Origin of the sequence: Acinetobacter sp. ANC 4654 (genome assembly GCF_002135425.1) — a bacterium.
Taxonomy (GTDB): Bacteria; Pseudomonadota; Gammaproteobacteria; order Pseudomonadales; family Moraxellaceae; genus Acinetobacter; species Acinetobacter kyonggiensis.
This window is the reverse complement of sequence record NZ_NEGL01000004.1, coordinates 115,343-229,298: the sequence shown is the minus strand read 5'-3', so window position 1 is coordinate 229,298 and position 113,956 is coordinate 115,343. Positions and strand designations below refer to the sequence as shown.

At 40.7% G+C, this 113,956-nt stretch carries 94 protein-coding genes and 3 pseudogenes (1 of these 97 only partly in view); 55 read left to right on the top strand and 42 right to left on the bottom strand.

Translation table 11 applies throughout. The features are described 5' to 3' along the window. Window positions 1-718: 718 nt before the first annotated feature. The 5 genes and pseudogenes from B9T24_RS08690 (at window position 719) to B9T24_RS17125 (ending at window position 5,327) form a co-directional block, all read left to right on the top strand. A pseudogene (locus B9T24_RS08690) lies at window positions 719-2,065 on the top strand (MFS transporter). Between the two features lie 210 nt (window positions 2,066-2,275). Beyond that, entirely contained in the window at window positions 2,276-3,112 is an 837-nt protein-coding gene (locus tag B9T24_RS08685) for a hypothetical protein (RefSeq protein ID WP_228145700.1), read from the top strand. Between the two features lie 37 nt (window positions 3,113-3,149). Then, window positions 3,150-3,461 carry an ankyrin repeat domain-containing protein gene (locus B9T24_RS08680; RefSeq protein ID WP_086165402.1) on the top strand — a complete coding sequence of 104 codons (312 nt, stop codon included), beginning with the start codon at window positions 3,150-3,152 and terminating at the stop codon, window positions 3,459-3,461. Window positions 3,462-3,827: 366 nt separating this feature from the next. Then, entirely contained in the window at window positions 3,828-5,009 is a 1,182-nt protein-coding gene (locus B9T24_RS08675) for a PQQ-dependent sugar dehydrogenase (protein WP_086165401.1), read from the top strand. 120 nt (window positions 5,010-5,129) lie between these two features. Continuing rightward, window positions 5,130-5,327, top strand: a complete 198-nt coding sequence (locus B9T24_RS17125; protein ID WP_228145699.1) for a tautomerase family protein — start codon at window positions 5,130-5,132, stop codon at window positions 5,325-5,327. Window positions 5,328-5,614: 287 nt separating this feature from the next. Here the strand turns inward: B9T24_RS17125 and B9T24_RS08665 are convergent, their stop codons facing one another. The 5 genes from B9T24_RS08665 to ribF form a co-directional block, all read right to left on the bottom strand. Then, on the bottom strand, window positions 5,615-6,157 hold the full coding sequence (locus tag B9T24_RS08665) for an NADPH-dependent FMN reductase (protein ID WP_086165400.1): 543 nt from the start codon (window positions 6,155-6,157) through the stop codon (window positions 5,615-5,617). Between the two features lie 137 nt (window positions 6,158-6,294). Then, window positions 6,295-6,777 carry an FKBP-type peptidyl-prolyl cis-trans isomerase gene (locus B9T24_RS08660; protein WP_086165399.1) on the bottom strand — a complete coding sequence of 161 codons (483 nt, stop codon included), beginning with the start codon at window positions 6,775-6,777 and terminating at the stop codon, window positions 6,295-6,297. Next, window positions 6,770-7,312 carry a signal peptidase II gene (gene lspA, locus B9T24_RS08655; RefSeq protein WP_004650871.1) on the bottom strand — a complete coding sequence of 181 codons (543 nt, stop codon included), beginning with the start codon at window positions 7,310-7,312 and terminating at the stop codon, window positions 6,770-6,772. Before lspA ends, B9T24_RS08660 begins: the two co-directional genes overlap by 8 nt. Further along, window positions 7,305-10,151: an isoleucine--tRNA ligase gene (gene ileS, locus B9T24_RS08650; protein WP_086165398.1), complete on the bottom strand. Its 2,847-nt coding sequence runs from the start codon at window positions 10,149-10,151 to the stop codon at window positions 7,305-7,307. The genes lspA and ileS overlap by 8 nt, the downstream gene beginning before the upstream one ends. Before the next feature lie 63 nt (window positions 10,152-10,214). Further along, complete coding sequence (gene ribF, locus B9T24_RS08645) at window positions 10,215-11,216, bottom strand: riboflavin biosynthesis protein RibF (protein ID WP_086165417.1); 1,002 nt, start codon at window positions 11,214-11,216, stop codon at window positions 10,215-10,217. Window positions 11,217-11,422: 206 nt separating this feature from the next. On the opposite strand from ribF, the gene B9T24_RS08640 reads away from it, so the two are divergent. Both B9T24_RS08640 and B9T24_RS08635 read left to right on the top strand, forming a co-directional pair. After that, a complete protein-coding gene (locus B9T24_RS08640) occupies window positions 11,423-12,553 on the top strand; it encodes a TDT family transporter (RefSeq protein ID WP_086165397.1) in 1,131 nt (376 codons plus the stop codon). 607 nt (window positions 12,554-13,160) lie between these two features. Continuing rightward, on the top strand, window positions 13,161-13,730 hold the full coding sequence (locus tag B9T24_RS08635; protein ID WP_086165396.1) for a 5'-nucleosidase: 570 nt from the start codon (window positions 13,161-13,163) through the stop codon (window positions 13,728-13,730). A gap of 116 nt (window positions 13,731-13,846) precedes the next feature. On the opposite strand, the gene B9T24_RS08630 is transcribed toward B9T24_RS08635, so the two are convergent. The 13 genes from B9T24_RS08630 to ubiG form a co-directional block, all read right to left on the bottom strand. Then, window positions 13,847-14,461 (bottom strand): TetR family transcriptional regulator C-terminal domain-containing protein, encoded by a 615-nt coding sequence (locus tag B9T24_RS08630; protein ID WP_086165416.1) that lies wholly within the window; start codon window positions 14,459-14,461, stop codon window positions 13,847-13,849. Window positions 14,462-14,825: 364 nt separating this feature from the next. After that, complete coding sequence (locus B9T24_RS08625; protein ID WP_086165395.1) at window positions 14,826-15,635, bottom strand: ABC transporter ATP-binding protein; 810 nt, start codon at window positions 15,633-15,635, stop codon at window positions 14,826-14,828. Between the two features lie 10 nt (window positions 15,636-15,645). Beyond that, complete coding sequence (gene ssuC / locus B9T24_RS08620; protein WP_086165394.1) at window positions 15,646-16,461, bottom strand: aliphatic sulfonate ABC transporter permease SsuC; 816 nt, start codon at window positions 16,459-16,461, stop codon at window positions 15,646-15,648. Beyond that, a complete protein-coding gene (gene ssuD / locus B9T24_RS08615) occupies window positions 16,461-17,636 on the bottom strand; it encodes an FMNH2-dependent alkanesulfonate monooxygenase (protein WP_086165393.1) in 1,176 nt (391 codons plus the stop codon). Before ssuD ends, ssuC begins: the two co-directional genes overlap by 1 nt. Before the next feature lie 30 nt (window positions 17,637-17,666). After that, window positions 17,667-18,662 (bottom strand): aliphatic sulfonate ABC transporter substrate-binding protein, encoded by a 996-nt coding sequence (locus B9T24_RS08610; protein ID WP_086165392.1) that lies wholly within the window; start codon window positions 18,660-18,662, stop codon window positions 17,667-17,669. Window positions 18,663-18,679: 17 nt separating this feature from the next. Next, complete coding sequence (locus B9T24_RS08605; protein ID WP_086165415.1) at window positions 18,680-19,651, bottom strand: sulfonate ABC transporter substrate-binding protein; 972 nt, start codon at window positions 19,649-19,651, stop codon at window positions 18,680-18,682. A gap of 647 nt (window positions 19,652-20,298) precedes the next feature. Beyond that, window positions 20,299-21,651 (bottom strand): amino-acid N-acetyltransferase, encoded by a 1,353-nt coding sequence (gene argA, locus B9T24_RS08600; RefSeq protein WP_086165391.1) that lies wholly within the window; start codon window positions 21,649-21,651, stop codon window positions 20,299-20,301. A 150-nt stretch (window positions 21,652-21,801) separates the two neighbouring features. Then, window positions 21,802-22,170: an RcnB family protein gene (locus tag B9T24_RS08595; RefSeq protein WP_086165390.1), complete on the bottom strand. Its 369-nt coding sequence runs from the start codon at window positions 22,168-22,170 to the stop codon at window positions 21,802-21,804. Between the two features lie 233 nt (window positions 22,171-22,403). Beyond that, window positions 22,404-22,799: an RcnB family protein gene (locus tag B9T24_RS08590; RefSeq protein ID WP_086165389.1), complete on the bottom strand. Its 396-nt coding sequence runs from the start codon at window positions 22,797-22,799 to the stop codon at window positions 22,404-22,406. A 297-nt stretch (window positions 22,800-23,096) separates the two neighbouring features. Then, window positions 23,097-23,252 (bottom strand): hypothetical protein, encoded by a 156-nt coding sequence (locus tag B9T24_RS16895; RefSeq protein WP_171264875.1) that lies wholly within the window; start codon window positions 23,250-23,252, stop codon window positions 23,097-23,099. A 195-nt stretch (window positions 23,253-23,447) separates the two neighbouring features. Beyond that, a complete protein-coding gene (locus B9T24_RS08585) occupies window positions 23,448-24,194 on the bottom strand; it encodes a YciK family oxidoreductase (RefSeq protein WP_004650854.1) in 747 nt (248 codons plus the stop codon). Window positions 24,195-24,228: 34 nt separating this feature from the next. Beyond that, the gene (locus B9T24_RS08580) at window positions 24,229-24,927 is read right to left on the bottom strand and encodes an HAD family hydrolase (RefSeq protein ID WP_086165388.1); all 699 of its coding nucleotides are present in this window, start codon (window positions 24,925-24,927) and stop codon (window positions 24,229-24,231) included. Next, window positions 24,924-25,640: a bifunctional 2-polyprenyl-6-hydroxyphenol methylase/3-demethylubiquinol 3-O-methyltransferase UbiG gene (ubiG, locus tag B9T24_RS08575; RefSeq protein WP_086165387.1), complete on the bottom strand. Its 717-nt coding sequence runs from the start codon at window positions 25,638-25,640 to the stop codon at window positions 24,924-24,926. The genes B9T24_RS08580 and ubiG overlap by 4 nt, the downstream gene beginning before the upstream one ends. Window positions 25,641-25,820: 180 nt before the next feature. Between ubiG and B9T24_RS08570 the strand changes: the two genes are divergently transcribed. After that, window positions 25,821-26,438, top strand: a complete 618-nt coding sequence (locus tag B9T24_RS08570; RefSeq protein WP_074946839.1) for a thiol:disulfide interchange protein DsbA/DsbL — start codon at window positions 25,821-25,823, stop codon at window positions 26,436-26,438. A 56-nt stretch (window positions 26,439-26,494) separates the two neighbouring features. Here the strand turns inward: B9T24_RS08570 and B9T24_RS08565 are convergent, their stop codons facing one another. Then, window positions 26,495-27,166, bottom strand: coding sequence for a TetR family transcriptional regulator (locus B9T24_RS08565; protein ID WP_086165386.1), 672 nt, complete (start codon window positions 27,164-27,166; stop codon window positions 26,495-26,497). A 173-nt stretch (window positions 27,167-27,339) separates the two neighbouring features. Here B9T24_RS08565 and B9T24_RS08560 point away from each other — a divergent pair, with 173 nt between their 5' ends. The 4 genes from B9T24_RS08560 to B9T24_RS08545 all read left to right on the top strand — a co-directional run bounded on the left by B9T24_RS08560 (window position 27,340) and on the right by B9T24_RS08545 (window position 31,240). Further along, window positions 27,340-28,362: a flavin reductase family protein gene (locus B9T24_RS08560; RefSeq protein WP_086165385.1), complete on the top strand. Its 1,023-nt coding sequence runs from the start codon at window positions 27,340-27,342 to the stop codon at window positions 28,360-28,362. Window positions 28,363-28,405: 43 nt separating this feature from the next. Beyond that, on the top strand, window positions 28,406-29,542 hold the full coding sequence (locus tag B9T24_RS08555; protein WP_171264878.1) for a fatty acid desaturase family protein: 1,137 nt from the start codon (window positions 28,406-28,408) through the stop codon (window positions 29,540-29,542). Window positions 29,543-30,111: 569 nt separating this feature from the next. Next, entirely contained in the window at window positions 30,112-30,828 is a 717-nt protein-coding gene (gene rph, locus B9T24_RS08550; RefSeq protein ID WP_086165383.1) for a ribonuclease PH, read from the top strand. 229 nt (window positions 30,829-31,057) lie between these two features. Continuing rightward, window positions 31,058-31,240 (top strand): hypothetical protein, encoded by a 183-nt coding sequence (locus tag B9T24_RS08545; protein ID WP_086165382.1) that lies wholly within the window; start codon window positions 31,058-31,060, stop codon window positions 31,238-31,240. On the opposite strand, the gene nadC is transcribed toward B9T24_RS08545, so the two are convergent. Beyond that, the gene (gene nadC, locus B9T24_RS08540) at window positions 31,237-32,082 is read right to left on the bottom strand and encodes a carboxylating nicotinate-nucleotide diphosphorylase (RefSeq protein WP_086165381.1); all 846 of its coding nucleotides are present in this window, start codon (window positions 32,080-32,082) and stop codon (window positions 31,237-31,239) included. The genes B9T24_RS08545 and nadC overlap by 4 nt on opposite strands. Window positions 32,083-32,256: 174 nt before the next feature. Here nadC and ampD point away from each other — a divergent pair, with 174 nt between their 5' ends. Further along, window positions 32,257-32,832, top strand: a complete 576-nt coding sequence (gene ampD, locus B9T24_RS08535) for a 1,6-anhydro-N-acetylmuramyl-L-alanine amidase AmpD (RefSeq protein ID WP_086165380.1) — start codon at window positions 32,257-32,259, stop codon at window positions 32,830-32,832. Between the two features lie 73 nt (window positions 32,833-32,905). Further along, the gene (gene murJ / locus B9T24_RS08530; protein WP_171264874.1) at window positions 32,906-34,456 is read left to right on the top strand and encodes a murein biosynthesis integral membrane protein MurJ; all 1,551 of its coding nucleotides are present in this window, start codon (window positions 32,906-32,908) and stop codon (window positions 34,454-34,456) included. Window positions 34,457-34,658: 202 nt separating this feature from the next. Here murJ and B9T24_RS08525 read toward each other — a convergent pair whose 3' ends face one another. After that, on the bottom strand, window positions 34,659-34,817 hold the full coding sequence (locus tag B9T24_RS08525; protein WP_004650841.1) for a DUF1328 domain-containing protein: 159 nt from the start codon (window positions 34,815-34,817) through the stop codon (window positions 34,659-34,661). A 192-nt stretch (window positions 34,818-35,009) separates the two neighbouring features. Here B9T24_RS08525 and B9T24_RS08520 point away from each other — a divergent pair, with 192 nt between their 5' ends. Next, entirely contained in the window at window positions 35,010-35,462 is a 453-nt protein-coding gene (locus tag B9T24_RS08520) for a YcgN family cysteine cluster protein (protein WP_004650840.1), read from the top strand. Here B9T24_RS08520 and B9T24_RS08515 read toward each other — a convergent pair. Both B9T24_RS08515 and B9T24_RS08510 read right to left on the bottom strand, forming a co-directional pair. Continuing rightward, complete coding sequence (locus B9T24_RS08515; RefSeq protein ID WP_086165378.1) at window positions 35,459-35,926, bottom strand: DUF523 domain-containing protein; 468 nt, start codon at window positions 35,924-35,926, stop codon at window positions 35,459-35,461. The two genes, B9T24_RS08520 and B9T24_RS08515, sit on opposite strands and share 4 nt — an antisense overlap. A 119-nt stretch (window positions 35,927-36,045) precedes the next feature. Continuing rightward, complete coding sequence (locus B9T24_RS08510; protein WP_228145698.1) at window positions 36,046-38,196, bottom strand: bifunctional diguanylate cyclase/phosphodiesterase; 2,151 nt, start codon at window positions 38,194-38,196, stop codon at window positions 36,046-36,048. Between the two features lie 276 nt (window positions 38,197-38,472). On the opposite strand from B9T24_RS08510, the gene B9T24_RS08505 reads away from it, so the two are divergent. Then, window positions 38,473-39,747, top strand: coding sequence for a replication-associated recombination protein A (locus B9T24_RS08505; RefSeq protein ID WP_086165376.1), 1,275 nt, complete (start codon window positions 38,473-38,475; stop codon window positions 39,745-39,747). Between the two features lie 261 nt (window positions 39,748-40,008). Here B9T24_RS08505 and purC read toward each other — a convergent pair whose 3' ends face one another. Genes purC through dapA form a run of 3 tightly spaced genes read right to left on the bottom strand, consistent with a single transcriptional unit; the run spans window position 40,009 to window position 42,283 of the window. Beyond that, a complete protein-coding gene (gene purC / locus B9T24_RS08500) occupies window positions 40,009-40,728 on the bottom strand; it encodes a phosphoribosylaminoimidazolesuccinocarboxamide synthase (RefSeq protein WP_074946872.1) in 720 nt (239 codons plus the stop codon). A 36-nt stretch (window positions 40,729-40,764) separates the two neighbouring features. Continuing rightward, entirely contained in the window at window positions 40,765-41,370 is a 606-nt protein-coding gene (locus B9T24_RS08495; protein ID WP_086165375.1) for a lipoprotein-34 precursor (NlpB), read from the bottom strand. 13 nt (window positions 41,371-41,383) lie between these two features. Next, window positions 41,384-42,283 (bottom strand): 4-hydroxy-tetrahydrodipicolinate synthase, encoded by a 900-nt coding sequence (gene dapA / locus B9T24_RS08490; RefSeq protein WP_086165374.1) that lies wholly within the window; start codon window positions 42,281-42,283, stop codon window positions 41,384-41,386. 719 nt (window positions 42,284-43,002) lie between these two features. Here dapA and mhpT point away from each other — a divergent pair. The 3 genes from mhpT to B9T24_RS08475 all read left to right on the top strand — a co-directional run bounded on the left by mhpT (window position 43,003) and on the right by B9T24_RS08475 (window position 46,144). Next, entirely contained in the window at window positions 43,003-44,208 is a 1,206-nt protein-coding gene (gene mhpT / locus B9T24_RS08485) for a 3-(3-hydroxy-phenyl)propionate transporter MhpT (RefSeq protein WP_086165373.1), read from the top strand. Window positions 44,209-44,455: 247 nt separating this feature from the next. After that, window positions 44,456-45,088 carry a bifunctional nicotinamidase/pyrazinamidase gene (pncA, locus tag B9T24_RS08480; RefSeq protein ID WP_086165414.1) on the top strand — a complete coding sequence of 211 codons (633 nt, stop codon included), beginning with the start codon at window positions 44,456-44,458 and terminating at the stop codon, window positions 45,086-45,088. 102 nt (window positions 45,089-45,190) lie between these two features. Further along, window positions 45,191-46,144 (top strand): bile acid:sodium symporter family protein, encoded by a 954-nt coding sequence (locus tag B9T24_RS08475; protein WP_086165372.1) that lies wholly within the window; start codon window positions 45,191-45,193, stop codon window positions 46,142-46,144. A 60-nt stretch (window positions 46,145-46,204) separates the two neighbouring features. Here B9T24_RS08475 and B9T24_RS08470 read toward each other — a convergent pair whose 3' ends face one another. Then, window positions 46,205-47,458: a hypothetical protein gene (locus B9T24_RS08470; RefSeq protein WP_086165413.1), complete on the bottom strand. Its 1,254-nt coding sequence runs from the start codon at window positions 47,456-47,458 to the stop codon at window positions 46,205-46,207. A 77-nt stretch (window positions 47,459-47,535) separates the two neighbouring features. On the opposite strand from B9T24_RS08470, the gene serB reads away from it, so the two are divergent. The 3 genes from serB to B9T24_RS08455 all read left to right on the top strand — a co-directional run bounded on the left by serB (window position 47,536) and on the right by B9T24_RS08455 (window position 50,133). After that, window positions 47,536-48,756 carry a phosphoserine phosphatase SerB gene (gene serB, locus B9T24_RS08465; RefSeq protein WP_086165371.1) on the top strand — a complete coding sequence of 407 codons (1,221 nt, stop codon included), beginning with the start codon at window positions 47,536-47,538 and terminating at the stop codon, window positions 48,754-48,756. Window positions 48,757-49,168: 412 nt separating this feature from the next. Continuing rightward, entirely contained in the window at window positions 49,169-49,504 is a 336-nt protein-coding gene (gene aciT / locus B9T24_RS08460) for a ciprofloxacin tolerance protein AciT (RefSeq protein WP_086165370.1), read from the top strand. A 149-nt stretch (window positions 49,505-49,653) separates the two neighbouring features. Further along, complete coding sequence (locus tag B9T24_RS08455; protein WP_086165369.1) at window positions 49,654-50,133, top strand: SCP-2 sterol transfer family protein; 480 nt, start codon at window positions 49,654-49,656, stop codon at window positions 50,131-50,133. Window positions 50,134-50,217: 84 nt separating this feature from the next. Here the strand turns inward: B9T24_RS08455 and dtd are convergent, their stop codons facing one another. Continuing rightward, window positions 50,218-50,658 (bottom strand): D-aminoacyl-tRNA deacylase, encoded by a 441-nt coding sequence (gene dtd, locus B9T24_RS08450; protein WP_086165368.1) that lies wholly within the window; start codon window positions 50,656-50,658, stop codon window positions 50,218-50,220. Between the two features lie 320 nt (window positions 50,659-50,978). Between dtd and pncB the strand changes: the two genes are divergently transcribed. The 3 genes from pncB to asd all read left to right on the top strand — a co-directional run bounded on the left by pncB (window position 50,979) and on the right by asd (window position 53,994). Then, window positions 50,979-52,184 (top strand): nicotinate phosphoribosyltransferase, encoded by a 1,206-nt coding sequence (gene pncB, locus B9T24_RS08445; protein ID WP_086165367.1) that lies wholly within the window; start codon window positions 50,979-50,981, stop codon window positions 52,182-52,184. A 113-nt stretch (window positions 52,185-52,297) separates the two neighbouring features. Next, the gene (locus tag B9T24_RS08440) at window positions 52,298-53,146 is read left to right on the top strand and encodes a sulfurtransferase (RefSeq protein WP_086165366.1); all 849 of its coding nucleotides are present in this window, start codon (window positions 52,298-52,300) and stop codon (window positions 53,144-53,146) included. After that, window positions 53,143-53,994 (top strand): archaetidylserine decarboxylase, encoded by an 852-nt coding sequence (gene asd, locus B9T24_RS08435; RefSeq protein ID WP_086165365.1) that lies wholly within the window; start codon window positions 53,143-53,145, stop codon window positions 53,992-53,994. The genes B9T24_RS08440 and asd overlap by 4 nt, the downstream gene beginning before the upstream one ends. 147 nt (window positions 53,995-54,141) lie before the next feature. Here asd and B9T24_RS08430 read toward each other — a convergent pair whose 3' ends face one another. Then, window positions 54,142-54,753, bottom strand: coding sequence for an SPOR domain-containing protein (locus B9T24_RS08430; protein ID WP_086165364.1), 612 nt, complete (start codon window positions 54,751-54,753; stop codon window positions 54,142-54,144). Window positions 54,754-54,923: 170 nt separating this feature from the next. Continuing rightward, window positions 54,924-56,714 (bottom strand): arginine--tRNA ligase, encoded by a 1,791-nt coding sequence (gene argS, locus B9T24_RS08425; RefSeq protein ID WP_086165412.1) that lies wholly within the window; start codon window positions 56,712-56,714, stop codon window positions 54,924-54,926. A 194-nt stretch (window positions 56,715-56,908) separates the two neighbouring features. On the opposite strand from argS, the gene B9T24_RS08420 reads away from it, so the two are divergent. Continuing rightward, on the top strand, window positions 56,909-57,193 hold the full coding sequence (locus tag B9T24_RS08420; RefSeq protein WP_086165363.1) for a DUF2798 domain-containing protein: 285 nt from the start codon (window positions 56,909-56,911) through the stop codon (window positions 57,191-57,193). Window positions 57,194-57,251: 58 nt separating this feature from the next. Here B9T24_RS08420 and B9T24_RS08415 read toward each other — a convergent pair whose 3' ends face one another. From B9T24_RS08415 to B9T24_RS08405, 3 genes are read right to left on the bottom strand one after another with little or no spacing between them, the layout of a single operon-like run. Next, window positions 57,252-58,559: a DUF445 domain-containing protein gene (locus B9T24_RS08415; protein ID WP_086165362.1), complete on the bottom strand. Its 1,308-nt coding sequence runs from the start codon at window positions 58,557-58,559 to the stop codon at window positions 57,252-57,254. Between the two features lie 30 nt (window positions 58,560-58,589). Then, window positions 58,590-59,144, bottom strand: a complete 555-nt coding sequence (locus B9T24_RS08410; RefSeq protein ID WP_086165361.1) for a CC0125/CC1285 family lipoprotein — start codon at window positions 59,142-59,144, stop codon at window positions 58,590-58,592. Window positions 59,145-59,195: 51 nt separating this feature from the next. Next, window positions 59,196-59,735, bottom strand: a complete 540-nt coding sequence (locus B9T24_RS08405; RefSeq protein ID WP_086165360.1) for a DUF924 family protein — start codon at window positions 59,733-59,735, stop codon at window positions 59,196-59,198. A gap of 212 nt (window positions 59,736-59,947) precedes the next feature. On the opposite strand from B9T24_RS08405, the gene gshA reads away from it, so the two are divergent. Further along, window positions 59,948-61,525 (top strand): glutamate--cysteine ligase, encoded by a 1,578-nt coding sequence (gene gshA, locus B9T24_RS08400; RefSeq protein ID WP_086165359.1) that lies wholly within the window; start codon window positions 59,948-59,950, stop codon window positions 61,523-61,525. An 18-nt stretch (window positions 61,526-61,543) separates the two neighbouring features. Then, on the top strand, window positions 61,544-62,068 hold the full coding sequence (locus tag B9T24_RS08395; RefSeq protein ID WP_086165358.1) for a disulfide bond formation protein B: 525 nt from the start codon (window positions 61,544-61,546) through the stop codon (window positions 62,066-62,068). A 49-nt stretch (window positions 62,069-62,117) separates the two neighbouring features. Here B9T24_RS08395 and B9T24_RS08390 read toward each other — a convergent pair whose 3' ends face one another. Next, window positions 62,118-63,449 (bottom strand): hypothetical protein, encoded by a 1,332-nt coding sequence (locus B9T24_RS08390; RefSeq protein ID WP_086165357.1) that lies wholly within the window; start codon window positions 63,447-63,449, stop codon window positions 62,118-62,120. Between the two features lie 246 nt (window positions 63,450-63,695). Between B9T24_RS08390 and B9T24_RS08385 the strand changes: the two genes are divergently transcribed. Both B9T24_RS08385 and parE read left to right on the top strand, forming a co-directional pair. Then, the gene (locus B9T24_RS08385; protein WP_086165356.1) at window positions 63,696-64,277 is read left to right on the top strand and encodes a YqiA/YcfP family alpha/beta fold hydrolase; all 582 of its coding nucleotides are present in this window, start codon (window positions 63,696-63,698) and stop codon (window positions 64,275-64,277) included. A gap of 14 nt (window positions 64,278-64,291) precedes the next feature. Further along, the gene (parE, locus tag B9T24_RS08380; RefSeq protein ID WP_086165355.1) at window positions 64,292-66,172 is read left to right on the top strand and encodes a DNA topoisomerase IV subunit B; all 1,881 of its coding nucleotides are present in this window, start codon (window positions 64,292-64,294) and stop codon (window positions 66,170-66,172) included. Window positions 66,173-66,211: 39 nt separating this feature from the next. Here parE and B9T24_RS08375 read toward each other — a convergent pair. The 3 genes and pseudogenes from B9T24_RS08375 to B9T24_RS08365 form a co-directional block, all read right to left on the bottom strand. After that, a pseudogene (locus B9T24_RS08375) lies at window positions 66,212-66,909 on the bottom strand (phospholipase D family protein). Between the two features lie 121 nt (window positions 66,910-67,030). Next, the gene (locus B9T24_RS08370; protein WP_086165354.1) at window positions 67,031-67,534 is read right to left on the bottom strand and encodes a GNAT family N-acetyltransferase; all 504 of its coding nucleotides are present in this window, start codon (window positions 67,532-67,534) and stop codon (window positions 67,031-67,033) included. 104 nt (window positions 67,535-67,638) lie between these two features. Next, window positions 67,639-68,361: an outer membrane protein OmpK gene (locus tag B9T24_RS08365; protein WP_086165353.1), complete on the bottom strand. Its 723-nt coding sequence runs from the start codon at window positions 68,359-68,361 to the stop codon at window positions 67,639-67,641. A 488-nt stretch (window positions 68,362-68,849) separates the two neighbouring features. Here B9T24_RS08365 and B9T24_RS08360 point away from each other — a divergent pair, with 488 nt between their 5' ends. The 5 genes and pseudogenes from B9T24_RS08360 (at window position 68,850) to B9T24_RS08340 (ending at window position 73,273) form a co-directional block, all read left to right on the top strand. Further along, window positions 68,850-69,224 carry an HPF/RaiA family ribosome-associated protein gene (locus B9T24_RS08360; RefSeq protein ID WP_086165352.1) on the top strand — a complete coding sequence of 125 codons (375 nt, stop codon included), beginning with the start codon at window positions 68,850-68,852 and terminating at the stop codon, window positions 69,222-69,224. Between the two features lie 168 nt (window positions 69,225-69,392). Further along, window positions 69,393-69,935 carry an ankyrin repeat domain-containing protein gene (locus B9T24_RS08355; protein WP_086165351.1) on the top strand — a complete coding sequence of 181 codons (543 nt, stop codon included), beginning with the start codon at window positions 69,393-69,395 and terminating at the stop codon, window positions 69,933-69,935. Between the two features lie 27 nt (window positions 69,936-69,962). Further along, window positions 69,963-70,730 (top strand): transporter, encoded by a 768-nt coding sequence (locus B9T24_RS08350; protein ID WP_086165350.1) that lies wholly within the window; start codon window positions 69,963-69,965, stop codon window positions 70,728-70,730. Between the two features lie 18 nt (window positions 70,731-70,748). Further along, the gene (dsbD, locus tag B9T24_RS08345) at window positions 70,749-72,590 is read left to right on the top strand and encodes a protein-disulfide reductase DsbD (protein WP_086165349.1); all 1,842 of its coding nucleotides are present in this window, start codon (window positions 70,749-70,751) and stop codon (window positions 72,588-72,590) included. A 3-nt stretch (window positions 72,591-72,593) separates the two neighbouring features. Beyond that, window positions 72,594-73,273, top strand: a pseudogene (locus tag B9T24_RS08340) (glutathione S-transferase family protein). Here B9T24_RS08340 and B9T24_RS08335 read toward each other — a convergent pair. Continuing rightward, window positions 73,270-74,466: a GGDEF domain-containing protein gene (locus B9T24_RS08335; RefSeq protein ID WP_171264873.1), complete on the bottom strand. Its 1,197-nt coding sequence runs from the start codon at window positions 74,464-74,466 to the stop codon at window positions 73,270-73,272. The pseudogene B9T24_RS08340 and the gene B9T24_RS08335 overlap by 4 nt on opposite strands. 262 nt (window positions 74,467-74,728) lie before the next feature. Between B9T24_RS08335 and B9T24_RS08330 the strand changes: the two genes are divergently transcribed. Next, window positions 74,729-75,295 carry an FMN-dependent NADH-azoreductase gene (locus B9T24_RS08330; protein WP_086165410.1) on the top strand — a complete coding sequence of 189 codons (567 nt, stop codon included), beginning with the start codon at window positions 74,729-74,731 and terminating at the stop codon, window positions 75,293-75,295. A 730-nt stretch (window positions 75,296-76,025) separates the two neighbouring features. Then, entirely contained in the window at window positions 76,026-76,463 is a 438-nt protein-coding gene (locus tag B9T24_RS08325) for a DUF2147 domain-containing protein (RefSeq protein ID WP_086165348.1), read from the top strand. 82 nt (window positions 76,464-76,545) lie between these two features. On the opposite strand, the gene B9T24_RS08320 is transcribed toward B9T24_RS08325, so the two are convergent. After that, window positions 76,546-76,893 (bottom strand): Spx/MgsR family RNA polymerase-binding regulatory protein, encoded by a 348-nt coding sequence (locus B9T24_RS08320; protein ID WP_086165347.1) that lies wholly within the window; start codon window positions 76,891-76,893, stop codon window positions 76,546-76,548. A 442-nt stretch (window positions 76,894-77,335) separates the two neighbouring features. Then, window positions 77,336-78,163, bottom strand: coding sequence for an exodeoxyribonuclease III (locus B9T24_RS08315; protein WP_086165346.1), 828 nt, complete (start codon window positions 78,161-78,163; stop codon window positions 77,336-77,338). 41 nt (window positions 78,164-78,204) lie between these two features. On the opposite strand from B9T24_RS08315, the gene pyrE reads away from it, so the two are divergent. The 7 genes from pyrE (at window position 78,205) to B9T24_RS08280 (ending at window position 98,365) form a co-directional block, all read left to right on the top strand. Beyond that, complete coding sequence (gene pyrE / locus B9T24_RS08310) at window positions 78,205-78,855, top strand: orotate phosphoribosyltransferase (RefSeq protein ID WP_086165345.1); 651 nt, start codon at window positions 78,205-78,207, stop codon at window positions 78,853-78,855. Window positions 78,856-79,263: 408 nt separating this feature from the next. Continuing rightward, window positions 79,264-81,924, top strand: coding sequence for a DUF11 domain-containing protein (locus B9T24_RS08305; protein ID WP_086165344.1), 2,661 nt, complete (start codon window positions 79,264-79,266; stop codon window positions 81,922-81,924). A 19-nt stretch (window positions 81,925-81,943) separates the two neighbouring features. Continuing rightward, window positions 81,944-84,631: a hypothetical protein gene (locus B9T24_RS08300; RefSeq protein WP_086165343.1), complete on the top strand. Its 2,688-nt coding sequence runs from the start codon at window positions 81,944-81,946 to the stop codon at window positions 84,629-84,631. After that, window positions 84,618-88,652 carry an SdrD B-like domain-containing protein gene (locus B9T24_RS08295; protein ID WP_086165342.1) on the top strand — a complete coding sequence of 1,345 codons (4,035 nt, stop codon included), beginning with the start codon at window positions 84,618-84,620 and terminating at the stop codon, window positions 88,650-88,652. The genes B9T24_RS08300 and B9T24_RS08295 overlap by 14 nt, the downstream gene beginning before the upstream one ends. A gap of 243 nt (window positions 88,653-88,895) precedes the next feature. Beyond that, window positions 88,896-89,390 carry a hypothetical protein gene (locus tag B9T24_RS08290; RefSeq protein WP_086165341.1) on the top strand — a complete coding sequence of 165 codons (495 nt, stop codon included), beginning with the start codon at window positions 88,896-88,898 and terminating at the stop codon, window positions 89,388-89,390. A 39-nt stretch (window positions 89,391-89,429) separates the two neighbouring features. Continuing rightward, a complete protein-coding gene (locus B9T24_RS08285; protein WP_086165340.1) occupies window positions 89,430-92,153 on the top strand; it encodes a beta strand repeat-containing protein in 2,724 nt (907 codons plus the stop codon). 179 nt (window positions 92,154-92,332) lie between these two features. Further along, on the top strand, window positions 92,333-98,365 hold the full coding sequence (locus tag B9T24_RS08280) for an SdrD B-like domain-containing protein (RefSeq protein ID WP_228145701.1): 6,033 nt from the start codon (window positions 92,333-92,335) through the stop codon (window positions 98,363-98,365). Window positions 98,366-98,416: 51 nt separating this feature from the next. On the opposite strand, the gene B9T24_RS08275 is transcribed toward B9T24_RS08280, so the two are convergent. Continuing rightward, entirely contained in the window at window positions 98,417-98,608 is a 192-nt protein-coding gene (locus B9T24_RS08275) for a DUF3565 domain-containing protein (RefSeq protein WP_074947101.1), read from the bottom strand. Window positions 98,609-98,724: 116 nt separating this feature from the next. On the opposite strand from B9T24_RS08275, the gene gshB reads away from it, so the two are divergent. From gshB to lpxC, 8 genes are all read left to right on the top strand, one after another. After that, a complete protein-coding gene (gene gshB, locus B9T24_RS08270; RefSeq protein ID WP_086165338.1) occupies window positions 98,725-99,669 on the top strand; it encodes a glutathione synthase in 945 nt (314 codons plus the stop codon). Between the two features lie 321 nt (window positions 99,670-99,990). Next, window positions 99,991-101,076: an undecaprenyldiphospho-muramoylpentapeptide beta-N-acetylglucosaminyltransferase gene (gene murG, locus B9T24_RS08265; RefSeq protein ID WP_416224354.1), complete on the top strand. Its 1,086-nt coding sequence runs from the start codon at window positions 99,991-99,993 to the stop codon at window positions 101,074-101,076. Between the two features lie 13 nt (window positions 101,077-101,089). Then, window positions 101,090-102,538: a UDP-N-acetylmuramate--L-alanine ligase gene (gene murC, locus B9T24_RS08260; protein WP_086165336.1), complete on the top strand. Its 1,449-nt coding sequence runs from the start codon at window positions 101,090-101,092 to the stop codon at window positions 102,536-102,538. 56 nt (window positions 102,539-102,594) lie between these two features. After that, window positions 102,595-103,524 carry a D-alanine--D-alanine ligase gene (locus B9T24_RS08255; protein WP_086165335.1) on the top strand — a complete coding sequence of 310 codons (930 nt, stop codon included), beginning with the start codon at window positions 102,595-102,597 and terminating at the stop codon, window positions 103,522-103,524. A 3-nt stretch (window positions 103,525-103,527) separates the two neighbouring features. Further along, entirely contained in the window at window positions 103,528-104,382 is an 855-nt protein-coding gene (locus B9T24_RS08250; protein ID WP_086165334.1) for a cell division protein FtsQ/DivIB, read from the top strand. 71 nt (window positions 104,383-104,453) lie between these two features. Beyond that, window positions 104,454-105,716, top strand: a complete 1,263-nt coding sequence (gene ftsA, locus B9T24_RS08245; protein ID WP_086165333.1) for a cell division protein FtsA — start codon at window positions 104,454-104,456, stop codon at window positions 105,714-105,716. A 159-nt stretch (window positions 105,717-105,875) separates the two neighbouring features. After that, a complete protein-coding gene (gene ftsZ / locus B9T24_RS08240) occupies window positions 105,876-107,066 on the top strand; it encodes a cell division protein FtsZ (RefSeq protein ID WP_004650776.1) in 1,191 nt (396 codons plus the stop codon). 123 nt (window positions 107,067-107,189) lie between these two features. Beyond that, complete coding sequence (gene lpxC, locus B9T24_RS08235; protein WP_086165332.1) at window positions 107,190-108,092, top strand: UDP-3-O-acyl-N-acetylglucosamine deacetylase; 903 nt, start codon at window positions 107,190-107,192, stop codon at window positions 108,090-108,092. Between the two features lie 97 nt (window positions 108,093-108,189). Here lpxC and B9T24_RS08230 read toward each other — a convergent pair whose 3' ends face one another. Then, complete coding sequence (locus tag B9T24_RS08230; RefSeq protein ID WP_086165331.1) at window positions 108,190-108,630, bottom strand: DciA family protein; 441 nt, start codon at window positions 108,628-108,630, stop codon at window positions 108,190-108,192. Window positions 108,631-108,738: 108 nt separating this feature from the next. Between B9T24_RS08230 and B9T24_RS08225 the strand changes: the two genes are divergently transcribed. The 3 genes from B9T24_RS08225 to B9T24_RS08215 all read left to right on the top strand — a co-directional run. Then, entirely contained in the window at window positions 108,739-109,422 is a 684-nt protein-coding gene (locus B9T24_RS08225; RefSeq protein ID WP_086165330.1) for a M23 family metallopeptidase, read from the top strand. A gap of 281 nt (window positions 109,423-109,703) precedes the next feature. Continuing rightward, window positions 109,704-112,406, top strand: coding sequence for a pyruvate dehydrogenase (acetyl-transferring), homodimeric type (gene aceE / locus B9T24_RS08220; RefSeq protein ID WP_086165329.1), 2,703 nt, complete (start codon window positions 109,704-109,706; stop codon window positions 112,404-112,406). Window positions 112,407-112,408: 2 nt separating this feature from the next. After that, on the top strand, window positions 112,409-113,956 hold the 5' portion of the coding sequence (locus tag B9T24_RS08215) for a 2-oxo acid dehydrogenase subunit E2 (protein WP_086165328.1). Its footprint extends 417 nt past the window's final position; the window shows 1,548 of its 1,965 coding nt (coding positions 1-1,548); its start codon is at window positions 112,409-112,411; its stop codon lies beyond the right edge, outside the window.

The following is a 113,956-nucleotide window of genomic DNA, read 5'->3' as shown; positions in this document are numbered from 1 at the left end:
AGTCATCGCCAGCTCATTATTCCTGAAAACACCCCAACTCAAACGAGTTGGGGTGTTTTTTTATGCGCGGAAGTTGATAAATCAAATATTAGGGGGGAGTAAAAATACTCAAGAACTCCAGCACCTTTATTATGAAGCTTCTTGCTGTATTAAATTACTGCTATTTTTTAGCATGTATAATAATTGCCCTAAAAGAATATCTTTCTCTGCTAAAGCAATAATAATCATCGGATGAGTCGCAGAAGGAACAGAGGTGATGTATAGTTAGTATCTGCTTCTAAATGAAAATATTGACTCAATTCCTTGCACTAAAGCAGTTGATTTAGATCAAACCAATAATTTGAAAATAGAGATAAATCATTTCAATCTGCTACCTTTATTTTTAAGGGTAAGCATAAAATTAGAGAGAAAGATTCTTAAAAAAGAATATAGGTTTCTTGGTGATGTGAAAGTGCATGTATAAAAAAATTAGAATAAATTGCTGCCTATTTAGCAGAAGTGGATAAAAGTAAAAAGATTACTGTCTAAAAATATGTATGAAATAAATATAGCTACAGCATAAAAATCATATATTTACAGATTTTTTAATATCGCGTTGCTGTTTTATCCCTAGGTCTAATTGTTCATAAAATTTGACTTGCGTATATTGCGCAAAAATTGAATTTTACTTAAAAATTCATGTGAAATTTTTAACAAGTACTCATGGGGGATGAGAACGATGACAACAGAAAACTTAGATATTAATTCTGTAGTCGATAAAGCAAAATTTACCCCGTTTCACTTCAATGTCGTGGCTTGGTGCTTATTGATTATTTTATTTAATGGCTATGATTTAGCGATTAATGGTGTGGTGTTGCCGCTTTTAATGCAAGATTGGGGCTTAAGCGCTGTACAAGCTGGAATGCTTGCGAGTACGGCATTGGCTGGCATGATGTTTGGTGCAATGTTCTTTGGCTCTTTAGCAGACAAGATTGGCCGTAAAAAGGTCATCATGATTTGTATTGTGCTATTCAGCGGTTTGACCTTTGCTGGTGGTTTTGCATCTAACCCGACTGAATTCGGTATTTTACGCTTTTAGCCGGTTTAGGCATTGGCGGTGTAATGCCGAACCTTGTTCCTTAACTTCTGAATATGCACCCTAAAAGATGCGCAGTACGCTGGTAACCACAATGTTCAGTGGTTATGCGGTAGGTGGTGTTATGGCTGCATTATTGGGTTCATGGTTTACCCCAACATTTGGCTGGCAGGTGATGTTCTTTATCGCCGGTATTCCTCTTTTTTATTACCTTTAGTTTGGAAGTTTTTACCTGAATCTTTAGCATTTATTGTAAAAGAAAATAAATAGGAAAAGGGCCGCAGCATATTTCGCTGTTTGGCACCGAATCTAATGGTCAATCAGAACACAACATTTACCTTGCCGAAGGTTGATCAACCTGAGTCTGCAAATGTCGTGAGTTTATTCCATCGTGGCCGTTCACCCAATACGCTCCTGTTCAGGTTAGTATTTTTTACATGCTTACTGACGATGTATGCATTGAGCAGCTGGTTACTGAAGCTGATGATGGCTGCGGGCTACTCAATGGATAACAGCTTAATGTTCATGATGGTTATGAATGTAGGGGCGGTAGTTGGTATTGTTGGTGGCGGTATTTTAGCGGATCGTTTCCATTTAAAGCCGGTGTTGATGTACCTTGGTATGATGGGCGCAGTTGTAATGAGCTTAATGGGCTTCCAGTCGAACCAGTTCCCACTTTATATTTTGGTGTTCTTGGCGGGTGCAGCTTTAATTGGTTTACAAATGCTGTTGTATAGCTATGTTGCACAATTTCACCGATTAGCGATACATTCAACGGGCATTGGCTGGTCGTCTGCAATTGGCCGTATGGGCGCGATTGTAGAGCCAATTTTAATTGGTGGTTTGTTAGGCATGAATTTACCTGCTTACATTAACTTTATGGCAGTGGGTTTACCTGTATTAATTACGGCAATTGCGGTTGCTTTAATTATGCATGATGATGAGCCTGAAAAAATTGGGGCAAGTTCGACAGCGGCAGCGAAAGCTTAAAAATTTAAAGTAATAAAAAAGCCTCCAATGATTGGGGGGGATTTTTTCATAAAGTAAACTATAGGAATATGTATTTTTAATAATCTATATAATGGAGTAAATATAATGTTAGAAGATAGGTATTTAAATTTAAATTAGTTATGTTTTTTTATTCATGATGTTATGGTAAGGGTGGGGGGGGGGAATAAAATTTTTATTTCTGAATTTAAGTTGAGTGAACAAGAAAAGGAAAGCTTAAATAATTTTGAAGGACATATTTTAGATTGGTTAAAAAGCAATAATAAAACTAAAGAATATGAAATAACAATTAAGAAAAGAGTAATACCTGCTTTGTTATCAGATATGTTGCATTGTATTTATGAAACATTGAAAGCAATGGAGTTGGGTAAAGTTACTATTGCTTATATGTTGTTAAGAAAGCCGATACAAGAGAACTTATACCTTTTTGAGGAAATGATTTTACGTGAAGATAGTTTTATAAAAATTTTTGAAGAAAATCCATTATCATTAAGACCAAAAAATGCTGGTGATATTGAAGGTCATAAAAATAGGATGAAGATAATTTTAGAAACTTTGAAGCTAGACTCAATTCTAGACTCATCATACCTTGCAACATTAAGATATGATAAAAAGTCAGAAGATAGTTTTGATGGTGTTTGTAATCAAGCTATGCACCTATTTACGGAGCATCAAATGATAAAAACAGAAAACCTCAATATAAATTTTATATTTGCTGATAAGGAATCAAAAAAAACTTTATATGATTTTATGTATAGTAGGTTGCCATATTTGATGTATTACATTTATTTGGTATTTGAACAAATAGTTGCTTCAATTTCAGCAACAACCCAAGATTATCTTGCAGATATTCATCATAGGATATTTGCCATGTTTTTATTATCTTATGCCCATATAGATGATTATTATAAAACTCAACAGTTTTATGATTTATGTATTCTCTTTGAAAAATATTTAATAAAAAGTTTTAAATGTGAGTTAAGCTTAAATACGTTAGAGTCTATTGCATTTACAGGAAAGGCTTTATAACTCTATAAATAATTTAAAGTCTTTAGGTGTTAGTTTTATGAAACTCAACTCATTCTCCCCAATCCCTGAAGATGACGAAGAACTCCATCTTCCTGAACTTGTTTACTGGTCATCTTTAGGTGATGTTGAACAAGTGGAACAATTATTAGTGGCTGGTATCGATCCAAATCAAATGGATGAAGAGGGCTATAGCGCTCTGCAAGCAGCGGCTGAAAATGACAATTTAGCGGTGGTTAAGTTGTTGGTGAGTAAAGGTGCAAATATTCATTATAAAAGTGAATATAGCGCTTTAGAACTTGCAGAAATGGCTGAAAATACAGACGTTATTGCATATTTAAAGAGTTTATAAACTTTAAATAAAATGATTAAATTAAGATATAAAAGAAAACCCTTATCATAATGATAGGGGTTTTCTTTGTATTGGTTCGCTAGGTATAACTTCTGCCATACCTCACATCCTGATGTTCAAACTTATTGTTATTGTTTTCATTTGGGAAACATCCTGCTTCCTAATGAATTGAGCATAATAAAACTTCATTCGTTGGTATATACGCAAAAAGCAGCAGCCTGTGTACGTTATTTCCTACAACATAATTTGTGTCCATTATTTTTTTTAGGATCAAGAGGCTGTAGCAATTAACAATAAAAAATAGTGATTTTGAATAAATTACTTAGAATGACAATGATAGCAATTTGCATAAAAGTGGAAATCATAATGAAAATATTACGACTGAGTATGCTTACTGCTGTGACGTTAACAAGTTCTTTGATTTTAATGGCATGTAATGCACAAACAAATTCCTCTAAATTTGAGCAAAAAGCAGCGGCTGAAACAGCCAAAACAAAATCTGTAAGTCGGATCAACCAAACTTATCAAGTTAAAACGATTGCACAGTTTAATGAGCCTTGGGCAATGGCAGCTTTAAAAGATGGTCGTGTACTGGTGACTGAGCGCAAAGGAAAGTTAAAATTATTTAATCCAAAAACAAAACAACAGGTTGAAATTAAAGGATTACCTAAAGTGGCCTATGGCGGACAAGGTGGTTTGGGGGATATTGCATTGCATCCTCAGTTTCAGCGTAACCATTGGCTTTATATCAGCTATGTTGAAGCGGGACAGGGTGGTTATGGTGCTGTGGTCGCACGCGGTGAGTTAGACTTGTCAGATGCCCAAAATCCACAGATAAAACGTTTAAAGACCATTTGGACACAAGTGCCTAAAGTACAGGGACAAGGACATTATTCGCATCGTATTTTATTTGGTGCAGATGGAAAGCTATGGATTAGTTCAGGTGAAAGGCAGAAATTTGATTCAGCACAGGATATGAACTCCAATTTAGGCAAGATTTTACGTTTAAATGATGATGGTACAGCTGCGTCGGGTAATCCCTTTATAGATAGAGGTGAAATTGCCAAACAAGTCTGGTCATTGGGACATCGCAATCCATTAGGTTTAGCATTTGATGATAAAGGTCAGCTTTGGAGTGTTGAAATGGGTCCTAAAGGTGGCGATGAACTCAATATTATTATTAAAGGTGAAAATTATGGTTATCCCGTAGTTTCAAATGGCGATCATTACGATGGTACAGACATACCGGATCATAATACTCATGCAGAATTTAAAGCACCGGAAATCAGTTGGACACCTGTTATCTCGCCATCTAGTTTAATTTTTTATACAGGAAATCAATTTCCTGCGTGGAAAAATAAAGCGCTGATTGGTGGCTTATCTTCTAAAGTGATAGTGATGGTGGATACTGAAATGAAGCCTGTGATTGAAGTACAGCGTTTAAAGATGCAGCAACGGATACGTGGTTTACTCGAAGTTGAGGATGGTTCAATTTGGGTGCTTGAAGATGGGAAAAATGCCAGATTACTGCAATTAACCGCACAATAATCTGCCTTTAATCAGGGATAATAGATGCTGTAGATAACGCTTTAAAAGAAGCCTTTTAACTTCCTAAAATAGATCGTGATGTTCATTTAGTGGTGCATCACATCGATTTTCTGTTCCACTATGCTTATTACACTCGAACTGTTTATGCTCATTCGTATTGATTGTTTTACAGGGCGATCTTTAGCGACTAAGCGTGATTTATATCGCTTGATTGTGGAAAAATTACATGATTTCTCAATTCCGTCAGATCATATCAAAATTATTTTAACAGGAAGTACTTTAGAAAATGGGGAGACGGGGTGGGTAAGCGACGTGTGATGTTGATTTAGGCTTTTAAGTAAATCTTTAATTGGTAAATTCTGAGTGTCCCAAGCATGAAATAAAAAAAGCCCCGACATCCTGTCGAGGCTTTTTCATATTCATTTAAAGGTATAACGCCTGTCGTACCGATCAGCTTCCTGCTGTTTATGCTTTATTGTTATTGTTTTATGCATTAGAGACGTCCTGTCTCTGTATGACTTTAATATAGCGTTATAAATGATGTGTGAAAAGCGCTGATTTTCTGCAACTGTTGTAAGCCAAAACCGACAACAGGCTAAAAAATATCAGGCACTGACATATTGGATCAATTTATCCAAAATGGAAGTCAGCCTTTTTTCATCAAATTCATTGGGCTCAAATTCTTCCGTTTTATTGCGTGAGAAAATGTCACGAATTTCAATCACTGCATTACTGTCGACTAAGCCCAATTGTGTGCCGACTTGACGAATTTGATCAATCGAACGTGATCCATTGGTTGCACCGTAGCCAATATAGGCAGCGGGTTTACCTTGCCATTCTTTGCCTAAGTAATCTAAAGCATTTTTTAAGGCTGGACTGTAGCCATGATTGTATTCAGGACTGATAAAAATAATAGCATCGGCTTGGGAAATTTTGTCTGCCCATTCTTGTTGTTTGGGTTGATCATAAATCCCCGTAATTGGAGGATGTGATCCTGCAAAAATAGGCAGATCCCATTGTTTTAAATCGACTAATTCAGTCTGAACAGTACTAAAATTTGCTTTTTCGATACTGCGTTGTACCCAACGTGCGACTTTAATGGCAATACGCCCTTCACGCACACTACCAACAATAATTTGAATTTTCATGTTGAACCTGTTTTTTTTATGTCGTTGCGCTCTAAATTAATATGAATATGAAGGGCTGAATATGAGGGTTTTGTATTTTACCCAAGTTAAAAAAGCTCCCGAAGGAGCTTTTTTATGAGGTCTCAGCGAATGCTGAATTACATAATTTTAATACCTTGCTGACCTGCAGGCGTGACTTTAAAGATTTCCACTTCAAAAGTAATATCTTTGCCAGCCAGTGGGTGATTGAAATCAATTTCAGTAATATCTTCACCGACTGATTTCACTACACCAAATAAGCTTTGTTTGGCTTTATCTTCAAATTCAATCATATGACCGACAATTGGCGTTTGTTCGAATTTCACCGTGTCAAAAGTTTGAATATTTTCAGGATTCCACGGACCAAAAGCATCTTCGGGTGGAAGGCTGACGGTACGACGGTCACCAGCACGTAAACCAAACAGTGCTTTTTCAAAGCCCGGCAGTAAGCTACCATCGCCCATGACAAGGCTGACAGGTTCTTCACGGCTACGGGTATTGTCAATTTCTACGCCATTTTCAATAGCAACAGAAAAGTGAAGCTCTACTTTTGAGCCTTCAGCAATACGGGTTTCTTCATTGGGATTAATCATTTCAGTCATGTTGTTGTACTTCAGCACGTTGAATGCGTTGTTTTTCGAGGAAAAACGTATCGATAAGCAGCAGAATTGTGCCTAAGGTAATGGCACTATCTGCAATATTAAAAGCAGGGAAATGGCTGTTGTTGTAGTAGACATGAATAAAATCGACCACATAACCTAAAGAGACACGGTCAATTAAATTACCGATAGCGCCACCCAAAATGAGGGCAATCGCCAGCGGTAAAATCACGATTTTTTTTGGCATACGCATCAGCCAAAATACAAAAATGACAGACACTAAACCTGCGAGTGAAGTAAAGAAATAACGTTGCCATCCACCTGCATCGGACAAGAAACTAAAAGCTGCGCCATAGTTATGTAGCAATGTCCAATTTAAAAAGGGCAGTACCGGCACAGGATCTGCATAATTCAGATGTGTCGTTGCAATCCATTTGGTCCATTGGTCGAGAATAATCGCCACAATGGATAAGCCCACCCACACTAAATTGTGTAGGTAGAATTGGAATAAGCCCTTTTTCGGTTGTGGATTAGGCATATTTTCTCTCTTCGCCTTGACCTGTAGGAAGGTTGATAATACAACGAGAACACAGACCTGGATGTTCGTGATGTGTATTTACATCTGGAAGGACATGCCAGCAACGCGCACATTTTTCACCTTCCGCAGCCGATACCTTGACGCGTAAGCCTTCAAGATCAGTCGCTTCACCTTGGGTCTCATCAAATGCATTCACAATCACAGTTGAGGTAATTAGGACGAAACGGAGTTCATCATTTAACTGATCCAGTACCGTTTTGAGTTCAGCATTGGCCCAAAGTTCAACTTTGGCAGACAGGTTTGAACCAATCAATTTGGCATTACGTGCCGCTTCAATTTGCTTGTTCACTGCCGATTTAACTGCAATCATGGTTTGCCAATCGGCTTCTGAAATTAGGTTCGCAGTTGAAGCAACAGGAATGTCATACCATTCTGTGGTAAATACATATTTCTCGGTCTGACCTGGAATTAACGGCCAAGCTTCTTGTGCAGTAAAGGTCAAGATGGGTGCCATCCAACGGACAAAGGCTTGTACCAAATGATACAACGCTGTTTGTGCAGAATGACGTGCTTGAGAATCAGCTTTGGTGGTGTACTGACGATCTTTAATAATGTCGAGGTAGAAACCGCCCAAGTCATTAATACAGAAATTAGTCAAAGCATTGGTGACGATATGAAAATTCATATCTTCATAGGCTTGCTGAATAGTTTTCTGTACATCCGCAGCACGTTGTAAAATATATTGATCCAATGCGATCAACTGGTCTACAGGCAAGGCATCTGTCGCAGGGGTGAAACCATTTAAGTTCGCCAATAAGAAACGAAGCGTATTACGAATACGACGATAACCATCTGATGCACGGCTAAAAATTTCTTTACCTGCGGTCATTTCATAACGGTAGTCGGCAGATGCAATCCAGAAACGTAAACCATCAGCACCCATATCTTTAATGATGTCTTGAGGGGCAATGATATTACCCAGTGACTTAGACATCTTACGACCTTTTTCATCGACCACGAAACCATGGGTCAATAGACCTTTATATGGCGCACGTTTGTTGATGGCAATCGAAGTCAATAACGATGATTGGAACCAACCACGGTGTTGGTCTGAACCCTCTAGATACAAATCAGCAGGGTCGGTTAAGTCTTCACGTTCACGAAGTACGGCAAAATGCGTTGTACCTGAATCGAACCAGACATCTAAGGTGTCACGCACCGCATTGTAGTGCTGCGCATCTGCACCAATAAAATCTTTGGCTTCACGGTTATACCAACCGTCAATGCCTTCTTGCTCAATCAGTTTAGCCACTTCTTCAATCAGTTCAGGCGTACGAGGGTGTAGCTCGTTGGTATCTTTATGCACGAAGAATGGAATGGGCACACCCCAAGTCCGTTGACGCGAGATACACCAGTCTGGACGACCTTCAATCATGGATTGAATGCGGTTTTTACCCCAATCTGGGACAAAGCTGATGTCATTTTCAATCGCATTGAGCGCATCTTGACGTAAGCCTTGATCGTCCATGCTGATAAACCACTGTGGGGTTGCACGGAAGATAATTGGTGTTTTGTGACGCCAGCAATGTGGGTAGCTGTGTTTAATCGCCACATGTGCCCAAAGTTTTCCAGCTTCACTGAGTGCCGCAATAATCTGTGGATTGGCTTTATAGATGTGTTCGCCTGCAAAAATGGGTGCAGTGGGTAAATATACCCCGTTACCACCGACTGGATTATCCACTTTTAAGTTATACAATAAGCCAACTTTATAATCGTCCACACCATGGCCGGGAGCAGTATGTACCGCACCTGTACCACTTGTAGCAATGACATGTTCACCCAAAATCACCGGCACTTGGCGCTCAGAAATTAATGGATGTTGTAATTGGAGGTTTTCAAGTGTGCTACCCGTAAAGTCTGCAAGTACTTCAACGGTAGTAAAGCCATAGCGTTCAGTGGCAGATTCAACTAAATCTTTCGCCAAAATAAAGTTTTGTGCAGCTTTTTCTGTCCCGCGTGCTGTCACCAATTGGTATTCAATATCTGCATGCAGGGCAACCGCTTGGTTGGCTGGAATGGTCCAAGGCGTTGTTGTCCAGATCACAATGTCCGTTGAATCTGCAACAGTGATACCCAAACGTGCAGATAAATCGGCTAAATCAACAACGGTAAAACCGACGTCAATCGCATCTGATCTTTTATCTTCGTATTCAACTTCCGCTTCTGCCAGTGCAGAGCCACAATCCAAACACCAGTTGACGGGTTTCAGACCCGGTTGAATATGTCCTTGTTTTTGAATTTCGCCCAATGAACGCACAATGTTGGCTTCTTGTTTGAAGTTCATGGTTAAGTAAGGATTGTCCCAATCACCGAATACACCCATACGCACAAAGTCTTTTTTCTGTAATTCGACTTGGGTGTAAGCATATTCACGGCAAGCCTTACGGAAAGTAGACGCATCCACTTTTACGCCGACTTTACCGACTTTTTCTTCGACTTTCAGTTCAATGGGTAAACCGTGACAGTCCCAACCCGGAACATAGGGTGCATCAAAACCATCCATAATACGGCTTTTGATGATGATGTCTTTGAGGACTTTATTCACCGCATGACCGAGGTGAATTTGACCATTTGCGTATGGAGGGCCGTCATGAAGCACATATTTTTTCTTGCCAATACGCGATGCACGAATCTGCTGATAAATGTTGTCGGCATACCACTCTTCTAACCATTTTGCTTCACGTACTGCGAGATTTGCTTTCATTGCAAATTCAGTACCTGGGAGGTTTAGCGTGGCTTTATAATCCACTGCATTTTCAGGAGTTTGCTTATCGCTCATGCAAGTTGTCTTCCAATTTAATCAGGCTTAGGCTGACGCGTTTTACAGTAAAAAATTAGGGATTTAAAAGGGAAAATGAGGGCTGTTTTGTCGAAACTCAAGCAGTTTCTCAACATCATCATCAATTCCCGCTTTTAATGCTTCAAGCGAAGGGTAGTCCTTTTCACCATGTAAATAGTTTAAGAACGTCACCCGCATTAACAGGCCATACAGATTAGCAGAAACATCAGGAAAATGTACTTCTAATCGCCATTCAGGATGTTCCTGTTTGATGGCTGGCCGTGTACCAACATGTCCTGCACCAAACAGTGCAGTAGGGTCATAAGCTGCAATCCCGAGTTTTTCAGGATGCTCGGCTTGGACTTTATCTTTTAAAGATTCGGTTTCACACAATACTTCAACGCCGTAAATACCCTTTAAACAGGGTTTATGACGGTTGAGACGCACATTGATGGTTGGGAAATTAATGGTCCGTCCAATTTGATCGCCATATTGCACCCGACCTGTGATGCTATAAGGGCGACCCAATAATTGTGCAGCGAGTGCTAAATCACCAGCTTGTAAGGTTTGCCGAATACGGGTGGAACTGACCCGTTCACCGTTTTGTTCAACGGTATTTAAATTGGTGACATGGAAACCATAGTGACGTAGAAATTCGCTATTGCCCTGACGGTTTTTGCCAAAATGGAAGTCATCACCCAGTACAAGGCTGTGTGCATTGAGTTTTTGTTTGAGTATTTGTGCAAACTCTTCAGCACTTAAGCTACGGAAATAATTATCAAATTTTGCGATGACAATATAGTCGACACCCAGTTCAGTCAGATATTCAACTTTTTCACGTAATGAACTAATACGTGGCGGTGCTTCATAACCTTTAAAGAACTCTAAAGGTTGTGGTTCAAAAATCATCACCAAGGTTTTTAAATTTTGCGCTGCTGCAAGGTCTTTTAATTGTGCAATCATCGCCTGATGACCCAAATGCACACCGTCAAAATTACCAATAGTGACGGCAGTTTTTGGCAATTGAAAATTAGGCGCTAAAGCATTCAGGCGGAGCAGCTTCATGGGCGAATCAATAAATGAAAAATTATCAGGGCTATATATTGCCATAATCTTCAGCGTTCGTCTTGTTGTTGTGTTTTTACTCAAAAAAATTAATCAAAGATTGTGCTTATTATCAATTAAATTGATTAATTGAATAAAAATAAATCAATTTTTCTTATTTTAAAAGGCTCGTAAAATGCAGATATAGCCTTTGATGAGCAACCGCGATGAAAAAGCCATTTTATCAACTTGAACAAATGCAAGATATTGTGCGCCAATTTACCCCAAACTGGTTTACTGCCAGCATGGGGACGGGTGTTGTGGCCTTGATTCTAGCTGAATTGCCCTTTGCCCACAGTCTGATGGTGCAATTGGGGACATCCTTATGGCAACTGAATATTGTATTGTTTATGACCTTTTGTCTTTTATATGGGCTGCGTTGGCTCATTTATCCGACTGAAGCCAAACAGATTTTCTCGCATGCCAGTATGAGCCTGTTTTTGGGTGCCATTCCAATGGCACTTGCGACCATTATTAATGGCTTATTAAAATTTGGAATTAGCCTATATGGGGATGGGGTGATTCAGTTGGCGCAGATGCTGTGGTATGTCGATGTATTGCTTGCGGTTGCCATTGCTTGGCTGGTGCCATTTTGTATGTTCAGTCGGCAGGAGCATCAATTACGCAGTATGACAGCGGTGTGGTTATTGCCGATTGTGGCCTGTGAGGTTGCGGCAACCTCTGGTGGTTTGTTGTTGCCGCACATTGCCGAAGGTCAACAGGCGGTGGGTATTTTGGTCGGGAGCTACGTGTTATGGGGTATTTCAGTGCTGCCTGCGTTTGCAATTTTAACCATTTTAATGCTGCGTTTGGCACTGCATCAATTGCCAAGCAAAGAGTTGGCAATCACCAGTTGGTTGGCATTGGGCCCGATTGCGACAGGCGCATTGGCCTTATTGGTACTGGGGGCACAAGCACCGCAAGTATTGGCAACCGTGGATATGCAAAGCTTAGGCGTGTTTTGTCAGCAAGCGGGGATCGTGGCGAGTATGCTGTTACTGGGCTTTGCTGTGTGGTGGTTGGGCATTGCCGTTTTAACCACCTTAAAACATGCCAAAACGGATTTACCCTTTAATTTGGGATGGTGGGGGCTGACCTTTCCATTAGGCGTATTAACTCTTGCGGTGCTGAATTTGGGGCAACAGATTCAGGTCAGTTTTATTCAGTCGATTGCTTATGCTTTGGCGGTGATACTGGTGATGTTATGGCTGCTGGTGGTCAGTAAAACAGCACAAGGTTTTTACCGTGGCAATTTGTTCTTTTCACCGTGTTTAAAATGCTATTTGGAGCAGAGATAAAGTTTTTCTCTTTTTAGGAAATAATAAATAAATTATGTAAGGGGGAAATAGCGGTTAAGTCTAAATTTTTTAATTCCGCTAAATCGCCCCAAATCCTAATGCCAGTCAATTAAGAAATTGACTGGCATTTTATTTTTTAAATTCATAATGTTATTCGATACACGGAAATGTCATCCGCAACTGTTCGAGGCAAAACTATTTTAAAAAAGTAAGGTTTTTGCGATTTATTAATCAATAAAAGGTATTTGGCGAGTTTTGCGGTGAGGCGCACTGCCCCGCAAGATGCCTTTCTTGCGAAGTTTTGCTTCTCATTTGGGCTTATCCAAAGTAATAGAAGAGCTCCAAGTATTTGATTTAAAAATATAAGACTCCGTCATGAACAACTAAAAACTAAGGGCTTTATTTCTAAAACCCTTAACTGACTGGCATTACCCCAAATCCTGCTTTTTAAAGGAGAATTTGCTGTCGCGAATACCTTCAAGAAAATAAGTAGAAGCACAGCTCCTTAGGAAAAATCCCCCTTTGAAAAAGCGGATTAAAATTTGCACCTGATGGTATTTTATTTTCTAATGAGCACACCTTTTATCTTTATCCATGAGTACATCACATGATTTCTGATCTGGCTTTAATTATGGCATTGCCGAATGAATCGAAAGGCTTATTTGAGCAAGCCGGGATTGATGTGCATTACAGTGGTATCGGTAAAGTCAATGCGGCATTTAAAGCCTTTGAGGTGATTCAAAAAACGGGTTGTAAAACACTATTAAATTTGGGCTCAGCCGGTAGTTCACATTTTGATGCACATAGCTTGGTTGAAGTCATGACGTTTGTACAACGCGATATGGATGTTTCACCATTGGGTTTTCAGGTGGGTGTGACTCCGATGGATGATGATTATCCAGCTGAAATTGCTTTAGATATCCATTTTGGGCATTTAGCCCAAGGGATTTGTGGCACAGGAGATAGCTTTGAAACAGGTCTACCGAAAGTGCCGTGTAACCTCGTGGATATGGAAGGTTATGCTTTGGCCAAAGTATGTAAAAAGTTAGATGTACGTTTAATTTCAGTCAAATATATTACCGATGGTGCAAATGATACGGCACATTTAGAGTGGGAAGAAAATTTATTATTGGGGGCGCAAAAATTACTGGCACTTTATCAAAAGCATTTTGTTTAAAACGAAAATCGTGGGTTTTTATTATTAAATTATTAGTAAGTCATTTATTGGTAAGTTTGGCGACCATAGAGGGCTATGGTCGTATGCCAAAATTATCGCGGACGATAATTTAAGGTTTATGCACGAGGAATAACGCCATATAACATCATATGGACTGTATGTTGAATAATACGTTGCTGCATACTGCGGTTACGTAAAGTTTTGCCTGTCACCATTTCCATTTGGGTGGCAAAATCTGCATAGTTTTGTGTGATGGCCCAAATATTGAGGATTAACAGCTCAGGATCAATTTCCTTGGCAATTTTTCCCTCTTCTTGCCACAAAGCAATCACTTTAGCTTTACGCTTCACCAATTTCTTTAATGGGCCTTTTAAAATAGGCAAGATATGTGGCGCACCTTGAATCACTTCCAAAGCAAACAATCGAGACGCTTTCGGTTGGGTACGAGAAACCTCAATTTTCTGCAATAAATAATTGCTAATAGCTTCTTCAGGTTCGAGGTCTGTTTCCAGCATTTGTAGTGGAGAAAGCCACTTTTGTAATACTGTGGTCAGCACTTCAACATACAGTGCTTCTTTATTTTCATAATAATAGAAAATATTAGATTTGTGCATTTCAGCAATTTGAGCAATTTCGTCTAAGCTTGCTCCATTAAAACCATAAAGGGAAAATACATCGAGCGCTGCATTTAGCAGTTGATGTCGTTTTTGAGTACTCTTTTTTTGTTCCATTGGCAATGCGACAATAATCAAAATTGGAATCTTAAATTGTACGGCAAATCGTCAGATTTGTGCACAGGCAAAAGTTTTAATTTGATGAATATTGGTGATTTATTTTTTAGATTGAGGGTTAAGCTGCTTTGTTTTTGAGCAATCTAAAACTATCCTGAAAAAGACCAAATGGAATAAATTAATGAATATTTATTAAAACTTTCAATAAGATTGAATTTTTCTATTTTGCAATGTCTTGTATTTAAGCCGCTAGGTGCTCTATGAATGATTAAAGTGACTCAAAAATCAGCTTACATTTAGATAACAGAATGCTGAAATGAGCCCAAACTAAACCATAGCCATGTGCCCATTTCACTTGTAAAAATTATGTTGCCAATACGGCATTTAAAACCTGTTGCTCTAATTCGGTAAACGCATAATCTTTTTTTCGTGGTCGCGCTAAATCCACTTTAAATTGCTTAGCAATATGCCCTTTATCGAGCAGGATAATGCGATCGGCCAATTGTACGGCCTCACTGACATCATGCGTGACCAAAATAGCGGTAAAACCCTGTTCACGCCATAGCTTTTCAATCAGTGCTTGCATGTCTAAACGCGTTAGTGCATCGAGCGCACCTAAAGGTTCATCGAGTAATAAAATGCGCGGCTTGTGTGACAGTGCACGTGCCAAAGCGCTACGCTGACGTTGTCCACCCGATAACTGTGATGGCCATAATGTGGCTTTATCTTTGAGTCCGACTTTTTCTAAAAGGGTGGAGGCATTGCTTTGTTGTTCTTTGGCTAAACCGAGTTGTACATTTTGTTCAATGTTGCGCCAAGGTAACAGGCGTGGGTCTTGGAACATCACTCGAATGTCATCGCTGGTAATGCCTTCGCGAATATGACGAGCCGATTTAAACTTGATTTCACCATAACTTGGTTGTTCTAAATCGGCAATCAGGCGCAGTAAAGTACTTTTACCACAACCACTACGTCCAACAATGGCAAGGAATTCTCCCGGTTGAATATGCAGGTCTAAATCTTCTAAAATGCTGACTTCACCATAAAATTTATATAATTGCTCAATCAAAATTTCTGCACCGAAAACAGCGCTTGGATTGATGTCTGTAGTGACAGGATATTGCGGTGTCGCAGTTTTTTCAGCGACATGGCGGCCTATGCTTAAATCAGTCATGACGTGCTCCTTATTTTTGGTATCCAGCATGCCAGCGCAGTAGATATTTTTCTAAAGCCACGGCCAATACATCCGCTAATTTACCCAGTAGGGCATATAACAAAATCCCGACCAGTACCACATCTGTTTGTAGAAATTCACGTGCATTCATGGTCATGTAGCCAATGCCCGATTGAGCCGAAATGGTTTCGGCAACAATCAGCAGTACCCAAACCAAGCCCAGTGAAAAACGTAAGCCGACTAAAATGGACGGCATAGCACCCGGTAAAATAATTTCTTTATACAACTGCCAACGTGTCAGTCCGTAGCTTTTACCCATTTCAATCAATTGTGGATCGACTGAACGAATCCCATGATAGGTATTAATATAAATTGGAAAAAACACCCCAATTGCCACCAGAAATAATTTTGCTGATTCATCAATTCCAAACCATAAAATTACCAAAGGAATTAAAGCCAATGCTGGAATATTACGAATCATTTGCAAGGTGGTGTCGAGTAGCGTCGATGCCAGTTTAGATGAGCCATTGAGTAGACCCAGCAGTAAACCCAGACCACCGCCAACCAATAAACCCAGTAGGGCACGTCCAGCACTGACTTTAACATGTTGCCAAAGTTCACCACTGATCAATAGATGCCAAAATGCAGTCATGACAGCACTTGGTGCAGGCAGAATACGGCTGGCTAAAAGTCCAGTGCTCGACGCGATTTGCCAAATCAAGATCAGAACGATGGGGAACAACCAAGGCAGCAAACGCTGCCCAAATGCTGTTCCACGTGAAACCTTGGCTTTTACCAAGGCTTCGGCAGAAATGCTGTTGCTCATTAAGCCGGCTCCTTAGTTTTGATTGCTGTTTTGGCTTCATCGGGAACATAGTTATTTGCTACGATTTCACCAAATGGTCCTGTTAAATTCGGTTGTGCTAATTTTTGACGTATTTCTAATGGCAGTAGTGGGAACACTAATTCGGCAAAGCGAATAGATTCTTCTAAATGAGGATAGCCCGAGAAAATGAAGGTATCGATACCCAAAGCGGCATATTCCTGAATCCGTGCAGCGACAGTTTCTGGGTCTCCGACCAGTGCCGTACCCGCACCACCACGGACTAAGCCGACACCCGCCCAAAGGTTAGGTGAAACTTCTAGTTTAGTTCGATCACCATTATGTAATTCAGCCATGCGGCGTTGACCCACGGAGTCCATTTGCTTGAATTTTTTCTGCGCTGCGGCAATGGTGGCATCATCGACATATTGGATCAGTTCTTCAGCTGCTGCCCATGCTTGTTGATTGGTTTCCCGTACAATAACATGTAAGCGAATACCGTAATTTAACGTCCGGCCACGAGCTGCCGCTTTGGCACGCATGGTTTCTACTTTTTCTTTTACCGCAGCAGGCGGTTCACCCCAAGTTAAATAGGTATCGACTTGTTCCGCAGCTAGTTCAAGGGCTGCATTAGAAGAACCACCGAACCAAAGGGGTGGATACGGCTTTTGTACCGGTGGATAAAGCAGTTTTGCATCATCGACTTGTAAGCGTTCGCCGTGGAAAGTAAAGGATTCACCTGTATGCGAACGGGTTAAAATTTCACGCCAAATTTTGGTGTATTCAGCAGCAGTTTGATAGCGTGTTGCATGATCTTCGTAAACACCGTCGCCTTTTAATTCTTGCTCATCACCGCCTGTCACCAAATTGAGTAATACTCGACCATTCGATAGACGGTCAAAAGTTGAAGCCATACGTGCTGCCAGTGCAGGTGTCGTTACCCCTGGACGCAATGCCACGAGAAATTTCAAATTTTTGGTGGCATCAATTAAACTTGCGGCAGTAATCCACGGATCTTCACATGAACGACCTGTTGGAATAAGTACCCCTTCATAGCCCAAGTGATCTGCCGCGACCGCAATTTGTTTCATATAGGCATGATCAACTTGGCGTGCACCTTTACTGGTTCCTAAGTAACGACTATCACCATGGGTAGGAATAAACCAAAAGATTTTCATGTCAGATTTCCTTCGTTAATTTTGAATAAATTACTGTTTGCTCGGAAGTGTCCAGACCGCGTCTTGAACGTTAATTTTTTGTGGAATCAGTTGGACCTGCTGAAATAAATCAGCGATATTTTGTTGTGTCTGGATCACTTCAGGCGTCAAGGTCTGAATTGGTGATGGTTTTAAGCGTCGATCAAAAACACGTTGTGCAATGGTTTTATTTAGACCAGTACTTTGTGCATAAATATCTAAAGCCAGCGTTTGATTCTTTAAAATCCATTGGTCTGCGCTATTCAATCCGCCAATAAATTGCGCTACAGCCTGTGGGTGTTCAGTAATGAACTTGGGATTGGCAATATAAAATGAATAGGTTTTTGGAAAATCTGCTGCACTGGTCAGAACTTTCGCTTTACTGTCTAGCTCCGCTGCACTTAAGTAGGGGTCCCAAATGGACCATGCATCAATAGATTGCTTGTCAAATGCAGCGCGCGCATCAGCAGGGGGCAACCAGATGGGTTGAATATCTGTCCAGCTTAAACCCGCTTTTTGTAAGACCTTGGCCAGTAATTCATGCGCACTCGAACCTTTTTGTACCGCAATGCGTTTACCTTTTAAATCGGCAATGCTTTTAATGCTGCTACCTGCGGGAATCACTAAAGCTTGCGATTGTTCAGGCACGACTTCATAACCGATGTAACGTAAATCTTTATTGGCTGCTTGAGCGAAGATTGGCGGAGTATTACCGACATAGCCAAAATCGACTGCATTTACGGCCAATGCTTCAAGCATTTGCGGACCAGCAGGGAACTCGCGCCATTCAATTTTAGCTTGAGGAAATTGCTGTTCAAATAATGTTTGTTGACGTGCAACCAATAAATTTAAGGAGGATTTTTGGTAGCCAATAGACAATGTTTTGACTGGAGCACCTGCACTGGTTACAGGTGAGTTGGCTTCTTTTTGTTCAGGTTTTTGGCATGCAGCCAGTCCAAGACTGAGTGCGGTCACAGCAATTAGGCTAAAAGACTTAAGTACACTCATGATGCTAATCCTATTATTTATTTGTTGGTCTGATTTAAAATGGCAGCTTGAATGTTGATTTTATTGGGGATGAGTTTTTGTTGATAAAACGCATCAGCGACATATTGCTGTTCTTGAGTCACTTCCGCAGAAATGGCTTGCACACCGAAACCCATGCGTGAAATTGAGGTTTTCAGGATGTCGGAAGATAAGCCTGTGGGTTTTTCTAATAGTTTTGCCGCTTCATCTTGGTGCTGTGAAACCCACTGGGTGGTGGTGTTGAGTTCATTCACCAGTGTTTTTAAAATTTCTGGATTTTGCTCAGCAAATTTACGATCGGCTAAATAGAATTGGTGGTTGCTAACGAGGTTCTGACCAGTGGCCAGAATACGCGCACCAATTTGATGTTCGGCTGCGGCAAAGAAGGGATCCCAAATGACCCATGCATCGACAGCGCCACGTTCAAAGGCAGCACGTGCATCAGAGGGTGGCAGATAAACCACCTGAATGTCTTGCAGCGTCAGTTTATTGGCTTCTAGTAGTTTTAATAATAAGTAATGTACGTTTGAGCCTTTATTCAGCACAACCCGTTTACCTTTTAAGTCTTGAATGCTTTTGATTGGTGAGTCTTTTTGTACAATCAGTGCTTCTGCCAAAGGTGCAGCGGGTTGGTTGGCAATATAAACCAAGTTTGAATTTGCCGCCTGAGCGAAAATAGGGGGGGCTTCACCAGCTTCACCAAAGACAACACTGCCCACATTTAAGCCTTCAAGTAATTGTGGGCCAGCAGGGAATTCAACCCACTTTACGGTCACGCCTTGTTCTTTTAACGCACTTTCCAAAGAGCCTTGTGCCTTAATCATCGGCAATAAACCATATTTTTGAAAACCAATATTTAAGGTCACCGTTTCAGCCGGTTTTTTGCCACAACCTGACAGCATCATTGCACCGGCAATTACTGAAGAAAGAACCAGAAATTTCGCTAAAAAAGGTGCTTGAATGACGCTCATGACAGGGTGCTCCGCAACAGGAAGTATTGAATATTGCACACAGGCTAAAGTCTTTTCTTTTTCGAAAAAAATAAAAAAATAGGGATTGATCATCAATAAAAAAGATAAATAAAAAACAGCAAAGCTTTGCTAATAAAATGATGTATAGGGTCAATAAAATATGCAGATTTATTTTTTAAAATATTGATTTATATTGTATTTTATTTTAAGTGTGACATGGCTATAAGCTTATGAAAAAAGAGCATAAGTTAAATGCACCAGATTCAGCCAAATGCGAGATAAAGTTATCAAAAATAAAGATATCGCAAAAAGAAAAAAGCCACCTTAAAGTTAATCAGCTAATGGGTTTTACAGTTTACTCCTTAGCTTTTTAGTTATTCACGACGGAGTCTTATCGTTTTAAATCAAATTTTTGCAGCTCATTTGTTCTTTTGTTTTGCCAAAAGAACCAAAAGCATTTGTCATCCGCAAAACTCGTCAAATACCTTTTATTGATCAATTAATCGCAGAAACTGTACTTTTCCAATCTTGCGGTGTATACACCTCATGCCTCGAACAGTTGCGGATGACGTTTCCGCGTATCGAATAACATCATGAATTTAAAAAATAAAATTAAAAATTAATTTCTTAACTGACTGGCATTAATCTTAAAGTGACTTTTTAAAGACCAAGGAATTACGTTGATAGTTATATAGGGCCTGACGTGTATTCGGCAGATCATCGACACTGGCAGGTTCAAAACCATGTTCCACAAACCAATGCGCGGTACGTGTGGTCAACACAAACAGTTGCTGAATGCCTAAGCCTTTCGCCTTATCTTCCAAATAATGCAAAATTTGGCTGCCCCGATTGGATTTTCGATAGCTTGGATCGACTGCGACACAGGCAATTTCAGCCGACTGAATTTCATTGGTCGCCGTGGGAATGGGGTAAAGCGCTGCACAGGCTAAAATCATGCCATCCCGTTCAATCACCGCGAATTGCTCAATTTCACTTTCGAGTCGTTCACGTGAGCGATAAACCAAAATTCCTTCAGCTTCGAGTGGACGCAGTAAATTCATCAAGCCGCCAACATCTTGAATAGTGGCGGTGCGAACTTCTTCATAATGTGCATCGGTCATCATGGTGCCTGAACCATCGCGGGTGAAAAGTTCTTCCAGTAGTGCACCATCGTAAGTATAGGAAATTAGATGAACGCGATTGACCCCTTGAAGGGAAGCATTTTTTGCCCCACGCAGCTGTAAGGCAATATCGGGATTGGAGTCTTGATATTGCAAGATATGTTGATCAAGCTGATGGGGTGGAATTTCACGTTGTAATTGCCCCAATTCATTGAACAAACCTTGTTGTTTACCCAAGAAAATCAGCTTGTCTGCTTTCAGTAATATTGCGGTATTGGTTGCCACTTCTTCTGCGACCAAGTTAAACACTTCACCGGTATTGGAATACCCCGTTGGGCCGAGCAAGACAATATTATGATTTTTAAGATGGCGTTGAATGGCGTGGGTATCTACAGTGCGCAGTTCACCCGTCAGTTGAAAGTCAATGCCATCACGAATGCCATACGGTTTGGCGGTGACAAAATTGCCAGAGATCACATCAATACGTGCGCCATACATGGGTGAATTGGCCAGCCCCATAGACAGTAAGGCTTCAATTTGCAAGCGAATAGAACCGACTGCATTCATCACACAACTTAAAGATTCGCGTGTGGTAATGCGGCGGTGTTTATGAAATGGCGTTTCAATACCACTGGCTTTTAAATTTTGATTGATTTGCGAACGTGCACCATGCACTAAAATCAGGTGAATGCCTAAAGAATGCAGCAGGGCAATGTCATGAATAATATGTTGGAAATTTTCATGTTGTACCGCTTCACCATCAAACATAATGACAAAGGTTTTATTCCGATGAGCATTGATATAAGGCGCAGAATGTCGAAACCAATGCACATATTGCAAAGTTGTGCTTTGTGATGTTTCAGAGGAATTCGCGTGCATACCTATCTCAAATGAAGAATAAAATCCTATGCATGATTCTAATCAAAAAAAAGCGGAGCGGAACAATAAAATAAAAAAAACACCTTAACTGGCGTTAAAGTGTTTTTCAGCGCGGGCAAATTTAAATAACAAGTGTGAAAAATAAATGCCTTAGTTTTGAATACGAAGAATACGATTGTTACGTTCATTCACTAAAACATAATCACTGTTTATTTTATACCATTGTTGATAACGACCTGTTTTAGCTAAGCGGCGTGCTTCACGGTCACTGACTTGAAAACGTGAGCTGCTGTATTGACGCGGTAGGGTTTGACCCACACGCCAGTCACGGCTTGGGTTAACACGCTTATTGTCATAACGATCGTGGTCATAATGGTTGTTGTTATTGTTCCAACGACTGTCTTGAGTCTGGTTGTTATAGCGTTGCTGATCGTCATAACGATGATCCGATGCCGCCATTGCAGAAGTTGCCATCAATGCAGATAAAGACAGTGCAATTGTAGTGATGATTTTTTTCATTTCTTTCACCTTATTTCAAATAGAATGTTTATTTCGATAAAGCAAAAATAACGAAAAAGTTGAGATAAAAGATGAGAGCTGTATAGTTGAATTGTGAAATTCATGGAGAAAAAAAGAAGATTGTAAAACGCTGTAAAACCTACAGAGCAAGGCTTCGCGCTAAAATAAACAAAATAAAAGACATAAAAAAAGCCCAAACTTTCATTTGAGCTGAGTGTATTTAGAATTAAAGGTTAGAAGCCTTGAATACGCAGAATATTATTGCTGTCGGTATCGACTAAAATATAATCGTTATTAATTTTGTACCACTGTTGATTACGCGACGGTTTGGGTAAGTCATGCTCTTTATAATCGACTTTATAACCATTACCACGATAATGCTGTGGCATCACATAACCCGTTTGCCATTTATGTTGCTGTAGCCGTTTTACGCCACGTTCTTCGCGAACCCGACGTTTATCTTGCATGCGCTCATCGTCATCATTGTCACGAAAGTCGCGACCTTTATTATCAGACTGATGACGTGGTTGATCCCAATCACGGTCGTTATCGTGAGGTGCAGCAGTGGTTACACTGTTTGCCATCAATGCACTGAAAGAAATTGCCAAAATTGTCAAAATCTTTTTCATGTTGAACCCTCATAAAAAAAGTATTAATTTCACTGACACTAATGTACGAAATAATTGCAGAGAAACTGTGAAGATCAATCACTCATTTATTAAAAAATGCAGAGACAATCAGGAGATTCTGCATCCATAGTGCATGATTTAAAAATTTGAAGACATTTTATTGTCCATATTAAAGACTATAAAAACAGGATATTGATTAAAAAAATCTATCCAATTTTGGGTATTCATTTTATGGCTTCAAACGGCTGCTGTCAAAATGCGGTAACGCTCTATTGCAACTGTTCAGTCCAGCAGATTTTAGTTCCATTGTTCTGCTAAGTCTTGTAAGGAGCGGATGGCTTCAGCAATACTTTCTGCTTGCTTGGCATCATTGAGCCCAATAATTAAGGCTGTTGAAAGTTGTAAGTTTTCAATCGAGCGAATGGTATCCATTTTATGTTTTGGGTCAGCCATTTTAGATTCCTCAAATGTGGTGTTTTACGATGAGGATCAGCATAGCCAGATGAGTTTAATTTGGAAAACCGTATATTTTTATAAAATCTATTTGAAAATACGATTAAAAGTCATGTTTATGCAACATACGGTGAAATGCTTTAAAAAATAGCCATAAAAAAGGAAGCAGAAACGGCTTCCTTTTTAGTTTAAAGCTTAGTCCTGTGCATCAATACTTTCACCATTCATCTCTAAGCTGTCTTCACCCATTAAATATAGGTAAGCCGGCATAATCATTTCAGGTGTGGCTAAGGTTTTTGGATCTTCATCTGGATAGGCTTTAGCACGCATGGCTGTACGGGTCGCCCCCGGATTAATACAGTTGAAACGTACATTAGGGTAGACATTTTCTTTAGCAAAAATCTGGTTAACTGCTTCAATCGCAATTTTGGATACCGAGTATGCACCCCAACGCTCACGTGCTTCGCGACCAACGCCTGAACTGGCAAAAACCACAGAGGCATGATCTGATTTGTTGAGTAGCGGCAACAGTTCTTGGGTCAAAATAAAAGGTGCACGTAGATTCACCGCCATCACATCATCCCAAACATCAATTGGGTAATGGGCGAGTTCTGTGCGTTCACCCAGAATACCGGCATTATGCAAAATGCCATCTAGACGACCAAATTGTTTTTCTAAAGTATCGACCAGTAATTCATAATCTCGAGGAGAGGCACTGGAGAGTTGCAACGGTAGAATAGCCGGTTGTGGTGCACCTAAACTTTCAATTTCATCATAAATGACTTCAAGTTTATTTAAGGCACGTCCATGCAGTACCACTGTTGCACCGTGTAGTGCATAGCTGAGTGCTGCTGCACGACCAATACCATCGCCCGCACCTGTGATCAGGATAATGCGATCTTTTAACAGATCGGGGCGAGGTTGATATTCTGAATATTTCATTGCAGACTTCCTCGTTTATTGTATTTTTATATGTTTATGAAATAAGAGAATGATGTTGTTGCTTGGGCGTGACCAATTGATGAATCACTTGTTGTAATTCAGCAACAGTATTTACTATACAATCCGCTTGCCATGCTGTTAAGTCATCTTTGTGCTGCAATGGTAAATAACCATAGGCCGCTAAGATGGTGTACATCTGGGCATTACGACCCGCATCGATATCACGAGGATGGTCACCGACATAAATACAATCTTCTGGCTGAATCTGAATGTGTTTCGCTGCCAGATACATCGGTTCAGGATCGGGTTTGGTCTTGCTGACATCTTCTGGACAGACCAAAACAGCACAGCGCTCGGTCAAATTCAGCGCTTTAAGTAAGGCTTCGCTTAACCAGCGTGGCTTATTGGTGACAATGCCCCACGGAATATTTTGGCTTTCTAAGGCTTCCAGCAATGGATATATGCCTTCAAACAAGTCAGTCTCTACCGCAATATCATCGCCATAGATATCTAAAAAACGTTGTCGATGAGCGAGAAAAACTGGATCTTTAACATCCAATTCTGGGTAAACCAATTTCACCATGGCACGTGCGCCTTCCGACACTTGGGTGCGAATCAAATCGGCAGCCACAATATCACATTGTTTATCGCGGCACATGTCCTGAATAATGCGAATAAAGTCAGCAGCAGTGTCAATGAGTGTACCATCTAGGTCAAACAGAACTGCTTTCATTCGGCACCTGCTTTTACGGTATAGACCATATAGTTCACGTCAACATTCGGGGCTAACCAATAACGCTTCGTGAGCGGATTGAAATGTAATCCTGTCATGTCTTTGAGGGTTAAACCAGCACTACGAATATCATGTGCCAGTTCAGACGGTTTAATAAATTTATGATAATCGTGGGTGCCTTTTGCCAGCATGCGTAACACATATTCCGCACCAATAATGGCGAATAAATATGATTTTGGATTACGGTTAATGGTCGAAAAGAACACATGACCACCCGGTTTGACCAGTGTTTGGCAAGCTTGAATAATTGATGCAGGATCGGGTACATGCTCCAGCATTTCCATACACGTCACCACGTCATATTGTCCCGCTTGTTCTTGGGCTAATTCTTCTACCGGAACTTGACGATATTCAATATTGCTCACACCTTCTTGTTCGGCATGAATACGTGCGACATTTAATGGGGCTACACCCATGTCGATACCCAAAACCTGAGCGCCACGACGTGCCATACTTTCAGATAAAATACCGCCACCACAGCCCACATCAAGTACTTTTTTACCTGCAATGCCACCTGAATGTTCATCAATCCAATTTAAGCGTAAAGGGTTAATTTGATGCAGTGGACGGAACTCAGAATGCTGATCCCACCATATGGCTGCGAATGCTTCAAATTTGGCAATTTCTTGTGGATCAACATTCAATTGCGACATCGGTGTCACCTCAATCAAGTCGTTATAATTTAAAAAATCTCATCTGCATTAGTGTAGCGTTAATTCTAAAAAAAGCGATAAAAGCTGTAAAAAAGTTCACAGAATGAAAACGAATTCGGGATAATTGATTTATAGTGATCGTATAAACTCATCATAATGATTTAGAGGACAATAAGGTCAATGAAACAATTCCTTTTCAGTAGTGTTGCTACTGCTATTTTTGCCTTTTCAGGCACGGCAATGGCTGCCAATTTTGTTGCGGGTAAAGATTACACCGTCGTTGCTAATCCCGGTACAGTTCAGGTTCCAGGGAAAATTGAAGTCCGTGAGTTCTTTTGGTATGGCTGCCCACACTGCTTTAAATTAGAACCACATATGCAGACTTGGCTCAGAAATATTCCGAAAGATGTCAATTTTATCCGTACACCGGCTTCAATGAACCCATTGTGGGAGCAAGGCGCGCGTGGTTATTATGTTTCAGAAGCTTTAGGCATCCGTAAAAAAACTCATCTTCCACTGTTCCATGCGATTCATGAGGGTGGTCAACAAATTTTCGATCAAAAATCACAAGCCAAATTTTTTGTGAAATATGGTGTACCTGAAGCCAAATTTAACAGCATGTTTAATTCATTTGCGATTACCTCAAAAGTGGCTCAGGCAAATAAATTGGCACAGCAATACCAATTGACAGGCGTGCCTGCAATTGTGGTGAATGGTAAATATGTGGTGCAAGGTGAAGACGGTAAAGTAACGCAAGTGGTGAGCTACTTGGTGGAAAAAGAACGTAAAGCAAAATAATTTTTTTGTATAAAAGCCCGCAATTCATTTCTGCGGGTTTTTTTATGTCTAATCGTTCAGCGGCTAGGTGACGCTGCTGTTGTGGTTTGTGCCATATCCCAATTCGAAATACCCCGAAAAATTAAGTGAACTTGGGTAATGGTCTGTAGCTTGAATTGTTTTTGTTGTTCTAGGCGTGCTTGGTCTTGAAATTGACGACTCATGTTCATCCAAGTCATGGCCCAAGTAAAGGATAAATTAATTAAAATATTGGCAAGGACTTGTAAGTCTTGTGCATTGCGAATGTGTTTGACCGTTTCCATTTGCGCTAAATCATTGGCCAAATCTTCAATTAAAAAATTAATTTCACGTGCAATCGCATGTCGAATCACTTCCGAGCCTCCCCAACGCTCTGCAATCAAAAACACCCAAGGCTCAGGATTATGTTCAACGGCTTGGAAAAACAGATCTAAGCTAATTTTTGTTTTGGTATTGGGTTGATAAATATAGGCCTGCCCCAGTTGATGCAAAATGCCTTTTAAATGCAGCGCAACTTGATCCACCAACTCTAGCCCAAGCTCATTCATGTCTTGAAAATGACGATAAAAAGCCGTCGGTACTAAACCGACATGGCGTGCGATTTCACGCAAACTAATGCTACTGAAAGAACGTCCAGACGTGCTTAAAGCAAGTGCAGCATCCAAAAGTGCTTGGCGGCTTTGTTGTTTGCGCTCATCCCGTATCGACATTCGACTACCCTAAAAAGATCCTGAGCGAAGTCTATCAAAAAAATGCAGATTAAACGACGAATGTCAGTGAACAGGTGTTGACTGAATGAAAAAATAATTATAGTGTACAAGTGTTCACTATAAGAACATCTGTTCACTCAAATAAATAACCAGCAATAAAAGAGGAACGTCATATGAGTCATGTGATGCAGTATCAGCCGCAATGGATTCGAGAAGATTTCGTCGATTTTATTGCTGAAAAAATAAATCCACTGTGGGCGTGGAAAAAAGTGAAAGCCACGATTGTCGATATTCAAGCCATTGCGCCTGATTTTTATCAAATTCAGTTGCAACCGAATCATAACTTCCAAGCCGAGGCTTTTTCTGCTGGGCAAAGTATTTTAGTGACCGTGCTGATTGCAGGTGTGCGTCAGCAACGACATTATTCGATTGTGAAAATCACCAACACTGGCAACATCATCATTGCAGTGAAACGTCAGGGTAAAGTATCGAATGCATTAAGCCATTTGAGCAGCGGCAGTGTGGTGGAAGTTTCACAGGCTCAAGGGGATTTCAATTTAAACCCATCACAAGAGTCTATTTTATTGCTGGCTTCAGGCAGCGGCATCACTGCAATTTATGCACTGCTACAACAAGCACTCACGCAAAAAATTAGCCAGATTGACCTGATTTATTTTAGCCGTGATGAGGCTTTTCATGCCGAACTGTTGCAACTGACAGAGCAATATCCACAGTTGCACTATCATTATTTTAATACTGTGGCACAGCAGCAACATTTAACTTTGCAATTGCTGGAACGTACGGTGGCAGATTTCGGGCAACGCCTAAGTTATGCCTGTGGTGCTGCGGGCATGATGCAAAGCCTGAATCAAATTTATCAACAGTTGGGCATTGCTCAGCAGTTGAAACAAGAATATTTCCAAGTGTTTGTTGATGAAACAGCTTCTGTACAACCGGTGGTGTTTTTACGTGCGCAACAACAGTTTGAGGCCAAGAGTAATTTACTGGACAGTGCTGAACAGGCGGGTTTAAGACCCGCGCATGGTTGTCGTATGGGCATTTGTAATACCTGTACCTGTACCAAAGTCAGTGGTTCAACCAAAAACTTATTAACCGGTGAAATTGACCACGATAGCAATACCCAAATTAAATTGTGTATTAGCCAAGCGGTGAGTCCGGTGGTGATTAATCTTTAACAATATATTGTGCTTATTTTGGCTGAGGAGAAAAACAATGAATATGTCAGTTAAATTTACCGAAACGAGTAAATCGAAACATTTAAATGCGGAACAAATGGCAGCATTTGGTCAACAAGTCGATGCCATCCGCCGTGAAATTATGGACAGTATTGGCGAGCAAGATGCCCAATACATTTATAAAATTCGTAATTTTGTTCGTTATAGTGAAATCGCATCACGCGGCATGTTGATGTTCGGTGGCTGGATTCCGCCCATTTGGTTGTTGGGTACAGGTTTATTGGGTATTTCTAAAATTGTGGAAAATATGGAGTTGGGGCATAACGTGATGCATGGTCAATTCGACTGGCTCAATGACCCCAGTTTAAATGGTGCCAATTATGATTGGGATACCATGGCCACAGGGGATGATTGGAAATATACGCATAATTATATTCATCATACTTATACCAATATTATCGGCAAAGACCACGATGTTGGCTATGGTTTGCTGCGTGTCAGCGAGTCACAAAAATGGGAACCGCGCTTTTTATTCAATATTCCTTTAGCCATTCAATTGATGGTGTTTTTTGAATGGTATGTCGGCTTGCAAAATTTGCATATCGAAGATGTCGTGGCTTATAAAACCAAAACATGGAAAGAAGTCTGGAACGATTCAGCGAAATTCCGCAAGAAAGCAGTACGTCAGGTCACCAAAGATTATGTATTTTTTCCGCTGATTGCAGGACCCAATGCCATTCCTGTGTTTGCGGGTAATGCTGTCGCCAATGTCATTCGTAGCTTATGGTCATCAGCGGTGATTTTTAACGGTCATTTCACTGAAGATGCAGAAACTTTTGAAGCAGACAATACTGAAAATGAGACCCGTGCAGAGTGGTATTTACGCCAAATTCGTGGCTCAAGTAATTTTACCGGAACCGAATGGTTGCATATTTTAAGTGGCAATTTAAGTCATCAAATTGAACACCATTTATTCCCAGACATGCCCGCGAATCGTTATGCAGAAGCAGCACCCAAAATTCGTGCCTTATGTGCAGAATATGGCATTCATTATAACGAAGCCAGTTTTATAAAACAGTTTGGCAGTGTCTGGGTACGTTTAGCCAAAGCTTCATTGCCGAATCACTGGTCGTCTAGCATTACCCAGTCTATGCAAAAGGTGAAAGGGCTGTTTGCCTGATTGAATGGCGTCGATGCTGAGTGACTGTCTAAATGTGGTCTGGCGGTCAGAGTTTTGGTATAGGCATAAGATAACTTGCATAAATCAAAAGATGTTCAAAATTCGCTTCTTTAAAATCAGCATGGCCTCATTTGAGTGCTTCAATTTTTATGCTTTTGCGTAGGCATTATCTCTACTTTTGAAAGGTCAAAAGTAGACAAAAACCTTTGTTTCCCATACACGACGTCCTTGTCGTGATGGGAAATGTGTGGCATCCATGCCACACTCATGAATCCAATATTTCCTAAAATTTGTTTTTAATTTTGGCTTGATGAAGACTTGTATTGATAAAAAAGGACTTATGAAAGAAGTCTAATTTTGATCGCGCAATGTGATTCAACCGCTGTATTGTGCTGAAGGAGTCTCTTTGTTCCTCAGCACAAGGTCTGCTTATTCCTTTTTTGTGGATTCAATCTTTATGATGTTGCTTAGAGGACGATATGCAAAAACCATCAAGTTGTAGCAAAATCATCTGATCTGCTTCTGTTATACTAAGCCGCAATGAATTTTAGCCCCAATAAGGACCCATTATGCGTATCGACCAACGTACATTAGATCAATTACGTGATGTAAAAATTACCCGTAACTATACGCGTTATGCGGAAGGTTCAGTATTGATTGAATTTGGTCATACTAAAGTTCTTTGTACGGCCAGTATTGACAATTCAGTGCCACGTTTCCTTAAAGGTAAGGGACAGGGTTGGGTGACAGCAGAATACGGTATGTTGCCACGTTCGACCCATACCCGTAGCGACCGTGAAGCGGCACGTGGTAAACAAAGTGGTCGTACGCAAGAAATCCAGCGTTTGATTGGTCGTAGCTTACGTGCCATGGTTGATTTAAAAAAACTGGGTGAAAATACCATTACCATTGACTGTGATGTGCTTCAAGCCGATGGCGGTACACGTACTGCTGCAATTACTGGTGCAGCAGTGGCGTTAATTGATGCCATGAATGTTTTGCTTGAAAAGAAAAAAATTAAACAAGATCCTTTAAAAGGCTTGGTTGCTGCCATTTCTGTGGGCATGTACAAAGACCAAGCATTATTGGATCTTTGCTATGAAGAAGACTCAAGTTGTCAAACCGACTTAAACGTGGTGATGACCCAAGCGGGTGAGTTTATTGAATTTCAAGGCACTGCCGAAGAAAAACCATTTACCCGTGCGCAGTGCAATGAAATGCTTGAGTTGGCTGAAAAAGGCATTCAAGAGTTAATTAAAAAACAACAAGAAGCTTTAGGCTGGTAAGTTGTTAATTTCAAAAATGCACGTTTAGCTGTATTTTAGACAAAGAACAAAACCCCATCACAGAATTCTGGATGGGGTTTTGTTTGCTCTGTGCTTTCTTTAAAAAAATTAAAAATAAAAACAGTCAGATACAAAAAGGGTGCAATTGCTGCACCCTTTTAAACATTTGCTTAATATGACCTTCATATTTGTTGTTTAGACTCAGCTTTTCGCTTTCAGGAGTCTTAAGATGTTGAATATCTTGATCATCGTTATTTCTATGGTAACGCTGGCATTGATGACCTGTGATCCAAGAGCATCCGCACAAAAGACCCAGCAATCGGCTTGGCAGCAAACATCGACTGAAATTCAAGATTTAGCTGCTAAAGCAGAATTAGCCTCTAAAGTAAAAAATAAGACTGAGCAAACTTAAGCATTAAAACGCATGGATAAATCGACCGCTGTTACATCTTTGGTTAAAACACCCATCGAAATATAATCCACGCCAGTGGTTGCCACTTCACGCAAATTTTCAATGGTAATGTTGCCTGACGCTTCTAATTTACAACGACCAGCCACATGTTGAACCGCATCAATCATTTGTTGCTGACTAAAATTATCCAGCATTACAATATCGGCATGCGCTTCTAAAGCTTGATTCAGTTCATCCCACGTTTCCACTTCCACTTCAACGGGTTTACCTGGGGCAATCTGACGCGCTTTGGCAATGGCTTGTGCAATGCCGCCTGCCGCCATAATGTGGTTTTCTTTAATTAAAAAGGCATCAAATAAACCTAAACGATGGTTTTGTCCACCACCAATCGCCACGGCATATTTTTGTGCAATACGTAAGCCCGGCAGAGTTTTACGGGTATCTAATAATTTAGTGTTTAAACCATCAAGTTGTTTGACATATTCAGCTGTTTTTGTCGCAACTGCCGATAGGGTTTGCACAAAGTTCAATGCAGGACGTTCAACCGTCAATAAGCTGCGTGCTGAACCGGCTAATTTTAAAAAAGCTTCATTGGCTTGAACACGGTCGCCATCATTTTTAAGCCATGTCACTTGTACATTGGCATCATAGGCTTGAATTAACGCATTCACCCAGGGTTGCCCAGCCAATACCATTTCTTCACGGCTAATAATGGTCGCTGTGGCTTGCTCATCTTCAGGAGTTAATAAAGCGGTGAGATCACCCTCACCAATATCTTCTTGTAAGGCGTGTTGAATATTGATTTGAATCGATTGTTCAAGCAGCGATGGAGAGATGCTCATAAGTATTTCCGTATCTTTTTTAACCCATGAAAATTGCGCGTTATATTAGCATTGTTCATTTAAAAGAAATGTTTTTTCAATGGATTTTATCTTTGTAATTTCAGATTTTAAGCTTAAAGTTTAAGGATTGCGCTAAAATCAGCGGCTTAAACCCACACGACTCAGGATAGGAATATGCAACACGCGCCGTCTTTTCAGGTCATCGATGGTCAGTTAATCGGTGCAAGGCAAATCGCATCCCCGAATTATAATCAACGTCCTGAACAGACCGAAATTCAATTGCTTGTGGTGCATAATATTAGTTTGCCACCCTCGCAGTTTGGTGGGGGCTATATTGAACAATTTTTTCAAAATCAGCTCGATTGGTCTGTGCATCCTTATTTTCAAACCATTGAAGGGATGCAGGTTTCTACTCACCTGTTAATTTTGCGAACGGGTGAGGTTCTGCAATTCGTCAATTTTAACGACCGTGCTTGGCACGCGGGGCGTTCAACTTATTTAGCCAAAAAAGAATGTAATGATTATTCGATCGGCATTGAACTCGAAGGCAGTGATGACACGCCTTTTGAAGATATTCAGTACACGGTTTTAGCTGAAGTGATTCGCCTATTGCAGGCAGCATACCCCAAGATATTACAGCATTTGGCAGGGCATTCAGACATTGCACCGGGACGTAAAACCGATCCGGGGCCATTTTTTGATTGGGCAAAAACCAGAGCGTTAATACAACAAGCGAAAGCAGATCAATAACAACTCGAGTTTATGATTTAACAACGAAATTCCTCTGGAGTTTCTTTACAATAGCGACTTATTTTAGTACTAGGTGGAAACGATGGCGCTTTGGCGATCGACCTTTATTGTTAGTGCAATGACGATGTTGTCTCGGGTTTTGGGTTTAGTCCGAGATATCGTTTTGCTAAATGTATTTGGTGCAGGTAAAGATTTCGATACCTTTGTGGTGGCCTTTCGTATTCCGAATTTCTTTCGGCGGCTCTTTGCCGAAGGGGCATTTTCACAAGCTTTTATTCCGATTTTAACCGAATATAAAAGCACGAAAACCCATGCCGAAGTGCAAATTTTGATTAGTCGAGTGTTTGGTTGCTTAGCAACCTTCATGACGGCTTTGACGTTTATTGCGATGATTGCTGCACCTGCAATCTTGTATATCTATGCACCGGGTTTCCATGATGACCCTGAAAAATTTGCTTTAGCCACGGACATGTTCCGCCTGACTATTCCCTATTTACTGTTTATGTCATTGACTGCTTTTGCCAGTAGTATTCTCAATAGTTACGGTTCATTTTCGACACCTGCGTTTGCACCCGTTTTATTAAATATCACCATGATTGCAGCTGCATGGTGGTTAACGCCGTATATGGCTGAACCGATTATGGCTTTGGGGTGGGCGGTCGTGGTTGCAGGTGTGCTGCAACTGGCGATTCAAATCCCTGAGTTATGGCATAAAAAACTGCTGATACCACCTAAAGTCGATTTTAAACACGAAGGTGTCGATCGCATCATGAAATTGATGCTTCCTGCATTATTTGGTGTGTCGGTGACGCAAATTAATTTGCTGTTGAACACCATCTGGGCATCATTTATGCAAGATGGTTCAGTTTCATGGTTATACAGTGCAGAGCGTATGACTGAACTACCTTTAGGCTTAATTGGCGTTGCCATTGGTACGGTGATTTTACCGTCTCTGTCGGCACGTCATGCCGAGCAAGATCAGGTCAAGTTCCGTGGCATGATTGATTGGGCTGCAAAAGTCGTGATGTTGGTGGGTATTCCTGCCAGTATTGCTTTATTTATGCTATCGACCCCGATTATTCAAGCATTGTTCCAACGCGGTCAGTTCACCCTAGAAGATACACAAATGACGGCACTGGCATTGCAATGTATGAGTGCTGGGGTGATTTCCTTTATGTTGATTAAAGTCTTTGCGCCTGGTTTTTATGCACAACAAGACACCAAAACCCCTGTCCGTGTGGGCTTAATGGCTGTGGCCGCGAATGCGATTTTAAACGTCGTTTTTATTGGTTTCTTTAAGTTAATTGATTGGCAAGCAGAGCACATGGCATTGGCATTGGCATCTTCAGGTTCTGCCTTGGTCAATGCAGGAATGTTGTATTTCTATCTGCATAAACGGGATATTTTCCGTTTTGGCGCACACTGGAAAAAACTGTTTCTTCAGTTTGCTATTGCCAATATCAGCATGATTGCGGTGCTTTGGTATGCCCTGACTTGGTATAATGGCGAGCTATCACAATGGATTCGTATCTTTGAAGTGATCGGGCTGTGTGTGGTGGGTGTATTGGCTTATAGTATTGGTTTAATTGCAACAGGTTTTAGACCACGCCATTTAAAACACTAGGCGATCGTTAAAAATATAGCCTTTAGCTTAGAAAAATGAGTCTTGATTTGAAGTTAATGGACAGAAAACGTATGTTTCATCAATTAACTTCAAATTTTTTATAAAATGGTATTAATAAAATTTACCGATGAAAAAAGAGCCTTAAAATAGACTCTTTTAACGATGTTTACTTCCTCAGTTTCTATTTACATGTAGGGGATCGTTATACTTTGCCTCGAGATAGGAAACCGATAATCGCTAAAATCACTGCGATCACCAGTAAAATAATCGCAAAGTCCTTTGATAAGCCTGCGACACCACCGAAGCCGAGTAAACTGGCGATCAGTGCAATCACTGCAAAAATAATTGCCCAACGAAACATAAGCTTTCTCCATGCGTTGTTATTTTCAAAGTAGATTCAGTATAGGGCTTAGAAATTTCGAAGATTGTTATGCTTCTGTTTATAAAGTGTTCAATTAAGTGGTAAGTATATGATTAAAAGTAAAAATAAGATTACATACATCATGAACTTGAACACGTTATAATAAGCAATATTCTTTATTTTTTCACTTTTATGATCGAGCAATTACGTCCGCAATTCTGGAAAAAATACCCTTTAGCTGAACTGAATCGTGCTGAATGGGAGGCATTATGTGATGGCTGTGGTTTATGTTGTTTAATCAAATTGGAAGATGAAGAACTGCAAGAGGTGGCCTATACCAAAGTGGCCTGTAAACTTTTAGATTGCAAAACGGCACAGTGTAGTAATTATGCGCAGCGCCTTGATTTTGTCCCTGATTGTATTCAATTAACCCCAGAGAAATTAGCGACCATTCATTGGCTGCCAGCAAGTTGTGCCTATCGTCGTTTAAAAGAACAGAAAAAATTACCGTCTTGGCATTATTTAAATACCGGTACACGTAGCAGTGTGATCCAAGCCAGAAAATCGGCAGCAGGTCGTTGTATTTCCGAAGTTGAAGTCGATGAAGATGAGATTGAAGATTATATCGTGCGTTGGGTACGCTAGTCGGATGAATTTAATAATTCAAAAAAAGCGGCTTCCGAGATCACGTTAAAACCATGTTGTCTTAATAGGGCCGTTGTTACGCCCATCGCACTGATTTTTTGATTGGAAAAAGTGCCGTCATAAATAGAGTTACTTCCACAGGAAGGGCTATTTTCTTTTAGCACCACAGTAGATACATGATGCTGTTGCGCCAAAGCTAAGGTTTGATAAGCCCCTTCAATAAAAGCCTGCGTGACATTAACACCATCTAGATCGATGACTTGCGCACGACCTGCTAACACATCTTCTCCAGTACCCCAAAAAATTTCTGCGGGTTTACGTGGAATGGAGAGTCCTGCTAAAACTTCAGGACAGGCCGTGATGACTTGTTTTAGTTGAATGAGTTGTTGAATTTGCTCATACACATATGATTTTCCATCATAACGTACCGCTTCACCTGCAAGACAAGCACTGATTAAATACATGGCGGCACCAAGGGTTTATCGGTCATATGGTCTGAATGGAATCAAGTTTTGTAATACAACAATGCGCTCAGACATTTACTGTGTCATAGATTGGCGCAGCGCTGAGTAGCAATTTAAGATCAAGAATCAGGCGCATCCACGGGCTGTAATAATGCTGTGATATGATCAAATGCCATCGGACGATGAAAATAAAAGCCTTGTCCAATATGACAATCACATGCTTTAAGTGCATCTAATTGTTCTAGATGTTCAATGCCTTCAACCAATATATTTAACGAAATGCTGGCACCTATTTGGCTAATGGCTTTGACAATTGCCATTGCGGAAGGATCATCATGCATATTTTCAATAAAGTTACGATCAATTTTAAGACAATCTACAGGATAATTTCTTAAGCGGGTTAAAGATGAATGTCCTGTACCAAAATCATCTAATGAAATGTGAATTCCCACTTTTTTTAATAATTTAAGGGCACGAATGACATAGTCTGAGCCACGTTCTGAAAGGCTTTGCTCGGTAATTTCGATTTCCACCATGTCATGTGGAATATTAAACTGTGCCAGTCGATTTAATAATGTTTCTGCATAATTATCTCTTAAGAATTCGACCGGTGCAGCATTAATTGAAATGGGTAAAAGCTGCATGCCTGAGTCTAGCCACTGCGTCATATCTTGAAAGACTTTTAATTGCATAATTTCACTGATGCGCGTCGCCAGTTCATAATCTTGAAAAGATGAAAAAATATGCGAGGGCAGTTGGATACAACCTTCTTTATCGTACCATCGCAGCAAAGCCTCAAAGCCAATCACTTTCGCATCAGCCAGACGGACTTTAGGCTGATAGAAAGGGATAATTTTATCATTTTGAATGATTGCTCGAGCAAGGGCCAATTGTTTGGTGGCGACCTCGATGGCTTTAAACATGGTGCTTTTAAACATACGAATGCCACCACGGCCACTGATTTTAAGATCATTCAAGGCGACATCTGCACATTGCAGTAAAGTTGAGCTATTTTGTGCATCGCGAGGATAAATGGCACAGCCAGTACTCATGCCACCATTGATATATTGTCCTGCATAACAAATCGGGATATCCAGTTGTAAGCGAGCTGTTTTGGCAATTTGTAATAATTCAAATTCATCAGTCAAATTGGGGATAATAATCGCAAATTCATCACCGCCTAATCGTGCAACCACGACCCCACTTTTAAAACAACCACTTAAACGTTGACCTAAAATCTGAAGTAAATAATCTCCAGCAATATGACCGAGAGTGTCATTGATATGTTTGAAATAATCCAAATCAATCAGTAAAAAGCCGACCGATTGCTGCTGCTGACGTGCATTTTGAATGGTTTTTTTAAAGATTTTATTAAATGCCCGACGATTATATAAACCCGTTAATTCATCTAATTCAATGACTTGTTTTAGTTTTTTTTCAGCCATTTTTTGTGGGCTGATATCACGAGAAACACAGAGGATGTTCTGGAGTAGACCTACATCATCCAGTATAGGGTTTAAAGTATGCTCCCAATACTGCGCTGGTTGACCTGCAATAGTCATCACCCCATCAAAATGTGCATTTTCTCCTTTGATGGCATGATTGAACGCATGTTGTCCTGAATTTCGCATGGATTCAGGTAATAAGTTTAACCAAGACATGCCGAATTTTTTTGCATTTACGGATACACCAAGCGCAAGACAAGCTGAGCGATTCATATCGCTGACCCGACCATCTGCTGTTAACATTGTAATGCCATCTAGACTTGCATCTAACATTTGGCTTTGTACGGTGACTTGGTGAGTCAATTCAAGTTGTTTTAAATAATGCTCATGCATATCACTTACGGTGACCATCCAAGCAAAATTATTTAAATTTTCAGGGTAATGCTGTACGGAAATCAAACAAAATCGATATCCTTTTTGCGCATGCTTAATCCGACATTCTTTTGCAAAATCTTGTTGTGTGATTAATGCTTGTTGCCATAAAACAATGAAGTGTTCAAAATCTTCAGGATGAATAAAGTTTTGCCAAAAAATTATCTCATGTTGCTTGAGATTTTTACCAAGATATTGGCATATTGCTTGATTATAATAATACTGATTTTGTTTGCTTTTCACCCAAATCGGTTGGGGTAATTCATCTAATAAGGCTTGGGACATTAAAGTTTCTGTAGGTAATTGCACATTACTTACTTCATTGATATGGTCAAGCTGAATATTAAACTCCTGTCTAAGAGGTACTAGCTTGCTTTTGAAAGTATATTTCATACAGCCTACCCATTTAAAAACGACCATAATAATGAGAAAAATGTGATGCTATTCACATAATAATTATACACTTTTTTGATAAAAAGGAGAATTATTAATCTATAGTCACAGTAAATATGCTTTATTTTATTTCAATGCAGATTCAAATAATCAACAGTAATATGGCATAAACTTAAAAAAAAGCGATATGATTTTTTTGTAAAACCCTTAAATTGAAATACGCGAGCTTAAAATTACATAGTAGACTTGTTTTAAGCACAGTAAAGAAATAACAAGATGTCAGACAGTAACATTCCTCTTCCTGAACGGCTCCGCCCACGTGATTTATCCGAAATTATGGGTCAAGAGCATTTGTTAGGTGTTCAAGCACCGTTACGCCAAATGATTGATCAGGGGCATTTGCCTTCCATTATTTTTTGGGGCCCGCCTGGTGTTGGAAAAACCACCATTGCTTTGCTGTTGGCACAAGCGGTAGATCGGCCTTTCGTCAGTTTATCGGCACTCAATACTGGGGTGAAAGAGCTTCGTGAAGTGATTGCCGAAAGTGGGGATTTACTAACACCTGTAGTCTTTATTGATGAAATTCATCGCTTTAATAAGTCACAACAAGATGCATTACTGAATGCTGTGGAAAAAGGCAAAATTACTTTAATTGGTGCGACCACTGAAAACCCTTCTTTTGAAGTCAATAATGCTTTGCTATCACGTTGTCAGGTTTATAGCTTAAATGCATTAACAGACGATGCTATTCAGACCTTGTTGAAGCAAGCATTGCAAAATGATGATTTTTTAAAAGAACGATTTATTCAAATTGAAGAATATGAAGCGTTAATTCAATTTGCTGCGGGAGATGCACGTAAGGCATTAAACCTTTTGGATCTGATCGCCAGTACTTTTGAAGCTGAATTGGAAAATAGCATTACCAATGCCGTGGTGGTAAAAGTTGCACAGCAAAGTATTGCTCGTTATGACAAATCGGGTGAACAGCATTACGATTTGGTTTCTGCCTTTATTAAGTCCATTCGCGGCAGTGATCCAGATGCGACCTTATACTGGATGGCACGTATGCTCAAAGGTGGTGAAGACCCCGTGTTTATTGCCCGTCGTATGCTAATTGCAGCTTCGGAAGATATAGGTAATTCCAATCCAAATGCCTTGTTGCTGGCGGGTGAATGCTTCCGTTCGGTTCAAGTGGTCGGCATGCCAGAATGCCGAATTATTTTGGGACAATGTGCGGTGTATTTGGCCACCAGTGCCAAGAGTAACAGCACCTATTTAGCCATGAATAAGGCGTTGGATTTAGCTGAAAAAACCGCTCATTTATCTGTGCCCTTGCATTTAAGAAATGCCCCGACCAAGTTAATGAAAGAGCAGGGCTATGGGGTAAATTATTTATATCCACATAATTATCCTGAGCATTTTATTCTGCAAGAATATCTGCCGCCTGAATTAAAAGGCACCAAATTATATGAGTCAGCTCGAAATAAACGCGAAGTCGAAGGTGAAAAACTTCAACAACGTCGTTGGCAGCAGGAACAGCAGCAGCAATAAAAAAAAGCCCAACTCGGGAATGAGTCGGGCTAAAAAGGATGTCTGAGATTGGGAGAAGACATCCTTTAGGAATAACGGTTGAGCACAATTAAATTTGGTTTCACAGCCTTAAAGCTGATCTTGTCTGCGTTATGATTATTTTAGTGCGATAACTGGATTTTGTAAAAACGATCATTTTTATTAGTAACATTTGTTTTTTCGATTTATCGATGCATAAAAAAACCGAGCCTGATGGCTCGGTTTTTTGAATCAGTATGCGGATTAGATATCAGAAAGGTCGATACCTAAACGTGTAGCCACTTCTTCATAGGCTTCAACAACACCGCCTAAACCTTGACGGAAACGGTCTTTGTCGAGTTTTTTCTTGGTGTCTTTGTCCCATAGACGGCAACCGTCTGGAGAGAATTCATCACCCAGAACGATACGGTCGTGGAACACACCAAATTCAAGTTTGAAATCAACCAGAAGCATATTGCCTTTGTCGAACAAATCTTTTAGGACTTCGTTTACTTTGTAAGTCAGTACTTGCATTTGTGCAAGTTGTTCCGCAGTTGCCCAACCTAAAGCAATCGCTTGAGATTCATTGACCATTGGGTCGCCAAGCGCGTCGTCTTTGAAGAATAATTCAAATGTAGAAGGGGTTAATTCTTTACCTTCTTCAACACCTAAACGACGGCACAAGCTACCCGCTGCGTAGTTACGAATTACACATTCAACAGGAACCATTTGCAATTTTTTCACTAAAACTTCAGTTGGAGAAAGAAGTTTTTCAAAGTGAGTTTCAATGCCAGCAGCAGCCAATTTTTCCATGATAAAGGCGTTGAAACGGTTATTAACCTTGCCTTTGCGATCTAGTTGTTCGATTTTTTCGCCATTAAACGCAGAGGCATCATCACGAAAGACTAAAATCAGGTGATCTTCACTGTCTGTTTCATAAACAGATTTCGCTTTACCAGTATAGAGCAAGGTTTGTTTCAACATGGGGGAACCTTTTTCAAAAAAAAATGCCTAGTACGACTAGGCTGGCCAATTTTGGTAAATCTGGGTTAATAGTTCAGCAGCGATTTCTTGGTCTGCAAAGCTATTATCGGCATTGAACACGGCTAGGTTGTTACTTGAACCTACAGAGGTCAGTCTTAATACATACACCTTTTGATCGACCTTAATGGTTACTTCGTAACGATTTTTGCTCTGACCAATAATGCTATGGTTAAGGCTGCTGAGGGTAGCAAGTGTGTACTGCCAAATTGTAGCAGAATTTCCATCAATTTTGAGTAACGGATTTTGATTTCCATCACGAACAAGTTGTGGACGACTGACATTGCCGCTGTCAGCTGGACTATTGATTAAGCTGTTTTCTTGCACTTGATTTGGACGGGGAATCGCAAAACGGTTGCCCTTTTTATTTTCCAATTTAGGTGCGTGTTCAAGGGCAAGAGGGTCAACCTTTGGAGCTGGGTACAATGGCGTTGCAGGTCGAACCATTGAACCTTCAGGATATTTCAGAGGTTCAAGGGATGCAGTATTTTTATAATCCAGAGAACCATTGTTGATTCCCATGGAACTACAACCCATTAAACCAAATGCTGAAAGTGCAAGGGTTAAACCAAAACGTAATTGCATAGTATTGTGCTCTTTATTGAATGACACCCGAAGCGTTGAGTGCTTCACGCAACGGTGTGCGATATTGTTCTGCAAGAGGAGTTAATGGTAAACGAATACCCGTACCAATTAAGCCCATTTCATGAAGTGCCCATTTCACAGGAATTGGGTTGGATTCACAAAATAGAATATTGTGTAAATTTGCAATTTCGTTGTTCAAAGTTTCAGCACGTTCTGCATCACCTGAAATAGCAGCAGCACAAATTTGGCTCATTTCTTTCGGTGCGATATTTGCTGTCACAGAAATGTTGCCTAGTGCGCCTAGTGCGATCAGTTGATAAGCCGTTGCATCATCACCAGAGTAAACGGTCATTTCTTTACCGCGTAATCCTTCAATCAGCGCTTGACCACGGGGTACATCACCTGTGGCATCTTTAATCCCAATAATTTGCGGGATGTCAGCAAGGCGAATCACGGTTTCATTGAGCATGTCTACGCCAGTACGGCCAGGGACATTATAAAGAATTTGAGGTAAATCAACTGCTTCAGCAATCGCTTTGTAATGCTGATATAAACCTTCTTGCGTGGGTTTATTATAGTACGGAGTCACTAACAGCGCGGCATCGGCACCCAGCTCTTTCGCTTCTTTGGTGAGTTCGATTGCTTCATGGGTCGAGTTTGCACCCGTACCTGCAATGATAGGAATACGTTTGTTGGCTACACGAACGATTTCTTTAATCACTTGTTTATGTTCAGCCAGACTTAAAGTGGATGCTTCGCCTGTCGTACCCACTGCAACAATACTGTTGGTGCCTTGTGCAATATGCCACTCAACGAGCTTTTCTAGACCCTTCCAATCTACGCTGCCATCTTCAAACATCGGAGTGACGATTGCGACAATTGAACCTTGGATGATCTGTGCTTGCTGAGTCATTTTAAAAAAATATCCTATTTGTCCATCCGGCAGAGGTAGAAAAACATAAATTTGGATGGGTGCGTATTTTGATTTATAGCAATTTCAATACGATTAAAGCGAATTGAATAATGCTTATGCAAATTATGAACGAACAAACGATGAAGAACAATATGCTTTAGTCAAAGCATATAAAAACTTTATGCAAAGTCGTTAAAATAAATATAGCAAAGTTATGTTAAGAAAACCTTTAGCCCTAAAATTTTAATGAATATCATGACCAGTGTCAGGCTATTTTTGTATAAAAAATACGAGTAAAAATGTCCTATTTGCACTTTAAAGCCAACAGCAGTAGCAATTCCGTGTAAAAACATCAGGATTTAAGATTTAATAGGGATTAGCATAGACTTTTAAGCTATATAAAACAAGAATTTAATCTATGTAAAACCGGAGTGAAAAGTTGCAGAATAATCAATTAAAACGATGACTGACATTTTTTTATTTCATTATAAATAGGCGTATAAAGTTGTAATTATAGAGAAAGACTTCCGTTTTTTATGCTGTGGATAATCCGATTAAGTGTTTTTGCGACTATTTGTTCTGCCCACGAAAAACGTTAAATATCTATTATTTTTGTTAACACACTGTAAATCCTTCCACTTATTGGTAGTTATTTGAATTTCCTGAGTCATGGATGATGGCGTTCTATTTTGGACACTGATTGAATAGGGAAATTGCCAATGGAAAGATCAGATAACAGGCATGCTGCAATTACGGTGGCAATCTGCTTTTTAATTGCGGTTATTGAAGGTTTGGATATTCAGGCAGCAGGCATTGCAGCGGCGGGTATTCGTGAAGCTTTTGCTTTAGACAGTTCGCAATTGGGAGTGTTTTTTAGCGCAGGGATTTTAGGTTTATTACCTGGAGCGCTGATTGGTGGGCGATATTCAGATCGTATTGGGCGTAAAAAGGTATTGATTTGCTCTGTTGCAGTTTTTGCCTTATTTACTTTATGTACAGTATGGGTGAACAGTTTTAACAGTCTGTTATTGGTTCGTTTTTTAGCGGGTGCAGGTTTAGGTGCGGCAATGCCGAATTTAATTACGCTTGCTTCTGAGGCGGTTAAAGCTGAAAACCGAGGACGTGCTGTTGGGTTAATGTATTGTGGTATGCCTGTCGGCGCTGCAATTTTGTCGTACATTGCAAGTTTGGATTTTGGTTCAAATTGGAAAAACATTTTTTATTTAGGTGGTGTACTGCCTATTTTTGTCATTCCAATCATGATGAAGTTTTTACCTGAGTCACGTGAATTTTTAAAAGCAAAAAATACAGTGGAAACCACAGCAGCAACGCAAGGTTCTTTTAAAGATTTATTCAATAGTCATAACGTGGCGCGTACTTGTTTAATTTCAGTGAGCTACTTCTTTACCTTGATGGTGGTTTACATCATGTTAAGTTGGTTGCCTTCATTGTTTATGGAACTAGGCTTTACTCGTAAAGAAGGCAGTACGGCACAATTTTTCTTTATGCTCAGTGCAACAGTGGGTACGGTGGTATTAGGCATGTTAACCGACCGCTGGAAAAAAGCCTATGTCATTATTTTGATGTACGGCGGTATTCTGGCAGGCTTATTCTGCTTGAATGCAGCAAGTTCATTGACGCAAATGTATATGGCTTCAGCATTGGTGGGGGCCTTTGTGATTGGTTGCCAAGGTGTACTGTATGCTTTCGGGAGTATTGTTTACCCGACTGAAGTGCGTGCAACAGGCGTGGGTATGGCATCAGCCGTAGGACGTATAGGTGCAATGCTTGGACCCGCAATTGCAGGTCAACTCCTTGCAGCGGGCTTTGGTGCCGCAGGGGTTATTTCAGCCGCTATTCCTTGTATTGTGATTTCAGCAATCTTCATGTTGATTTTGGTTCGTCGCTTACAAACACCAGCTTAAGTTCTAGTTCGATGAAATAGCTCGCATATTGCGGGCTATTTTTTTAACTTAAAATATATTTCTATCTTTTAGCCAGAGTAAAAAAATTTCGAACTTTGAATGATGCTGCGTATCGAATTTGCCCAAGTATGGTGATTATTTAACTTATCAGTCATATTATTTTTACTGTCCAGCCTAAATACTGAAATTTATTTTGTTATATGCTGAGTCACAAAAATGACAACTCACTAAGAATGGACTGAAAATGATGCAAAACAATACCGCGCTGATTGTTGTGGATGTGCAAAATGGTTTTACCCCAGGTGGAAATTTAGCTGTGGCGCATGCAGATCAGATTATTCCGAACATTAACCAATTGGCGCAGTATTTTAAAACGATAGTGATTACTCAAGATTGGCATCCTGAAAATCATGTGTCATTTGCTATAAATCATGATGCTAAACAGCCATTTGAAACGATTAAACTGGATTATGGTACGCAAGTCTTGTGGCCTGTACATTGTGTTCAAGGTACGCCAGATGCAGAACTGCACCCCAATCTTCATTTGCCCAGTGCTCAATTGATCATCCGCAAAGGCTGCCATACGCATATCGACAGTTATTCTGCTTTTATGGAGTCTGATCAAAAGACCACCACAGGCTTGGCTGGTTATTTAAAAGAACGCGGCATTGATACGGTGTTTATTGTTGGCATTGCGACCGATTTTTGTGTGGCATGGACGGCAATTGATGCATGTAAGTTTGGTTTTAAAGCTTATGTTATTTCCGATGCCACCAAAGGCATCGACTTAAATGGTTCATTGCAGCAGGCATGGCAAGAGATGCTGGCGAAAGGGGTGAAACGGATTTTGGTGAAAGATATTATTCAGCAGTATGCATGAAAAATGCATAATCGGGCCGAGAACAGAAACACTTGAGTTTGATGAGCCTTTTAAAAGTGATCTTACGATTTGAGACTAGAATAAATAGGGAATGTCACCGTTATGTCTACTTTTTTGCGCTTTACCCAATTTATTCAAAAAACTTTTGCGCTGTGGGTGGTGTTATTTGCGGGTATTGCCTTAATCGTACCTGAAGCTTTTGTCTGGCTTAAAGTTTATATCATCTGGATGCTGGGTATTATTATGTTTGGTATGGGCATGACCATGACCGTAGATGATTTTAAAGGGGTGCTACACAGTCCTAAAGCTGTGCTGATTGGCGTGGTAGCACAGTTTATGGTGATGCCCGTACTGGCTTATCTGTTGTGTCAGTTGTTTCAATTGCCACCTGCAATTGCGATTGGGGTAATTCTTGTCGGTTGTTGCCCGGGGGGAACCGCATCCAATGTGATTACCTATATGGCCAAAGGAAATACTGCTTTATCGGTGGCGTGTACTTCCGTTTCGACCATTTTAGCGCCTGTATTAACCCCAGCAATTTTCTATTTTTTAGCCAGTCAATGGATTGAAATTAATGCACTGTTGATGTTGGGTTCAATTTTAAAAGTGGTGTTATTTCCCATCATTTTGGGACTGATGGTTCGTTCAGTGCTGAAACAAAAAGTAGCGGCTTATATTCAAGTCATGCCGTTGATTTCGGTGATTGCGATTGTCGCCATTGTCGCAGCGATTATTGCAGGCAGTAAGACGCAAATTTTAGAATCAGGTTTACTCATTTTAGCCGTGGTGGCATTGCACAATGGTTTGGGCTATTTACTGGGTTTTGGGGCAAGTCGGCTATTTAAATTGCCTTATGCCGACAGCAAAGCCATTGCCATTGAAGTCGGGATGCAAAATTCGGGTTTAGGCGTGGCTTTGGCAGCAGTGCATTTTGCTGCATCACCGATTACTGCTGTACCGAGTGCTATTTTTAGTTTATGGCATAATATTTCGGGACCAGCACTGGCGACATATTGGGCCAGCAAAGCCAATCAAATAAAAACAGACCCTAAATAATCTGTTCTTTTTAAGCGAAAAAAACCGAGCCTCTGTGCTCGGTTTTTTATTGAATTAATTTTAAGATGCTTTCGATTGTTTGGCTTTTAAAATTTCAGTTCTAAAGGTTTGTGCCAATTCAGCCACTTCGCTGTCCATACCATTCATCATAAAGGCATGACGAGTCAGCACATTGGTTGGATTAGGGATGCTGACCAATTGGTAACGATCTGAAATGTCTTTCAGTAATTCATTGGGCAAATGAATCGCACTTTCTTTTGCAGCCAATTGTTGCACCAGACGTTCTGCGGCTTGTACTGGTGTTAGTTGCATGGCATCGACATGACTGGAAATGGCACTACGGGTTTGTAAAACAAAGCGCTTTTCTTCACGGTAGCGTTTGTATAATACATCTGATAACAATTGAAACACGGTGCTGATCATGACCAAACATTGCACTGCATTCGGTGTTTCTACCGACATGCTAATGGTGGCACCATGTTCATCAAATTTATGTACTGTAGAAATATCTGAACTATTGAGTTTGTAGTGTTGGACACATAACTCTGCTGTTTTATTCAGGAAAATTTGACACAAATTAAAATAAGGCACAGAGACTGTTTTATTGACCGAATCCATCAGTTGTTTAGGGTCATAGAACTGAATATTTAAGGCAATACAGTTGTCATTCAGTACGACAGGCTTTGGCTCTTTGATTTTGGCTTTTACTTGCGCATGGTGTTGTGCTTGGGCAATGGCGACAGCAGCATTGTGCTGTTCTTGTTGTAAAGCTTGAGTCAAGGTTTGAATTTCATGTTTCAGGCGTGATTCATTATTAATCCGTGCCAAATATTCGGTGCGACTTGGGCGGGCAATCGCACGGTAAGCCAACCAAATTAAGCCATGAATGATAAATGACAATAAAATGGCCAACCATTGGGTACGTAAAATTTCACCAATGCTGGATTGAATTAAAGTAATTTCAATACTGCCGACTTTCTTTTCATTTTGCAGCGCTTCACGAACAAAGACTTCACCTTGGCGTGTTTTGGTTAAACCACCTGTTGCAAGTACCTGATTATTCGCATCTAAAATACGAATAGAAGCAACACTTGGGTTGGTTGCATAACGGTCGGCTAATAATGCTAAGGACACGGGATTGGCAGGTTCAAGCTCGGATAAGCTGTCTGTGACCAATTGTGTGGTCATCAGTTGTCCCTGACTGGCACGATTTGCATTGAGTTGGTGTGTCGTCGCAAGTACCAGTAAAAACGTGTGTAAAGCAAAACTTACAATTAGTAGGCTAGCAAATAGCCCTTGTCTAGGCGCATTCAACGTAAACTTCCAAGGCATTTATATTCAAATTGGATTATGATTCTTACAATAGTTGTAGCTCAGATCCGAGTCAATTCATGCGAGAAATCATTCTTATATCATTTTTGGGACCAGACCAGCCTAATCAATTTACACGATTAATGCAGGTGTTGTCCGTACATTCTTTACAAATTCTGGATGTTGGACAAGCCGTCATCCATAACCAACTGACTTTAGGTATTGTTGTTTCGTCAGATGACCAAACTGCTACAGCATTAGCCATGAAGGAGATCTTGATTCTAGCACATGATATTGGCTTAACAGTGCGCTTTAAACCAATCTCTACAACAGAATATGATCAATGGGTCAGTGAGGGTGGTCAGACCCGTTATATCGTCACGGCACTGGCACCAGAACTGACTGCTTCACAATTACAAGCCGTGACCAAGATTGTCTCGAATCAAGGTTTTAATATTGAAACCGTGACGCGCTTATCGGGTCGTCCAGATCTTCATCGTCAAGCCGATGAACCTAAACGTTCTTGCGTACAATTTGGTTTAAAAGGGCAAATGTTAGATGCCATTGCCATGCGTGCGGCATGTTTGCGTTTATCGACTGAACTGAATGTAGATGTCGCGGTTCAAGAAGACAATGCATTCCGTCGTAACAGCCGTTTGGTCTGCTTTGACATGGACTCGACTTTAATTGAACAAGAAGTGATTGATGAACTTGCGATTGAAGCGGGTGTGGGTGAGCAAGTCGCTGAAATTACTGAACGTGCCATGCAGGGTGAACTGGATTTCCAACAAAGCTTCCGCGCTCGTGTCGCCTTGTTGAAAGGAATGGATGCATCTGTGTTACCTAAAATTGCAGAACGCTTAACGGTTACAGAAGGGGCGGAACGTCTGATTTCAACCTTAAAAGCATTGGGCTATAAAACTGCGATTCTTTCAGGTGGTTTCCAATATTTTGCTGAATATTTGCAAGCAAAATTAGGCATTGACGAAGTGCATGCCAATGTTTTGGATGTGCAAGATGGCAAGGTGACAGGTGAAGTCAAAGGTCATATTGTCGATGGGGCACGTAAAGCTTTATTACTGCGTGAACTTGCCGACAAGATGGGGATTTCATTAGAACAAGCGATTGCTGTAGGTGATGGTGCAAATGATTTACCAATGTTATCGATTGCAGGTTTAGGGGTTGCATTCCGTGCCAAACCTTTGGTTCGTCAAAATGCCAATCAAGCGATTTCAAGCGTCGGTCTAGATGGTGTGTTATATCTGATTGGTGTACATGATAAAGACCTTAATCGTGCCTAAGTATTGAAGTTTATTGACGAAACGCGACACTAATGTCGCGTTTTTTGTGGCAAAAATCACTAAAATACGATGAACGGTTGACTTAAGTTGCTGATAAAAACAGCGTTCAATCGGTTCTGAAAAAATATTTTTTTAAGGCTAAAAATGCCTATTTTTTTTGTAATGACACGGCAAGTCCTAGCCCATCTCACTTTTAGAAAAAGTTAAAAATAAAAAAATGTAATGACAAAATAATATTGCGACAAGGTATGTCGCTTTATAAAAATACAAGACTTTTTTTCTTGCCAAAACTCCGCATAATGTTTGCATAAGAAATTGATATAAATATATTCCATCATTTATTTAACGGTCATCGGGGATTCGATTTAGGCAAAACTTAAATGTCCAAATGGAGTCTTAGACGGAGGTTTTTATGGTCACAGCAAATTTAGCAACCATTGTGGGCTTAAGCTTTATTGCGGCTGCGTTAATAGCTGTTTTCTTCTCACCTTATCGTCGTTTGTTAAGCTTTATGTTCGCAGGTATGTTGTTTTGGGGTTTGATTGAAATCATCCGTTTCAGTACAGAAATGGTGTTTGAATTGCCCATGACCTATAGCTATCTCACTGCAATCATGTCAGCGATGCTGATTGTGACGATGCTGTTATTTCGGGAAGACCACCGTGCAGAACGTGCTTTAGCCAAACGCCGTTGTATTGAACATACCCCCGTGTACGAAGATGACCAACAACAATGCTCGAGCCGTTAAAGCAACGGATCTAAAAAACATTCAAAAAAGAGGTGCTTTGGGCACCTCTTTTTTCTGCATTATTATTATACAAAGCCTTAGTTCAAAAAACACAACTTATGTTAGGATAAGTCGTCAATTTTTCAACAATTACAATAGGCTTAAATGTCATGAAACTTTCTTCGATTCCTGTCGTAAAATTACCACTGGTCGATGTCAGCACGGATCCGCTTGATTTGTTAGTGGCGGGTTTGGCTTTGCGTATGAAGCAGTTGGCGCGTACCAGCCCAAAATTTATTGAGCTGGTTCATGAACGTCAATTCCGTATTCAAATTGGGACTGATTTGGGCGTTGCACGTCAAATTATCGTCAACAACGGGCAAATTGACAGCGTCTCTGGTGCTGCTGAACAAGCTGACTTTATTTTGCAATTTGCAGACAGTGAACAAGGGGTAAAAACCTTAATGAAAGGTGATCCGACCGCTTTCATGACAGGCATGCAAAATGGCAGCATTAAAATGGAAGGCGATTTTGGTCTTTTGGTTTGGTTTAATAAAGTGGCGAAGTTGATTCCACCTAAACTACCAAAACCAATTAAAGAAAAAGTAAAATTGGTTCGTTCATTTATTCGTGAAAAAACGGGTAAGTAATTCAGTTTTAGCTGCTTAAATGCATTAAAAAAGCCCTGAATGATCAAACTTCAGGGCTTTTTAGTTGCTGATTGCTTCAACGGCTTATTCAATTTCCAAATTGAACGTCACAGGTCCATCATTGACCAAATGCACTTTCATGTCAGCAGCAAAAATACCAGTTTGTACAGCTTCAAATTGGCTTTGAGCATAAGCAACCAATTGTTCATATAACGCTTTGGCTTCAGTAGGTGGCATGGCTGGTCCAAAGTCAGGACGTAAGCCTTTTTGTGTTTGCGCCATTAAGGTGAATTGAGAAACCAATAATAATCCACCTCCTGCTTGAGCGACATTCCAGCCCATCTTGCCTTGTTCATCATCAAAAAAACGATATTTTAAAATCTTATCAATCAGCTTTTTGCCTTTTTCCAGATTATCCTCTTTCGCTAAACCCAGAAAGACCACAATGCCATGTTGAATTTCTCCCGTTGTTTCAGCATCCACGACAACTTTTGCTTCAAGAACTCGTTGCAATAACGCACGCATAATTTAACCAAATCAATCATTTTAAATTTGCTGTGAATTGTAGCAAATACACACATCAAGACCGAACTAAGTCAGTATTGATGTGTGCTGAAATAATCAGTTTATTTTCACTGAAACTGGTTTTAGCTTGCCTTGCTTGAAAAGGGCTGAGTTTATTTTTTAAGATGCCGTAGTGTGAATTGAACTCAGCGAATAGGTGGGTTGAGCGTTTATACAGGCGCTGTAAATCATCTAATTGCTTTGAGCATTTACGAAAACTTTCATTTTCAACTGAATAAAATATGCTTTAATGCAAGTAGTTGATAAAAACTGAAAGTTATATGTCTGCAATTATTCATTCATTATTAGATACCGACTTGTATAAATTTACCATGTTACAGGTGGTCTTACATAAGTTTCCTCAAACGCATAGTGTCTATCACTTCCGTTGCCGTAATTTAGAAGATACGGTTTATCCACTGACCGATATTTTGCATGATTTGAATGAGCAGTTGGATTATTTATGTCAGCTGAAGTTTAAAGAAGATGAACTACTTTATCTGCGCAGTTTACGGTTTATCAAAAGTGATTTTGTCGATTATTTAGAATTATTCCAACTGAAACGTCGTTTTATTAAAGCCAGTATTGATTCAGAAGGTCGTTTGGATATTTGGGTTGAAGGCCCGATGGTTCAAGCAATGATGTTTGAAATTTTTGTCCTCGCCATTGTCAATGAATTGTATTTCCGCCGTATTCGTAGTGATGAGGTTTGGGCAGAAGGCGAACGTCGTTTACAGGCCAAAATGGTGCTGTTGAATCAATATCAACAAGAACAAAATCCGAATGATCCACCCTTTTTAGTGTCCGACTTTGGCACGCGTCGTCGTTATAGTTATGACTGGCAAAAACATGTGATTGAAGCCTTTAATCGCGCTGCGCCTGATATTTTTCGTGGCACCAGTAATGTCCTGATTGCTAAAGACTTGGGTTTGACCCCAATTGGTACTATGGCACATGAATTCCTGCAAGCCTTCCAAGCATTAGATGTCCGTTTACGTGATTTTCAAAAAGCAGCGTTGGAAACATGGGTGCAAGAATATCGTGGCGATTTAGGCATTGCGTTAACCGATGTGGTCGGTATGGATGCCTTTTTACGCGATTTCGATCTGTACTTTGCTAAACTATTCGATGGTCTACGTCATGACAGTGGCGATCCCTATGAATGGGGCGATAAGGCCTATGCACATTATAAAAAACTCAAAGTCGATAGCAAAAGTAAGATGTTGACCTTTAGTGACGGGCTGAACTTAGAAAAAGCATGGGCTTTACATCAATATTTTAAAGATCGTTTCCAAGTCAGTTTTGGTATTGGCACCAATTTAACCAATGATATGGGGCAAACTCCCTTGAATATTGTGTTGAAACTGGTCGAATGTAATGGTCAATCGGTGGCGAAAATTTCCGATAGTCCCGGCAAAACCATGACCGATAATGATACTTTCCTTGCCTATTTACGTCAGGTGTTCCAAATTACTGAAACCGCATAAAGGTTGCTTTGCTATATCTGATTTTTTGCTAAATGAATGCAAAAAATCAGAATAATAGTGAAAATGACTTGTGCTAAGATCACAGATGTTGATCTAAATAAAACTCGAAAAGTATGACTATATCTACATTTAATTTTGCGCTGCTGATTGAAGCAGAACAACTCTTGCCACATTTGGGTCATGATAAATTACGTATTGTCGATTTAAGTCGTAGTTCTGTTTATGATCAATTGCACATTCCGCATGCGATTCATGTCAAACCTAAGCAGTTGCTGCGCCAAGAAGAGCAAGCTTCGGGTTTACTACCAGATGTGGAGGCACTACAAGCACTGATTGAATATTTAAATATTTCTCCAGAGCATCATGTCGTGGTTTATGACGATGAAGGTGGTGCATGGGCAGGGCGTTTAATTTGGAATTTACATTGCTTGGGTTTTAAAAACACCAGCTTACTCAATGGTGGCATTCATGCTTGGTTAGCTGCGGGTTATCCAACTTCGTCAGAAGTGGGAAAATTAACCCCTGTCGAACATTTGGTTGAAATAAATCAAACGAATATCGATCAATACCGGATTGAATATCCAGAACTGCTGGATAAAGTGCAAAACAATGCAATCCAAATCTGGGATTGTCGTACAGAAGATGAATACACTGGACTGCGACTTGCAGCGCGACGCGGTGGTCACATTCCAAATGCCCGACATTTTGAGTGGAGTACTGCCCTTAACCGTGAAAATCATTTAAAATTACATCCCTTAGAACGCACTCAACAACGCTTAGAACAATTGGGATTCAATTTAAATGAACCAGTCGTGGTGTATTGTCAGTCACATCACCGTTCAGGTTTAGCTTATATCTTGGGTCGATTACTCGGTTGGCATATTCAAGCTTATGATGGTGCGTGGAGTGAATGGGGCAACCGCCTCGATAGTCCGATTATTACCGGAGAGTTACCATCTTGAGCTTCACATCACGTTTAAAAAAACAAATTTTTATTCAAGCACAACGTGTTGTGCCACAACATCAATTATCACGTGTGGTGGGCAAACTTGCAGCCAGTGAAAACCCAATTGTAAAAAATACGGTGATTCAGGCTTTTAAAGCTCAATATGGCATTGATATGTCAATTGCTGAACAAAGCAATGCATTGAAATATAAATCATTTAATGAATTTTTTACCCGTTCACTAAAAGACGGTGTACGTGCGATTGATGTTGATCCTAAAAGTATCGTTTCTCCAGCAGATGGTGCCATTTCACAATTGGGTAAAATTGAACAAGGTGATATTTTCCAAGCCAAAGGTCAAACTTTTTCGGTGGAAAAATTAATTGCCGATCCACAATTGGCTGAACCGTTTAAAAATGGTCAGTTCGCAACAGTGTATTTATCACCTAAAGATTACCATCGTGTACATATGCCTGTTGCAGGCACGTTAACTGAAACGCTGTATGTACCGGGTGAATTATTTTCGGTCAATCAAACCACTGCGGAAAATATTCCGGGTTTATTTGCACGTAATGAACGCATGGTGTGTTTGTTTGATACTGAATTGGGTCGTATGGCCGTGGTTTTAGTCGGTGCGATGATTGTGGCTGGAATTGAAACTGTAGCGACAGGCAAGGTGAAACCTACGGGCCGTTTGGAACTCAATCAGCATGATTTATTCCTTGAAAAGGGGGCAGAATTGGGGCGTTTCTATTTAGGTTCTACCGCAGTCATTTTATTTGAACAAGATAAAATGGCATGGGATGCCGCATTTAAAGCCAATTCAACAGTGGTGATGGGTGAAGCTTTAGGCCATACGATTTAAATGCTTTTAGCCTCCCTTTTTTAAAGGGAGGTTGGAGGGATTTAAAGAATTTACTTTTATTAATAAATCCCCCTCATTCCCCCTTTAATAAAGGGGGAAGCACAAAGCATAAAAAAGCGCCATTAGGCGCTTTTTTATATCTGGGGTTTATCGTTTGACCACAATTGAATCAATACCACTGCGTTGTAATGTTTGCTGAGCCATGATCGCAGCTTCAGGTGAGTCATAAGGGCCAGACATAACACGGTACCAAGTTTGACCATTTTCCACTGATTTAACCACATCGGCAGATAGGCCATTTAAAATAATTTCAGCGCGTCGAGCATCTGCACTATCTGGATCTGCATAGCTACGGACTTGAAGAATATAACTGGGCTGATGTACAACGGGTGCTTCTGATGCTTGAAGACTTGGTTCGGTGACGGGGGTGTTGGTCGCAGGTTCTGCTTCTGGCGCTTCAACAATGACTACGGTGCTTGTATTCTTGCTTTCAGGCACAGCTTGTTCTGGAATAGGTGTGACTTGCTGTTGAGGCAATAAATCGTAGAAACGATAGTCTTTATTGGTGTCTTCTTGATAATGTTCAGAATTAATCTGATTCTTTGGCTGAACAGGTGCCCACGGTTTCCATAGCATTAACGCTACAGCAAAACTTAACACGATTAAAATGACCACAAGCGTCCCCAGCCATGTCGGAATCAAGGGCTTTTTCGGTTTATTTGGTCGCTCTGATACACCGCGCTGCGTTTTTCCAAACACTTGTGAACCTCATTATTCTAATATTCAATTGGTTGTGCTTTAAGCATGGCTCACATCAGGAGCCATACCCAGTATTATTTCACATATGGACGCAGACAATAGCCGTCATCAAGTGAGCATAGCAATGTTGATATGCTCACTCGGACTTTGTCTTGCAGCAATGTAAACGGTTACATGCTCTCGGGAGCAGATACACCTAATAATTCTAAACCATTACGTAGCACTTGTTGTACGTTTACTGAAAGTAATAAACGTGCTTGCGTAAGTTCAGCATCATCATTAAGTACTTTATGCTCATTATACCAACCGTGGAATAATGCCGCCAATTCTTTCAGATAGTTACCCACTTGATGTGGTTCATAACTATTTGCTGCGCGAATCACAATTTCAGGATAAGCGGCAAGTTTGGCTAAAATTTCCGTTTCAGCATCCAGATCAAGTTTTGCCGCAAATTGACGTGCATTCACAGCATCAAAATTCACATCAGTTGCTGCTGCTTTTTCAAGCATACGGCAAATACGTGCATGGGCATATTGAATGTAATACACCGCATTGTCTTTGCTTTGTGACACAGCAAGGTCAAGGTCAAAGTCAATGTGTTGTTCAGATTTACGCATCACGTAATAGAAACGTGCGGCATCATTGCCGACTTCTTTACGTAGGTCGCGTAACGTCACGAACTGCCCTGAACGTGATGACATTTGTACCATCACGCCACTACGCCATAGGCTGACAAACTGAACCAAAAGGACGGTCAATTTTTTCGAGTCATAGCCAAGCGCATCAATCGCTGCTTTGACACGGGCAATATAGCCATGGTGGTCAGAACCCCAAATATCGACAATGTCGGTATAACCACGTTGTAATTTATTTAAGTGGTAGGCAATGTCAGAGGCGAAGTAGGTGGTTTGACCATTACGACGTTTCACGACACGGTCTTTTTCATCGCCAAATTCAGTCGATTTAAACCAGATGTTACCGTCTTGTTCATATAAGAAGCCACGTTGATCCAGCATTTGTAGTGCTTCATCAATTTTTTCAGTCAAGCTGGCTTCACTGAACCATTGATTGAACGTCACCCCGAATTCGCCAAGGTCATCTTTAATGTCATCAAGAATGGCTTTTAACGCCGCTTGATGGAAAACACGGTAGCCTTCGCCAATCAAACGTTGTGAATTATAGATTAAGCCATCAATGTGCTTTTCTTTGTCACCTGAAAGCACCACTTTATTGCCATCGCTATCTGGCTCAGCCGCATATTGCACATCTTCTGGCACATCTTGATAGACTTCGGCCACAGGGCGCACATATGCATCACCATCTTTGTCGATAATACTTTGTGCAATTTCTTTAACATAGTCGCCCTGATAGGCATTTTTTGGGAAAACCAGTTCCTGACCTGTTAACTCAAGGTAACGTAAATAAGTCGATGTTGCGAGGATGTCCATTTGACGACCCGCATCATTGACGTAGTATTCGCGGTCAACCGTTGCACCCGTTGCTTCAAGTAGATTGGCAACAGTCATACCATACGCTGCACCACGACCATGGCCGACATGTAGGCTTGATGTCGGGTTGGCAGAAACGAATTCTACTTGAACACGTTTGGCTGCATTTGCACTGGTGCGACCGAATTGATCTTGTTGTGCTTGAACCTGATCCAGTACAGTAAAGCGTTGGTCGGCATTTAAAAAGAAATTAATAAAGCCAGGGCCCGCAATTTCTGCTTTGCTGATATCAGCGACTTCGGGAAGATTTGCGAGGATTTTTTCCGCGAGATCACGAGGCTTGATACCCGCAGCTTTAGAACCAATCATTGCAATGTTTGACGCGAAGTCGCCGTGGCTTCGGTCTTTGGTTCGCGTTAAGTTACCACTGTTATTAAAGTCGGATGGGAGTACACCTTCAGCTTGAAGAGATTGCACTGCATGTTCGAGAGCTGCTTGGATTGCCGTATTCATAATCAGTCGAAAAATAAATGTCGCGGAAAAACAATGAATATAGCAAATTTTGCCGTCTTTAGGTAAACCCATTTGTATTGAATAAAACATGTCCGACAGTCTACATCGGGAGGAAGGGGATAAAACGAGGAAAATATTCAAAAAAGCCTGATTTATGGCATATTAGAAGACTGTAAAAAATCCGAGTCGAGCATATGCAACCTGACCGCCCTATGATTATCGGTAATATTCCCAAACTGCCTGCAAAATGGGCCACGGTGGTGATGCCATTTATTTTATCTTGTCTGATGAGTGGTATTATTTCTTTTATTAATATGCTGCGTAATTTGGGTTGGATCGACGGCTTTATCAGTTTATGGCTGCATAACTGGATGATTTCTTGGGCTTTTGCTTTTCCTATTGTGTTGGCTATTTTGCCGCTAGTACGTAAAGTGACGGGCAAACTGGTTGATATGCCTGCTCAGAATGCACCGAAGTAAATCAATACTGAAGTGCACATTGCCGGTGGGTCGAGATGACTTTCTCTTAAACACATTTTTACAATACTAAATCAACCAAAGCACGAATAATCCCAAGCACCAAACCAATAAATGCACCGACCACCACACCATTGACGCGGATCATGTGTAGATCACCACCGACTTCATTTTCAATTTTGTCGATCATTTCTCGTGAATCCCACTCATGAATGCGTTCGCTAATAAAACGAATGACTTTTTCGCTATATTGATCACTTAAATTGATGGCAATACCACTCATTTTTTCATTCAGTAGATCACGTACTGCTTGATTGGAAATAATATTTTCACCAACTTGTTGAATGGCGACCCGCAAATTTTGGGCAATGCCTGAGTCGGCTTTCAGTAAGTCCGCTTTAATCGCATCACATAAAATCACCACCGCACCGCTAATAAAATTCAGTACTTGTGGACTATCAAGCAAGGCATTTTTGCTGCTATTTAAGCGATGACTGGCGCTACTTTCATCATCTGCCAGTTCTAGCATGAGCTGATGCCCAATGTCTTCAATCTGTTGTCGCCACGGATGTTCTGGGTCGGCTAGCATGGATTCAACCCGTTCGATCAATGAATCAATGGTACGCTGTTGTACATCAATACCAATCCAACTGGCACCTTTGGCCAGTTTTAACACCCCCAGTTCTTTGAATAACCTACGGGTCAGTTCGCGGGTTTCTTCTGGATGCGAAAGCATCCATTCATGCGCTAAGTCGAGTCCGTGTTGTAATACATCTTGATGGAAATCATTTTCTAAAACGGCACGCAGCATTTCACTGGCGAGGGTGTTGATTTGGGTGTTACGCACCCATTGCACGCTATTGTTTTGAATGAAACGCCCAATTTGTTCTTGTCCGACAAATTCAAAAATCTTGGGTACGGTTTGCTGAATGACCTGCGTAACTTGGCTGTTATTTTCAGGTTTTGCCAGCCATTGCCCCACAGCAAGGCTAATGTCGGTGCTGTGTAGACTTCTTTCGACCACTTGTGGAGACAAAAAGTTTTCTTGAACAAAGCGCCCCATCGATTCTGCAATACGGGCTTTATTGCGTGGAATAATTTCGGTGTGATCGAGTAAAAATTTAGGAATCGGCATTTTGCCAAACGGGTTGCGGAACAACACGGTAATGGCGTACCAATCTGCTAAACCACCGACGACCCCTGCTTCAGCAGCGAGCATTAAAATGTGAATCAGCCACACATATTCAGGAAGGAGTTTGGCAACCACCATCAGGATTAGCCATGTGACAATCGCCATGATTAAGGCAATGGTGGCAAGGCGTTTACTGCGTTGCAAACTTGGGGTGGTTTCTGCTTCCGCTGTGGTCATGCAAGCTTCCTGTTGATGTGTGACATCGGGTTATTTTGTTGTTGTTGGCATTTGCGGTGCTAAGACTTGTCCTGTCGGGCTAAGTCCGTATTTTTGACCCAGAGACTGTAAAATTAAACTGGCATCAAAAGCATCGCTCGGTGCTTTTTTCTGATCTTTATAGCATTCAATGGTATAGGAAACTTGCACGGGGTCAATCGTTACCACTTGTGGCATATCATAAAATGGGTCAGGCCAGAAACCAGGGTAACGACGGTAATAACCGTATGGAGCGTACATTGGGGTTGGATAGACCACTGCTTTACGTGGTGGTTGGTTGACATTGCTCGGATCATTCAGCACTTTAAAATAGCGGAATCCGTTTTGTATTGTGGTTTGCGCTGCTTTGACTAAGGTAATTTCTTCCGCTGTGCCAAAACTCATATTGGGACGTGCTTGAAAACTGATGCGATAAGATTGAGCATTCAAAGGCGTGTTACTGAATTGACCCAATTGGTCAAAAGTCAGGGGTTTTGAAGGCGTCATGGCACAGCCAGAGAGGGCCATCACCAGTCCTATACTTAGACCGATAAATTTATTCTTCATGTTAAACCTCCATACTGATTTACTGTGCAAGGGAGGAGACACAATAAATACTTAAAAGCTACTGTTGGGTTGCGTTAAAAAATCGAGTTCTTCGGCAGTCGAGGTTCGCGCTAAAATTTGGTTACGATGCGGATAGCGCCCGAAACGATCAATAATGACTTTATGCTTTTTTTCATAATCTAGACCGATAGGCTGGCCTAATTGTTGAAACAATTTTAGCCCAAACTCGTGGATCAATTTCGATTCACTGTGCATAAAGGGCATATATAAAAAAGTACGTTGTTCTGGGTTTAATTGCTGATCTAAACCTAGGTCAATGGCTTCTTGGGCAAGTGCCAAGGCTAAAGCATCTTGTGCAAAGGCTTGCGCCTGATCACGAAACAAATTACGCGAAAATTGGTCGAGTATGATTACTTCAGCTAAGCGACCTTCAGCGCTTTTACGCCAAGACCAGAGTTCGGCTTGTGCAGCTTGATGATGTATGTCATCAAATTTTTGATGAATTAATCCATCAAAATCATCATTTTTTGCAAACCAGTATGCTTGCGTGTCTGGATGAAACCAAAAGTCCAAAATATCTGAATAATTCATAATATTTACAATTCTTTAGCACTTATTATTCAATACAATCACAAAATTTAGATGTCTTGTAGAGTAACTTTGTGATAAAAATTTGCCAGAAATATAATTGACGGTTTACTTGAAAAATATACAGCAGATCATGTGACAGTCCAAAATCACGTTATACTGCTATAAACTAATGATTTTATTTTAGTAGTTATCTTCCGATAAGCGAGATTGTAATGAGTCAACCCGAATCGACCTCTCATGTTGTATTGCCAACTTGGGTGGATTCTTCGCTGTTTAAAGGCATGTTGCGCGGTATTGAGCGTGAAAGCCTGCGTATGCAAAGCAATGGTTTTTTATCGCAAGCCTTGCATCCAAAAGCATTCGGGTCGGCTTTAACACATCCGCATATTACCACGGACTATTCTGAAGCCTTGATGGAGTTTATTACCCCTCCACAAGACAGCATCAAAAAAGCATTACATTATTTAGCCGATATTCATGCGATTGCACATCGTCATTTAGAAAATGGTGAAAAGCTCTGGCCGTTGTCGATGCCGTGTATGCTGGATGATCAGGAAGAAAACATTCGTTTAGCCCAATATGGAACGTCAAATATTGGTCGCTTTAAGACCTTGTATCGTCATGGTTTAGGGGTGCGTTATGGTCGTCGCATGCAGACCATTTCAGGGGTGCATTATAATTTATCTTTTCCTGATCAAGTCTTTGAAGCACTGCAACAGCATGAAAGTGATGATGCTTTAAAAAGTTTGAGCTTGCAGGATTATCGTAGTCATCGTTATTTTGCTTTAATTCGTAATTTTATTCGTTTAACCCCCTTGGTGATGTTCTTAGTCGGTGCCAGCCCTTCGGTGTGTCAGTGTTTTATGACTGGGCGCGAGCATCACTTATTGCCTTTACTGAAAGGCACATTGTTTTTGCCTTATGCCACAGCATTACGCATGGGCAATTTTGGCTATCAAAATTCAGCGCAGAAACAGTTGGGTATTCACTACAATACCATGTCGGGTTATTTAGAAGGTTTACAGAAAGCGGTCAAAACGCCTTATGCACCGTTTAGTCATTTAGGTTTAACCGATGAACAGGGTGAGCCGATTCAAATCAATGATCATGTGCTACAAATTGAAAATGAATACTATAGTTTAGTGCGTCCGAAACAAGTGCCGGAAGCGGGTGAAACACCATCGCAAGCGCTTGAAAATCGTGGGGTAGGTTATGTTGAATTACGTGCCGTGGATGTCAATCCATACAGTTCAATTGGCATCGATGAAAATACCGCGGCATTTTTGGAAGTGTTAGCACTGCATTGTTTATTACAAGATAGCCCTGATTTATTGGACCAAGAACAACAGCAGATTGAACGTAATCAAGCAGAAGTGGTCAATCGTGGTCGTGCACCTAATGCATCCATTATAGATGCGACAGGTGAGCATCCGATTGAAGCATGGAGTCGTATGCAAGTCATCGCAATGCAACCTTTAGCTGATTTACTGGACGCAACCTATACTACTGATTTGTATTCAGCCGCCTTAGCGTTGATGCTCAAACGTATTGATGAAGTGGATGAAACGCTGTCTGCACAGGTGATTGCCGATACTTTAGAAAATGGTGGTACATGGGGCTTTGGTAGTCTGATGGCACAACAACATGCCATGAGCTATGAGCAGCATCCATTAAGCCCAGACACCTTGTCGTATTTTGATGATTTAGCTGTACAGTCATTGCAACAACAACAGCAACTTGAACAAGATAGTGACCTCAGTTTTGAGCAATATCTTGCTGATTATCGATAAAAATTAAGAGGATTTACCATGCAATGGCGTTATCGTTCCGTGAGTGGTTTTTTATTTTTAGCCAGCGTTATTGGTATGGCTTTTGCGCTGTATTTAGAACATGTACAAGGTCTTGAGCCTTGCCCACTCTGCGTCTTTCAGCGTATTGGATTGATTGGCTTAGGGCTTATTTCTTTGCTTGCCTTTATTCATAACCCAAGTTCAAATGCTGGAAAACGTGTGTATGCCTTTTTGGGCGCGCTGTCTATTTTTTGGTCAGCAGGTGTAGCCGCACGTCATGTTTGGCTGCAAAATTTGCCGCCTGACCAAGTGCCGAGCTGCGGTCCGGGTTTAGATTATTGGCTTAATACCTTGCCATTAAAATCGGTTTTCCAACAAGTTTTAACTGGTTCTGGTGAATGTGCATTGGTTGATTGGACCTTTTTAGGGCAATCCTTGCCTGTCTGGTCATTCTTATTCTTTGCCGTATTGGTGCTGGTGAGTGTGTGGCAATTATTGCGTAACTATGCTTTGACTACGCCTAAAGCAGTGAAGAAGAAATAAAAATTGTCACCCAAAAAAGCCACCGCAAGGTGGCTTTTTTATGATTTATTTAAGTTGGCGCGCTGTTGGATAAATCTTGTAACTGCATCCTGTATTCATGAACCTGTTCTTTGATTGGTGCATCAGAAGGCGGATAAAACCATCTCACAATTTGTTCGGCCACATTGGAGTGATAGTGAATCTCAAAGTGATGGATGCCATAGAAAATGGCTTTATTTGATTCAGGCAGTTTCAATTGAAAACGCGGATTAGGATGTTCTCCCAACGCACTTTTAACACTGACTAAATAATCACCTAACAGGTCGAAGTGCCGATTTTTCCTATTTTCATAGACAACAGACCCTGCAATCAAAAAGGTGTTGATATGCGAAGGTAGCGGGGCGGGTTTACGATTGTCATCCATGCCACCAATGCGGGCCGTATTATGTTCCCAGTCATCATCACGCACGCTGCCATAACGTAAATCCAAAATGCCATTGCTGCGAATATTCACGATATGTCGAACGATTTTCACAAATGGGAAGTGCCCCAGTCGATCTTGTAAAATAAAACCAAAACGTTCTAAAACTGCCCCATGATGTGGTGAACCTAAGCAGACTAGATTTTCAGTCAGGTGCATCCATTGATGCATATTTTGTTTGCCATAAAATAAAGCGCTACGTAACACTAAGCCCCCCATGCTATGTCCAATCAAATCAATACTGGTAATTAGAGGGTTACGCTGAATCAAATCTTCTAACGTGTTGGCAAGGCTGCGACCATTGGCAGAAATACGGCGCCCAGTATTGTAGTTTAAGTAGAGCATGGTGTTATGGTCACGCTGAGCCAATAATTTTTCACCAATACCACCGTATTGACGGGTTGACCAGTCCAAATGGTTCATGCATAAACCATGAGTAAAAATAACGATACGCCCTGAAAGATCACCCTTTTGTAGTTCGGTATAGTGGTCGTAGAGCACCATGGGTAATGCAAGCGGGTTTTGATATTTTAATAAATAATCACCCAGCACCCCGTTTAAAGCCCCAACTAAAAAATGTAATGCAGGGGTCAGTGGTTTTTCATGTAATTTTGGATATTTTTCAATAATTTGGCGCAAACTTGGTGCAATTAAGTAATGACCATAACTGAGTAAGCTGTCATAGGCAAACTGGTACATTTTGTCAATATAGGGGATTTTTTGTATTTTTTTCGAGCGTTGTTCGCTCATCCCAAATAAGCTAATCAAAATTTCACGTTGAATCTCTTGTATAAGGTCTTGCACCACATCCCCTAAACGAGTCGTTACCAATTGAGCAAGTCCTTCTAATACATCGGCTTGGCTTGGTGGTGTACGATCCCATTTACAATAGGTTTCATGCAATGGTGTTAAACTTGGCATTTTATCCTATCCCTTTTATGGCACTGCATCTGAGGCACTTTATTTTTTCTTAAGCTCACGCTATCAATTCGTTGCTTTTAATTTAATATGATTCATCTCGAATAGCTTTTACAATAACGAGGATGAGCTGTAAGTTTTAACTTTTTTGTCTGACAATTGCTGTTATATACACATTAAAATAAAGTTGCGCTAGGCATCTTATTTTTTATAACTTAAATTAACCCTATTGATATGTCATAAAAAGCAATGAACATCATCTATTTGCATGGATTTCAAAGTAGTACTTTATCAATTAAAGGGCAATACATTCAGGCATTTTGTCAAAATCAGCATCCTATTCAAGTGCATTTACCTGATTTAAATATGCCCCCGAAACAGGTGTTGGCTCATGTTTCAAAGATGATTGAATGTTTAGATCATGTGGTCTTAATTGGCAGTAGTCTTGGTGGTTTTTATGCGACACAATTGGTCGCAAAACATGCTGTGCCTGCTGTTTTAATTAATCCTGCTATGCGACCATGGCAATTATTTCATGATTTATTTGGCGCTGCGCTGCCTTATGTAGTGAATGCCCAATGGACTTTGGATCAGACACAACTTGATCAACTCGAGCAGATGGCTGTGCCATTTGTGCAAGATGCAGACAAAATTTTAGTGTTACTGCAACAAGATGACGAAGTTTTAGATTATCGTGAAGCACAGCGTTATTATAGCAATGCTGCGCATCAGTCGATGATCATTACTGAAGCGAATGGCAATCATGCGATGGATAATTTCGCAGACAAAATACCGATGGCATTACAGTTTTTATCGGATTGTATAAAATAAGGAAACAGTACAACGTGTCTCAATATACGGCTCAATCACTTGAAGTTTTATCTGGTTTAGATCCGGTTCGTCGTCGTCCCGGCATGTATACCGATACCACTCGTCCAAACCATTTGGCACAAGAAGTAATTGATAATGCAGTGGATGAGGCACTTGCAGGACATGCCAATAAAATTACCGTGACGGTCTATAAAGATGGTTCTTTGTCGGTAGAAGATAATGGTCGTGGCATGCCTGTCGATATCCATCCTGAATATGGCCAAAGTGGGATTGAAATTATCCTGACCAAGCTCCATGCAGGGGGTAAATTCAGCACCGATAACTACCAATTTTCCGGTGGTTTACATGGTGTAGGGATTTCCGTGGTCAATGCACTGTCGAATCGAGTCGAAGTTGCCGTACAGCGTCATGGTAATCTTTACCAAATGGCATTTGAGCATGGTGAACCTGTCTCACAACTTGAAGTGTTAGAAGGTAAAGCACCGAAACGCGCTTCAGGAACCACCGTTCATTTTTGGCCAGATGCAAAATATTTTGATTCACCCAAATTTTCCTTAAAAGCGTTAAAACATAATTTAAAAGCCAAAGCCGTGTTAGCCGCAGGCTTACAAATTATTTATTTCGATCAAATTAATCACGAAAAAATTGAATGGCAATTTGAAAATGGTTTGGTTGATTATTTGATGGATGAATTGCAGGATCGCGACATTATTCCGCATCCTGCCTTTGTGGCAACGGGTGAGGCTGAGCGTGCCAGTGCTGAATTTGCGATTTGCTGGAATGCCGAGGGTGGCGAGCAAGTTCAAGAAAGCTATGTCAATTTAATTCCAACCGCACAAGGTGGTACACATGTCAACGGTCTGCGTTCAGGTGTGACCGATGCGATGCGTGAATTTTGTGAACTGCGTAATTTGTTACCGCGTAATTTAAAATTGTCTGCGGAAGATGTTTGGGACGGGGTAAATTATATTCTGTCGTTAAAATTCCAAGAACCGCAATTTTCGGGGCAAACCAAAGAACGTCTTTCCAGTCGTGAAGCATCGGGTATTGTATTGAATATTGCCAAAGATGCTTTTGCACTGTGGTTAAATCAAAACTCTGATATTGCGATGCAGCTTGCTGAGTTGATGATTGCGAAAGCAGGTCGTCGGTTAAAAGCTGCGAAAAAAGTAGAGCGTAAAAAGATCGTGGCTGGCCCGACGTTACCGGGCAAATTATCCGATTGCGTTGGTCATACTTTGGAAGAATCTGAACTGTTTATTGTGGAAGGGGATTCTGCCGGTGGTTCAGCCAAGCAAGCACGCGACAAAAACTTTCAGGCGATTATGCCGATTCGCGGTAAAATTCTAAATACATGGGAAGTTTCTTCCGATGAAGTTTTAGCCTCACAGGAAGTACATAATATTGCGATTGCAATTGGCGTAGACCCAGGCAGTGATGATCTTTCAGAATTGCGCTACGGTAAAGTGTGTATTCTTGCCGATGCTGACTCGGATGGTTTACATATTGCGACTTTATTGTGCGCTTTGTTTGTAAAACATTTTCCGACTTTGGTGGAAGCAGGACATTTATATGTGGCTATGCCACCGTTATTCCGTATAGATGACGGCAAAGATGTGCATTACGCTTTAGATGAGGCTGAATTAGAAGTAACGCTCAAGAAAGCCAAAACCAAGTCTCCGCAAATCACCCGCTTTAAAGGTTTGGGTGAAATGAATGCCAGTCAGCTTCGTGAAACCACATTAGATCCAGACACGCGTCGTCTGGTACAGCTCGATTTAGACGATGCGCATTTTACTGCGGGTTTACTGGATAAGTTGTTGGCAAAAAAACGCGCAGGTGACCGTAAGCATTGGTTGGAACAAAAAGGCAATTTAGCCGATTTGAGTGTTTAGAATATCAATAATAAAAAAGCCCTGAAAAGGGCTTTTTTATTATAATTCTATTTCTTCTGACCAAAGAAAATAACCACCATATTGGTTAGATTTGAACTCACCACCAACAGCTTTGCCTTGTTCTGTTAAATAATGTTTACCTGTGTCATTTGTATCCAAAAAGCCTTTTTTTACAAACTGGTCAAGTAATTCTGCCGTTTTTAATTTGTATTTAGCTGCAAGTTTTGAAGAAGTTAATTTACTTGTATTTTCAGAAAGTTCATTAGAATTTTCTTCAACAGTTTCTGCTTTTACTTCATCTAAAGAAATTCGTACTTCATCACTGATACGAATAATACGTTGAGCCTCTTCATAAGCATCTTTAAAGACTTCTGAATCCTCCTCTTTTTTAATTAATACTCCCATTTCATTGTTATTTACTTGGCTGAATTCGTATAAGTTAAGACTGGAAATAATGCAACTTTCTTCATTGATATAGCATTTTGCATGTAAATTTTTACAAAAACTTAAACGGACATAATCAAGTTTTTGCATCCATTTAATTTCATCAGGATGTAAGTCGCTTTTACCGTAAATGATACGAATATCAATTTTCAAACGATTTTTGTCTTCGAGTAATTCCTTAATTCGATCATTAAGTCTTAAGTAAGGACTAATCAAAATAAGGCGTTCTTTTGCATTTTTTATGAGTTCTTCTAAAAAAAATTGGTTGCACTGGTATTTAAAAATTTTGCCATAAAATTTCCATTTTGAGGTTTATTCACAGTATTTATTATTAAAACATATAAGTATCATTTGTTTAGCAGTAAATAAACAAGTTTTAAGCATGGTAGTAGGTAATTTTAGAGTAGTAGCAGGCTAATCCAAAGTGAGCTGCATCAAAACTAAATCACGCCATTGCCCAAATTTTTGCCCAATTTGTGGCATATAACCAGTTTGAATAAAGCCTAGTTTTTCATGCAACACAATCGAGGCTTTATTTTCATGATCAATCGCAGCCACCATGACATGGATCTTATGCTGCTGAGCATGATCAATCAGTTTGAGCATTAAGGCTTTGCCTAAACCTTGGCGGCTAAAGTCTGGATGAATAAAAACCGAATGTTCAACGGTCTGTTTAAAACCATGAATTTGACGGAAAGCGGAATAATCAGCGTAGCCCGAAATTTTTTTCGATGCGCGATGTTCAGCGACAAAGAGTGGAAATTGTTGCGCCATTAAGCTACTAAACCATGTTTGAAAATCAGCGCTAGACTTTGTCGTATTATTCCAATTTGCAGTGCCATCTAGAATTTCAGCATTATAAATAGCCAGAACCTGTTCTAGATCTGATATTTGAGCGGGACGCAGGAGAAAGTCCATGACATATGCCGAATCAATAAAGAGTTTATTGTAGAAATAATCCTATTTTAGGGCAATAAAAAAGCAAGACCGAAGTCTTGCTTTTTTGACATCAACAATCCAGATTAGAAATGGTATTTAACCAATGCACTGACGTTATTTTCGTCCATGCCATCAATTGCGTATTTATTTTTCCAAACTGAATGTTCGATACCAAGGTATAAACGCGTATCTGGAGAAATGTGTTTACCTGCATTCCATTTCCACTGCGTAGTCCAGTTCATTTCACTTGCGTGATTTGTACCTTCGTCAGTTGACCAGTCAAGAAAACCATCTACAAGAAAATCTTCAGCGCCTAATTTAAATGGCACGCCGTAAGCAAAAGTCATTTGATAGTCATCTTGTGACCTATCATTGTTTGCACGGTAGAAGTTTAACTGGGCATATTGGAAATAAGGAATGGCTAAATCGACACCAACACCATAAAGATAGTTGTTGAAGCCTTCGCCACCTTCCCAAGTTGTTGCAATTAAAACGTCTTTAATTGGACCAAGTTCAAGTTTTTGACCTGAAACTGCACCTAGACTTAAACGAGGTGATACTTCGAAATAAGTTTCTTTCCCACTAACATCATTGTCTGTACGGTCAGCAAAAGCAAAGAAGTCACCGTATTGTAACTTTGCAGCATATTCAAAAGTTACGGTAGATTGCTTGTCTTCACGTGCGATCAATTCATAGTTTTCACCATAAAGACCTGTCACGCTGAAATCTTGCCACACTGGTGCAGCTTGAGTAAGTGCAGCAGTTGAAGCCAATGCACATGTAGCAAAAATTTGTGTAAGTTTCATTAAAAAATATCTCCCCCGAGAAGCAAGCAAAGCATACAGATTCTTAAGCAAAAATAAAGCCAAAATTGATCAATGACCTAAAAATAATAGATTTTCTAAAACATTCGATGGTTAAAATAACAGTACAGCTTGAATACTTAAAAATACATACGAATAAAACCGATAAAACGAAGTGAAGTACAGTTTTAAGCGGGGAAAAAATAATGTGAGACTTATCAAATAACTTAAGCAATAAAGTTGAATCACATATTGACTATAGGGAATTGCAAAAAATATCAAAATACTACTTGCATATGCTTCGCTTAGCCCCTTATATTCAAGGCATAAGGACACGATTCTGCAGACTCAAAAGTGTTCATCGTTCAATGTGGAGGAATTCGTTCCAAACTAAGTTGAAGATGCTCAGCGCTGTTTTTGACAGCAAAGTTAAACGTGCCAAGATAAGAAGTTTTGCACAAAAAAGATTCGAATAAAGAGGATGATATTATATGAACATTGAAATCCGTACTGATAAAAACATTCAAAATAGTGAACGTTTAATTACTTATGTTCGTGCAGAACTGAATGCAGAATTCCAGCGACACAGTGAACGTATTACCCATTTTTCCGTCCATTTAAGTGATGAAAATGGCCCCAAAGGTGGGGATGATGATATTAACTGTATGATTGAAGCACGCCCAGCAGGATTGAAGCCTGTGGTTGTGAATCATCGTGGTCATAATATCGATACAGCGATTCATGGTGCGATCGATCGTTTAAAACGAAGTCTTGAACATCTCTTTGAAAAGAAAGAGAACCCACGTGGTGGAGCACTTGAGTTTGCAGAAACCAGTGATGTGAATGATGATGTTGATGATGACTAAGCCAAAGTTTGCTTAAATTGGACAAAAAAAAGCTCTTAGGAGCTTTTTTTATGTGCAGAGATTATGAAAGCCAAATGAAGAATAAATATGCTTGTTATACATTTACCTAAAACAAAGCAACTTTTATTCGGCATAATAGTTTAAAACTGATTAAAGAGAGCTTTCTCCATGTTAACAGCGCAACAACAAGTCTTTGTGCAAGCGATAGAAGAACTAGACCTTGCTCAAGTGCAAAGCCTTTTAGCAGATGGTCTGGATCCTAATTTTATTGATCTTGAAAAAGGTCCAGCTATTTCTGTCTGGTCAGATGGTTTGTTCAAGTGGTGGGAACAAATTTGTGAAGCCCATGAAGCAGGTACACCGTTATCTGAGCAAGAAAAACAACAAAATTTGGCTGCTCATATTGAAATTTTAGATGCACTGATTCAAGCCAAAGCAAATCTACATTTATGGGATGCAGAAGAACTGTATGGTCCATTATGGGATGCTGCAAGTTCAGCGTGTGTCCCTGCGGTGCAACGCTTATTAGCAGAAAACGTGGATCCAAATAGCAAAGATGAAGAAGGTCTCACCATTTTGTCTTCAATCAGTGATTTATTCTTTGATTGTGATTTTGACGAAATTAATTGGTCAGAAGCGTTGGCTGAAGAAAAACAAACTTTAGAGTTGCTTCGTAGCCACGGGGCTAAAATGAGCAAAGAACTCATATAAAAGAATCAACATCAGAGTGAGATAAAAATGTCAGCAGTAAAAACAGTAGGTTTTATTTTTGGCGCAGCTTTGAGCATGAATGCGATGGCTGCCGATTTTTCCTTTGACCGTCCTGGCGCAGGTATGGGGACAGGCATTACGCCCGTCGGGAAGCTGGCATGGGAACAAGCGTTACCTAGCGCCAATTATAACGAAACGATGGTTAATGGCGAAAAGCAAAAAACTGTCACTTTAAATGGTGACATGTTATTTCGTACCGGTTTGGCTAAAGACTTAGAGTTGCAATTGGGATGGCAAGGACCCGCATGGACAAAAGTGAAACGTGCAGGTCAGTCGGTTGAAGAAGATGGTTTGGGTGATGTCAGTATTGGCCTAAAAAAAGCCATTGATTTAGATGATGAAAAACTCTCGATGGCTGTTTCAGCAGAAGCTATTTTAGCGACGGGCAATGATGGCTTCAGTAATGATGACGATATTTACAGCATCAGTTCTGCGGTTGTTTATGATTTTAGCGATTTAATTTCGACCTCCATTACCATGCGGTACGAAGTAAAAAACAGTAATTGGGCTGTGACTGCCGTGCCGACGATTGAATATAAAATTGCTGATAAATGGTCAGGTTTCTCTGAATTGGTTTATCGTAAAGTTGAAAGTGAGCCTTATCAATATGCATTGGGTTCAGGGGTTATTTATGCTTTGAATACGCGTATGCAATTAGATGCGAGTGTCGGTGTAGACTTAAATGGTAAAGATAAAAGCTATCAATCAGGTTTGGGTGTATCCTTCTTATTTTAATTAAAACTATAAAACCATATGAAAAAGCATCTTCAAGATCTTGAGTTCTTGGGCAAGTCTGCAATCAGTGGATTGATTTGTAGTGTCATTTTTTTATTTTCAATGACCTTACAAGCGCAGGATCAATTACTTTCCGCAGAAGATGCTTTTTCTTTTACGGTTGAATCTCATCGTGAGCATGAAGCACAACTGAGTTGGCACATGCCCGAGCGTTATTATTTATATCAGCACAAATTCGAAGTGCAACAAGGCACACAAAAACTGGCTTTAAAGTTACCGCCAGCAACGGATTTGTATGATGAAAATTATGGTCATACGCAAGTTTATTTTCAGAGTGTGCAATTTAATATTGCAACCGAAGCATCGAAAACCTATCAGGTGACTTGGCAGGGCTGCGCCCAAGACCGTATTTGTTATCCACCACAAACCATTGAGTTTCAGACCGATGTCGATGGTTTAGTGCTGCTGCAAAATCAGGCCAAATCAAATAAACGCTTATTCGATCTTGCCCAAACATCCAATAGCAATACAAGTGCTCAGCCGACTTTCGCTGCTGAAAATCATCCTTCACGCAGTACTACTCAACCTGTGGGCATGGATACTGCTCAAGATCAAATGTGGTCAGAAGCGTTGGCTGAAAGCTCTTTGTTTTATGGCTTATTGTTGTTTTTTGGCTTAGGCATATTATTGGCCTTTACGCCGTGTTCATTGCCGATGTTACCTATTTTGACCTCACTCATTGTACGGGATAGCAAAGGCTTAAAAGCATGGATGATTGCTTTGGTCTTTGTCTGTAGCATGGCGATGGTGTATGCCATTTTGGGCTTAATTGCCTCTTCAGCTGGACTGAATTTTCAGCGCTGGTTACAGCAGCCTTCCACGCTGATTGCCTTTAGTGTGCTCTTTGTCCTGTTTGCCTTGAATCTATTTGGTCTGTTTGAAATTAAATTGCCGCATGCTTTAGTGAACCGTTTAGATCGGGTGCATTCACTACAAAAAGGTGGCAGTTTAGTGGGGGCTGCGGTGATGGGGATCATCTCTGCGCTATTGGTCGGACCTTGTATGACTGCACCCTTGGCAGGAGCGCTATTATTTATTTCTCAGACACAAAGTCAGTGGCAGGGTGCACTATTACTGTTCACACTGGGTTTTGGTATGGGCACACCATTACTATTAGCGAGTGTTTTGGGGGCAAAGGTACTGCCTAAAGCAGGGCTGTGGATGCACCAAATTAAGGTGTTTTTTGCCTTTATTATGTTGGCTTTAGCGCTGTATTTTATTCGTCCTTTAATGTCTGAAGCATGGATGCAGTGGCTTAGTCTGGCTTTGGGCTTAAGCTTTATTGTTTATCTGCTTTCTCGCTTAATCACACAAAAAAACCAGTTTAGATGGCTGTATATTGTGGCTTTGCTGATGGTGATTCCTTATTTGGCATATAGTCAATATCAACAAAGTCAGCGCTTTTTTGTTGAACAAAGCACTACTCAAGCAACATGGCATATTGCGAAAACAGCAGCCGAATTTCAGGCATTATTGGCCCATGCACCAGCCGATCAAGCCGTCATTATTGATGTCTATGCCGATTGGTGTATCGCCTGTCAGCCAATTGAACATCGTGTTTTAAAATCAGCCCAAGTTCAGCACGCGATAGCGCCCTATTTTTTAATTAAACTGGATTTGAGTGCCTATGATGCAACGCATCAGGCTTTGCTGAATCAATGGGATATTTTAGGCCCACCGACCTATTTATTTTTAGATCCGAAACAGCAGGAAATTCGTGGTTTGCGTTTAACGGGTGCATTTACCGAAGCTGAATTAATCAAACAAGTCAGTGTGTTTCAAAAACATTTAGGGCAATAAAGAATGTATCAGTTGTATATCGCCAATAAAAATTATTCCAGTTGGTCAATGCGTCCGTGGTTGGTACTTCAAGCCTTCAAACTGCCTTTTGAAGAAATCATGCTGTCCTTTCCATCAGAACGTGATACAGGCACTTTTAAGCAGGATATTTTAGCGATTAACCCCAATGGTAAAGTCCCTGCGTTAATGGATGATGGGTTGTTGCTTTGGGATTCCTTAGCCATTTGTGAGTATTTGGCAGAACAACATTCAGAGCAAAATTTATGGCCAAAAGATCCGCAACAACGTGCTCGTGCCCGCTGTGTCGCTGCGGAAATGCACAGTGGATTTCCACATTTGCGTAATGCGTGTGGGATGAATATTCGAGCGAAGTTAAATGAGGTCGGCAGACGTTTATGGCAGGAAATGCAGAACTGCGTGAAGATGTTGCACGCATCGAGCAAATTTGGTCAGAACGGCCAGAAGGACAGGGTTTTTTATGTGGTGCATTTTCAATTGCAGATGCATTTTATGCACCCGTCGTGACACGTTTAATGAGCTATGCTTTACCTGTAAGCGATGTTACGCAGCAGTATATGCAAACCATGATGCAACATCCTGCCATACAAGCTTGGGTGACTGCTGCATTACAAGAAGCGGCTTGGGTGAATTATTTAGAGCCTTATCAACACCACGTACTTTAGTATAGTTTGGCTTCGACCAAGCGTTCTGCATAGCATTTGACTTGATTACGACCACAGGCTTTGGCTTCATACAGGGCTTTATCGGCTTGGCTTAATAATTTTTGTGGGTTGGTCTCTGTACTGGAAAATGCAACTCCAAAGCTTGCAGTCACTTTAATGATGTCGCCCACATTGCTGAGTAAATGCAGTGCTTGAATCGCTTGGCGACAGCGCTCAGCAATACTTTGTGCTTGTGTTAAAGAAGACTGATGCAGAATCAGAATAAATTCCTCTCCACCAAAGCGACCGACCACATCGTTATCACGAATAATTTGTGAGAGCGCTTCACTGACTTGAATGAGGGTTTCATCCCCTTTGTTGTGACCATATTGATCATTAATTTGTTTAAAATGATCTAAATCAATCAAGACCAGTGCATAAGATTTTGTGGGCTTAAGTTCTAGTTTTTCTAAACATGCTTTAATACTGCGTCGATTCAATGTATTGGTGAGTGGGTCAATTTGACTTAAATGTTGAATCAGTTGTTCTCTATGCCGCCATTGGCTAAGCAAAATTTCAAATAAAATTAAACAAATAATTAGAATAGGTGCAATGAAATACAACATTGAACTGACCCAAAACTTATTTTGGTAAGGGCTTGTGCTTAGATTAAATAGAGGCGCATAACTGATTTGACCTTGTAAGCTTAAATAATTGGATAAGATTAAAAACAGGGTGACGGGGATCAAGGTGTAGTAAACAATTTTACGATTAAACAGCACCAAACCCACGGTGACTAAACTGACGTAAGAGACCATGGTGGCAGGGCTGAGTACACCAATCATCGAGCCATTACGGCATAAAGAGAGCACCAAAATTCCAATGGATAAATAGGGCAGCCACTGTTGTGCCCACTTTTTTTTATGCCAATAAGTACAAGGGAAAATCATTATGATTAGAAGGCAGAAGAATAAAATATCGAGCTTAAGTTGTAGTTTGAGTAAAGGTAAATGGACAAAATCCCATAAATTGGGAGAAAGTAGGATAAAACTTTTCCAAATAATCCAGATGACATGCACCAAGCTGCCTAAAATCAGGATGAGAATACATTTATTGAGGACACTCCAATTCATGATCACTTCATCTTCAAGCAAATATTTCGCAATTTTTGCTTTGAATGAGGTCAGAGGATTGGGGGGCAAATTTTTCTTCATTGAATCGCGCTGACCTCTAAATCTTTAAATAATAATTTAAGGATAAGTTGATCTAATTTATTTTTTATAATTCACAACATAGCACGTTTTATTATGAATGGTAATGGCTATATTTCATACAGATTAAAATCTAAAAATAGAGTTCATTTCCATGAAGTTTGTTCTAAAAATAAAACAGTGCGTTGTATATAAGCCTATTATTCTATTTTTATAGATCGCTTAAACTGCTGTCATTGAATAAATACAGATGAAGGGTTTAAGCATGAAAGTTTTACATATCGATTCAAGTATTTTTGGTGATGCTTCTGTTTCACGTCAACTCAGTCAGGCCATTGTTACGCAATTAACTGCGAAACAGAGCGATGTCAGCGTGGAATATTTAGATTTAGCGACGCAGATGATTCCCCATTTAACTGCTGAAATTTTGATGGGACAAGATGCTGAACAAGCCGCTTTAGGCGAAAAAATTATTCAGCAATACCTAGATGCAGACGTTGTGGTGGTCGGTGCTGCCATGTACAACTTTGGACTTCCTTCAACCTTAAAAGCGTGGATTGATCGTATTAGCGTGGCGGGCAAGACCTTTCAATATACTGAAAATGGTCCTGTTGGTTTGGCTGGTGATAAAAAAGCCTATATTGCCAGTAGTCGTGGTGGTGTTTATGGTGCAAATAGTCCAGCAGACTTCCAAGAAGGTTTTTTGCAAACCGTCTTTAACTTCACGGGTGTCAAGGATGTTGAGATCATTCGTGCTGAAGGTGTCAATATGGGGCCAGAATTAAAAGAGCAAGCGATTGCAAACGCTTTAGCTCAAGTACAGGCACTGTAAGTTTTAACTCAAGTGTTCCTCTTTAGTCAGCTTCGGCTGACTTTTTTTATCGGTGTGATTATATTCATTGAGATTTAGTTCTGATTGGCTTGATGTGTAGATTTGGTAAAACTGACCTAAGCCAAACGTGCACACAAGAATGATTAGATCAAATATATTTTTGCCTTGAATGCTTTGATTGAACAAGTTGTGATAGAGGTCAAAAATGACATCCATCGCTTCAGGCCAAGGGGGTACAGGTGACAAGGGATGTTTGACATAAATCACTTGTATTTGTGTGTGCAGTGAAAGGGGCTAAAAATGCCCAATGGGTATTGAGTAAACCCCAAAAAGCGGGTTTCGCCATGCAGATGAAAACAGTGAATTATGATGATTTATTTTGAGATTTTAATTCTTTAGCTACTCGGTCTAATGGTCGAATTTGAACCAGTTTATTGCTTGAAAACCCATGACATATTTGCTCTAATGTAAAACGTAGCGCGTCGGGAGTGAAGTTCAATTGGTTGGGTTTACGGATGGTGTTTTTTAAATACTTTCTGTAATGAGTTGTTTCCATAAAGGACTTATCTTCATTTTTTCCATCTCATTTTTCTATTATGAGATGTTGCTGTATTTACCAATACAAGTTACAAAGTTACACTAAACTAAATAGTCACATTCAAAAATTGCAAAAATGGTGTGACTTTTTAACAATAAACAAGTCTAAACCAGACTAGGGAAATGAACAAAAATGAAAAAAATTGCACTTGCATTAGGATTGCTTGGATTAACCGTTTTAGCGAACGCTGCTGACCCATTAAATGGTACTGTGTGGAAAACAATTGATGACAAAACCAAACAACCCAAAGCTATTGTAAAATTTACTGAGCAAAAAAATGGCTCACTCTCTGCAAGCATTCAAAATGTTTTGACAGTAGGTGAAGAAAATGCATGTAAAAAATGTGAAGGCCCATACCATAATAAATCTTTAAAAGGTTTAAGAATTGTTCAAGGCCTTAAAAATGTGGGTGATAATAGCTATGAAAACGGAACAATTCTTGATCCACAATCTGGTAAAACCTATAAATTAAAAGGTCAAATCGTGGAAGGTGGTAAAAAATTAGAATTACGTGGCTTTATTGGCGTTTCTGTTTTAGGTCGTAACCAAGTTTGGATTCGTGCAAACTAATTCAAAAGAATCATAAAGTAATAAAAAACCTAGCTGATATTCAGTTAGGTTTTTTTTATTGCAGAAGGCTGATCCTGAAATTTTACTTTAAAGCGTGATAAGCGGCTTCATCATAGCCCACAATATAGCCTTGCTCAGTTTCCAGTACAGGACGTTTGATTAAACTGCTATGCGTTGTTAATGTATGAATTAAATTGGTTTCATTGGAAAGTGCAGCTTGTTGTTCTGCTTCTGTTAATTTGCGCCATGTGGTGCCTTTTTTATTAAGAATCACATTTTCCCCAACCTCATTTAGCCATTTTTTGACCGTTTCAGCATCAATGCCTTGTTTTTTATAATCATGAAACTCATATGCCAAACCAAGTTGATTTAAAAGGTCGAAGGCTTTTTTCATTGAACTACAATTTTTGATACCATAAATTTTAAGCATAAGAGGATCATTCCATTTTCTATTGCGAGATAGCGTAACGAAAATTTGATAGAAGCTCTAGAGGAAATAAGCAGGATTAAATCTTTAAAGATTGCGAACAATGTCATGAAATTGACATTTAGATTTGCCAATATAGTGCTATAGATCAGAAGAACGCGATGATTAAAACAATAACTGTATAAAAAGAGAAAACCCGCATTTAATCGTCCTGATCATGCGGGTCTCAATATAACGTCCATTGTCACATCCTTGCAAAATAAACAACCTAAGTGGTTTATTTTGTTTTCATCCTACGGCGTCCTATCCTTTTGCTGTCATCCTGACATGTCCCTGTGCCGTGAAGCTATAATGCACTTAAAACGGCTGCATAAAAATATACAAACGCGTCAAGTGTTGTAGGTTTTTGGGTGGTATTGAGTGAACTGGTGTTCACTCAAATAAACTATATTGATTCGATTTTATAATCAATAATCACTGGGGCATGGTCGCTAAACCAAGTCTCTTTATACACCCAAGCATTGACGGTACGTGGCTTCCAGTCAGGCGAGCAGGCTTGGTAGTCAATCCGCCAACCGACATTATTGGCACGGGCTTGTCCGCGATTTGACCACCATGAATAGATTTCAGCTTCTTTACGAACTTCACGGAAGGTATCGACATAACCTAAATCATCATAAATATGATCTAGCCATGCACGTTCATGCGGTAAACAGCCAGAAGATTTTTGGTTACCCGACCAGTTTTTAATGTCGATGCGTTTATGTACGATATTGTAGTCACCACAGACAATGATGGATTTATCTTCATCACGCCATTGTTTTAAGATATGTTGATATTGATCTAAAAAGTGGTCTTTACGTGCTTGTGCTTCTTCACCTGATGAACCTGAAGGTAAATAAAGTGAACAAATATGCACTGGCTTGTCTAAACCTAAATCGAATGCCGCAGCTATGAAGCGTCCTTGAGAGTCGGCCAGTTCAAAACCTAAACCCTCCGTTACAGAAACAAAAGGCAGGCGACTATAAATTGCAGTGCCTGCATAACCTGCTCGTTCCGCAGGGAAGAGGTGGGCATACCAGCCTTCAGGTTTAAATTTATCCGTCCATTGAGCATGGGTGATCCTGCTTTCTTGCATGCAAATTACGTCTGCATCAGATTGTTCCATCCACTCCAGTAAGCCTTTGGTGACAGATGCACGCAAGCCATTGACGTTAATTGAAACGACTCGTAGAATTTTTTGATCACTTGGATAGCTACTCTTTGGTATCATGCGCAGTCATAACCTCTATATTATGAATTTCGGAGCACCTCATGACCTCGCAAGCGACTTTTAACCCTCAAGCTTTTATCGAACTTGCACTCTCACGCGGTGTGCTTAAATTTGGTGAGTTTACTTTAAAATCAGGTCGTGTGAGTCCTTATTTTTTTAATGCGGGTTTGCTCAATGATGGTGAAGCATTAACACTGTTGGCTTCTGGTTATGCGGATCAATTAATCACTTGTGATAATGTTGAAGTGATTTTTGGACCTGCATATAAAGGTATTCCATTTGTTGCAGCAACGGCGGTGGCTTTATCGCAAAATCATGCTGTAAGTGTGCCTTGGGGTTTTAACCGCAAAGAAGCCAAAGATCACGGTGAAGGTGGTGTTTTGGTCGGTGCTGCTGTTGCAGGTAAAAAAGTTTGGATCATTGATGACGTGATCACGGCAGGGACTGCGATTCGTGAAGTGGTGACGGTTCTTAAAAATGCTGGTGCGCAAATTGCAGGTGTTTTGGTCGCTTTAGATCGTCAAGAAAAAGGTCAAGGCAAACTTTCTGCGATTCAAGAAGTGCAAAAAGAGTTAGAAATTCCAGTTCATGCATTAATTACGATGAAAGATTTAATGGACTTTTTGGATGCTAAAGGTGAGAAAGAGGCTTTAGCGAAAATGGAAGATTACCGTGTGAAATATGGCATCTGATTGCAGTATTGCTAGGATTTGAAAATAAGGAGCCTCAGCTCCTTATTTTATATATTTCAGTATAGATAGACGCATAAAAATGATACATCACCGCCAGCATGGTGCGCTTATTTTGATTGCTGATTGAGCTTAGGATTGTATGGCTTGGTAGCAAGGATATTGTTGTAAAAATAGTATGAATTTGAAGTTTTTTTGAACGTCTATAATATTGAATGATTTAAAATATGACGAATAAAAAGTGCTAGGTGTGAATTCTTTAAAATAATGACCAATATATAGAATTACTTTCCGTGTGATAATTTAACGAAAATGTTTCATTGTGTGTTTAAGTTCATATTTTTGTAGTATTATGTATTGAGAATTGTAAATAAACTTTGTCTTTATAATAAATTTTGCAGGTTCATACACATGATAAGCCAATTCAAGAAAAGTGCTGTTGCAAAAACGTCATTGATCACTTTGCTTGGCTTATTTATTGGATTTCAAAGTTCAGCAGTTTTTGCTCAGCCTAAAGCAGGAAGCAGTATTACCAATATTGCCAGCGGTGATTTTTATGACGAGCAGGGCAATCTGCAAGTTATTAATTCCAATGCTGTTGTTTTAACTGTTCAGGCTATTTATGCGCTCAACCTGCAAAGCAATCAACAGAATATTGGTACCATTGGCAGTAAGCTCAATTTTCCACATGTACTGACCAACACCGGTAATATTGTAGATAATTACACATTAAGTTTAAGCCAGCTGAGCAATGATCAATTTAATCTAGACAATGTGGCTGTTTATATTGATCGGGATCAAAATGGTGAGCCTGATGATAACAATAATTTGCTTAATTCCAGTGCCAGTCTTCGATTAGAAGCGGGTGAGTTTGCTTCGCTGATTGTTGTTGGAGGGATTCCGACCAATGCAGCTGCGGGCAACATCGCGAATTTTACTTTAACTGCTGTCAGTCAGTACGATAATGCAATTATAAAAACAGTCAGCGATACCGTAAAAGTTGTTGATGATGCTGTTATTCAAGTCACGAAGGCACAAAGTATTAGTTCTGGTAAAACAGGCACAGAAATTACCTATACCCTTGCTTATGCAAATACGGGTACAGCAGCAGCTCGACTGGTTTTACGCGATACATTAGCAGCGGACGTGAGCTATAAATTAGGTAGTGGTAGTTGGGGCAATGGTTTAGGCTCTCTTACTGATACCGATGATGTTGAAACGGGTGCGAACTCGGCGGTTAAGTATCAAGTGAATAATGGTTTAGTCGAATTTGAACTTGCCAGTGTTTCTGCTTTAAGTAAAGGCACAGTCAGCTTTAAAGTGACGGTGAATCCGAATGCGCTAGAAAAAGTTCCCAATACTGCGGACTATCAACAATATAATGCATCAAATACGGTGTTAAAAAGTACGACCACCAATACCGTAATCTTTAATGTGCAGCAAACCTTAGGCGTTGTATTAAACTATAGTCCTGCCAATGCAAATGACGATGGGGAGCCAAATGGTGGTTTGAATAATTTGCAAACCCAAAATAATACCTTTGGTGGGATTGCTAAGGAAGTTCAATTTGATCATTATGTTTGGAACACAGGGCAAGCAACCGACACTTATAATTTAAGTTTGCTCAAAAGCAATGTTCCAAGTTGTGCAGTTGTTCGTTTGTATCATGCTGATGGTCGTACCTTGCTGACGGATAGCAATGGTGATGGCATAATTGATACAGGTGGTTTAGCGACTGGAGTTTCAAAGAGAATTAAACTTGGCGTTTATTTCCCAGCCAATTGTACATCAACAAGTACAATGGATTTTGACATCACTGCGACATCGGTTACGGATACAAGTATAAAAAATAGTACGCGTGATCGATTGATTAATACCGTTGCTGTCGGTGAAAGTGATTTATATAACAGTAACAATTCTGGTCTGGGTGTGGGAAATGTTGCTGGTTCAGGTGGACAGGCATTATTGCTCAAGAATGGTGTAAACGGTACTGATGTTGTTTTTCCATTGGTGGTTAAAAATAGTAGTACTGTGTCAAATAATTATAATTTATACGCTTCTAGTGTAAATATTGATATCAATAGTATAAGTACAACTTTGCCAACAGATTGGAAGGTTAAATTTTATAATGGTGATACGACTTGCCAGTCCCTACAAAGTGAAATAACCAGTACAGGAAATTTAGCTGCTGGAGCAACAAAACAATATTGTGCGGTGGTTAGTGTTCCTGCCAATACAACTTTATCGAATTTACCCATTTGGTTCGCAATGAAATCTCCGATGAATGCTCAAGGAGATAGTATCAAGGATCAAGTGGATATTGCATTACGCAAATTAACCTTGGCGAATGATCAACAAGGGCGAATCAATATCGGTGGTACGGTTGTTTATCTGCATACTTTAAAGAATATGGGTTCATTTGTTGAGGGTGATACCAATGGCAAAGTGAGCCTAAATGTCGTACCGCAAAATATCAATGATGGCTTTACCTATACCTTATATTATGACGCAAATAATAATGGGGTATTAGATACGACAGATCCAATCGCCACGGATTTATTTATTTCCAGCGGTTTAGTACCTCAAAATTCAATTCAGCTGCTGCTAAAAGTTCAGGCGCCAACCACAGCAACCAATGGTATGGCGAGCACTGCCAATATTGTTGTATCAGCAACAAACACTATTCAAGGTTTAACACTTACATCTATTCAAAATACAGATTTAACCACGGTTGATCCTACACAACTTCGTTTAACCAAAGAACAAACTAAAGATGAAACTTGTGTGTTGATGAATGCTGCTACAGCAACATATAGCAGTACGCCATTAATGATTAAACCGAATCAATGTGTGACTTACCGCCTAACAATCAAAAATGATGGTTCAACACCAGCCGCTAATGTTGTGATTAATGATGTCGTACCTGCTTATAGTATTTTGCGCAGCAGTTTAGCGCCATCGGTAAGTAAAGGTGCTGTGGTGGTGAGTGGGAATCAAATTTCAGGAAATATCGGGGGGCTTGCACCACAAGAGCAGGCAGCATTGTACTTTTCTATTCAAGTAACACCTTAATTTGGGCGGATAATAGAAGATGAATATCGTAAATACATTCGAAAATTTCCGCACCAAAATCATTTTTTTGGCGGTTTTAGTGGGTGCTGTACTGGTAATACAACAGTCCAGTTTTGCTGCTGTTCCCACACGTCAAATTATCAGTAATATGGCGATTGGTGAATATACTGAGGAAGGTTCTACTGTTGTTCAGGTCAGCCGTTCGAACTTGGTTCAAACCACGATTCTGCCTGTTTATTCAGTCAATTTAACGGCAAGCAATACAAAAACTGTTGTTGCGGGGCAAACAGTCTATTTCAATCATACACTGAGCAATACGGGTAATGAGGTCGATCAATATACCTTTGCTGTCACCAATAATACTGGCGATAGTTATGATTTGAGTAATTTTTCCGTATTTTTAGATAAAAATAATGATGGTGTACCAGATGGTGCGGCAATAACATCTTATTCTTTAAGTGCGGGTGAATCTGTTGGTCTTATTGTGTCGGCGAATGTGCCGAGTGGGGCGACTGTCAGTCAGAATGGTTTATTAACATTAAATATCACATCTTCAAATAATGCCTCGGGTACTAAAACCAATATCGATACGACTACAGTAACCAATCAATCTGCTTTAGTGGTACGTAAAAAGTTTTCTCAAACCTCCGTAGCATATGGCGATGTCATTACAGTTCGTTTGGATTATCAAAACTTAAGTAGTGTTGCTACAGGTGTGGTGACGTTAACGGATACGCTGGATTCTAGTTTAGTGTATCAATCAAATAGTGGTGAAAACTGGAATGGTGTGACGGTTAATCCAAGTACAGGAAGTAACGATCCAGCAGGGATAAATTACAGTGTGACATCCAATGTGGTGAGTGCTGTATTGAGCAGCGTTGCTGCAAACAGTGTTGGCTATATTGAATTTAAGGTCAAAATAAATAAAGTAACGGCTGGGCCAATCAATAATACGATTGGCTTTCAATATGATCATGATAATAATAGCTCAACAGCAACCATTTCTGATTTAAGTAATACCGCAGTGGTTAGTGTTGCGCCAATTTATGCAGTGAAAATTAATGGTAGTGCCAGTGATGTAAGTAATAGTAGTACGATTGTTGCTACTCCGACCACACAAGGCGGCGAGCTGATTTTCAATAACTATGTTTGGAACAATGGAAATAGTGTTGATCAATTCAACGTTACTTTTACAGGTAGTACCTTTCCAACAGGAAGCCAAATTGAGTTTTATCGTGCGGATGGCGTAACGCCATTATTAGACAGTAATGGTGATGGAATTCCTGATACGGGTTTATTGTCATCGAGTACCAATTTACCCATCGTTGTCAAAGTGCGTTTACCAAGTAGTTATGCGGTTACAGCAGATACAACATTTGAGGTTTCACCTCAGGCTCAGTCTTTAGGCGATGTAACTAAAAAGAGTCTGATTAAAGACCAAGGGAATTTACTTGCAACCACCACGGCTCAATTGGTTGATTTGACCAATAGTCCTGAAAACAATGCTTTGGGTAATGGCAATGTTGATAATGCTGGCGCTGCTTGGAAAACGATAACGACATCAACCAGTATTAATCCAGTCGCTGGTGGTCAAGCAGTTTTTCCATTAAAAGTAACTCATACAGGTGTTGGAACAGAATATTTACTTAGTGCAAATGCAAGCAGTGATTTTACGAATTTGATTTTGCCTAATGGGGTAAATAGAGTTCGTTTTTATGTATCAGCAAATGGTTCAAATTGTAGTGTCTTGGGTGCTGAGACGGGTAAAACACTTTATTTAAATAATGGTGAAAGCCAATTGGTTTGTGCTGTTGTGGAAGTTGATCAACTTAATAACAGTGTGATTACACCCATTTATTTTCGTGTTCTCTCTACAAGCTTTGTCAGTGGAAATAACGGCAGTAATCCAAGTCAGGACACGATTAAAAATGCGATTACCATTCAAAGTGTAAATGCTGTAGCTAAAGTAGAATTTATGCCGAACTCCCGTGGTCAGGTTTCACCTTTGGGGACAGTGATTTATAGCCATACGTTAACAAATAATACGGATACAGATCTTACTGGGAATTATAGTTTTCTTGTGAGTAATGATCAGGAAGCATTTAACAGCACACTTTTCTATGATGTGAATGGAAATGGGGTGTTTGATGCGGGTGATTTAGTCATGAGAAGTTTGGCTGATTTACCAAGTGGCAAGTTAGCTGCACATCAGCAAGTGAAATTATTATTACAAGTGAAAAATATGGTGGCAAATAATATTGCTCAAGCCAATAACACCATTGTAAATCTAACCAATTCAACTAATGGTCAAGTCTTAGCATCGATAACCGATGTTACAACAGTCAATCAAGCGCAGTTGAAGCTAAGTAAATTACAAGCACGAGATTTTGACTGTAACGGTACAGCGGACGAAGCATACAGCACCAATACTTTGAAAATTGGTCAGCAAGCCAATGGTCAGGGACAGTGTGTGTTGTACAAAGTGATTTTGACCAATACGAGTGCAACGAGCCTTAATAATATATTTACTTTTAGAGACATGACGCCTGTTTATACTGTTTTATTTCAATCTCCAACTTGTACAGCATGTAGTGCTATGACTGCTCCAACTGTGGGGAATGCTGGTGCGGTTTCAGGGATATTAAACAGTGTAGCAGCGAATCAAAGTTACGAATTTAATTTTGGGGTGCGCTATGTTGGTCAGTAAGCCAAGAACACAACAACAAGCAGTCTTGAACCTTCATAGAGCAAGTATGATGAATAAATTTTTTTCTTGGGTATTAATGTTATTTAGCTATTTGATATTCACAAATAGTAGCTTTGCAGCACCACCAACGATTGAAATTTTTTCTGGCTCAGGTTCGGGACAAGGTCCAACGGCTAGCTCGGGTACACATACCTTTTTACTCAATAGAAACAACCCTTCCGATAATACTAATGAGACTTATGCACCGACTACAACGGTGAGTTATACGATTATCAATTCAACTTATAACACTGCTGTTTATTCTGGTCAGGGTTCAACAGCGAACAAACCCGAGTTAACATTCGGAGGTACAGGTGATGCTACTAATGTAACTGCAGTTAATATCCTTAGATCATTAAATGCAATTGGTAATGCTGCAAGTAATATGTTTGCTGCTTCTATTCAAAATGCCCCAACAGGTTGTAGTAATGGCATGGACAAAGTGGCTTGTCTAAGCAGCAGTGGGGGAATTGATGCAGCGGCGAATATGGGGGTTAGTTTTTTAGCTGTGACGAAGAGTTTGGTTAATGTAAATAATGCATACCGGAGTCGAGTGAAAGTCGGAACAGTACAGGTAGTATTCAATCGAGCAGTGAATAACCCCATTTTACAAGCAGCAGGCATGGGGGCATTTAACGGTAATTTAGGATTTGGTGCAGAATTTACTCTTACAAATAGTAATACCCCTGTTGTATTGAAGCGTTTAGCAGGTAATAAAAATTTTGCTGTTAATGGAAATGATATTGTTAATACTGCAACTCAACTTGGTTCTTCAAGTGCTGGCACTGGGACTGCTGGTCTAGGGAGTGGTGGAGGGGCAAGTGGTAGTATTTATATACAAGGAAAAGGGATTACAACTTTAACTTTTGATATTTATTTACGTGGTGATGGAGGGGCGTCATATGTGGCTTCAGGAGGAGATGCTTTTTATTTCGGTGTGTCCAGTATGGATGCTGACAGTGCTATTGCCCTTGTCAAAAGCCAACGTATAGGAGCAGCGGGAACTTTTGTACAGACGCAATTAAATAATGTTCCTAAAAATTCATTAATACAATACGAATTAGCCATTAGTAATAATACGCTATCAGATGCCACACTAGGTGGAACTGTTGCCAATTTACCCTTTAGTGATACGCTTCCAATCAGTTTAAAAGATGTTTCTATAGTTGGAACGCCAACTGTTACACAAGGTACAGGTGGCACAAACCCAGCAGCTACAACCTGTACTCCGGTTTTGACAGGTGATAATACTGCAGGTTGGAAAGTTTCAGGATTATTTAGCGGAGCAACAACTGCAACTTGTAAAATGATTATTCAGGGTACGGCATCAGTAGTAGAAACACTCATCAATACGGCGACAATTGAGTCTACATCATCAAATACACCAGTCAGTAGTTCAGTCAATGCAATTATTGTTGATCCAACCCCAGTCACAGCGGATGCAACTATTCTTGAAGCACGTTTTAATACTACGCCGAATTTACCCACGATTGTTCGAGGGCGAGTTGGCACTCAAACAATTGATATTAAAAATGAAGGTCCTAATAATGCAACCAATACGATAGCTACTTATACCGCAGCACCGCAAACAGGTGTGACAGTAACCTCAGTCAGTGTTGTTGGTGGGGCAGCTTGTGTGCTAAGCGGTAGTAATTGGACATGCCCAATCGGGAGTTTAGCAAACGGTGCAACGGCACAACTCTTGGTGACGTATAGCACAACCAGTGCTTCTTCTTTGGGTACTGCGCAGCAGGCAACAGTCAAAGTCGGGAGTAATGAATTTAACCCTGGTAGTGGTGTTGGTGAAACACTCTATAAGGTTTGGGGAACCAATGCACAAAATGAATATCGTAGAAATGGCGCATTTTGGGTGGGTTATGAAGGTACAGGTGGTATTGCAAAAGTGGGAACTTATGCGGATGAAAACTCCTCGATATTAGGTCCATGGCCTATTAACCAAGCAAGTCCTACAGGTGGATATTTGGTTTCAGGGAATAATGGAACCAGTGACTCTACTTATGCAGCATCGAGTACAACTTCTTCAGCAACGATTCAACGAATTATTACTGCAATGAGCTCAGATGTGAATGCGACCGTTCAACTCAATACGATTAATACTCCAGATATCGGTGATAACCGTAGAGCATGGGAATTTACCACAGGCGTATACATTCCAACATCACAAGCGGTCACTTTGTGTATTGGAAATACTGGAGTTGGCGTAGATGATGGTGCCTACATCATGGTTGATGGTACTGCTGTGACAAGTGTAAATGGTTATGTCTCTGGAGGCGTGACGGCAACAACAGCTGCGGCACTTAGTGCTGGTTATCACCGTATTACTTATCGTATTGTTAACCGTAATACTTATTCGGGTGGAAGTGAATTATCACCGGGTGGTTATGGACCTATTGGGCTATCGCTTAGTGGTAGTTGTTCAACAGCAAATTATGACAATGCAACAAGTAGTGGTGTTCCTGTAAGTATCAATATCATTGATGGTGCAAAAATTAAGATCGCTAAAAATTCAGTGAATGGCACGGGAATATTTAACTATATTAATTTGACAAATTTGGTGAACAGTACAACTGCTGTAACTACAGATTCGGTAACAACCGTAACAGCTGGAACTACTGTAACGTCAACCCAGCAGTTATGGGCTCAAACATTAAATTCAGATGTGACAGTGACTGAAAGTGCTTTAGCTGGATATGTTTTATCTGGTGTAAGTTGTCTTGATGCGAATAGCGGTGTAACAGGTAACACGGGGACTTTTTGGAGCTTGGTGAATAATGTAGTGACGATCCCAGCAGCACGTATTAAAGAAGGTGCAAATATTACCTGTACTTTTACCAATACGAAGCTTATTTATGTCGATATTGCGGGACGAGTCTTTGTTGATAATAGTGGCACAACGCTTGATACAACTAAGGCATATAATGCTATTCAAGATGCTGGTGAAGTTGGAATTGCAAACAGTACGATTCATTTAAATAACTGTAGTACAACACAATTGGCAACAACAGTAACGAGTGCAAATGGTGATTATGCATTTTCGATTGAGCAAAGTTTATTACCATCCTCTTTCTGTATTGTTCAACAGAATTTACCTGAATACATTTCAGTAAGTGGTACCAATGGCTATACCCGATCAACAGATACAATTGCGTTAACCAAAACCAGTGCGACAAGTTATACCGCGAACAACTTTGGTGATGCCGTTGTTAATGTCGTATTAAACGAAGATGGGCAACACACAGTCATTGCGGGTGATGTTACAGACTACCCTCATCGTTTAACAACACAAACACCTGTTCAGCTTATTCAATTATTGCAAACGCAAACTCAGCAACCTAACTCTAGCAATGATCAGCCATGGCAAGCCTTGATTTATCGAGATACGAATTGTAACGGTCAGGTGGATATGGGCGAAGTTGTATTTAGTCCAAGCGTAGCAAGTTCTATTGTATTACAGCCCAATGCGGATATTTGTTTGGTGCAACGAGTACATGCACCAAACAATGTGGTGGCCGGCTCACAGCATATTGGAACGCTTCAAGCAAGTTATCAATTTGCTTTAACAAATCCGGTACAGACGATTTCTGGGCAAACTATTAAGCGTCAGGATATGACACTTATTGGCAGTGCTGGCTTGGTATTGACAAAAAAGGTCCGTGCAGTTGCAACTTGTCCTTCGACTTCATCAGATGTGAATGCTTTTACAGTGACGAATCAGGCAAAAAAACAGGATAATTTAGAGTATGAAATTACCTATAAAAATAATAGTACCAAGAAACTTCAAAACGTGAAAATCAAAGATAGTTTACCAACAGGTACTAATTTTGGCAGTGCGAGTTGCAGTATTACACCTAGTGGAAATACTTGTAATTCAACCCGTTCTGGTGATTATTTGGAATGGAATTTGACGGGAATGTTAAACTCCGTTGCTACAGGGTCGCTAAGATTTTGTGTCACACAATAATTTTGAGAGTAAGCAAACTTTAAATAAACAAGCGCAACTGGAATACTAAAATAGATAAAGTTGGTATAAAAGTTGCTTTGCTTGAATCAATTCGTATTTAACGTAAAAAAGTGTGATATTTATCAACAAAAGTGTATTGAAATGATGTATTTTTGTAATTATCAGACGTTTATTTGAATAGGGTATCGAAAAAGTCGAAGCTGTAGTTCAAAAAATGGGATCGTGCGTTTTGGAGCAAGCAATATGTATTTAAAAAGTCAATGGAAAACAGGTCTACTTGCAGTGGCAGCTTTACTTTTAGCTGTGAATGCAAGTGCTGAAACTAAAGTCTCAAAAGACCCTGTCTCAGTAGAATTAAAAACTTATTTGGTGAGTGCAAGTGCGGATGGAAAGCCGACAGCTAAATTGGTCACCAAAGTTAAGCCGAATGATGTGATTGAGTATCGTGCGACGTATACCAATAACACGGCTGGAAAAATTAAAAATCTTGCAGCGACTTTACCGATACCGGTAGAAACTCAATTTTTGGCAAAGTCACAGCCAGAAAATGCGCAAGCAAGTACAGATGGTATGAATTTTGCCCCAATGCCTTTAAAGCGCAAAGAGGGTAACCAAATGGTGAATGTTCCGCTTAAGGATTATCGTGCATTACGTTGGACCATTGCAGAGCTTCCAGCAGGAAAATCTGTCACGGTTTCAGCTCAAACACGTATTAATAGCGAAAAAACCAAAAACTAAACAAATCGACATTAAATATTCAATCGGGGTAAGTTCCAAATGTCCAATCAAACACAACGTTTAAAGTTCACGCAACTCGCAGCATCTATTGCATTGGTTGCTGGCGGTGCTGCATTTGTTCCTGCAGCGAATGCTGCGGCACCAACTGCGGGTACAAATATTAGTAACATTGCATCTGCAAGTTATACCGACAGTACAGGTAATTCTAAAACAGTTACATCAAACGTAGTAACAACAACTGTTTTACAAGTGGCCAGCTTTACTTTAATCACAGATCAAACCAAAACTGCGAATGCTAATGGTCAAGTGTCTTTATCTCACACCTTAACCAATACGGGTAATGGTAGCGATACCTTTAACGTGGGTGTTGTGAATAACGATACACGTGATAGTACTGTAGATAATTATGACTTTACTGGTTTAAATGTTTATCTTGATGCCAATAAAGACGGTATTCCAGACAGTCAAACGCCTGTTACTGCTATAACTTTAGCTGCTGGTGAGTCGGTTAACTTAATTGTACAAGCCACAACAGCAAGTACTAATGTGACAGCTGGTGATCTTGGTAAGTTGACTGTTTCTGCAATTAGTGGTTTCGATACAAGTATCACTGCTAAAAACGTTGATACCGTTAAAATTACCAATGGTGCAGTCATTAGCTTGGTTAAATCTGCAAGTGTAAAAAATGTAGATGCAACTCAAGCGAGTACGACAGCGCGTGAAGTTGAATATAGCTTGGCTTATCAAAATACAGGTAACACTACGGCAACTGACGTTACCATTACCGACATACTTCCTGCGGGTTTAACCTATGTTGCTGGCTCTGCAACAGTCAATGGCACAGTATTAACGGATGCTGCTGATACAGATAAATATAATGTTACTGGTAGTGTAGTAACATTAGTTGTACCTACTGTTGTTGCGAACAGTGGTGGTGTTTTAAAATTCAAAGTTAGAGTCGATCTAAATACGCCTGCAGGCACTATTACCAACATCGCAGAAGTCGATCCAGATGGTCCTGGCACAGAAGGTAAAACACCGTCTAACCCGAATGACATTACAGTACTGGGCGTTAAAAAAGGTACAATTAACGATCGTACAGATGATGCTTATGCGGATGCAGATGCAACAACTGCGACAAATAAAGATAACCAAATTGTAATTGATACTATTGCTCAAGGTGTACCAGCTTTCTTTGGTAAATCAGGAAGTGGTGAACCGATTGTTATCCATAATACGGGTAATGTTACAGAAGTATTTAACATTACTGTGAATAAAGCTGCTTTACCGTCAGGCAGTATTGTTGAGCTGTTCAAAGCGGATGGGGTTACACCATTAACCGATACCAATGGTGATGGTGTTGCTGATACTGGGCCAGTAGCAAGCAATGCGGTATACCAAGTTGTTGCTAAGATTACGTTACCATCTGGGTATTCTACGACATCCGCAATCAATACCATTTTAACCTCGGTTCCTGTTACGAATCCGACCGCGACAGATACCATAACTTTAAGCATTGATAAAGTAACCGCTTCTACAGTGGATTTACATAATGGTGATTTAACGGACAATACAACAAATCCTGTAGCTGGTGCATCTGGTCAAGATACGGGGCAATATATTGATAAAAAATCAGCTCAGCCAGGCGTAGCCGTTAATTTCCCATTAGCGGTAAAGAATAGCGGTGCAAATGGAGATAACTTTAATTTATCTACAGCAGTTGCATTGCCTACAGGCTGGACAGTTCAATACTACCTAGCAGATGGTTCTGGTAACCCAACAGGTGCTGCAATCACCAATACGGGTAATATTCCCGCTGCTGGCACAGTTAAGTTTGTTGCTGTTGTCACATCTCCTGCAAATGCTCCAGCAGGTGACCAAGAAGTGATCTTCAAAGTTGCATCTCCTGCAACTGGTCTGACTGATGTAATGTCTGATCGTGTAACTGTAGAAACAAATCGCGTACTTAGCTTGCAAAATGATCGCACGGGTCAAATTGCTCCTGGGGGTACGGTAGTCTACAAACATACTTTGACCAACAACGGTAACATTGTTGAAGGTGCGACTGCTGGTAGTTTGCCATATACGATTACCAATGATCAGACTGCAAATGGTTGGGTAACCAGCTTATTTGTTGACTTAAATAACGATGGTATTGCGGATGCAAATGAGTTAGTCACAGGCAATGATCTTGCAAAATTTTTATTAGATGCTAATACGCTAAATTCTTCTGTAGGTGGACCTATCCTAAAAGGCTCTGCTGTTAACTTACTCATTAAAGTTCAAGCGCCAACAAATGCGACTGCTGGAACACCAAGTTCAGTTGTATTTACCATCTTGCCTACAGTGGCGGGCGGTCAGTCGGTTGTTTCTCTTGTGAATACTGATTTAACCACGGTGACGAATGGTCAAGTACGTTTGGTGAAAGAACAATCTTTAGCGAACTGTTCTAGTGGTGCTGCTACGGGTACTTATACACAAAATACAGTCTCTGCTAAACCAGGTGAGTGTGTGAAGTATAAGATTACAGCGACTAATGAAGGTAATGCTGATGTGACGAATGTCGTCATTAGCGATGCGACACCTGCGTATACTACGTTGAAAGTGATTGCAAGCGCTTCTCCAGTTGCAACAAATGCAACATTGAACACTTCAACTGCTGCTTTATTAGATGGTTCAACGGGTACAGTTGCTGCTGAGAAAACACCTTTAGCACCAAGTACAAGTGCGGTATTAGAGTTTGTCATTAAAGTTAATAATTAAGATTCATTTGATGATTGCTAATCGTTAATTATGAATTGATTAAGCATGTGAGCATTTGCTAAATGCAGGTGCTCACATCATATAATTTTAAAATTTGTTTTTATTTAGACTATTTAGTTAAAGGGTAGAGCGCTGTGCAGCGACTGAAGCAATTTCAAGTATGTCAGAACATGAGTTTCATGTTATCCACGTTGGCAATATCGATATTGTCAGCGCAGTACGGTCATGCGGCAAATATGCCTGAAGTCGGAAACACTATTCAGAATATTGCTTATGCAACGTATATCGCACCAAATGGTATACAACAGCAGTCAGTTTCCAATGCTGTAGAAGTCAGTGTCTCAGCATTATATGCAATTGCGTTAACGTCACCACCTGTACAGGATATTGAACCGAGTGTTCGTGTGATTTGGGCGAATACACTGTCAAACAATAGTAATGCTTCAGTGAATGTTCAGCTAGAAGCTGTAACTATAAATCAACTCAGTAATATTAAAATTTATATAGATAGCAATAAAAATGGTCAATTCGATGCAAATGATCAGCAATTAATAACGACTGTACCGTTACAAGTGGGGCAGAGCGTTAATTTGTGGGTTGTTGCCACAGCCAGTGCGAATTTAATCGAAGCGCAGCAATTTAATTTACCGATCAAGGCAACCGTTACTGAAGATCAAAATGTGACAGCCACAGCGACCAATAGTGCTGTGAGTTATGGCGCAAAATTAGTGGCCACAAAAGAAGTATTACAAAAGACGTTTGAGCCATCTGCTGTAGCAAATTATGACTTGAACTATACTCTAAACATTAGCAACCAAGGTCAAAAAGCAGCGAAACCGACAGATGTTATGGTGGATGGCCAATTACAGAAAATGGTGCTGTTGGTCGATGAACTGCCTGCAAATACCACGTTTAAATCGGCACAGGTCAAAAATGCTCAAGCTAAAATTTTGTATAAGCTTGCAAATGATCGTTACAGTACCGTTAGTCCGAATGATGTAAATCAAATCAATCAATTGGTGGTTGGATTTCCGCAAATTGATGCCAATACTACCGAGCAGGTTGATCTTGTGGTCAGTATGAACCGTAATATTGCCAAAACAACGGTGAATAATACCTATCAAGTGTCTTATGCGGTGACGGATAGCCAAAAAACGGTTTTGTCCAATACCGCTTCCACTGTTGTGGGCGGTGCAGCAAATATTAGTAACAACTCTGGCGACTTTAAAAATATTTTAGCCACTGGTAGTGTAAATAAGCCGCTTTATATTGCGGCTCAAAATGCCAGCTGCAATGCAGACCGCTATAGTTCAGATCGGGTCAGAATTCGGATTAAGTCAACCAAAACTGGCGATATTGAAGAAGTGACTGCCGTGGAAACAGGGGTCAATACCGGTGTATTCCAGTATACCTTGCCAACCACATTTTCAGATAAAGGCATTTCATATGACGCTGTGCTGCAAACGCTTAAGCGCGACCAAGTTGATATTCGTCTAACCGATTGTTTGGATACTCAAGGGAAATCCACAGGCACAATTACCGATATTAGTACCAACGTATTGATAGATCCGTATGGTACGGTATTTGATGCCAAAACAGGCAAGCCTGTTGCTGGGGCAACAGTGACGCTTTTAGATCAAAGTGGTCAGCCAATTGGGAATAATATTGCCTTTGCAATTGACCCTCAAACTGGGAATAAGGTTTCTATTCCAGCGACACAAGTTACAAATGATGCAGGTGAATTTGTTTATCCATTTGTTGAAGCGGGTACTTATAGTGTTGTCGTCGATACAAAAACAATTTCTGGTAACACACGCTATACCTTTAAAAGTGATACATCTGTATATCCAAGCTTTCCAGCAGATAAAGCGGTTGATTTAAAATGGTCGTATGCAGGACAGTTCACCTTAAATAATGGTGATCCTGCACTGAATATTGATATTCCAATTGACCCAGAAGCGCCAAACAGCAACTCATCGCTATTTGTGAAAAAGGCGGCATCGAATAAAACTGCAGAAATTGGCGAATTTGAAGAATATACAGTCACCGTGGCCAACCGTGGCACTATAGATTCAACCAATGTTGCCATTACCGATACATTACCGAGAGGTTTTATTTACGTGCAAGGTTCTATGCGCGTAGACGGAACCAAAGTGGATGATCCTGTTGGTGGTAAAGGACCTTATTTAAAACTTGGCTTAGGCACACTTACACCCAATAAAGAAGTTAAAGTTCAATACCGCGTTTACATTGGACCCAATGCGCTCAATGGCGATGGGATTAACCGTGTGCGTGCTAAAGATGCTCAAGGTATTGAGTCGAATGAAGCTGCTGCAAAAGTTGAAGTCGTACCGGGTGCCATGATTTCGGATGGCTTCATTGTTGGTAAGGTCTTCACTGACTGTAACCGCAATGGGATACAAGATCCAGGTGAGATTGGCGTGCCGGGGGTGCGGATTTATCTTGAAGACGGTAGTTATGTGATTACCGACAGTGAAGGTAAATATGATTTCTATGGTATCAGTGCCAAAACCCACGTTTTAAAAGTTGACCGTACCAGTTTGCCGCTTGCGTCTGAATTGGTCTTGATCAGCAACCGTCAAGCGGGTGATCCCAATAGCCGTTTTGTGGATTTAAAGCGTGGCGAGTTGCATCGGGCGGATTTTGCCATTACCGATGATACTTCGCAGTGCTCACAACCTTTGATGCAGCGGATACTTGATCGGAAAAAACAGATTGAACAAGACAATACCAATTTGGAGCAAGTGCTGCGTTCAGATTTAACCCTCGATCCGATTTTCTCTAAAGTGAGTGATGTACGTGGTCAGCCAGCCAGTGGCTGTATTTCCGCACAGGGTATTCAAGCCAACTGTAATCTTGACTTTTCTAAAGAGCAGATTAAAGAGTTAAAACAAGTTCAGTTTGAACCAGATAAAACAGGGATAAGACCTTCAGTTGCCTTACCTATCTCTGAAGCTTTAGTTATTCCGAATGGCTCACCCACAGAATTGATGAGCGCGGTGAAAATGATTAATTTGGAAACTGCTTTAGAAAGCGCTGCCAATAATCAATTAGAAATTTTGAACTTAAAAGATGGGCAGGTTTTGGCTTACCCTCAGACTTCTATTCAGGTGAAAGGTGCTGCGGGTACACAGCTACAGCTGTGGGTAAATGGCGAACAAGTGTCAGAAAAACGTATCGGTAAACGGGCCGTTTTACCGAGTTTGCAGGTTTCAGGTCTCGATTTTATTGGGGTCGATCTTCAGGCAGGCCGCAATACGATTGAAGTTCGTCAAGTGGATATGATGGGCAATACCCGCGACACAAAACGCATTGAAGTGATTGCGCCGGACCAATTAGATAAGTTGCAGCTTGAGCCAAGTAAAGCAGCAGCGCAAGCCAATGGCTATGACCGTTTTAATGTTAATTTAAAAATTGTGGATCGTCATGGCACTTTGGTTTCAAGCCGTACCCCAATTACCTTAGATAGCTCAATCGGTAAAATTGACTTATTAGACTTAGATTCGAAACAGCCCGGCATTCAGGTCTTTGTTGAAGACGGTACATTGGTTGTGCCGATTCAAGCACCGATTGAAGCTGGCGAGGGAACTTTATCGGTTGAGAGCGGCATTTTCCATGCCAGCACTCCTGTACGTTTCTTGCCTGATTTACGACCAATCATTGCTGTCGGTATGCTTGAAGGCTCAATTAATTTTAAAAAGTTTGATCCGAAACAATTGAGTGGTATCAATTCAAATGACGGTTTTGAAGAAGAGCTCAGTGAAATTTCTTCCTCTCATAATGGTCAACGCAGTACCACTGGACGGGCAGCATTATTCTTAAAAGGGCGGGTCAAAGGAGAGTATTTACTCACGTTGGCCTATGATTCGGACAAAGATAAAAATCAGCGATTGTTCCGTGATATTCGCCCAGATGAATATTATCCAGTTTATGGTGATTCAGCTGCTAAAGGCTTTGATGCGCAATCGACCAGCAAGTTGTATGTGCGTGTGGATAAAGGTCGTTCATATGCGATGTATGGCGATTATGTGACCCGTACTGAAAATGACGAAGGATTATCTTTAGGGCAATATAACCGTTCTTTAACCGGTGTCCGTGGTGCAGTAGAAACAGATAAATACAAAGTGACTGCATTTGCAGCCAATACCAATACCCAACAGGTTGTGAATGAGCAACGCGCAATGGGTATTTCTGGCCCTTATGGTTTGGGCAGCGTGAATGCGCAAGACATCCGTGACAATAGTGAAAAAGTCGAAGTGGTTACCCGTGACCGTAACAATCTTGGACTCATCATTACGCGCACGACCTTAACCCGTTTTACCGATTATGAAGTGGATTCTTTTAGCAACAGTATTTATTTAAAAGATCCTGTGCCAAGTGTTGATGCAGATCTGAATCCAGTTTACTTGCGCATTACCGTGGAATCTGACCAAGGTGGTGAAGAGTACACCGTTGGCGGCATATCGGGTTCAATGAAAATAACTGAGCAGGTTAAAGTGGGAGCCGCTTATGTCAAAAGCGATAACCCGCTTGCTCAAGATCAACTTGCCAGTGTGAATACGGTGGTTAAATTTGCCAATGACAAAGCTAAATTCATTGCTGAATTTGCCCGTTCAGAAAGTGTGAATGATGGCCTTGATCGCTTAACGCCGATTAATGCTGAACCCGATGCATCTGGAAAATTATCAGGCAATGCGGGGCGGATTGAATTAAATTATGCTTATAAAGACTTGGAGATGAAGCTTTATCATAACCAAGCGGATAGCGGATTCTATAACACCGCTGCATCTATTACTGCTGGCCGTAAAGAAAGTGGCATTAAAGGACGTATTCAGTTAGATAAAATTGGTTTAGCCAAATTAGAAGCGATCCGTACCGAAGATCAGTTAAGCGGTGTAAATCAAGGGGTTTCGGCAAGCATTGAGCGGGCGATTAACCGCATCGTGGCGGTAGAGCTTGGCTTAAAATATTATGATGAATCAGCTGATCCAGCGACGTTGAATACCACGCAAATTGCCCCTTATCATGGCACGTCGGTTCGGACAAAATTGACGGGGCAGCTGCCTTGGCAAGGTTCCAATGTCTTTGCTGAATACGAGCAGGATATATCGGAAGCAGATCGTCGTGTTTTCGCTTTGGGCGCAAATTATCAGATTAATACCAAATTAAGAGCATATGGCCGTCATGAGTTGGTCTCAAGTATTAATGGCTTGTATGATTTAAATAGCAGTCAGCGCCGTAATGTCACTGTTTTTGGTGTTGACAGTAAATATAACAACAATGGCACTGCATTTAGTGAATATCGTGTGCGTGATGGCATCAGTGCACGCGAAGCTGAAGCGGCCATTGGTTTGCGCAATCGCTGGGAAATTGAAAAAGGCTTTTATGCCAACACCAGTTTTGAGCAAACCAAAGCATTGTCCAATGCCAACAACCGGAGTTCAGACAGCACTGCAGCATCCTTAGGGGTGGAATATTTGAAAAATCCGAACTGGAAAGCTGTTGCGCGGATTGAAGCGCGCTGGGCAGACCAAACGGATACGCTGTTGAATAATTTAGGGCTTGCTTATAAATATTCGGATGATGTGACCTTATTGGCAAAAAATGTCATTAGCCAAACAGACAGTAAGAGCCAAAGTAGCGGAGACCGTTTGGTTGATCGCTTCCAGCTTGGTTTGGCATACCGCGATACTGAACGCAACCGTTTTGATGCGTTGGCGAAAATTGAATACCGTTATGACAATAATCAAACAGATTTAACTAATTCTTACTTAAAGCATGTTTATATTTTCTCCAACCATTTGAACTACCATCCAACGCAGGATTTGACTGTTTCGGGTCAATATGCAGTAAAAAATGTCAACACCACCTTCTCTGGATTAGAGTCCAGCGGTATGACCCATATGTTGAGTGCGCGTGCCATGTATGACATTAATGAACGATGGGATGCAGGGGTGCATACGGGTGCATTGTGGTCCAATATGAGTTCGGGGCAACGCATTTTGTTGGGTGCTGAAGTGGGTTATTTGGTGGCTGCAAATTTATGGGTTTCTGGTGGCTATAATTTCTCTGGCTACAAAGATGATGATTTGGTGGAGAGTGACACCACGCTTCAAGGTGCCTATGTGCGTTTTAGATTCAAGTTTGATGAAAACTTATTTGCCAGTAAAAATACTTTAAGAGAACCTTAAACGTGTACTATGCCTAAGATGTAAAAATAGGGAGCGCCAGCTCCTTATTTTTTATTTAGATAGGGCACACTTCTTACATTGCAACATCATCCCTAATTTTTCTTGCCGTCCTGCTGCCGTCATCACCCAAGGGCGGTTTTGCCACGGTGGATTATGTCGTACATGTTGTGCATGACCACAAGCAAGGTCAGCCACCCAATCTTGCTCATCATCCAAATGAAAACCAATAATGGCTTGCTGCATAGATTTCTCCTCAATCCTCTTCACAATTATAGATAAAGCTTTAGCAAGAATGTGAAAACACATTGCAGTAATCTCCGCTATACTTTTCCCAATCTAAAAATATCAGAGTAAAAGATATGCGCGTACTTGTGGTGATGGATCCGATCGAAAACGTCAACTTGAAAAAAGATTCATCTATGGCCATGCTTTGGGCAGCCAGCCGTCGTGGACATATCTTGGGATATGCATTGCAGCAAGATTTATATATCGAACAAGGCAAAGCATTCGGTTTAATTTCACCGCTCAAAGTGTTTGAAGATTACGATCATTATTATGAATTAGGTGAAAAACAAAAAGAATCGATTGCCGATTATGATGTGGTGTTGATGCGTAAAGACCCACCATTCGACATGAACTTTGTCTATACCACCTATATTTTGGAACAGGCAGAGCGCGAAGGGGCGTGGATTATCAACAAACCACAAAGCCTGCGTGACTGTAACGAAAAACTCTTTGCCACTCAATTTCCTGAACTGCAAGTGCCGACTTTAGTGACATCACAAGATCGTTTGATCCGTGAATTTTTGAAAGAACAGGTGGATGTGATTGTCAAACCACTCGATGGGATGGGCGGAACAGGCATTTTCCGTTTATATCAAGACGGCATCAATATTGGGTCTACAATTGAAATGCTGACCAATAACGGGACTCAACCAATTATGGCACAGCGTTATATTCCTGAAATTGTCGAGGGGGATAAACGCATTTTGATGATTAATGGCGAAGCTGTGCCTTACTGCCTTGCACGTATTCCGCAAAATGGCGAAGTTCGTGGTAATTTGGCGGCAGGTGGTTTAGGACAAGCCCGTCCATTAAGTGAAAATGACAAAGCCATTGCTGCAAAAGTTGGACCTTATCTCAAAGAAAAAGGGCTGGTTTTTGTCGGGCTAGATGTGATTGGTAATTATGTGACAGAAATCAATGTCACCAGTCCAACTTGTATTCGTGAAATTGATGACCAGTTTGGAACCTCTATTGCAGATGACTTATTTGCTGTTTTAGAAGCAGGTTTGAAGGCTTAAAGCGCCTGTGGTTAAAAAAGAGTCCAATACGGGCTCTTTTTTTTAATCAAAGCGATATGCCAGAAGAAGCTTGAATTTATCGACCAGTTCAAATTAAGCGTACAAAACTGGATAAAACAGGCATAAAATTATATATTATTGCATCGAGTAATAATAAAACTAGTTTAAACTTTTAAATCCGTAGAAAAAAACAATCAAGCACTTGGTGAAAAAAAGTAAATACGCTTCCCCGACTTAGTGTTTGTGATTACAATTGAATGCTTAAAATGAATTTTCCATTGCCTTTATTTTGAATTGAAGAATTAGACTGTGACCAAAGCAATGAAAACAAAGCCCCAACATGTCATGATGATGGCTGCAGGTACAGGTGGACATGTTTTTCCTGCATTAGCTGTTGCTAAACAATTACAGCAACATGGGGTACAAGTGTCTTGGCTTGCAACGCCAACGGGCATGGAAAACCGATTATTAAAAAATCAAGACATTCCAATTTATCAAATTGATATTCAGGGTGTACGTGGTAATGGTGTGGTGCGTAAATTATTAGCGCCGTTTAAAATTTTAAAAGCAACGCTTAGTGCGATGCGTTATATGAAACAGCTCAATATTGACGCTGTCGTTGGTTTTGGTGGCTATGTTGCAGGACCGGGTGGTTTAGCAGCACGTGCTTTAGGAATTCCTGTCATCATTCACGAACAAAATGCGATTGCTGGTTTTACCAACACGCAATTATCGCGTATTGCAAAAATAGTGTGTCAGGCCTTTCCAAATACCTTCCCTGAAAGTGCAAAAATTGTGACCACAGGCAATCCTGTACGCAAAGAAATTACTGAAATTTTAAATCCGTCTTGGCGTTATCAAGAGCGTGCCCGAGCAGAGATGCCTTTACAGATTTTAATTGTCGGCGGCTCTTTAGGTGCTCAAGCATTAAATGAAATTATTCCAGAAGCATTGAAACAATTGGATGTGCCGATGCAAGTATTTCATCAATGTGGTCAAGACCACAAAGATGCGACGCAAGCACGTTATGGTGATGTACCGACCACGTTACAGGTCGAGGTACAATCCTTTATTGAAGATATGGCAAAAGCGTATGCCAAGGCAGATTTGATTATTTGCCGAGCGGGTGCTTTAACCGTGACTGAAATTGCCACGGCTGGCGTGGCTGCAATCTTTGTCCCACTACCGAGTGCTGTAGATGATCACCAAACCGCAAATGCCAAATTTTTAGCCAATATCAATGCTGCGAAAATTTGCCCACAAAGCAACATGACAGCAGAAAGTTTAAAAGAATTACTAACACCACTGATGAATCGCCAATTGCTGTCTGAAATGGCAGTCAAAGCACGTCAAAAAGCACAACCCGATGCAACCCAGCATGTGGTTCGTTTAATTCAAGAATTGTAAATTAGAGTTATATATGTCTCCATCTACTCCTGCTGATCAAGCGAAAAAGTTAATTAAAGTGCCTGAAATGCGCCGTATCAAACACATTCATTTTGTGGGAATCGGTGGTGCAGGGATGTGTGGCATCGCGGAAGTATTAAAAAACCAAGGTTATAAAGTGTCTGGTTCAGATATTAAAGCCTCTAAAACGACGGCACAGCTCGAAGAAAATGGCATTAAAGTTTTCATTGGTCATAGTGCTGACAATATTAAAGATGCCAATGTGATTGTGGTGTCGACAGCCATTGATCAAGAAAATCCAGAAATTAAAGCGGCGATTGAAACCCGTACCCCAGTGGTTCGTCGTGCTGAAATGTTGGGTGAGTTGATGCGTTACCGTCATGGTATTGCCGTTGCAGGAACACATGGTAAAACCACCACCACCAGCCTTGTAACCTGTATGTTGGCAGAAGAAAATCTGGATCCAACCTATGTGATTGGTGGTTTGCTGAACCGTACGGGTGTGAACGCTGCGTTGGGTGCGAGCCGTTACATTGTGGCTGAAGCAGATGAGTCTGACGCATCATTCTTACACTTACAGCCGATGGCAACCATTGTAACCAATATTGATGCTGACCATATGGATACCTATGGCGGCAGCTTCGACGTATTAAAAGATACGTTTGTCGAGTTCCTACATAAACTGCCATTTTACGGTTTAGCTGTGGTGTGTGGCGATGATGCCAATATTCGTGAAATTATGCCGCGTATTGGTCGTCCGTTATTGACCTACGGTTTTAACGAAGACAATGACATTCGTGCTGTCGATGTTGATCAAGATGGTATGCGCACGCATGTCACTGTGCTGCGTAAAGACCGTGAACCCCTACGTGTTACCGTCAACCAACCGGGCTTACATAATGTATTGAATGCCTTGGCTGCGATTGGGATTGCGACCGATGAAGGCGTTTCTGATGGTGCAATCTGCCGTGCATTAGAAGGCTTTAGTGGTGTGGGTCGTCGTTTCCAAGTGCAAGGTGAGTTTGAACTGGACGGTGGTAATGTGAAATTGGTGGATGACTATGGTCACCATCCTAAAGAAGTCGAAGCCACCATTAAAGCCGCACGTCAAAGTCATCCTGATCGTCGTTTAGTTATGTTGTTCCAGCCGCACCGATTTAGCCGTACCCGTGACTGTTTTGATGATTTTGTCGATGTATTGTCACACGTTGATCAATTATTATTACTTGAAGTGTATCCTGCGGGTGAAAAGCCGATTGTTGGTGCGGATAGCCGCAGCTTGGCACGAAGCATTCGTTTACGCGGTGAAGTTGAACCGATTTTGATTGACCCTGTAGAAGGCAATTTAGAAAATGTGATGCATAAAGTGTTACAAGCGAATGACTTGTTATTAACCCAAGGCGCAGGTAATGTGGGTGCTATCTCGAGTGAGCTCGCACAAAATAAATTGTATTTAAAATAATCGCCTTGTGTGATTTTGAATTTGATTGTTCAGTTATAAAGTTTAAGGATATAAACGTGGCAAATGCTTCAGAATTCGGCAAAGTTGCCGTGTTGCTTGGTGGGAAATCAGCTGAGCGCGAGGTTTCTCTAAATAGTGGTAAAGCTGTACTTGAAGCATTGGTACGTTCAGGGGTAAATGCCGAAGCGTTTGACCCACAAGAGCGCAGTGTGACTGAACTTGTGAACTATGACCGTGCCTTTATTGTGTTGCATGGCCGTGGCGGTGAAGACGGTCAAATTCAAGGTGCATTAGAGTGGTTGAACCTGCCTTATACCGGTACTGGTGTACAGGGTTCAGCAATTGGTATGGATAAAGTCAAAACCAAGCAAGTTTGGCAAGGTTCAGAACTTCCAACCGCACCATATCGTATTGTGACCAAAGATTCCGATCTCAACGCGGTGGTAGAGAGCATCGGTTTACCGTTTATTATTAAGCCGGTACATGAAGGTTCAAGTATCGGGATGAGTAAAGTTGAACGTCTTGAAGACTTTGCGATGGCAATTGCGAAAGCGACCGAACATGATGCTGTCGTCATGGCTGAAAAATGGATTACAGGGCGTGAATTTACCATTGTTATTTTGAATGGTCAGGCACTTCCAGTGATTCGTCTTGAACCGCCAAAAGATGTGGCGTTTTATGATTATGATGCTAAATATAAGCGTGATGATGTGCAGTATGGTATTCCTTGCGGTCTGACCGAAGCTGAAGAAAAACAACTGCAAACGTTATGTTTACGTGCATTCCAAGCCGTTGGTGCAAGTGGTTGGGGACGGATTGATGCGATGCAAGATGAACATGGTAACTTCTGGTTGTTAGAAGTGAATACTGTGCCGGGCATGACCAGTCATTCTTTGGTACCCAAAGCTGCGCAAGCAGTCGGTTATAGCTTTGATGAACTGTGTGTTGCGATTTTAGAACAAACATTGACGGCTGTGGCTCACTAAACTATGGCTCAACTTCCTGCTTCAATGCGCCGTAAACGAGCAGCAATCACATCAATACATGATAAGCCACCGACGCGTAAGGAAAAGCTTGCGAATGTGGGTGGCTGGTTGTTATTGCTTGTTGCACTCGCAGTATTGGCGGTAGGGGTATATGGTTTATATACGGTCATGACCGATGCGCGAGTGGCTGAGCTTAACGTGGTCGGAACACGATCAGATGCTGAAACGCGTCAGGTCATGACACATGTTGCACCGACAGTCACCGCCAATTATTTTACTGCTGATTTAGAAAAAGTTCGAGATCAAGCATTGGCGTTGTCTTGGATTGATCGTGTGGTGGTATCACGTGCATGGCCAAACTCAATTCGAGTACGCGTCATGCCGCGTCATGCGATTGCTCGTTGGGGAACGGGGCGATTATTAAGTGATAGTGGTGATATTTTTGCAGAGGTCATACCACAAAATAATCAGAAATTACCCTTGCTACACGGACCCACTACGCAGTCAAAAATGATGATGCGGCGTTACAATGAAATTAATCAATTATTCCTGCCAGTCAATGTTCGTTTAAAAGAATTATATTTAACAGAACGTATGACTTGGTTTATGCAGTTTGATTCTGGTTTACGCATTATTGTGGATCAAGATCAGACCATGAGTAAACTTCAACGCTTGAGTCATCTGGCACAAAGTGATTTAAAACCAGTTTGGTCTAAAATTTCATCGGTCGATTTACGTTACAGAAATGGATTGGCTATACAATGGAAGAATTCAGTAGCACCAAAAATTGTAAATGGTCACTTTGTTGTAACGATTGATGACACAAGCATTGCAGATGCAAGAACGGTAAAGCCATAATTGAGCGGCTTTATATAAAATAGAGGCTTTAAGCCAAAAATTAACTAAACACGTCATGGTAGTAGTAGATAATGAATGAAGCTGTTCCCTCGGTTGTTGCGATTGACATTGGGACACACAAAGTTTCAGTTTTGATTGGTAAGGTACATGCGCCAGACAATATCCAAGTAATTGGTATGGCGACCGCTCGTAACCGAGGCATGAATAAAGGAAAAATTGTAAGTCTCGACAAAGTCATTACTGCAATCAAAAATGCCGTACAAGAAGCAGAAGATATGGCTGAATGCCGAGTGCATTCCGCTTGGATTTCAATTCCAAGTGCAGAATTAAAAAGCTTTTATGCATCAGGTCGTACACCTATTGAAAATAGTGACCACACCATTACCACAAGTGAAGTGGTACGCGCACTAGAGCTGGCCAAAGCCAGTCATTTAACCTCTGACCATTATTTGGTGAGTGCAGTACCTTTGGGTTTTGAATTAGACGATTCAACAGAATGGGTACAGAATCCGATTCGGATGTCTGCACACAGTATGAAGGGGCATTATCAGTTGATGATGTTGCCGATTAGCACCATGCAAAATTTGGATCGTGCGCTTAAAGGTGCCAACATTGGCGTTGAAAAAATGGTGGTGTCTTGTTTAGCCACAGCTGAATCTAGCTTGCTCAAAGATGAAAAAGAGTATGGCGTATGTTTGCTAGATATTGGTGCAGGTACCACCAATATTGCCGTGTATTTAGATGGCCGTCTTGCTTTAACCCATACCTTGCAGCGTGGTGGTGAGAATGTAACCCGAGATATTGCTGCGGTACTGCAAACCACAACAGAGGAAGCTGAACGAATTAAACTTCTGTATGGTTGTGTTGAATTAAAAGTGGTCAAACCAGATCATATGATTCAATTCCAAGGCATTGATGGGCCGCAAACGATTAGTCGCATTGAATTAACTGAAATTATTATTGCGCGCTATGAAGAAATTTTGAATCAAGTGCATCAAGAATTACAACGTAATGGTGCAATTCATGGTTTATATCATGGTGTGGTGTTGACGGGCGATGCCAGTCAAATTGAGGGTATGGTGAATTTGGCACGTCATATGCTGGGTGTTTCTGCTCATTTAGGCAATCCACCAGTACAGGTCTATGCTGAAGAACAAAATCAGGCTGCTTTGCGCCGTTCGCAATATGCAACAGCGGCTGGATTGTTAATGTTTAGTCAAAGTGACACACAAGATACGATTGTGGAAGCTACTGATCCTGAAAAGCTGTCTGTTTTCAAACGAGTAGGGCGAGCATGGTCGGCATTAAATAATCAGTTAAAATCGATATTTTAAGTTGAATTTATTGGGAATATTGTTAGGAAGTTGTACGTCTAACGGCTTGCACTTGACAAGCGTGCAGTTGAACAGCATTCTAAAAAACAATTTTATTAAGATTAAGGCAGTATACGGGCTTAAGTGACTGCCAATTACGCATTAGGAAATCCAAAGGTCATGGCCTCATTTGAATTTTTAGAAGATGATCAAAACGATAGCAACGGTCAAGCCCGTTTCACTGTGTTTGGTGTAGGTGGTGCTGGTGGTAATGCTGTACAACATATGCTTGAGTCAGACATTCAAGGTGTAAAATTTGTTTGTGCCAATACGGATAAACAAGCTTTAGATCGTATGAATGCACAATTCAAAATTCAGTTAGGCGAACAAAGCACGCGTGGTTTGGGTGCGGGTGCAAATCCTCAAGTGGGTCAAACTGCTGCTGAAGAGAGCCGTGAAATCATTCGCCAACACCTTGAAGGCACAGACATGGTCTTTGTCACTGCTGGTATGGGGGGTGGTACAGGTACGGGTGCTGCGCCTGTTGTTGCTGAAATTGCCAAAGAAATGGGGATTTTGACCGTCGGTGTGGTGACGACTCCATTTAACTTTGAAGGCAAACGACGTCAACAATCTGCTGAAAAAGGCATTGAAGCTTTAGAAGCCCATGTGGATTCTTTAATCATTATTCCGAATCAACGCTTGCTTAAAGTCTTCCGTGATATTTCCATGAAAGACGCGTACAAAAAAGCAGATGACGTATTGCTCAATGCAGTACGCAGTATCTTTGATCTGGTGGTTCGCCCAGGACATATCAATCTTGACTTTGCTGATTTAAAAACTGCAATGAGCACACGTGGTTATGCCATGATGGGTGTAGGTTCTGGTCGTGGTGAAACGCGTGCCCGCCAAGCTGCTGAACAAGCGATTCGTAGCCCACTGCTGGATAATGTGACCATTATGAATGCTAAAGGTATTTTGATTAATGTGACCGGTGGTGATGACGTGACCTTCGGTGAAATTGAAGAAATTACCGATGTGGTCAATCAGATTGTCGATCTAGACGAAGGGCAAGTGTTTTACGGAACGGTATTTGATCCAGATGCGCGTGATGAAATTAGTGTTACCGTGATTGCTACTGGTTTAACGCGCAATTCAGCCGATTCTGTGGATACGGTAAAACGTCCAACAACGCAGTCTGCAACTCGTCCAGTCAGTTCAGTTGCTCAAGCTGCTGTGGAAGATGACGATGTGCCAGCAATTCAACGTCAACAGAGCGAAGCCAGTGCGACTGCTGCTCCAGCAGTAGGTACAGCGCGCCCAACGCCAATGAGCATTCAAGATTACTTGAAAAATCAGCAACGTAAATAAAGATGAATTAATGTCGTCTGCATAAATTCAACAGAAAAGGTAGCCTAAAGGCTACCTTTTTGTTTTTTATCAATGGCTAAATATGCTAACGTATAGCGGTTTGATGAGCAGATGATAGAAAACATGTTGAAACAAAGAACCCTACAACGTGTCGTGAAAGCGAGCGGTATTGGTCTTCATAGTGGGCAAAAAGTCTTAATTAACTTTGTGCCGCACCATGTCGATGGGGGAATTGTGTTTCGACGTATCGATTTAGATCCACCTGTCGATATTCAAGCCGATGCCATGCTGATACAAGAAGCATTTATGTGCTCTAATTTGGTTCAAGAAGATGCCAAGGTCGGCACCATTGAGCATGTCATGAGTGCGATTGCGGGATTAGGCATCGATAATTTGATTATTGAGGTTTCTGCTTCTGAAGTACCGATTATGGATGGCAGTGCAGGCCCATTTATTTACTTGCTCATGCAAGGCGGTCTGGCTGAACAAAATGCACCGAAAAAATTTATCAAAATATTAAAAACAGTCGAAGCATTGATTGATGATAAACGTGCTGTTTTTCGCCCGCATGAGGGTTTCCAACTCAATTTCACTATTGACTTCGATCATCCCGCATTTAAAAAAGAATATCAGTCAGCGACCATTGATTTTTCAACCGAAACCTTCGTGTATGAAGTCAGTGAAGCACGAACTTTTGGTTTTATGAAAGATTTAGATTATCTCAAAGCCAATAATTTAGCCTTAGGCGCAAGTTTAGACAATGCGATTGGTGTGGATGAAACAGGTGTAGTGAATGAGGAGGGGCTACGTTTCTCTGATGAGTTTGTACGGCACAAAATTTTAGATGCTGTGGGTGATTTATACTTACTTGGACATCAAATTATTGCTAAATTTGATGGCTATAAGTCAGGACATGCATTAAATAATCAATTATTACGCAATGTTAAAAGTGATCCAACCAGTTACGAAATTGTAACATTTAATGACGAAACGCAATGTCCAATTCCTTATGTAAGTGTGACATAAGTCATTGTCTTTTAATGTGTGTGTTATAATATAACAACTATGACTGTTAAGTCGGTCACATAATTTTTGGCTGATTTCAGCGACAGCAAAGTACTGGTTACTTTTTATTGCTTGCCAAACGTAGCATTGCTTGGCTAAGCTTGGGGTCGCTCACAAAGTCAGCAGCATCACGAATTAAATCTTGAGTATCTGGGCTAAGGGATCTGGTCAGCGCTTCAGGTTTTGCGGGTGTTGGTGTTTGAATTCTTAAACGAACTTGCAGTTTGTGTAATTCTTTGAATTCTTCTAATTGTAATAATTGAGCAATATATTGCTTTTGAAGATATGCCAGTTGACTAATCATGGCTTGATTTTCACCGGTAATGGTCAAAACGCCATTTTGATAACAAACAACTTTCCATTGCTCTGGTTGGGGCAAGATAGGTTGAATGATTTTTGTAAGTTTCTGCCATGCAGCAACTTGTGTAGAGAGAAACGTAAAGTTTCCTGTTTTTAAGTGTTTTCTTGTTTGTTGAAAGAGCTTCACTGGTTCAGACATACATTGTTCCTTCATATTTGTGTCTTAATCTTATGCGCTTCGTTCAGTAGATATCAAGGAAGAGATCACACAAGGACATTAACTAAGAACAGTTAAAAGAGGTTTTTTATGCATACGCGACGTATTCTATTAGCGTTTTCATTGGCAGCGTCTGCTGCATCTGTAGCTTTTGCGGATTTAGTTGAACTAAATTCTAATGACGGATCAACAGATCGTATTGAACAACTGACTCGTACTTTGGCTCAGGGTTCTTATGTAGAATCAAATGAGATTGATCTTCCTGCTGAAATTCAAATGAGTGTTCAGTTACGTGAAAAAACTGTTGAATTGAACAATGAATCGCTGGCAAAGAAATACGGCTCAAGCACCTCAAAAAGCTATTCTAACAATCCTTACTCTTGGTTGGTCTCTCACCCATTGCCTGATATGAATCGTGTCAGTTCAAACTATGGTGGTCGTACCATGGGTGGCCGTGCTGAAAATCATTCAGGTTTAGATATGTCAGCCCCAAGTGGTACTGCTATTTATGCAACCGGTCCAGGTGTAGTCACTAAATCGGGTTGGGGTACAGGTTATGGTCAATATGTGGAAATTAACCATGGCAATGGGTATTTAACGCGTTATGCACATGCATCTCGTCTGATTGCCCGCGTTGGCGATAAAGTACAAGCTGGTGAGCATATTGCTAATGTGGGTTGTACGGGGCGTTGTACTGGCCCTCATTTACATTATGAAGTGGTCAAAGATGGTCAACGTAAAAATCCGTCAACTTATTTAGCGATGTTGCCATAAGTTTTTCCATGATGGATTACAACTCTACTCTGAATAGTCTTAAACAATGTGATCTAAGCGCTTATAGCTTTTAACTCTAAATACTATCATTCAAAAGAATACTTATTGTATAAAAAACCGCCTTTATTGGCGGTTTTTTGTTTTATTGCGTAAAGAATGGTCAGTAGATATTTATTTTCTAAATAATAGTGCTATTCCGTATTCAGCTGTGGCAATAACTGAAACCCGCCAAAGTATGATACATATAGAGAATATAAATAGGCTCAAGGAATAGGTGCAATATGGCGTTTTATGGTGATACTGACGCGCAAGAAACCCAAGAATGGCAAGATGCTTTCGACTCGGTTTTACAACATATGGGAACGGAGCGAGCGGCATTTTTACTCGAAAAACTCTATCAGCGTGCAATTGCTACACATGTTCCTATTCAACGCCTAAATACGCCTTACCGCAATACAATTTCGGTTGACGAAACGCCAGCCATGCCAGGCGACCAAGATATGGAACGCCGTATTCGTGCGTTGATTCGTTGGAATGCTTTGGCAATGGTGCTGCGTGCGAATAAAACAGGTGATGATTTAGGTGGTCACTTAGCCAGTTTTGCATCTTCAGCAACCTTGTATGATGTTGGCTTTAACCATTTCTTCCGTGCCAATAGTGATCACTTCGGTGGGGACATGATCTATTATCAAGGTCATTGTGCACCAGGTATTTATGCACGTTCATTTCTTGAAGGCCGTTTGACTGAAGACCATTTAAATAATTTCCGTCGTGAAGTAGGCGGTATTGGTCTTCCAAGTTACCCGCATCCGTACTTAATGCCAGATTATTGGCAGTTCCCGACGGTATCGATGGGCTTAGGTCCAATCATGTCGATTTATCAAGCGCACATTCAAAAGTATTTGATGAACCGTGGTTTGATTAAAGAAGAAGACCGTAAAGTTTGGGCTTATCTTGGCGATGGTGAAATGGATGAGCCAGAAAGCTTGGGCGCAATTTCACTGGCAGGCCGTGAAAAGCTAGATAACCTGATTTGGGTGGTCAACTGTAACTTACAGCGTCTAGATGGTCCTGTACGTGGTAACGGTAAAATTATTCAAGAGCTTGAATCATTGTTCCGTGGCGCAGGTTGGCGTGTGATTAAAGTCGTTTGGGGCCGTCATTGGGATCCATTGTTGGCGAAAGACACGACTGGCGCACTTCAGGCCGTCATGGAAGAAGCGGTTGATGGTGATTTCCAACGTTACCAAGTGAAAGGTGGCGCATATACGCGTGAAAAATTCTTTGGTAAGTATCCTGAAGCTGCGGAGCTGGTCAAAGATTTAAGCGATGAAGATATTGATAATCTGAACCGTGGTGGTCATGACCCATACAAAGTTTTTGCGGCTTATGCAGAAGCATGTACAGCCAAAGGTCAGCCTACTGTAATTCTTGCGAAAACAGTGAAAGGTTATGGTTTATCTGAAGAAATTGAAGCGGTTAACAAAACGCATCAAATCAAAAAAATGCAGATTGAATCTTTAAAATACGTTCGTGACCGTTTCAACTTGCCATTCAATGATGAGCAATTAGAAGAAGTGCCTTTCTATCGTCCAAGCGAAAATTCGCCTGAATTGAAATATATGAAAGCGCGTCGTGAAGCGTTGGGTGGTTACTTACCTGCACGTCGTAAAGAAAGTGAACAACTTGCCATTCCTGAATTATCTGTATTTGATGCAGTGTTGAAAGGCAGTGGTGGCAAAGAACAATCAACCACGATGGTGATGGTACGTTTAATCTCTGCATTATTGAAAGAGAAAGCCATTAAAGACCGCGTTGTCCCTATCGTTCCTGATGAAGCACGTACTTTCGGTTTAGAAGGCATGTTCCGTCAATTGGGTATTTATGCGGCGCATGGTCAAAAATATACCCCTGAAGACCAAGAACAATTGATGCATTACCGTGAAGCAAAAGACGGTCACATGTTGCAAGAAGGGATTAACGAAGCGGGCGCAATGAGTGCATGGGCAGCGTTGGCAACCAGTTATTCAACCAATAACTTGCCAATGATTCCAATGTACATGTACTACTCAATGTTTGGTTTCCAACGTATTGGGGACATTGCATGGGCAGCAGGCGACGCACAAGCACAAGGCTTCTTGTTGGGTGCAACTGCAGGTCGTACCACGCTAAACGGTGAAGGTTTACAGCACCAAGACGGTCATTCGCACATTCTTGCCAACACCATTCCAAACTGTATTTCTTATGATCCATGTTTTGGTTATGAACTTGCGGTCATCGTACATGATGGCTTGCAGCGCATGTATGTGAACCAAGAGCGTGTCTTCTATTACTTAACAGTCATGAACGAAAACTACGAACATCCTGAAATGCCACAAGGTGCTGAGGAAGGCATTAAGCGTGGTATGTACTTATTGCAAGAAGATGAGAAAGCCACTGTACAGTTGATGGGTTCAGGCGTCATTCTTCGTGAAGTGATTAAAGCGGCGCAAATTTTGCGTGACGAATACCAAATTCATTCAAATGTGTACAGCGTAACCAGCTTTAATGAACTGGCACGTGATGGTATGGTATGTGAAGAATACAACCGCTTACACCCAATGGCTGAAACAGCAAAAGAAGCGTGGATATCGAAGCAACTTCGCAATACCAATGGTATCGTGGTTTCGGCGACAGACCATATGCGTGCATACAGCGAACAAATTCGTGCTTATCTTCCAGATAACCGTCCATTCGTAGCACTCGGTACAGATGGCTATGGCCGTTCGGATACACGTGCAAATTTACGTAGTTATTTCGGTGTTGATGCTGCGCATATTGTCGTTGCGACGTTGAAAAAATTGGCAGACGAAGGCGAAGTTGATGCGCGTTTAGTGAAAGATGCGATTTCTAGCTTTGAATTAGATACAGACCGCCCAGTGGCTTGGTTGCCACAAACGCATCCAGAGCTTCATGCGGTTGCTGACTACAAAGAGGAGAACTAATCATGCAAATTATGACTCCAGATATTGGTGTAGATAAAGCAACAGTGGCAGAAATTTTAGTCAAAGTGGGCGATACCATTAGCATTGATGACAGTATTATCTTACTTGAATCGGATAAAGCCTCTGTTGAAGTGCCTAGCACTTCGGCAGGTGTGGTTAAAAGCATACTGGTTAATCTTGGTGATGAAGTTGCTGAAGGTGCAGTATTGATCGAACTAGAAGCAGAAGCTGCGACGGCAGTTGAAGCAGTTGCAACACCTCAGTCTGAAGCTGTGGTTGCTCCTGTTCAAGCAAATACAGCGCCAGTGGTTGAAGAAAAAGCGTCAACGCCTGCTGCGACAGCAACAGTTGTTGAAGTACAAGTGCCGGATATTGGCGTAGACAAGGCCTTGGTCGGTGAAATTTTGGTTCAAGTGGGCGATGAAATTGATGTAGATCAAAGCATTGTTGTGGTTGAATCAGATAAAGCGACCGTTGAAGTGCCAAGTACAATTGCAGGTACGGTTGAATCGATTAGCATTCAAGTGGGTGATAGTGTCAAAGAAGGTGTGGTGATTCTGACTGTAAAAACGGCGGGTTCAGTTGCACAAGTGACTGCTGAGCCTGCACAAGTTGCAGCGCCTCAAGCCGCTGAAAGTAAGCCTGCCGAAGTAGCACCACAAGTTGCTTCTGCTCCTGCGGGCGCGGTTGAAATTGCAGTACCTGATTTAGGTGTAGATAAAGCTGCCGTTGCTGAAATTTTGGTACAAGTGGGTGATCAGGTTGAAAAAGACCAAAGTATCATCGTGGTTGAATCAGATAAAGCAACAGTTGAAGTACCAAGTACGATCGCAGGTGTGATCAAAGCAATTCATGTTGCATTGGGTCAAAATGTTTCGGAAGGCATTGCACTGGTAACGATTGAAGCTGAAAGTCAAGCTCCTGCGCCTGTTGCAAAAGTCGAGACAGCAAAAGCGACAGCTCCTACTCAAGCAGCAGCTAAAGTACAACAATCTGCCCCTATAGTTGCGACTACAAATGACGTAGATAAGTTAACCAAAGAGCAGAGTGCTGCAAATTCGAAAGTATATGCAGGCCCTGCGGTGCGTAAACTTGCACGTGAACTTGGTGTCGTATTGTCAGAAGTGAAAGCATCAGGCCCACATGAACGTTTGATGAAAGAAGATCTGGTTGCTTATGTCAAAACGCGTTTGACAGCGCCTCAGGTTGCTCCAGTGGCTCAAGCCGTTGCTCAAGTTTCTGGTTTGCCAAAATTGCCTGACTTTACAGCATTTGGTGGTACAGAAGAAAAAGTCATGACGCGTTTGCAACAGGTTTCTGTTCCGCAATTGTCATTGAATAACTTCATTCCACAAGTCACACAGTTTGATGCAGCGGATATTTCTGAGCTTGAAGCATGGCGTAATGATCTTAAAGGTAACTTTAAGAAAGAAGGCATTAGCCTGACCATTATGGCATTCATTATTAAAGCCGTTGCGCATCTACTGAAAGAAGAGCGTGATTTTGCAGGTCATTTGGCAGATGATAGTAAGTCAGTCTTGCTGCGAAAT

Bases quoted from the DNA above. Each gene is read 5' to 3' on its own strand.
- B9T24_RS08680 (WP_086165402.1), top strand. From the start codon at position 3,150: ATGAAACTCAACTCATTCTCCCCAATCCCTGAAGATGACGAAGAACTC.
- B9T24_RS08675 (WP_086165401.1), top strand. From the start codon at position 3,828: ATGAAAATATTACGACTGAGTATGCTTACTGCTGTGACGTTAACAAGT.
- B9T24_RS17125 (WP_228145699.1), top strand. From the start codon at position 5,130: ATGCTTATTACACTCGAACTGTTTATGCTCATTCGTATTGATTGTTTT.
- B9T24_RS08665 (WP_086165400.1), bottom strand. From the start codon at position 6,157: ATGAAAATTCAAATTATTGTTGGTAGTGTGCGTGAAGGGCGTATTGCC.
- B9T24_RS08660 (WP_086165399.1), bottom strand. From the start codon at position 6,777: ATGACTGAAATGATTAATCCCAATGAAGAAACCCGTATTGCTGAAGGC.
- lspA (WP_004650871.1), bottom strand. From the start codon at position 7,312: ATGCCTAATCCACAACCGAAAAAGGGCTTATTCCAATTCTACCTACAC.
- ileS (WP_086165398.1), bottom strand. From the start codon at position 10,151: ATGAGCGATAAGCAAACTCCTGAAAATGCAGTGGATTATAAAGCCACG.
- ribF (WP_086165417.1), bottom strand. From the start codon at position 11,216: ATGAAGCTGCTCCGCCTGAATGCTTTAGCGCCTAATTTTCAATTGCCA.
- B9T24_RS08640 (WP_086165397.1), top strand. From the start codon at position 11,423: ATGAAAAAGCCATTTTATCAACTTGAACAAATGCAAGATATTGTGCGC.
- B9T24_RS08635 (WP_086165396.1), top strand. From the start codon at position 13,161: ATGATTTCTGATCTGGCTTTAATTATGGCATTGCCGAATGAATCGAAA.
- B9T24_RS08630 (WP_086165416.1), bottom strand. From the start codon at position 14,461: ATGGAACAAAAAAAGAGTACTCAAAAACGACATCAACTGCTAAATGCA.
- B9T24_RS08625 (WP_086165395.1), bottom strand. From the start codon at position 15,635: ATGACTGATTTAAGCATAGGCCGCCATGTCGCTGAAAAAACTGCGACA.
- ssuC (WP_086165394.1), bottom strand. From the start codon at position 16,461: ATGAGCAACAGCATTTCTGCCGAAGCCTTGGTAAAAGCCAAGGTTTCA.
- ssuD (WP_086165393.1), bottom strand. From the start codon at position 17,636: ATGAAAATCTTTTGGTTTATTCCTACCCATGGTGATAGTCGTTACTTA.
- B9T24_RS08610 (WP_086165392.1), bottom strand. From the start codon at position 18,662: ATGAGTGTACTTAAGTCTTTTAGCCTAATTGCTGTGACCGCACTCAGT.
- B9T24_RS08605 (WP_086165415.1), bottom strand. From the start codon at position 19,651: ATGAGCGTCATTCAAGCACCTTTTTTAGCGAAATTTCTGGTTCTTTCT.
- argA (WP_086165391.1), bottom strand. From the start codon at position 21,651: ATGCACGCGAATTCCTCTGAAACATCACAAAGCACAACTTTGCAATAT.
- B9T24_RS08595 (WP_086165390.1), bottom strand. From the start codon at position 22,170: ATGAAAAAAATCATCACTACAATTGCACTGTCTTTATCTGCATTGATG.
- B9T24_RS08590 (WP_086165389.1), bottom strand. From the start codon at position 22,799: ATGAAAAAGATTTTGACAATTTTGGCAATTTCTTTCAGTGCATTGATG.
- B9T24_RS16895 (WP_171264875.1), bottom strand. From the start codon at position 23,252: ATGGCTGACCCAAAACATAAAATGGATACCATTCGCTCGATTGAAAAC.
- B9T24_RS08585 (WP_004650854.1), bottom strand. From the start codon at position 24,194: ATGAAATATTCAGAATATCAACCTCGCCCCGATCTGTTAAAAGATCGC.
- B9T24_RS08580 (WP_086165388.1), bottom strand. From the start codon at position 24,927: ATGAAAGCAGTTCTGTTTGACCTAGATGGTACACTCATTGACACTGCT.
- ubiG (WP_086165387.1), bottom strand. From the start codon at position 25,640: ATGTCGCAATTGAATGTTGATCCACAAGAAATTGCCAAATTTGAAGCA.
- B9T24_RS08570 (WP_074946839.1), top strand. From the start codon at position 25,821: ATGAAACAATTCCTTTTCAGTAGTGTTGCTACTGCTATTTTTGCCTTT.
- B9T24_RS08565 (WP_086165386.1), bottom strand. From the start codon at position 27,166: ATGTCGATACGGGATGAGCGCAAACAACAAAGCCGCCAAGCACTTTTG.
- B9T24_RS08560 (WP_086165385.1), top strand. From the start codon at position 27,340: ATGAGTCATGTGATGCAGTATCAGCCGCAATGGATTCGAGAAGATTTC.
- B9T24_RS08555 (WP_171264878.1), top strand. From the start codon at position 28,406: ATGTCAGTTAAATTTACCGAAACGAGTAAATCGAAACATTTAAATGCG.
- rph (WP_086165383.1), top strand. From the start codon at position 30,112: ATGCGTATCGACCAACGTACATTAGATCAATTACGTGATGTAAAAATT.
- B9T24_RS08545 (WP_086165382.1), top strand. From the start codon at position 31,058: ATGTTGAATATCTTGATCATCGTTATTTCTATGGTAACGCTGGCATTG.
- nadC (WP_086165381.1), bottom strand. From the start codon at position 32,082: ATGAGCATCTCTCCATCGCTGCTTGAACAATCGATTCAAATCAATATT.
- ampD (WP_086165380.1), top strand. From the start codon at position 32,257: ATGCAACACGCGCCGTCTTTTCAGGTCATCGATGGTCAGTTAATCGGT.
- B9T24_RS08525 (WP_004650841.1), bottom strand. From the start codon at position 34,817: ATGTTTCGTTGGGCAATTATTTTTGCAGTGATTGCACTGATCGCCAGT.
- B9T24_RS08520 (WP_004650840.1), top strand. From the start codon at position 35,010: ATGATCGAGCAATTACGTCCGCAATTCTGGAAAAAATACCCTTTAGCT.
- B9T24_RS08515 (WP_086165378.1), bottom strand. From the start codon at position 35,926: ATGTATTTAATCAGTGCTTGTCTTGCAGGTGAAGCGGTACGTTATGAT.
- B9T24_RS08510 (WP_228145698.1), bottom strand. From the start codon at position 38,196: ATGAAATATACTTTCAAAAGCAAGCTAGTACCTCTTAGACAGGAGTTT.
- B9T24_RS08505 (WP_086165376.1), top strand. From the start codon at position 38,473: ATGTCAGACAGTAACATTCCTCTTCCTGAACGGCTCCGCCCACGTGAT.
- purC (WP_074946872.1), bottom strand. From the start codon at position 40,728: ATGTTGAAACAAACCTTGCTCTATACTGGTAAAGCGAAATCTGTTTAT.
- B9T24_RS08495 (WP_086165375.1), bottom strand. From the start codon at position 41,370: ATGCAATTACGTTTTGGTTTAACCCTTGCACTTTCAGCATTTGGTTTA.
- dapA (WP_086165374.1), bottom strand. From the start codon at position 42,283: ATGACTCAGCAAGCACAGATCATCCAAGGTTCAATTGTCGCAATCGTC.
- mhpT (WP_086165373.1), top strand. From the start codon at position 43,003: ATGGAAAGATCAGATAACAGGCATGCTGCAATTACGGTGGCAATCTGC.
- pncA (WP_086165414.1), top strand. From the start codon at position 44,456: ATGCAAAACAATACCGCGCTGATTGTTGTGGATGTGCAAAATGGTTTT.
- B9T24_RS08475 (WP_086165372.1), top strand. From the start codon at position 45,191: ATGTCTACTTTTTTGCGCTTTACCCAATTTATTCAAAAAACTTTTGCG.
- serB (WP_086165371.1), top strand. From the start codon at position 47,536: ATGCGAGAAATCATTCTTATATCATTTTTGGGACCAGACCAGCCTAAT.
- aciT (WP_086165370.1), top strand. From the start codon at position 49,169: ATGGTCACAGCAAATTTAGCAACCATTGTGGGCTTAAGCTTTATTGCG.
- B9T24_RS08455 (WP_086165369.1), top strand. From the start codon at position 49,654: ATGAAACTTTCTTCGATTCCTGTCGTAAAATTACCACTGGTCGATGTC.
- dtd (WP_086165368.1), bottom strand. From the start codon at position 50,658: ATGCGTGCGTTATTGCAACGAGTTCTTGAAGCAAAAGTTGTCGTGGAT.
- pncB (WP_086165367.1), top strand. From the start codon at position 50,979: ATGTCTGCAATTATTCATTCATTATTAGATACCGACTTGTATAAATTT.
- B9T24_RS08440 (WP_086165366.1), top strand. From the start codon at position 52,298: ATGACTATATCTACATTTAATTTTGCGCTGCTGATTGAAGCAGAACAA.
- argS (WP_086165412.1), bottom strand. From the start codon at position 56,714: ATGAATACGGCAATCCAAGCAGCTCTCGAACATGCAGTGCAATCTCTT.
- B9T24_RS08420 (WP_086165363.1), top strand. From the start codon at position 56,909: ATGCAACCTGACCGCCCTATGATTATCGGTAATATTCCCAAACTGCCT.
- B9T24_RS08415 (WP_086165362.1), bottom strand. From the start codon at position 58,559: ATGACCACAGCGGAAGCAGAAACCACCCCAAGTTTGCAACGCAGTAAA.
- B9T24_RS08410 (WP_086165361.1), bottom strand. From the start codon at position 59,144: ATGAAGAATAAATTTATCGGTCTAAGTATAGGACTGGTGATGGCCCTC.
- B9T24_RS08405 (WP_086165360.1), bottom strand. From the start codon at position 59,735: ATGAATTATTCAGATATTTTGGACTTTTGGTTTCATCCAGACACGCAA.
- gshA (WP_086165359.1), top strand. From the start codon at position 59,948: ATGAGTCAACCCGAATCGACCTCTCATGTTGTATTGCCAACTTGGGTG.
- B9T24_RS08395 (WP_086165358.1), top strand. From the start codon at position 61,544: ATGCAATGGCGTTATCGTTCCGTGAGTGGTTTTTTATTTTTAGCCAGC.
- B9T24_RS08390 (WP_086165357.1), bottom strand. From the start codon at position 63,449: ATGCCAAGTTTAACACCATTGCATGAAACCTATTGTAAATGGGATCGT.
- B9T24_RS08385 (WP_086165356.1), top strand. From the start codon at position 63,696: ATGAACATCATCTATTTGCATGGATTTCAAAGTAGTACTTTATCAATT.
- B9T24_RS08370 (WP_086165354.1), bottom strand. From the start codon at position 67,534: ATGGACTTTCTCCTGCGTCCCGCTCAAATATCAGATCTAGAACAGGTT.
- B9T24_RS08365 (WP_086165353.1), bottom strand. From the start codon at position 68,361: ATGAAACTTACACAAATTTTTGCTACATGTGCATTGGCTTCAACTGCT.
- B9T24_RS08360 (WP_086165352.1), top strand. From the start codon at position 68,850: ATGAACATTGAAATCCGTACTGATAAAAACATTCAAAATAGTGAACGT.
- B9T24_RS08355 (WP_086165351.1), top strand. From the start codon at position 69,393: ATGTTAACAGCGCAACAACAAGTCTTTGTGCAAGCGATAGAAGAACTA.
- B9T24_RS08350 (WP_086165350.1), top strand. From the start codon at position 69,963: ATGTCAGCAGTAAAAACAGTAGGTTTTATTTTTGGCGCAGCTTTGAGC.
- dsbD (WP_086165349.1), top strand. From the start codon at position 70,749: ATGAAAAAGCATCTTCAAGATCTTGAGTTCTTGGGCAAGTCTGCAATC.
- B9T24_RS08335 (WP_171264873.1), bottom strand. From the start codon at position 74,466: ATGAAGAAAAATTTGCCCCCCAATCCTCTGACCTCATTCAAAGCAAAA.
- B9T24_RS08330 (WP_086165410.1), top strand. From the start codon at position 74,729: ATGAAAGTTTTACATATCGATTCAAGTATTTTTGGTGATGCTTCTGTT.
- B9T24_RS08325 (WP_086165348.1), top strand. From the start codon at position 76,026: ATGAAAAAAATTGCACTTGCATTAGGATTGCTTGGATTAACCGTTTTA.
- B9T24_RS08320 (WP_086165347.1), bottom strand. From the start codon at position 76,893: ATGCTTAAAATTTATGGTATCAAAAATTGTAGTTCAATGAAAAAAGCC.
- B9T24_RS08315 (WP_086165346.1), bottom strand. From the start codon at position 78,163: ATGATACCAAAGAGTAGCTATCCAAGTGATCAAAAAATTCTACGAGTC.
- pyrE (WP_086165345.1), top strand. From the start codon at position 78,205: ATGACCTCGCAAGCGACTTTTAACCCTCAAGCTTTTATCGAACTTGCA.
- B9T24_RS08305 (WP_086165344.1), top strand. From the start codon at position 79,264: ATGATAAGCCAATTCAAGAAAAGTGCTGTTGCAAAAACGTCATTGATC.
- B9T24_RS08300 (WP_086165343.1), top strand. From the start codon at position 81,944: ATGAATATCGTAAATACATTCGAAAATTTCCGCACCAAAATCATTTTT.
- B9T24_RS08295 (WP_086165342.1), top strand. From the start codon at position 84,618: ATGTTGGTCAGTAAGCCAAGAACACAACAACAAGCAGTCTTGAACCTT.
- B9T24_RS08290 (WP_086165341.1), top strand. From the start codon at position 88,896: ATGTATTTAAAAAGTCAATGGAAAACAGGTCTACTTGCAGTGGCAGCT.
- B9T24_RS08285 (WP_086165340.1), top strand. From the start codon at position 89,430: ATGTCCAATCAAACACAACGTTTAAAGTTCACGCAACTCGCAGCATCT.
- B9T24_RS08280 (WP_228145701.1), top strand. From the start codon at position 92,333: ATGTTATCCACGTTGGCAATATCGATATTGTCAGCGCAGTACGGTCAT.
- B9T24_RS08275 (WP_074947101.1), bottom strand. From the start codon at position 98,608: ATGCAGCAAGCCATTATTGGTTTTCATTTGGATGATGAGCAAGATTGG.
- gshB (WP_086165338.1), top strand. From the start codon at position 98,725: ATGCGCGTACTTGTGGTGATGGATCCGATCGAAAACGTCAACTTGAAA.
- murG (WP_416224354.1), top strand. From the start codon at position 99,991: ATGAAAACAAAGCCCCAACATGTCATGATGATGGCTGCAGGTACAGGT.
- murC (WP_086165336.1), top strand. From the start codon at position 101,090: ATGTCTCCATCTACTCCTGCTGATCAAGCGAAAAAGTTAATTAAAGTG.
- B9T24_RS08250 (WP_086165334.1), top strand. From the start codon at position 103,528: ATGGCTCAACTTCCTGCTTCAATGCGCCGTAAACGAGCAGCAATCACA.
- ftsA (WP_086165333.1), top strand. From the start codon at position 104,454: ATGAATGAAGCTGTTCCCTCGGTTGTTGCGATTGACATTGGGACACAC.
- ftsZ (WP_004650776.1), top strand. From the start codon at position 105,876: ATGGCCTCATTTGAATTTTTAGAAGATGATCAAAACGATAGCAACGGT.
- lpxC (WP_086165332.1), top strand. From the start codon at position 107,190: ATGTTGAAACAAAGAACCCTACAACGTGTCGTGAAAGCGAGCGGTATT.
- B9T24_RS08230 (WP_086165331.1), bottom strand. From the start codon at position 108,630: ATGTCTGAACCAGTGAAGCTCTTTCAACAAACAAGAAAACACTTAAAA.
- B9T24_RS08225 (WP_086165330.1), top strand. From the start codon at position 108,739: ATGCATACGCGACGTATTCTATTAGCGTTTTCATTGGCAGCGTCTGCT.
- aceE (WP_086165329.1), top strand. From the start codon at position 109,704: ATGGCGTTTTATGGTGATACTGACGCGCAAGAAACCCAAGAATGGCAA.